Annotated in this window: 71 protein-coding genes and 1 tRNA gene (2 of these 72 cut by a window edge); 23 read left to right on the top strand and 49 right to left on the bottom strand. The window is 47.7% G+C overall.

Going from position 1 to position 115,343, the window contains the following annotated elements:
• The 4 genes from ACYVI9_RS08895 to ACYVI9_RS08880 all read right to left on the bottom strand — a co-directional run.
• Positions 1–163, bottom strand: the beginning of a protein-coding gene (locus tag ACYVI9_RS08895; protein WP_460763518.1) for a hypothetical protein. The gene continues 518 nt to the left of window position 1, outside the view; only the first 163 of its 681 coding nucleotides appear in the window; the start codon lies at positions 161–163; the stop codon falls past the left edge of the window.
• A 61-nt stretch (positions 164–224) separates the two neighbouring features.
• On the bottom strand, positions 225–2,003 hold the full coding sequence (locus ACYVI9_RS08890) for a family 43 glycosylhydrolase (RefSeq protein WP_460763515.1): 1,779 nt from the start codon (positions 2,001–2,003) through the stop codon (positions 225–227).
• A 68-nt stretch (positions 2,004–2,071) separates the two neighbouring features.
• Positions 2,072–3,793 (bottom strand): GMC oxidoreductase, encoded by a 1,722-nt coding sequence (locus ACYVI9_RS08885; protein WP_460763512.1) that lies wholly within the window; start codon positions 3,791–3,793, stop codon positions 2,072–2,074.
• A 21-nt stretch (positions 3,794–3,814) separates the two neighbouring features.
• Positions 3,815–5,164 carry a glucoamylase family protein gene (locus tag ACYVI9_RS08880; protein WP_460763510.1) on the bottom strand — a complete coding sequence of 450 codons (1,350 nt, stop codon included), beginning with the start codon at positions 5,162–5,164 and terminating at the stop codon, positions 3,815–3,817.
• A 565-nt stretch (positions 5,165–5,729) separates the two neighbouring features.
• Here ACYVI9_RS08880 and ACYVI9_RS08875 point away from each other — a divergent pair.
• The gene (locus tag ACYVI9_RS08875; RefSeq protein ID WP_460763508.1) at positions 5,730–6,773 is read left to right on the top strand and encodes a helix-turn-helix domain-containing protein; all 1,044 of its coding nucleotides are present in this window, start codon (positions 5,730–5,732) and stop codon (positions 6,771–6,773) included.
• Positions 6,774–7,327: 554 nt separating this feature from the next.
• Positions 7,328–7,717 (top strand): hypothetical protein, encoded by a 390-nt coding sequence (locus ACYVI9_RS08870; protein ID WP_460763505.1) that lies wholly within the window; start codon positions 7,328–7,330, stop codon positions 7,715–7,717.
• 54 nt (positions 7,718–7,771) lie between these two features.
• Here the strand turns inward: ACYVI9_RS08870 and ACYVI9_RS08865 are convergent, their stop codons facing one another.
• The 9 genes from ACYVI9_RS08865 to ACYVI9_RS08825 all read right to left on the bottom strand — a co-directional run bounded on the left by ACYVI9_RS08865 (position 7,772) and on the right by ACYVI9_RS08825 (position 25,148).
• On the bottom strand, positions 7,772–9,151 hold the full coding sequence (locus tag ACYVI9_RS08865; protein WP_460763502.1) for a RagB/SusD family nutrient uptake outer membrane protein: 1,380 nt from the start codon (positions 9,149–9,151) through the stop codon (positions 7,772–7,774).
• A gap of 27 nt (positions 9,152–9,178) precedes the next feature.
• A complete protein-coding gene (locus ACYVI9_RS08860; RefSeq protein ID WP_460763500.1) occupies positions 9,179–12,361 on the bottom strand; it encodes a SusC/RagA family TonB-linked outer membrane protein in 3,183 nt (1,060 codons plus the stop codon).
• A 97-nt stretch (positions 12,362–12,458) separates the two neighbouring features.
• Entirely contained in the window at positions 12,459–13,844 is a 1,386-nt protein-coding gene (locus ACYVI9_RS08855; protein ID WP_460763497.1) for a TlpA family protein disulfide reductase, read from the bottom strand.
• A 1,088-nt stretch (positions 13,845–14,932) separates the two neighbouring features.
• Positions 14,933–16,603, bottom strand: coding sequence for a glucoamylase family protein (locus tag ACYVI9_RS08850; RefSeq protein WP_460763494.1), 1,671 nt, complete (start codon positions 16,601–16,603; stop codon positions 14,933–14,935).
• Between the two features lie 96 nt (positions 16,604–16,699).
• The gene (locus ACYVI9_RS08845) at positions 16,700–18,145 is read right to left on the bottom strand and encodes a glycoside hydrolase family 30 protein (RefSeq protein ID WP_460763492.1); all 1,446 of its coding nucleotides are present in this window, start codon (positions 18,143–18,145) and stop codon (positions 16,700–16,702) included.
• 31 nt (positions 18,146–18,176) lie between these two features.
• A complete protein-coding gene (locus ACYVI9_RS08840; RefSeq protein ID WP_460763489.1) occupies positions 18,177–19,196 on the bottom strand; it encodes a multiheme c-type cytochrome in 1,020 nt (339 codons plus the stop codon).
• A gap of 290 nt (positions 19,197–19,486) precedes the next feature.
• Complete coding sequence (locus ACYVI9_RS08835; RefSeq protein ID WP_460763486.1) at positions 19,487–20,356, bottom strand: LamG domain-containing protein; 870 nt, start codon at positions 20,354–20,356, stop codon at positions 19,487–19,489.
• Positions 20,357–20,396: 40 nt separating this feature from the next.
• Entirely contained in the window at positions 20,397–21,965 is a 1,569-nt protein-coding gene (locus ACYVI9_RS08830; RefSeq protein ID WP_460763482.1) for a RagB/SusD family nutrient uptake outer membrane protein, read from the bottom strand.
• Between the two features lie 18 nt (positions 21,966–21,983).
• A complete protein-coding gene (locus ACYVI9_RS08825; RefSeq protein WP_460763479.1) occupies positions 21,984–25,148 on the bottom strand; it encodes a SusC/RagA family TonB-linked outer membrane protein in 3,165 nt (1,054 codons plus the stop codon).
• Positions 25,149–25,487: 339 nt separating this feature from the next.
• Between ACYVI9_RS08825 and rpoN the strand changes: the two genes are divergently transcribed.
• Complete coding sequence (rpoN, locus tag ACYVI9_RS08820; protein WP_460763477.1) at positions 25,488–26,981, top strand: RNA polymerase factor sigma-54; 1,494 nt, start codon at positions 25,488–25,490, stop codon at positions 26,979–26,981.
• A 92-nt stretch (positions 26,982–27,073) separates the two neighbouring features.
• Here the strand turns inward: rpoN and ACYVI9_RS08815 are convergent, their stop codons facing one another.
• Together ACYVI9_RS08815 and ACYVI9_RS08810 are read right to left on the bottom strand one after the other, a co-directional pair.
• Positions 27,074–27,760, bottom strand: a complete 687-nt coding sequence (locus ACYVI9_RS08815) for a hypothetical protein (protein WP_460763474.1) — start codon at positions 27,758–27,760, stop codon at positions 27,074–27,076.
• Between the two features lie 49 nt (positions 27,761–27,809).
• Positions 27,810–28,160 carry a DUF3127 domain-containing protein gene (locus tag ACYVI9_RS08810; protein WP_460763471.1) on the bottom strand — a complete coding sequence of 117 codons (351 nt, stop codon included), beginning with the start codon at positions 28,158–28,160 and terminating at the stop codon, positions 27,810–27,812.
• Between the two features lie 215 nt (positions 28,161–28,375).
• Between ACYVI9_RS08810 and ACYVI9_RS08805 the strand changes: the two genes are divergently transcribed.
• From ACYVI9_RS08805 to ACYVI9_RS08795, 3 genes are all read left to right on the top strand, one after another.
• Positions 28,376–29,065 (top strand): hypothetical protein, encoded by a 690-nt coding sequence (locus tag ACYVI9_RS08805; protein ID WP_460763469.1) that lies wholly within the window; start codon positions 28,376–28,378, stop codon positions 29,063–29,065.
• 160 nt (positions 29,066–29,225) lie between these two features.
• Positions 29,226–30,257, top strand: a complete 1,032-nt coding sequence (recA, locus tag ACYVI9_RS08800; RefSeq protein WP_460763467.1) for a recombinase RecA — start codon at positions 29,226–29,228, stop codon at positions 30,255–30,257.
• Between the two features lie 286 nt (positions 30,258–30,543).
• Entirely contained in the window at positions 30,544–39,222 is an 8,679-nt protein-coding gene (locus ACYVI9_RS08795) for a GH36-type glycosyl hydrolase domain-containing protein (RefSeq protein WP_460763465.1), read from the top strand.
• Positions 39,223–39,246: 24 nt separating this feature from the next.
• Here ACYVI9_RS08795 and ACYVI9_RS08790 read toward each other — a convergent pair whose 3' ends face one another.
• Positions 39,247–40,272, bottom strand: a complete 1,026-nt coding sequence (locus tag ACYVI9_RS08790; RefSeq protein ID WP_460763462.1) for an isoaspartyl peptidase/L-asparaginase family protein — start codon at positions 40,270–40,272, stop codon at positions 39,247–39,249.
• A 132-nt stretch (positions 40,273–40,404) separates the two neighbouring features.
• Between ACYVI9_RS08790 and lysS the strand changes: the two genes are divergently transcribed.
• The 3 genes from lysS to ACYVI9_RS08775 all read left to right on the top strand — a co-directional run bounded on the left by lysS (position 40,405) and on the right by ACYVI9_RS08775 (position 46,001).
• Positions 40,405–41,934 carry a lysine--tRNA ligase gene (gene lysS / locus ACYVI9_RS08785; protein ID WP_460763459.1) on the top strand — a complete coding sequence of 510 codons (1,530 nt, stop codon included), beginning with the start codon at positions 40,405–40,407 and terminating at the stop codon, positions 41,932–41,934.
• A 149-nt stretch (positions 41,935–42,083) separates the two neighbouring features.
• Positions 42,084–43,727 (top strand): FMN-binding glutamate synthase family protein, encoded by a 1,644-nt coding sequence (locus ACYVI9_RS08780; RefSeq protein WP_460763457.1) that lies wholly within the window; start codon positions 42,084–42,086, stop codon positions 43,725–43,727.
• A gap of 36 nt (positions 43,728–43,763) precedes the next feature.
• Positions 43,764–46,001, top strand: coding sequence for an alpha-L-fucosidase (locus ACYVI9_RS08775; protein WP_460763454.1), 2,238 nt, complete (start codon positions 43,764–43,766; stop codon positions 45,999–46,001).
• 415 nt (positions 46,002–46,416) lie between these two features.
• On the opposite strand, the gene ACYVI9_RS08770 is transcribed toward ACYVI9_RS08775, so the two are convergent.
• From ACYVI9_RS08770 to ACYVI9_RS08720, 11 genes are all read right to left on the bottom strand, one after another.
• Positions 46,417–47,523 (bottom strand): DUF4998 domain-containing protein, encoded by a 1,107-nt coding sequence (locus ACYVI9_RS08770; protein ID WP_460763452.1) that lies wholly within the window; start codon positions 47,521–47,523, stop codon positions 46,417–46,419.
• Positions 47,524–47,578: 55 nt separating this feature from the next.
• The gene (locus ACYVI9_RS08765; protein ID WP_460763449.1) at positions 47,579–48,754 is read right to left on the bottom strand and encodes a DUF5000 domain-containing lipoprotein; all 1,176 of its coding nucleotides are present in this window, start codon (positions 48,752–48,754) and stop codon (positions 47,579–47,581) included.
• A gap of 16 nt (positions 48,755–48,770) precedes the next feature.
• Positions 48,771–50,699 (bottom strand): RagB/SusD family nutrient uptake outer membrane protein, encoded by a 1,929-nt coding sequence (locus ACYVI9_RS08760; RefSeq protein ID WP_460763446.1) that lies wholly within the window; start codon positions 50,697–50,699, stop codon positions 48,771–48,773.
• A 10-nt stretch (positions 50,700–50,709) separates the two neighbouring features.
• A complete protein-coding gene (locus tag ACYVI9_RS08755; RefSeq protein ID WP_460763444.1) occupies positions 50,710–54,150 on the bottom strand; it encodes a SusC/RagA family TonB-linked outer membrane protein in 3,441 nt (1,146 codons plus the stop codon).
• 120 nt (positions 54,151–54,270) lie between these two features.
• Positions 54,271–55,314: a FecR family protein gene (locus ACYVI9_RS08750; RefSeq protein WP_460763441.1), complete on the bottom strand. Its 1,044-nt coding sequence runs from the start codon at positions 55,312–55,314 to the stop codon at positions 54,271–54,273.
• Positions 55,315–55,410: 96 nt separating this feature from the next.
• The gene (locus ACYVI9_RS08745; RefSeq protein ID WP_460763439.1) at positions 55,411–56,001 is read right to left on the bottom strand and encodes an RNA polymerase sigma-70 factor; all 591 of its coding nucleotides are present in this window, start codon (positions 55,999–56,001) and stop codon (positions 55,411–55,413) included.
• Between the two features lie 378 nt (positions 56,002–56,379).
• Positions 56,380–57,672 (bottom strand): DUF2264 domain-containing protein, encoded by a 1,293-nt coding sequence (locus ACYVI9_RS08740; RefSeq protein WP_460763437.1) that lies wholly within the window; start codon positions 57,670–57,672, stop codon positions 56,380–56,382.
• 30 nt (positions 57,673–57,702) lie between these two features.
• On the bottom strand, positions 57,703–59,928 hold the full coding sequence (locus tag ACYVI9_RS08735) for a glycosyl hydrolase family 95 catalytic domain-containing protein (RefSeq protein ID WP_460763434.1): 2,226 nt from the start codon (positions 59,926–59,928) through the stop codon (positions 57,703–57,705).
• Positions 59,929–59,943: 15 nt separating this feature from the next.
• Positions 59,944–61,230, bottom strand: a complete 1,287-nt coding sequence (locus tag ACYVI9_RS08730; RefSeq protein WP_460763432.1) for a glycoside hydrolase family 88 protein — start codon at positions 61,228–61,230, stop codon at positions 59,944–59,946.
• Positions 61,231–61,409: 179 nt separating this feature from the next.
• Positions 61,410–63,152, bottom strand: coding sequence for a RagB/SusD family nutrient uptake outer membrane protein (locus ACYVI9_RS08725; protein ID WP_460763430.1), 1,743 nt, complete (start codon positions 63,150–63,152; stop codon positions 61,410–61,412).
• Positions 63,153–63,194: 42 nt separating this feature from the next.
• Positions 63,195–66,338, bottom strand: coding sequence for a SusC/RagA family TonB-linked outer membrane protein (locus ACYVI9_RS08720; RefSeq protein WP_460763427.1), 3,144 nt, complete (start codon positions 66,336–66,338; stop codon positions 63,195–63,197).
• Between the two features lie 301 nt (positions 66,339–66,639).
• On the opposite strand from ACYVI9_RS08720, the gene ACYVI9_RS08715 reads away from it, so the two are divergent.
• The gene (locus ACYVI9_RS08715) at positions 66,640–70,665 is read left to right on the top strand and encodes a two-component regulator propeller domain-containing protein (protein WP_460763425.1); all 4,026 of its coding nucleotides are present in this window, start codon (positions 66,640–66,642) and stop codon (positions 70,663–70,665) included.
• Between the two features lie 174 nt (positions 70,666–70,839).
• Here ACYVI9_RS08715 and ACYVI9_RS08710 read toward each other — a convergent pair whose 3' ends face one another.
• The 9 genes from ACYVI9_RS08710 to ACYVI9_RS08670 form a co-directional block, all read right to left on the bottom strand.
• Positions 70,840–72,789: a heparinase II/III domain-containing protein gene (locus ACYVI9_RS08710; protein WP_460763422.1), complete on the bottom strand. Its 1,950-nt coding sequence runs from the start codon at positions 72,787–72,789 to the stop codon at positions 70,840–70,842.
• Between the two features lie 19 nt (positions 72,790–72,808).
• Positions 72,809–73,519, bottom strand: coding sequence for an MIP/aquaporin family protein (locus ACYVI9_RS08705; protein ID WP_460763419.1), 711 nt, complete (start codon positions 73,517–73,519; stop codon positions 72,809–72,811).
• A 60-nt stretch (positions 73,520–73,579) separates the two neighbouring features.
• A complete protein-coding gene (glpK, locus tag ACYVI9_RS08700) occupies positions 73,580–75,070 on the bottom strand; it encodes a glycerol kinase GlpK (protein WP_460763416.1) in 1,491 nt (496 codons plus the stop codon).
• A 99-nt stretch (positions 75,071–75,169) separates the two neighbouring features.
• Positions 75,170–76,894: a calcineurin-like phosphoesterase C-terminal domain-containing protein gene (locus ACYVI9_RS08695; RefSeq protein WP_460763413.1), complete on the bottom strand. Its 1,725-nt coding sequence runs from the start codon at positions 76,892–76,894 to the stop codon at positions 75,170–75,172.
• Between the two features lie 61 nt (positions 76,895–76,955).
• Positions 76,956–77,843 (bottom strand): glycerophosphodiester phosphodiesterase family protein, encoded by an 888-nt coding sequence (locus ACYVI9_RS08690; protein ID WP_460763411.1) that lies wholly within the window; start codon positions 77,841–77,843, stop codon positions 76,956–76,958.
• A 60-nt stretch (positions 77,844–77,903) separates the two neighbouring features.
• Entirely contained in the window at positions 77,904–79,514 is a 1,611-nt protein-coding gene (locus tag ACYVI9_RS08685; protein ID WP_460763409.1) for a DUF5689 domain-containing protein, read from the bottom strand.
• A 27-nt stretch (positions 79,515–79,541) separates the two neighbouring features.
• Positions 79,542–81,107 (bottom strand): SusD/RagB family nutrient-binding outer membrane lipoprotein, encoded by a 1,566-nt coding sequence (locus tag ACYVI9_RS08680; RefSeq protein ID WP_460763406.1) that lies wholly within the window; start codon positions 81,105–81,107, stop codon positions 79,542–79,544.
• 10 nt (positions 81,108–81,117) lie between these two features.
• Positions 81,118–84,360, bottom strand: a complete 3,243-nt coding sequence (locus tag ACYVI9_RS08675; RefSeq protein ID WP_460763403.1) for a SusC/RagA family TonB-linked outer membrane protein — start codon at positions 84,358–84,360, stop codon at positions 81,118–81,120.
• Between the two features lie 142 nt (positions 84,361–84,502).
• Positions 84,503–86,071: a glycerol-3-phosphate dehydrogenase/oxidase gene (locus ACYVI9_RS08670; protein WP_460763401.1), complete on the bottom strand. Its 1,569-nt coding sequence runs from the start codon at positions 86,069–86,071 to the stop codon at positions 84,503–84,505.
• A 197-nt stretch (positions 86,072–86,268) separates the two neighbouring features.
• On the opposite strand from ACYVI9_RS08670, the gene ACYVI9_RS08665 reads away from it, so the two are divergent.
• The 4 genes from ACYVI9_RS08665 to ACYVI9_RS08650 all read left to right on the top strand — a co-directional run bounded on the left by ACYVI9_RS08665 (position 86,269) and on the right by ACYVI9_RS08650 (position 90,638).
• Complete coding sequence (locus tag ACYVI9_RS08665; RefSeq protein ID WP_460763398.1) at positions 86,269–87,792, top strand: GH3 auxin-responsive promoter family protein; 1,524 nt, start codon at positions 86,269–86,271, stop codon at positions 87,790–87,792.
• Positions 87,793–87,962: 170 nt separating this feature from the next.
• On the top strand, positions 87,963–88,718 hold the full coding sequence (gene fabG, locus ACYVI9_RS08660) for a 3-oxoacyl-[acyl-carrier-protein] reductase (RefSeq protein WP_460763396.1): 756 nt from the start codon (positions 87,963–87,965) through the stop codon (positions 88,716–88,718).
• 47 nt (positions 88,719–88,765) lie between these two features.
• Positions 88,766–89,326: a DUF5715 family protein gene (locus ACYVI9_RS08655; RefSeq protein ID WP_460763393.1), complete on the top strand. Its 561-nt coding sequence runs from the start codon at positions 88,766–88,768 to the stop codon at positions 89,324–89,326.
• 103 nt (positions 89,327–89,429) lie between these two features.
• Complete coding sequence (locus ACYVI9_RS08650; RefSeq protein ID WP_460764921.1) at positions 89,430–90,638, top strand: chromate transporter; 1,209 nt, start codon at positions 89,430–89,432, stop codon at positions 90,636–90,638.
• Here the strand turns inward: ACYVI9_RS08650 and nadD are convergent.
• The gene (gene nadD / locus ACYVI9_RS08645; RefSeq protein WP_460763391.1) at positions 90,626–91,198 is read right to left on the bottom strand and encodes a nicotinate (nicotinamide) nucleotide adenylyltransferase; all 573 of its coding nucleotides are present in this window, start codon (positions 91,196–91,198) and stop codon (positions 90,626–90,628) included. The genes ACYVI9_RS08650 and nadD overlap by 13 nt on opposite strands.
• Positions 91,199–91,282: 84 nt before the next feature.
• Positions 91,283–91,525, bottom strand: a complete 243-nt coding sequence (locus ACYVI9_RS08640; RefSeq protein ID WP_460763388.1) for a FeoA family protein — start codon at positions 91,523–91,525, stop codon at positions 91,283–91,285.
• A 51-nt stretch (positions 91,526–91,576) separates the two neighbouring features.
• On the opposite strand from ACYVI9_RS08640, the gene ybeY reads away from it, so the two are divergent.
• Both ybeY and mnmG read left to right on the top strand, forming a co-directional pair.
• A complete protein-coding gene (gene ybeY, locus ACYVI9_RS08635; RefSeq protein WP_460763386.1) occupies positions 91,577–92,023 on the top strand; it encodes an rRNA maturation RNase YbeY in 447 nt (148 codons plus the stop codon).
• A gap of 436 nt (positions 92,024–92,459) precedes the next feature.
• Complete coding sequence (gene mnmG / locus ACYVI9_RS08630) at positions 92,460–94,328, top strand: tRNA uridine-5-carboxymethylaminomethyl(34) synthesis enzyme MnmG (protein WP_460763383.1); 1,869 nt, start codon at positions 92,460–92,462, stop codon at positions 94,326–94,328.
• Positions 94,329–94,606: 278 nt separating this feature from the next.
• On the opposite strand, the gene ACYVI9_RS08625 is transcribed toward mnmG, so the two are convergent.
• The 3 genes from ACYVI9_RS08625 to recQ all read right to left on the bottom strand — a co-directional run bounded on the left by ACYVI9_RS08625 (position 94,607) and on the right by recQ (position 98,646).
• Positions 94,607–94,679, bottom strand: a tRNA-Phe gene (locus ACYVI9_RS08625).
• A gap of 75 nt (positions 94,680–94,754) precedes the next feature.
• Complete coding sequence (locus ACYVI9_RS08620; protein WP_460763380.1) at positions 94,755–96,293, bottom strand: CotH kinase family protein; 1,539 nt, start codon at positions 96,291–96,293, stop codon at positions 94,755–94,757.
• A gap of 181 nt (positions 96,294–96,474) precedes the next feature.
• Positions 96,475–98,646 carry a DNA helicase RecQ gene (recQ, locus tag ACYVI9_RS08615; RefSeq protein ID WP_460763378.1) on the bottom strand — a complete coding sequence of 724 codons (2,172 nt, stop codon included), beginning with the start codon at positions 98,644–98,646 and terminating at the stop codon, positions 96,475–96,477.
• Positions 98,647–98,984: 338 nt separating this feature from the next.
• Here recQ and ACYVI9_RS08610 point away from each other — a divergent pair, with 338 nt between their 5' ends.
• Genes ACYVI9_RS08610 through ACYVI9_RS08600 form a run of 3 tightly spaced genes read left to right on the top strand, consistent with a single transcriptional unit; the run spans position 98,985 to position 101,776 of the window.
• Positions 98,985–99,947, top strand: coding sequence for a KpsF/GutQ family sugar-phosphate isomerase (locus ACYVI9_RS08610; protein ID WP_460763375.1), 963 nt, complete (start codon positions 98,985–98,987; stop codon positions 99,945–99,947).
• Positions 99,948–99,949: 2 nt separating this feature from the next.
• Positions 99,950–101,032 carry a mannose-1-phosphate guanylyltransferase gene (locus tag ACYVI9_RS08605; RefSeq protein WP_460763373.1) on the top strand — a complete coding sequence of 361 codons (1,083 nt, stop codon included), beginning with the start codon at positions 99,950–99,952 and terminating at the stop codon, positions 101,030–101,032.
• Positions 101,033–101,053: 21 nt separating this feature from the next.
• Positions 101,054–101,776, top strand: a complete 723-nt coding sequence (locus tag ACYVI9_RS08600; protein ID WP_460763370.1) for a 3'-5' exonuclease — start codon at positions 101,054–101,056, stop codon at positions 101,774–101,776.
• 18 nt (positions 101,777–101,794) lie between these two features.
• Here the strand turns inward: ACYVI9_RS08600 and nadA are convergent, their stop codons facing one another.
• Positions 101,795–102,805 carry a quinolinate synthase NadA gene (gene nadA / locus ACYVI9_RS08595; RefSeq protein WP_460763367.1) on the bottom strand — a complete coding sequence of 337 codons (1,011 nt, stop codon included), beginning with the start codon at positions 102,803–102,805 and terminating at the stop codon, positions 101,795–101,797.
• Positions 102,806–103,493: 688 nt separating this feature from the next.
• On the opposite strand from nadA, the gene ACYVI9_RS08590 reads away from it, so the two are divergent.
• A complete protein-coding gene (locus ACYVI9_RS08590) occupies positions 103,494–103,808 on the top strand; it encodes a hypothetical protein (protein WP_460763365.1) in 315 nt (104 codons plus the stop codon).
• Positions 103,809–103,821: 13 nt separating this feature from the next.
• Here the strand turns inward: ACYVI9_RS08590 and ACYVI9_RS08585 are convergent, their stop codons facing one another.
• The 3 genes from ACYVI9_RS08585 to rho form a co-directional block, all read right to left on the bottom strand.
• Complete coding sequence (locus tag ACYVI9_RS08585; protein ID WP_460763362.1) at positions 103,822–104,556, bottom strand: NUDIX hydrolase; 735 nt, start codon at positions 104,554–104,556, stop codon at positions 103,822–103,824.
• Positions 104,557–104,648: 92 nt separating this feature from the next.
• Positions 104,649–105,887 (bottom strand): MFS transporter, encoded by a 1,239-nt coding sequence (locus tag ACYVI9_RS08580; protein WP_460763359.1) that lies wholly within the window; start codon positions 105,885–105,887, stop codon positions 104,649–104,651.
• Positions 105,888–106,042: 155 nt separating this feature from the next.
• Positions 106,043–107,797, bottom strand: coding sequence for a transcription termination factor Rho (rho, locus tag ACYVI9_RS08575; RefSeq protein WP_460763356.1), 1,755 nt, complete (start codon positions 107,795–107,797; stop codon positions 106,043–106,045).
• A 248-nt stretch (positions 107,798–108,045) separates the two neighbouring features.
• Between rho and asnS the strand changes: the two genes are divergently transcribed.
• Positions 108,046–109,545: an asparagine--tRNA ligase gene (gene asnS / locus ACYVI9_RS08570; RefSeq protein ID WP_460763354.1), complete on the top strand. Its 1,500-nt coding sequence runs from the start codon at positions 108,046–108,048 to the stop codon at positions 109,543–109,545.
• Here the strand turns inward: asnS and idi are convergent.
• The gene (gene idi, locus ACYVI9_RS08565) at positions 109,542–110,051 is read right to left on the bottom strand and encodes an isopentenyl-diphosphate Delta-isomerase (protein WP_460763351.1); all 510 of its coding nucleotides are present in this window, start codon (positions 110,049–110,051) and stop codon (positions 109,542–109,544) included. The genes asnS and idi overlap by 4 nt on opposite strands.
• A 40-nt stretch (positions 110,052–110,091) precedes the next feature.
• Positions 110,092–110,979: a dienelactone hydrolase family protein gene (locus ACYVI9_RS08560; protein ID WP_460763349.1), complete on the bottom strand. Its 888-nt coding sequence runs from the start codon at positions 110,977–110,979 to the stop codon at positions 110,092–110,094.
• A 258-nt stretch (positions 110,980–111,237) separates the two neighbouring features.
• Between ACYVI9_RS08560 and pnuC the strand changes: the two genes are divergently transcribed.
• Both pnuC and ACYVI9_RS08550 read left to right on the top strand, forming a co-directional pair.
• Complete coding sequence (gene pnuC / locus ACYVI9_RS08555; protein WP_460763346.1) at positions 111,238–111,849, top strand: nicotinamide riboside transporter PnuC; 612 nt, start codon at positions 111,238–111,240, stop codon at positions 111,847–111,849.
• Positions 111,846–112,940, top strand: a complete 1,095-nt coding sequence (locus ACYVI9_RS08550) for an acyl-CoA dehydrogenase family protein (protein ID WP_460763344.1) — start codon at positions 111,846–111,848, stop codon at positions 112,938–112,940. The genes pnuC and ACYVI9_RS08550 overlap by 4 nt, the downstream gene beginning before the upstream one ends.
• Here ACYVI9_RS08550 and ACYVI9_RS08545 read toward each other — a convergent pair.
• Both ACYVI9_RS08545 and ACYVI9_RS08540 read right to left on the bottom strand, forming a co-directional pair.
• On the bottom strand, positions 112,937–115,144 hold the full coding sequence (locus ACYVI9_RS08545; RefSeq protein WP_460763342.1) for an FUSC family membrane protein: 2,208 nt from the start codon (positions 115,142–115,144) through the stop codon (positions 112,937–112,939). The genes ACYVI9_RS08550 and ACYVI9_RS08545 overlap by 4 nt on opposite strands.
• An 84-nt stretch (positions 115,145–115,228) precedes the next feature.
• Positions 115,229–115,343: the 3' portion of a mandelate racemase/muconate lactonizing enzyme family protein gene (locus ACYVI9_RS08540; RefSeq protein ID WP_460763340.1), read on the bottom strand. Its footprint extends 965 nt past the window's final position; the window shows 115 of its 1,080 coding nt (coding positions 966–1,080); the start codon falls outside the window, past its right edge — the gene reads right to left on this strand; the stop codon is at positions 115,229–115,231.

Below are 115,343 nucleotides of genomic sequence, written 5' to 3'. Positions count from 1 at the left end.
CCGGATTGGTACGGAAATCTGAAAAATCAAGTTTCTTTTCGAGGCGTATTTCCCGCCGGCCAATTTCAAACCTAGTCAGCACCTGATACGCGGCCGACCAGCAGGACTGCGCCGTAAGATCTGCCCCATTCAGGAATAACAGTATCGTGATCAGATATTTCATTGTCCGGGTTTTGCTTTTCAAATTTAAGCGCTTCGGCGCTTATGAAATTCAACAGAAGCATCTATTCTGCCATCAGTGGCCGGGTACGTGGACTGACGCCGTTCTCATTAACCGCCTGTATACTGTAATAATAGGTCTTCCGCGCATCCATGGATTTGATCCAGTATTCATTGTCGCTATGCACCATGATACTGGTATAGAGATGATCGGGATCGGTTCCATAAAAAATATTATAAGCGAAGGCATTCCCTGTGGGACGCCACTTCAGATAGGCGCTGCGTTTATCTTTCTCTGTACGCAGCACTACAAAACCCTGTACCGTATCGGGTCGCTCCCCGCCGCCGTTACCAAAGACCCGCAGGCCGCTTATGGCAAATTTTCCGGTGGGCATATGGATATTTTCCAGCCGGATAAAACGGGTCCGGACCGGTTTGTCCAGGGCCACATAATCATGCGGCACATCTGTCTTGTTTCGGGATTTGTCCACCAGCAAATGCCAGTCTGCGGCATCGTCGCTATAATAGATCCGGTATTGATGGTATTGACCGCTCACCTTGCCCAGGCGGTCATCGGCCGCGTCCTGGTCGGCATAATTGATCTGGATGGCACGAACGGTAGCCGGTTGACCCAGGTCGCTTTGGATCCATTCACCTTTGTCGCCCGTGCGGGCACTCCAGTAGGTCTTAATACGTTCGTCTACGGCCAGGTTGGGCAGGTACGACCCCAGCGTGGAAGAGACTTGTACCGGCTTGCAGTAATTGAGCAACATCCAGCCGGTAAAATAAGGCGAACACCCGTCGGGTCCGTACCCGGATGGCGTTTCAGGGTTGGGTATATAATGCGGGTAATCCCCAAAAGTCGTATTGCAATACATCCGGCCTTCCTGATCAAAACCTGCCGGCCAGATGCCCAGTCTTCTTTCAAAGGTGTTTTTTACGGAAATGACCGTGGTCGAAACATGCCAGTAGCGATTGAAATTGTCCTGAAAAGTAGCACCATGGCCGGCGCCCCGGACAAAGCCACCCAGCTTATAGCTCAGGGGATCGCTCTGGGCTTCAAAGGGACCGAGCGGGTCATTTCCCACCAGCAGTCCATCGGCATAGCCGCTGAACTCGGTGCCCGGCGCACCATACTGCAGGTAATACCGATCCTTATACCTGGTCATATGACTGCCTTCAATAAAGGGGTCCAGAAAGGTATTGTCCATATGTTCGCCGAACCGCTGCCAGCCGTAACGCCATGGCTCCAGCAAATACATTTCTTTGCGGGCACCGATGGGCTCCAGGTTATCACGGCGCAGTTCGATGCCGTACATCGGGAACTTGTTGCTGCTACCGTTGTACATATACAACCGTCCATCGTTATCGGTAAAAAAAGAAGGGTCCCAGCCACCCCGTTCAAAACTGTCTACCAGAGGTTGCCAATGGTTGGCCTTGGGGTCCGTGCTCATCCAAATAGAAAAATTACGGCTATAAGTGGATCCCATGACGATCATGGTATCACCGATAATACCTACAGCAGGCGCACAAAGTTCATCATATGTGCCCTTATTCCATGGCCTTAAAAACTTTCTGGCTATAAAATTCCAATGCAGCATGTCCGGACTCCACCAATAGCCCCACTGGTTGGTACTGAATAGGTAATAGTCCCCTTTGTAATTGACAATCACCGGATCTGCTGTTGCCCGGTGCCTGCCCCAGGTGGAAAAATTAGGAATAGGCGTATAGCCGTAGTCAATATTAATCGGATTACAGTAAGTGGCTGGTTGCCCCTGCAGGGATGGTATCCAAATCCCAAAGAGGAAAATCAGTAATAATATCCGATCGTAGTATTGTCGCATGATCTTTATATTTTAATGGCTCCGGCTTTCATCCATTTACAGGTTGTCATGGCGGGCGCGCCCCAGACTTACAGATTTCCCTTTTTCAATTCCCGCACGGCATGATCTGCGGCCCGGGCGGTAAATGCCATATACAGGATCGAAGGACTCTGATTACCGGTACTGGTCATACAGGCACCATCGGTAACAAAGACATTGGGACATTGATGAAGCTGGTTATAGGCATTCAGTAGTGAATTTTGCGGGTCCCGGCCCATTCGTACACCCCCCATTTCATGAATGTCGAGACCGGGTGCCTGACCGCTGTCCCGGGCCTGAATATCCCGCACGCCGGCAGTTTCCAGCATGATCCGACCCTGTTCGAGAAAATCGGCCACCATTTTATCATCATTATCATCATAGGCCACATCGGTGATCAATAAGGGGATGCCCCATTGATCCTTCTTATCGGTACTCAGTCTTACCTGATTGGTCTGTTTGGGAATGGTCTCGCCCTGCATATACATGTACACCGACCAGGGTCCGGGTTCGCTCATCGCCTGCTTATAGGCGGCGCCAATGACGGGCCCCTCTGAAGGTTCGTGAAACGACGCCCGGCCCGCACCTGAAAATATCACATAGCCTCCGTAAAAACCGGCGTCCCTTTTTTTGACATTCCGGTAATTGGCCACGATGCATTCTACCGGTTTACGTACCTTATAATAGCGGTCTTCAAAGCCGTCAATATAACCGTTCATGCTGCCGCGGTAATTGTGGAAGCCTATATATTTTCCCAGCAACCCGTTGTCATTCCCCAGACCCCTGGGAAAACGGTCTGATACAGAATTGAGTAAAATCAGGTTGGTATTCAATGTAGCGGCATTCACAAAAATGACATCGGCAAAATACTCCGTAGCCGTATGATCTTTGGCATCGATTACCCGAACCCCGGTAGCCTTTTGCTTCCGGGCATCATAGATAATGGAGTGTACCACCTTATCTGTAAGTAAATGCAGATTGCCCGTTTTTTCTGCATGAGGCAGGGTACTGCTGTTCGAACTAAAATATCCCCCCAGGGGACAACCCCGCATACAAAGGTTGCGGTTCTGACAGACCGTCCTGCCCTGTTCCTTATAGATATCTTTCTGTTCGGAGATATGTGCCCAACGTCCGGAAACATAGTGGCGGTCAAACTTTTCCCGCAGGACCTGTTGGAGGTGCTTTTCCACGCAATTGAGTTCATAGGGAGGCAGAAAATCCCCGTCCGGCATGGATTCAATTCCGTCCTTATTACCGCAAACACCGATAAAGGATTCTACATGTGCATACCAATCCCGGATATCGTTATAACCCAGTGGGAAAGCGATGCCGTATCCATCGCGTTCGGGTGCGGAAAAATCCCAGGGGGCCCAGCGGGCACAAGCCCGGCCCCAGGTAAGTGATTTGCCTCCAACCTGATAACCACGAATCCAGTCGAAAGGCTTTTCCTGGATATAAGGGTGATCGCGGTCCGCCACAAAAAACTGTTTGGTAGCTTCATCGTATCCTGCGGCCCGGCTGATCAGGGGATTCTGTTGACGGACTTCTTCCGTAATCCAGCCCCGGTGGGACAGTTGCCAGGAAGGCAGGTTGGCTGTAGTATAATCAGTGATATGACGGACGGGACGTCCGCGTTCCAGCACCAGTGTGCGCAGACCTTTTTCACAAAGTTCCTTTGCCGCCCAACCCCCACTGATGCCGCTGCCGATCACAATCGCATCATAACTATGTGCGGCTTTGCCTTTGGCGTTTATATGGAAACCTGCGGCCATATTTTAGATTTTAAGTACTCGTTATTCGTAATAACTACTCACAAAACCCAGCTTTTTCAACCCTTGCCGGACTTCCGGCGCACTCATAAAAAGACGCCATAACAGGCCCGTTCGGTAATTTTCAATCATCACGACAATCGGACCCTGATCAATGGCCAGATGCGAATCAGCATACCAATTCCGGCTTTCATTAAAAGCATCGGTAAATCCGTATTGTCGCCAGATCCTGTCGCCCAGCACCGTATAAAAATAACGTAACGCCTGCATCGATTTTTCAGGCGTATAAGGAAATGCGGACAGGGCGGCGGTCGGCGTAATTGTGCCATTGTCATTGGTCGGTGAATGGGCATCATACCCATTCGGATCATCACTGGCGGTCAGCCCCCAGCACTGGGCACTATAGCCCTTAAACGCTTTGGGGTTATCCACGCAATAGGCGTAGTTGATCAGGCTATGGTGTTGATTCTGCTGCCAGTAATCGGCATAACGGTCTTTTAATCCTTTGGGACTCAGTCCCAGAAAGGAGTAATGGGAGAAAAACAGCGGACCGCCGTAATCGAATCCCAGCGGCAAAACATAATTGTAAAAGGTCTTTCCGTTATTGAAAAAACTACTTTGCGCCCAACCTCGGTGGTACACTTCCGGTCCCACCGGATAACGTTCCGCAGAAGCAGCCAGTACATAGGTAATCAGACATTCATTAAATCCCCGTAGGGGAAAGTTCATGGCCCAGCCATTATCTGGACTCCAGTGCCAGTAAAGTACTTCCCGACCGCCCCGGGTAAACCAATCCCATTCAATATCATTCCAGAGTCCGTTGATACGGCCCCGCAACTGTCGTTCGGTATCATTGTCCCGATCAAAATACTGACGGGCGGTCAACAGGCCCTGAAACAAAAAAGCATTCTCCACCAGGTCAGCACCGTCGTCTTTGCGACTAAAGGGAATTGTCCGGCCGGTTTCCCCGTTGAGCCAGTGTGGAAAGACACCGTGATAGGCATCGGCCTTATAAAGGAACCGAACCATTTTCAACAGCAAACGCGCTGCCGTATCCCGCTCGATCCAACCCCTGCTTACGCCGGTCACAATGGCCATAATGCCAAATCCTGTTCCGCCGGTGGTCACAACTTCGTGCCCATAATTAAAGGTTTCATTGCTGCGTTCCCGCGCCATTCCGCTGACCGGATGGGCAAAATCCCAGAAATACCGAAGGGTCTGTCGCTGTACCAGATCTACCAGTGCAGAATCTGAAATATGCTTATCTATTTCTAAGCTATAGGGTATTGCTGCCGTCGAACGGCTACGCGTTTTTTGTGTAAGACCAGGAACCGAAAGGGTCATTAGTAGCAGGCAATACAGTAATCGCATCATATACTAAATATACAAATATTTGACCAAAAGCCCGCCACACACCTATCGAAAATCGTATTTGCCACCTTACAAAATCAAAAGAAAATCCGTTTTTTTAATATCGAATATTTATTCGATTATCCTGGCGGTTTGAGACCGAAAGAAGATAATAATAAGGAGAGGATGATACGGGAAAAGGCGATCGCCTTGATTGTCCGCGACGCTTTTGATTGATTCAGCATGAAAAAGCTGGTCAACAAAGTTAATACTTCCCCTTCCTAAAGTCCCAATTTGATAATTCACTTGACTTTAGCTTGCTTCCGGCTTCACTCGAGGGTTATAAATTTTGAAATTTTCTGATTAAAAAATATCGTTTATTATCAATTGAATTGATAATATTCGGAAATTTTACTTTAAAATACTTGTAGCGTTATGATCAGTTTTTTACGTAATGCCGCCTTCAGCACTTCCCAAAATAAGCCGAATTAAACAAACAAGCGAAATACGAATTTATCTTATACCTGTAAATTTGTAATCATTGCCTTAAAAGCCATTGAGTAAAGTCCAAGTATCTAATCCTTACACCATGGGTCAAAAAATTGAAAAGCCTATACGTATTGATAAACTACTACGTTTCTCCAGCCCGGATGCAGGAGATCTTAAATGGAGCCACAAACGACTACTTAAAAGCCATCCATTTTATTTCCCGGATGCAGCCTGCTACACGATGTATGGAGACTGGGGCTGTATGATCTTTCAGCATGTGGCAGCAAAACATTTTGATATCTGGCTTAGTTACTACGATATATGCAAGCCCTGTACTTTTTACGTGGTGGGAAATGTTGCAGTAACTGAATGTTGTTTTGAAGTAGCAAACGAAAAGATACATACTGTAAAGCCACTGCATCCTATATATTGCGGTGATCACACTTACAACTTTTATTACTTTTCAGGAGTGGATGCTCATGTTCGTTTCAAAGGAGATAAACCCATTACTACATTGGATATACATTGCCATCCTTCAATGCTAAGGAAACTGGAGCTAACTGCTCCAAAACGGATGGCACCTATACTGGAAGCTATGGAAGCAGCAAAAGTGGCTAGCAACAATCAAAACAGAGTTGAAAGTATCCTGTCGGCCCGTGTCTTCCGGGAGCCGCAAGCCTGCACTCCTGTAATTAAGGAAACGTTGGATCGGTTGCTCGCGTTATTGCATTTAGAAGGAGCCAACGCGGACCTGCGTGATCTCGTTTATCCTTTGCTGCATATTTGTCTTACCAAACCTGAATCGGAAAATGAAATACAAGCAAATGAAGGAATTCCCGGCATTGCTGAACTTTGTCGTATAATGCAAGCCGACTTGCCCAAAATTTATAGCATAACGGAATTATGCAAAATAACATGTATGAGTCGTAGTAAATTTCTCAGAGCTTTTCAGACTGAAATTGGAATTTCACCTCATGCATATTATAAGAAGAGAATGATGGACGAGGCAATGCAGCTTGTAGAGCATTCTACATTAAGCCTTATTCAAATCGCTGAAAAGACCGGCTTTGGTTCAAAGGCTGCATTCAGCAGGGCTTTCAAGAGGTATTATAAACGGCCGCCTTCTCACTTTCGTAGAAAATAAAACTTTCGATCAACTATTTAAAACTTTCAATCAACACAATGGGTATTTGACGAGCCTACCTTTGAACTGGCAATCGGAGATAGCTACCTCAACCAACTATACAACAGCACTACTACGTTACAAGAAAGCAGGTTGAAAACAAAGAGCATTTTCATTTTAATAGAAAAACATACTTCGATTAGGCTAAGATGGATTGAATAAGCGCGTGTGTGAATCTTATATACTGCGGTACAGGAAAGCCGAGATTTGAAAACCGTATAACGGCCTTTAATGCCTAGACTTAAGAAAGTATACCGCTGTCCGGACTGCGGGGATTATCATCTGACAACTTGTAGTGACTGGCAAAGTAAATCAGACATACTTAATATCTGTACTGAAAAAATAAGGATCATGAAGTCGTTTCTAATCCCTAACAATTGTCACCTGTTACGTCGATATAAAAGAGGCGGAGCAGGCCGATTACGAAGAAGGGGTATACTGTGCAGTAACACAGCATACCCTCCAGCCAAAAAAAGTAACTCGTATTTATATTTTCTAATGTCAAATTTAAAAAAATGCAAACAAATAAAATGTGGTTAGTTGCGGCTGCTATAGCTACAACTTCCCTGGTAATACTAGGTAGTAGCTTTACTACAAGTTCTTCTGAAACTACAAAAAACAATAAAGCAATAGATCCTGCGTATTTTGAATATACTGGTACAGATGAGCTGGGTTCTTCTTTAAAAAATCCTAGTAATTGGCAAATGCTTAGCGCTCCGAGTGAGTCAGAATGCCCAACCGAAGGCGGTATTATTTGTGTAACCCAAATTGATGAACTTCCGGATTACGGAGGAACGTTTGATACACCTGAGAAAAACTTTGCTCATTACCTGGATCTACAATCCGATGATGGAGTAACATACATTTCAACACCAGCCAATAGGGTGAGAGAAAAAGAAGAGTAATGAAATTACCAAGCCGTCACGCGATACGAGCATGACGGCTTTTATTTATATGGCTCACCTGGGATTTTGCTCCAATCCTGCTATAGAAATAACATCTTCCGGCAATGCTATTGCATACCGCAAATCATTTGGAGCAAGCGTGTAGATCTGGTCATTTATCTTTCGCTGTAAAGTAATATTATATCCCTCCTTATTTAACCTCTTAATTTCCATCCATCTTAGACACCGCAACACCAGTTCCTTTCTTCTTTCCTTCAATATAATACTTAGCAGATCATTTTCCGAAGTTGGGCTTATGACTTCGAACTTTCCGGTTGCAAATCGCTTTTCCAATAAAGTGTTTAACTTTTCCACAGCCTTTGAGAATTCTCCGCTTCTTGCAAGACATTCCGCTAACATTAAATATAACTCGTCGGTGGCTATGCCGGAAAAGCAGGTGTTAGAACCCGAGTAAGTGCCTTTAAAGGCTTTGTACCCTGCTGAAGCTCCAGTAGTATTAGTAAAGTATGCATTTAATCTTAGATCATCGGTATGATAACTACTGAACAAGGTGGAGTCAACTATACCTCTTGAAGTTGAGGTAATCATTGTTCCTCCCAATGCATATTCATCATAAATGACTTCTTTATTAAAACGTGCAAATGGATACCGGGAGCTGATGGTTATATCCGTATTAAAATCCAGAAGGTCACTTTTTAGATTAAAGGCAAGGCTTGCATATTTGTAGCAACTGTCATATTGCCGCATGGATAAGTAAACTCTTGCGAGCATACCATAAGCAGCAGCTTTCGAGGGCTTCATTGGATGCGAGGGCAGGTTGGGCAGTAGCAGGGCGGATTCTTTAAGATCAAAAAGAATACTTTGGTAGGTCTCTTCATTGCTGGCCCGCACAGAAGGCGTATTAAAGTTCGCATCAAGCCTGAGCGGTAGTCCCAGGTCAGTATCGGCGGTTTGCTTATCGTATGCCAACGTCCATATAAAAGCTAGATTGGAATAGGTGAACCCCCGTAGGAATAGGGCACCACCTTTGGCAGCATTAAACAATTCTGTATCTCCACTTGTGCGGCTAACGGACTTAAGTCCTTCAAGCACCGTATTGGCAATATTTATCAGTGAATAATACGACAGCCAGGGACTGCCAGCGCCTGGTGTTACCACGCGCTCATGTTCCCAGGTATAAAGACGTTTGTCATATTCATTGTGATAGGCGTCAAAAACAGACGGCAGGAGGTAATAGTTATCGGCGGCCAATTCTGAAACAGATGACCCAATCCGATTGTTTGCTTCGTTATCTAATAAGGCCTGTAAGTCGCCTATATTTTCAGGGATAGTTAATTTGTAATCTGGCTTGGCCTCTAAAAATTTTTTGCAGGAAGTCAAACTAATCAAAATGCAAAAGCAGGTAAGTATAGAAAGTGACATAGACTTATTCATAAGAAGATCATTATTTAATTAAAAAAATTATAGTCCCAGGTTAATACCTAATGAAAACTTAGGTCTGGGTGAAAGTCCATTTGAATAATCAGGATCAATCCCGTCTTTGTTTTTTTGCCATAACAACCCTACTTCACTAGCCATTAAAGTGAATCGCAGACTCTCAAAAGGCAAAGTTTTAATGGAAGCATTTTTAAGTGTGTAGGACAGGTTTATATATTGCATACGAATGTTATCCGCTCGTTTTACTAAGACTTCTGAATATGTATAGAACTGGTCACGTGCGGATATGCTGGGGAATATCATGGAAGGCACACTGGTATGAGATTCATCCCCCGGCTGTTGCCACCTAAGCGCATAGTCGGCATGTCCTGCTAAGTTTTCGAACAAGGCAGAATAGTTTATAGACGATTTGCGGAAATAATAGCCGAGGTTGTAAGTAATGCGAAAAGTGAGGGCAAGTCCTTTATAAGAAAAAGTGTTGCCCCATGACCCAAATTTTGTGGGGATCGCGGAACCATGAAAAGTCATTTGATTGATCTTGGTACTATCACCCATGATGGCGCTATAGTTTTTACTTTCATGTCCATCAATCTGCCCCACCGGATCCCCGGTTTCAGGATCTAACCCTTTCCATTTGTAGCTGAACATCCCATATATGGGAAATCCTTCGGCGGCAGTTTGTCCCGAAAGAAACCCACTCCCATTGCTGATCAGGTTATATACCTTAACCACTTTGTCATTATTGGTATTGAATATAAATTGTGACGACCACCCGATACTACCTGTCAGTAACCTGGCATCCAACTGCATGTCCCAGCCGTGGCTTTTTATATCAGCGACATTCTTGGTGACATAGGTACCAACTCCGGCTGTAGGATCCATAAGAGAAGGGCCGTAAAGACCACTGCTGCTTTTACTGTAATATTCAATACTGCCGGATAACCGATCTTCCCTAGAGCTGAAGTCAATACCGTAGTTGATCATTCGTGTTGTTTCCCAACTCAGTTCAGGGTTGTAATAATTGTTTATAGTAGCAGAAGCGGAGTTACTAAATCGGTTATTACCGCGGTAGATGATAGTTGTTGCTGCAACCTTCGAGGGATCGATATTGCCACTGAAACCATATGTAACCCGTGCTTTTAAGTTTTGCAGCCATTCGATCCGGTAAAAGTTTTCTCTAGCGATGTCCCAGGCCGCACCAGCCGACCATAGCGGGTTCCATTTATCATTAGTTGATAGTCCAAATATATTAGAGGCATCTTTCCTGGCACTGGCTGAGACTATATAACGTTTCTTGTAAGTATAAGAGCCGTTTGCAAAAATAGATAAGAACCGGGTAGCTCCACCGTTAAAACCATCCACATACGGTATCTTGGTGTAATACTGGTTGATTCTATTGTAATAAGTATTTACATAATCCACGCTCCCGGTAGTTAGCAGGCTTTCGTCGTATCCATAAGTCCGGTTTTTGCTACCGCTTGTGGTAATATCATTTACTTCTGCACCGGCGATAGCATTTAAACTATGATTGGACCAGTCTTTTGAAAAGGATAGCTGCCCCCGGAAATGTTGAACTACTGTTCTAGAGGACGACCGATCCAGAATACCGCCCTTTGGCACAGGATAGGTGATGTTGCCTGTATTATAATTGATATTGGCATATTGGTTCACCAGGTCCCTGGCATAAAAACTCTTTGCGTCATATAAGTAGTCGTCTGTGATGTTCTGTGCCCCTCTGCGGTATTTTAAATTGAGTGATAGGAACGAAGCGATTTTATAATTAAGGCCCCAATCAACGCTCCAGCTTTGATTCTTTACAGTACTTCTGGCATATTGATAATCTTCCAAAGGGATATAATTCCAGTCTTGTAATAACCCCCCACCTGCGGAATCCAGGTATGATTGCCGGTACTTAAGGTTAAGAGCAAGGGGCTGCCCGAGATCATCGGCTAATTGTACATACCCTGGCAAGGATTTTCCGTTCCTGTATTCCAGTTGTGTGTAATCCGGCTTGCCAGATTTCTTTTCAGTTTGAATATAGTATACGTTTGCGTTTAGTTCCAGCTTTTTACCCAGTTTGTAGGTATTATTAAACCTAAAGGTGTACCTGCCGTACTTACCTGCATTTGCATCAAGATTACGGTCATATCCACCACTTACCAACCATTTATAGGAAAGGCTGCCTCCACTTAAGTTAATGCCATATTGTTGGTTGATAGTACTGCTTAAAAGGTAATCCTGATATTGTTTTCGAATGTCCCTTCCCCTGAGAACGTTGATAGTCGAGTCAACTACTGTTTTACTTATCATCCCGTTTTTATAATCATTTAATAGTTGTACTACTACGGTTAAAGGGCTATGGGGGGTGTTGCTGATATCTGCGTCGTAATATCCTTTATCAAAAAGAAAAGTTTCCACGTCGATCAAATCTGACGTTGAAATAACCTGTAGCCTCAGAAGATCGGGTTTATCGATAACGCTTATGTTGGATAGCAGGCCTATTTTGATTTTTTGATCATACTTTGCTTGCTTCGTATTGATTACGATCACACCGTTGGCAGCACGAGCGCCCCATATACTAGCTGCAGCGGCATCTTTTAAAATAGTAATGCTTGCAACATCGTTGGGGTTAATATTGCTGATATCGCCATGGTATGGGAAATTATCAACCACAACCAAGGGTTGGGTAAGACCGTAAAGTGTGCTTAGGCCACGTATCATAATATCTTTACCCGAAGAAACACTTTGTGGTAACGCGGTAAGTCCATTGGTGATATATGGAAGCCTTTCTAAAATAGTAGTGCCGATCTGCTGGTTGAGTATTTCTTCTGACAAACTGGTAAAAGAACCCGTGGCCCGCTCCTTAGGTATCTGTTGATAGCCTGTGTTAACAATGACTTCAGACATTGTGTTTTCTGTTTTTTCAAGTATTATTAATAAAGGAGAACGATTGCTATTGATAAATAGTCTTTCTGGCTTATAGTTAATCCTGCTGATTAAAATCGTGTCCGGTAATTGAAGTATTAATTCAACTTTGCCATTACTGCCGGTAGTAAAGTGTAACCCTGTTTTAACAGAAACTAGGTCAACTTGCTGTAAATCACTACTGTCAGCTTTGTCCTTTACAATAGCAGCTATTTTTTGCCCTTTTTGTGCTAAAAGAATACCAGGCACAATAAGGACGATAATGAGGATTAGATTTTTCATCTGTTTGTTTTTCTATCATTTAATGGTTGGTGAACTCCTATAAAATCTTCCTTAGAGAAGCCACATTTCTTTTGCTCCATCTTATTGGAATTAATTTCTAGATATCCTTTATTACCAGCATCTCCATCTCTCGCTGTACAGGTATCAGGTCGAACCCGTACTTCTGAAGCTGCAGGCGCATGTCAGGAATGTTATGGAGACCCTGGACTTTTAGTTTAAAATCTACGTGCTGGTTGAATGCTGTTTCATCTAGTACGATGGGAATCGCTGAGGCTCCAAAATCCTGGGTGTTCAAAGTGGCTACAAAGCCAGCGACTGAAACATTAGTAAATGTTTTATATCCTTTATAGTTATCCTGTGTATCAACTTCGGCTTCTGCACCATTAGTGACAAGAATTTTTGTTTTGTCCCGGACTACCAATGCCCAGCAATCTACCAGGCGCTTTTCTACAGAGGTAGTTACCTGTAGAAAATTGTTGATATCCTTGAGTGCCTTATTATCAACCTGTCTTTTGGTTAAAGCTTGAGCATATGTAAGTTCATAAGTGATTCTATAGTTATCTGGCAAACCCTTAGGACTGACAAAAAGAGATTTTCTTCTTGTTTCTAAAACAAACCGGTTGCGATAGCGCAGTCCATATAATTGGTAATATATTTTTATGACGGGTGCATTTATGCATATCAGCCTGCTATGCCCGTCATCCTTTACAATGCGTATCATCCCCTTGGGCAGTCCTTTTAGATAACCCGCTATTGATGATCTAAAAATGATAGCTCTACTGCTTGCTCCGTTATTATAATTAAACAATGGCTGAGCAGGGTTGTAATCCAATATATCTTCTTTAAGTGGTAGGTCAAGAGGCTGGCCTGATAAATAGCGATCAATATTGGCTTCCGTAAATGCTTCCGCATCTGTTATTGCTACAACCTTTCTTTTGCTGTTTAGCCATACATAGTGAGGAATCATGGTGTGAGGGAACAATTGATCGACTAAGGTATCTCCAACCACAATCGGTAGTGAAAAGTCAGGGAGTTTATGCTGTTTGTATTTTTTTAGAAACGCTTCAACTGTCTGCTGGTCATCGTTACTACGAAATGCGTGCATGAGAACTATATCCAATTTGCCTGCATATTTTTTCTTGAGGCTGTCAAGATGGGGAAACTTTTTAATACAGGAGCTGCACCAGGTAGACCAAAAATCGATGATTAATAAATCACTTTTGAAATCTGATAATTTTGCTGACGAATGATCACTGTTTAAAACTGTTTTAAATACAAGATTCGGCACCTCATCATCAATAGTGAGGGGCCTTATAGAAACTGGTTGCGCATTTGCATTAAAGCTCAGACATAGAGATATCTGGTAACAGATATGTAGTAACCATTTTGTAACTGTTCGTTTATTTGCGAGGTTTGGGGTTTTTGTTTTCAGTTTTAAAAGACATGCCAATGGCATTACGCTAATCAGCATACGTTTTTTCATATTGCAGAATATTAAGAATTAACAAATAACTCTCATGAGTGTAAGCCCGAATGCAGTTTTGGGAACTGTACTATGTTATAATAGTATTGACGTATTTAAATACCCGACAGCCGGGACGTCAGCAGCCATGAGAAAAACCGTTGCCATTTTAAACGACGGCTGCTGTTGCTATTCTGGTAAACGTGGTTTGCAAGCATACAATTGCCTGTACGCAATTGCATATGAATAAAAATGGCTATATGATGCTTTAATACTCATCCAATTTATTAGGATGAGCCTTTTAGTAAGTAAAGAAAACGTGGGTCTCCACTTACTGCTCTGAGGCCGTCGAAAGCCCTGCCACAAATAAGGGAGCCCACGCAAAACGTGAGCTCTTGCTTATTGTCTTGTGGCAATTGAAATTTCGACGTTTCAGAACAAGACTCAAAGCGAAAGCTTCAAATTACTTTTATGAAGAATCGCAAACTTAGTATTCTATTTCCAAAGATAAAAAACTAGTTTAAGACCACAAAAATAGTTTTAAACACTAATTAATTAGTCAAACTACAAAATTTTTGAGTCTAGCGAGAAAAAGATTGGGTTGTATAATTCGATCCATGGCAGCCTCTCATTCCAAAGCAAGTTAACTCCTGTTTAATATCAAGCAATGTCGCTATCATTATCAAATTTAATAACCCCACTCAGAATATTTCGACCCTTTGAGGCAAAGCCATCTCGTAATACTTGCTTTTTGCGACAAGTCCTTGTCGCGAAACCATATCTCATAACCACTTCAGCCGTAACGATCTTCGCTGAATAAGCGATAACTCACCATCGTTGCTGTTGGTTGAGATCATATTGAATGAAAACCGTTGACCGATACTTTTAGTGAACGGAGTCTCTCCGATGAAGGTGCAGCTATATCCTGGAATTTTTCCATGTTGTACATCAGCTTTTAGAACTTAACTGTGTAACCTGTCCTGTTTTTGATTTTAGTGATCATATTACTTCCCATATTATACGGTTTTGAGAGTATTATTCTATTTGAAACTCCCGGAAATTTTATCGCCGCCCGTTATATAAAAAGTGACTTACGGTGGAAGCCGGTATTATCCCGGCATTTGAAACCCCAGTTGCTCCAGACCCTGCTGGATTTCAGGACAGCCCATCAAAAGGTCCCAGAGCAGGCCGCTGCGGTAATTTTCTATCATAACAATAATGGGTCCCTGATCTATGGCCAGGTAGGAGTCGGCAAACCAGGCGCCCTCGGTTCTGACCAGATCCAGAGAAAAAGCATCCACAAAACCATATTCTCCGAAGAGTCTGTCGCCCAGTACGTAGTAGTAAAAGTTTAAGGCGGCCAATGACTGTTCCGGCGTAAAAGGTAGTGATCCGATAGCGGCCGCGGTCGTGATATAACCCAGGTCATTGGTAGGAGCGCTGGCGGCATAGCCCCCCTTGATATCACCGGCACTCAGGCCCCACACCGAATCACTATAGCCATAATAGCCCTTGGGATTATCCACACAATAACTGTAATTGATCAGGCTGTGATTCCGGGTCTGCAATTCATATTCGGCGTAACCGTCTTTCAGGCCATGGGGATCCAATCCCAGAAAAGAGTAATGTTCAAAAAACAGGGGTCCTCCCAGGGCCTCACCCAACGGCAGGATGTAATTGTAATAGCGATTGCCGTTTTTTATCGCACCTGAGCGCGCCCAACCCTGATCGTAGACGGTCTTGGGTATGCTGTGATTTTTGGAAGCGGCCGCCAGTACATAAGTAATCAGGGATTCATTCCAACCCTGTATCCGCAGATTGATGTTCCAGGCCTTGTCCGGGCTCCAATGCCAGTAAAGCACCTGCTGGTCTCCCTGACGGAACCAATCCCATTCCACCCGGTCAACAATGGCATTAATATCATTACGCAATTGAGCTTCCTGCTCGTCAGATCCGTTAAAATATTGCCGCGCGCATAACAGGCCCTGGACCAGGAACCCCGTTTCAACCAGATCGGCTCCATTATCATTCGCACTAAATGGAATGACTTCGCCGGTACTGCCATGAAGCCAGTGCGGGTAGGCACCGTGATAATGGCGGGCTTTAGTTTTCAAAAACTCCACCATAGTCGTCAGCCGTTGCAGCACTTCCGCGCGGGTTTTAAAGGCCCTTGCTGCTGCGACAAGCAGCGCCATGATGCCGAAGCCACTGCCACCGGTGGTCACGATTTCCGGATCTCCATTACTACGCTCGCGGGCGAGACCGGAAACCGGATGACCATAATCCCAGAAATACCTCAGGGTCTGTTGCTGCACTTTGTCGAGTAAAGCGGAGGGCGTCAGGGTTTCGAACTTACGGGAGGAGTCCAGCCGGGTAGCAAAACTTTCCATCACTGGCCCCTGCAGGTGAGCGCCTGCCGCTGATTGAAGTTCGGTACGCACCCGGAGCGTGTATTTTTCCAGATAATCCAGCGCCTGAAGCGGTCGGATCTGCACGCCCGAATCCCCGTTTGTCAATTGCAGGTCCAGTGCCAGTTCCCGACCCGAACGGTCTTCCAATCTGATTGCGTTTAAGGAAGCAGCGGACAGCCGTGTATTAAACCATGCCTGAATCAGGGGTTTTGTAGAGGTGTTGACCGGCAGGCCGGTCAAGGCCATACCATCCAGTTGCAGGCGCTGTAATTTCGGTGCTGCCGGAACCAGATCGGTCAGGCGCTCCTTTTTGGAGCCGCAGGAAAAAAACAAGATGACTCCGATTGCTATCAGGCGAATATGTTTCATTGACCAGGGGACCTTTTCGCAACCTTGGGACAGCGGCCCTAAACTGCCCGTTGGTATTTGCATTCACAAAGCGGTGCCGGATTGAACAGCAGCCCATTACCAGCAATAAGTTCCCACTGCACCGGCAGGCAGGCTTAGTTCAGCCCAGGCGCCCTTGTAGCGAATATTAAAGCCGGCGGTTTGGCTGCCATCATTCAGCACAATCAGCACCCGCTTACCATCTGGTCTGCGGAATGCCACATTGGGCAGGGAAGTAATTTCAGTACTACCCAGCCGAACAGAACCCGGAACCACCAGTTTGGATGCATGGGCAATAATATAATAGGCAACATTCTGAGAATATAAATCGCTACTGTTATTAATGGTGATGGCGCCTTTACACTGGGTGCAGCCGCCTTCGGTATGTGGTCCATAGGAGGGGTCATTGGCGAGATTCCATTCCAGGGCGATCCGGCTCCAGTTTCGCATGGTTCCAATTATTACGTTTTTAATATGCCATCTTAAATCGCCTCCGAAATCACCGGTGGAACTGGTCCATTGTTCCGTAAAATAAATATTCTTTTCGGGATAAGCCGCCCGGACGGTAGACAGGGCGCTGACATCTCCGGCATATAGGTGGAAGGCGGAGCCGTCGATATATTGCCGGGCATCAGCATCATCCAGTACCGTTATGGGATACTGGGGATGATCACAATTATGATCCCAGATAATAATTTTAGTATCCAGACCGGCGGTGTTGAATGCGGGACCGAGACTGCCTTTGATAAAGGCCGCCTGCTCCAGGGCCGTCATTAACATGCTGGGATTATTACCACCATGTTCCGGTTCGTTCTGAATCGTTACCGCATCAATGGTAATTCCATGGGTCTTCATCGCTTCGATGTATTTAACGAAGTATTGCGCATAGCTGTCGTAAAATTCCGGCTTCAGACTGCCACCTATGGATTTTCCATTGGTCTTCATCCAGACCGGAGGACTCCAGGGTGAGGCTAAAAATTTCATCGAGGGTCGGATAGCGATAATTTTCTTCAGCAGGGGTACCAGATCCGTCAGGTCATCCCCCAGGCTGAAATTCTTAAGTTCAGGATCGGTGGATCCGGCCGGCAGATCATTATATGAAAATACCGAAGCACTTAAATCAGAAGCACCCATGCTCAATCGAAGATAACTGATACCAATGCCCTCGTTACCAAAAAGCTCGTTCAGCAATTGTGTTCTTTTTGATTCCGACATATGCTGAATCAGGGAAGCCGTTCCCCCGGTAAGCGTAAACCCGAACCCATCAATGGTCTGAAAGGTCTGTGCAGAATCAACTTCAATCACGGGCCTTGTATTCTGCGGGGAAGAAAACGCAATATCTGTCGGCTGTTTTGCAAACAAAACAGACCGGTCAGCCAGGGTAATCCAGGCCTGGGCAGCATAGGGAATGACCGGGGGTGTTTTGCCATCCTCTGGATCGCTGCTCCCTGAACCTTTGTTACACTGGGCTGCTATGCAGCATACATACATTAGCACCCATAAATGCTTAAACCGATTTTTCATATAATTTTCATTTTTTCAGGTCCCCTAAAAATCATTGTGGGTCATTGCTCTTTTCCCGGATAAAGGAAACAACATCTTTCAGGGTTTCCGGATAAATTTTAATATAGTGCGTTCTCATCTTAGCGGCGATCTTTTGTCGGCTGCCCGCGGCATAAAAGACAATTGATTCCGAATTTTTCTCCGGCATATGACAATCAATGCAGTTCTGCATCAGTACCTCCCGGCTTTTTCCTTTATAGGTACAGAAATCATGATCGGGTTGATGACAGCTCATACAACGGCTGGAAAAAAGCGCTTTTTTATCGAATTCATCCTGATGAGGATCATGACAGGAGCCGCAGGTCATCTCACTTTTCTCAAAACATTTACTCATGCTCAACAAGCCGAACTGATTGCCATGTACATCCAGGTCTTCAACGCTGGATGCCACCAGATTATAGGCATAAAACGCTGCCAGACGGTCGCCCGGTTTGAATGAAAATGCCGGTTGCAGGCTGGTCATTACACCGGAGTGACAAAGGGCACACAAATCAATCTGTTGCTGTCTGGTAAAATTCTTCGGATTCGAAATCTTCGATGGCTGCCCCGGGTTCGCACCCTGCCTGGCCCAGTCAATATGGGCGCCTCCGGGCCCGTGACAGGTTTCACAATCAATGCCATAAATCACCGTTTGGCGGTCAAACTGTTCGACCATTTCCCTGCGGTCCGTAACACCGGCAAAAGAGCTGTGACATTCAAAGCACCGGGCAGTGATGACCCGGTTTAAAAAGAGCTTGTCGGGATAACCCGGGCTGTTGTACCATGCTGCTGTCGCTGTCGCATAGGTCAGGGGAAGTTGTACCGGCGTCTGTCCGTTCCAGGAGGCATACGACCGGGCGTGGCGGCCGTGACCAAAAAAAATATCGGCTTTTTGACGGACACTATCGGTACCACGATGCGCTATTTGATAGACCGCCCCATCCTGATAATCCGTCTCCACCCAGTCTCCGCCCGGGAACTGATAGCGACCCTGGTATATGTCACGATGCTGTTTAATTCTTGCAGAATCCATGATACCGGAAGTATTATAATGTGCCGAATGCCATTGATTTTCATAAATATCGGAATGGCAGTCGCGGCAGGCGGCGGCGCCGCGGTAATCCCCCTGCGCCTGTCTGCCGGTCAGGTGACGGGATCCGGGTTCATCCGTACACCTGATCCATATCCATGCTATAACAAAAATCGCTCCTGTGAAAACTACCGGCCGGGTTGCTATCGTAAATTTTTTATCTATTGCACAAGCTTTAAAAAAGATAGGCTAACCGGGTGTTAGCCTATGCGAACTGTATTGAATGAGTGGCGTTACATTCGGCCGGCATACAGGGCCTTGATCTGTGCGGCGGAAAGGACCTGATTGTATACCCGAAACTGGTCCAGCGCCCCTGTATAGGATTTTACCCAGTCATCCGTGGGACCGGTCAGTCCGACCTGGGCATTCCAACCGCCAATCACAAAGAAACTGCTTTTCGAAAAGTCCAGTTTGCCCCGGGGCGATCCGTCCTTTTTGACATCAGTGGCACTGGCTGGTGGATTGCTTACCAGATCCCCGTCAAAATAATAAGACATTTTCGATGTTGTCTCATCGTAACAAAGTGCGAGGTGATGCCAGTTGCCGTCCAGTATCGGTTTTTTGAACTGGTTCCCGTCCGGAAATTCCATCCATTGGTCCATGACCCCGACTTTCAGCGTAGCAGCGGAAGCGGTGGCATGTTCAATCATCATGAACAGGGCACTATGGGACCAGCCATAACTGTCATCTACCAGTGAAAAATAAAACTCCGTTCTTCCGGTGGCGGCTGCGGCAGATTGTTTGATCCACAACGCTACGGTAAAACTGGTGGCCTGGTTCAGGTCATTGGCATTGACATATTTAATCGCCGTGCCCGTAGCGCCCTTATAGGCCGTGGTCTGGATGCCCCCGGTATATCCAATATCACTATTGGCAGGAAAGGAAGGATAACCCGAAATGCTGTCCGCAAAACGATAACTTAGTTTCTCGCCGGCCTCGGCACTCATCGAATCGAAAGGCACGAAAAAACGAAGTTCAGAACCGGGCGTTGTCGGTGTATCAGAAGGATAATCTCCCAGAACCGGCCGCTCCATTTTTTGACAGGCGCCGAAGATCAACGACAGGATGATGGCAGCGCCCCCGTATAAAAACACCTTTTTCATAACAAAAATTTTTCAGTTTCAGGTCTCAAAATATTCAAGTCTATTGCCATTCCGGATTCTGCTTCAAAACATCGCCGGAAAGGTCAATGGCCGCCTGTGGAATCGGGTGATAGCGACATTTATTGGAATAGCCAAAAGGCCCGAGCGTCGCAACTGCATCGCCCCATCTCACCAGGTCAAAGAACCGGTAGCCCTCCATCGCAAACTCCCAGCGTCGTTCATCTTTAATCGCTTTACGCATCGCCGCCTGGCCCGTAAAGGGTATAAACGGTACAATGGCCCTGGCCTTGCCCTGAAATCCGCTGGCACGATCCCGGATCAGTTCCAGCATGGCTTCGGCTGTCGAACCGTCACCTTTTTCATTGGCGGCTTCCGCTTTCATCAGAATCACATCGGCATACCGGATAATTCTTCGGTTGATCCAGCGACCCACATTTCCGGTCGCCCATCCGGCAAACTCCCGCATGGCCGGATCGCCGTATACTTTCTTGTTCCAGAATTTCTGCGCGAGGCCGCCCGTACCGTTGTAATTGGTATAGTCGGGCAGGGTAAGTCCATATCCCCCCGCCGCTTCGCCACCATCATACTGGCCTGAATATAGAATGGTGGCCATTTTTCGGGGATCGTCATCCGGCCAGTCGTTCTCCAGTTTATCGGTGGGTGTGTTCCAGCCCCAGCCGAAATCCCAATACTGTGTGGCCCCGTTCTGACGAATATTCTGACAGACGCCCCAATTCGAGCCCTGATCCTTGGCACCGACAGAGGCGGCATTCTCGCCTACCGTCGCCTGCATTTCAAAAATAGATTCAGGTCCGTTCTTGCCTTCTCCATTGACACCATCTTTCCAGATTTCGGTGAAAGCGGGCAATGAATATTTGTTCAACGCAATGACTTTATCACAGCGATCCATTACAGAATCCCACATTTCCCGGAACAGGAAGGTCTGGGCCGCCATTGCATAGGCCGCCCCCACCGTCAGCCGGCCTTCAAAGCCTTCGCCGTATTCTTCCGAACTCAGCGGCAGCAGTTGTTCAGCCGCACGCAGGTTGGAATCGATAAAAGCATAGACGTCTGCCACTGAGGACTTGGGCCGGATGGCATCGGCAGGCTTTTCTACCCGGAAATTAATAATCGGCACCTCCCCATAGCTTTTCACCAGTTCAAAATAACTATAGGCCATAAAGAAACAGGCTTCGCCTACATTCCGCAGGGAGGCCGGATCGCTGAGTTCATTCTGCCGGGCCAGAAACAGGGAAGTATTGGCGGCGTTGATCAGTGCGAAGTGGTCATTCCAATAGGTATCCGGCGCCCAGCCGCTTTTGGCATATTGATACTGGTCATACATGCCGGTCACTTCCGTGCCATCGCCGGCATCACTGCCTTTCTGGGCATCATCTCCCCGGATACTGTGAAAATCCAGCCAGACCAGCTCGGTAAGCCCTGAATAGGTCCGCATCAGGCGATACATATTATAAGACTGTGATTCCAGCGCACCCTGTTTTAAGTCCGGAAGCGTAGAAGTTAGCGGTTCCCTGTCTAAAAACTTTTTACAACCCACCATGGTTAGCAGGCCGGCTATAACTGCAAAAAATCTGATATAAGTTCTCATTATTACAGGTTTTATAAATTAAAAAGTCACGTTCAGGCCAAATGTGGTAATCCGGGGAATCGCATTGCCCCCCATGTCGAATCCGAAGGCGGTAGCGTCACCACCGTACTCTGGCGCATAACCGTTATTGCGTTTCCAGGTTTTCAGATTCTGCACATTGACAAATATCCTGGCGCTTCTAAATCCGGCATGTGAAATCCAGTCCTGCGGTAAGGCATAGCCCAGCTGCAGGTTCCGGATGCGGATATAGCTGCCGTCTTCAATATTATAAGTGGAACCATTATAGTTAAAACGATGGGCCTGGCCTAATATCGGTGTCCAGTTGGAAGTACCTTCTCCGTGCCAGCGGTTCACCTGCATTTCCGCATAGTTCACCCGCTGGAAGGGTGATTCCAGCGAGGCCCAGGTACGGAATACTTCATTGCCGTAAACCCCGTTCACATCCACTCCGATACTGACACCTTTGTATTCCAGTGACACGGAGCCTCCATACATAAAATCAGGCGTCGGATTACCGATGATGGTTCTGTCATCCGGCGAAATAACCCCGTCGCCATTGACATCCTGGAATTTAAAATCACCCGGGCCATAGGAGCCGCCTACGCCACTGGCATCCGGAGAAGTAATGACATCTGTCCAGCTCTGATAAATCCCGTCTACCACATAGCCGTAAAAATATCCGATCGGATAGCCTACCTGGGTGATGGCCTGGGCTGCATTATTATTGGTAAACCCTCTGATCACCTTACCTGCCGGCAATTCACTGCTCAAAGACAGCACCTTATTTTTCAGGAAAGTAATATTGCCCGAGACGCCCAGTACGAGATCCTTGGCAATATCTTTATGATAACCTGCAGAAATTTCCGTACCCCAGTTCTTCAGGCTGCCGGCATTTAATAAGGCACTTTTCAGTCCCAGCGCCCCATTATCAATAAAGGTCATCAGGTCTTTGGTGGTCTTACTGAAATAATTGATTTCAAAATTCAGACTATTGCCAAAAGCTGCGCCCTCTATGCCAATTTCATGAGAATGCACCTGCTCCCATTTCAGATTGGGGTTGGGGAAATACAATTCATCGGCCGCGGTATAGACATTGGTCCCAAAAACGGCGGTCTGGCCGCTGGACAGCAAAGGAAACAGGGGATAGTCCAGGGAACTACCGGTATTTTGATTGTAAGCACTCTGGTTACCCAGTACGCCAATAGAAGCTTTCAGCTTCAGGAAATTGATCTTTTCCTTTATCGGATCGAAAAAATCCTCTCTGGAGATTTCCCAGGCGGCACCCACGGCCCAGAAACTTTGGGCCGGCACCGAACGGTACAGACGGGAAGAAGCATCCCGCCGGAAGGAAGCGTTGAAGAAATACTTATTGCGGTAATTATACAGGGCCCGCGCCAGACCGGAAACAGTGGCATATTCTGCCTGGCTGGAGGAGGACGCCGTGGTCAGGGGATCCTGGAATCCGTTGGTAATATACCAGAAGCGCTCGTTATCCGGAATCGGTTTGGCGCCCACGGTCGTGGCCTGGCTGGAAGATCCGCCCCGTCCGAAATGGCCGAAATAATAAGTCGTAAAACCCAGGGTACCGGTCAAACCGTGATCGCCAAAACGCTTCTTGTACGTAAGTATATGGTCCTGCTGAAATTTCCGGTAAGTATCATCGTTTTCCTGGACCTTGGTCAGGGGACTGTAAACGATGGCGGAATCCAGCGCCGGACTGTATGCATAATAAGTGGGGGTGTACTGGCGCCTGTTCACATTACTGATATCCGCATAGACGGTAGAACGCCAGTTCAGCTCTTTGGTAATATTGAAATCAAAGAAAAAGCTACCTACGGTCCGGTATTCAAAATGTTTGACCTTATTCCATTCATTCTCGAGACGAAGCAGGGGATTGACCACACCGGCAGTCTGCAGGCTGGGATCCAGTGAGTAATACAGATCCAGATCGACCAGATCGGTGGGATTTCCATAGAGGTCCCTGACCTGCATTCTTTTGGTGCCCGATGGAATTTGCGGAACGACTTTCCTTGCGTCATCCAGTATATTGCCCACGTCATAGGGATTATTCTGACGGGAGGCAATTAAATTGACGCCTATCTTAATATTATCGGTCACCTTGAATTCGTCGGACAGGCTTAAGTTGAGGCGGCTTAGTTGCTGGTGTCTGATAATCCCTTCATCATAAATATATCCCACACCGAAATTCAGTTTATTTCTATCGGTGCTGGCTGACAGGCTAAGATTACTGATCGACTGTTTTCCAACGCGGGTAACCGCATCGATCCAGTCGGTATTGGCACCGCCAATAATTTCGGGAGTTTCCGTAGTCCCTGCATACATCAGCTCCTCCGCATAGAGCTCGGCGAACTGTTCCGCATTCGCCATCCTGATTTTATCTACCAGCTGTTTAAAGCCGTAGGATGTATTAAAATTCAGTGTCACCTGGCCGGCTTTGGCATTTTTTGTCGTTATGGCAATCACACCGGTTGCCCCTTTAACGCCAAAAATAGCCAGGGAAGAAGGGTCTTTTAATATTTCAATCGATTCAATATCGTTGGGATTCAGGTAATCTATATTGTCCTGGAAGATCCCATCGACAACATACAATGGTTTTACCTGCCCGATACTGGAAGTACCCCGGATCCGGATATCAGGCGATCCGCCGGGTGTTCCGTTGTTAACGACACTCAGACCCGCAACTTTTCCCTGCAGGGAAGCGACCGGGTTCGCATTGGGTTTATCGGCAATTTCTTCCCCCCTGATTTTTACGATCGATCCCGTCAGGTCTCTTTTCTGGGCCGTACCGTATCCAATGACGACGACCTGCTCGAGGCTTCCGGCACTGGCTGTCAGCACGACGGCAATCTCCGCACGGCCGCCCAGCGGCTCTTCTTTCTCCGTATAACCCACGGAGCTAAAAACCAGAGTGGCATTCAGGTCGGGTACTGAAATCGTAAAATTTCCTGAAGAGTCCGTCGCGGTACCCGTCGTTGTTCCTTTTACCTGGACCGAAACTGCCGGCAGTGAACTGCCTTCCTCACTCATCACCGTTCCCGTTACCTGTGTCTGGGCGCTGCTCGCCATGGTCCAGAAAATGGCGCTCCATAATAGCAACGACCGGCAGAAATTTTTTGGTTGAATTGTAAGGGGCGTACCCTTTTTCCATTGCTTCCCTTTCATATGGTGATGATTTAATGTCCTTGAATTGCAATGCTACTTCCTGTGTACAAAACTATCGTTTGTTAATACGAAGTTAATATGTTTTTGGTACATGATTGGAAGATTATACTATTTTTTTCGAATATCTGAAAGGGCCGATCCTCTAAGCCGGCGATCCCGGCGGCATTGATCCGTCCGCGGCCGGTAAGCCGGCCTACTGGATAAAATTTATTCATCCGGTAACCCCTTCGGATTCACGTTCCTCGCTCACAGGGAATGGGAAATTTTATGTAGGTTTGTGAAACAGGCTCGATTTTTGATAACCGCCGATTCCTGTGATCGGCTTTATAAATAGATAAGGTGGCTTTAGGACAATCATTACAGCAAAAACTTTTACAGAAACTGTCTCCGCAGCAGATTCAGCTGATGAAGCTGTTGCAGGTACCTACAGCCAATCTCGAAGAAAGAATTAAAGAAGAAATGGAGGCCAATCCGGCACTGGAAGTTGATGAAGAGGGCCTGAAGGATGAAGACGAATTTAAAGATGAATTTGCCAGCGAGGAAACCGACAATTATGAGGAGCAGGACGGGAGTGCCGAAGACTATGATAATATTGATGTCACCGAATACCTGCACGATGATGAAGGAGAAATCGCTGAATACAAGACCCGGGAAGACAATTACGGAGATGATGATGAAAACAGCCGCCAGATACCGGTAAAAAATGAAGCCAGTTTTTACGATTTACTGGTCAGTCAGCTGGGCCTGCTCTCCTTATCCGAAAAAGAAAAGAAAATCGCCGAACATGTTATCGGCAGTATTGATGAAGACGGATACCTGCGTCGTGACACGCCTTCCGTTGTAGATGATCTGGCCTTCCGTCAGAATATTGAAACCACAGTGGAGGAAGTCGATGCCATTATACAACTGATTCAACAGTTTGATCCGCCCGGTGTCGGTGCCAGGGACCTGCCCGAATGTCTGTTACTGCAGCTGAGGAGACAGAAACAGGACGGTAAAGAGGTCGATACGGCTATCATGGCCATCGAAAAGTTCTTCGATGAGTTCACCAAGAAACATTACGAAAAAATACAAAGGGGGCTGGATCTCTCGGATGAGGCCTTGCGGGACGTGATGCAGCAGATTATCAGACTCAATCCCAAACCAGGCGGTAATATCGGCGCTTTTAACAAAGCGGAAAGTTATGTGGTTCCTGATTTTTTTATCATGAATAACAACGGGAAGCTGGAACTGACCCTCAACAGCCGTAACGCCCCCGAGCTTCGGATCAGTGAAGGCTATAAGGACATGATGAAGGAATACAGCCGGGGGCCTAAAAAAGACAAACAGCAAAAAGAAGCGGTGCTGTTTATCAAACAGAAGATCGATGCCGCCAAATGGTTTATCGACGCCATTAAACAGCGGCAGCATACCCTACTGGATACCATGTCCGCCATAATGAACCACCAGGAAGATTTTTTTCTAACGGGTGACGAAACCCTGCTCCGACCGATGATCCTGAAGGATATTGCTGAAAAAACCAATCTGGATATTTCCACGGTAAGCCGGGTGGCCAACAGCAAATTTGTACAGACGGAATTCGGGACTTATCGTCTGAAATTTTTCTTCAGTGAATCACTGAGTACCGACAGCGGCGAAGAAGTCTCTACAAGGGAAGTGAAGAAAATCCTAAATGACATGATCGAACAGGAAAGTAAGCGGCATCCGCTGAGTGATGAGAAGCTCACGGAACTGCTCCAGGAAAAGGGCTATAATATCGCCCGCCGCACGGTTGCTAAATACCGGGAACAACTCAATATTCCGGTCGCCCGTTTGAGAAGAGAACTTGTCTGAAAGACGGCAGGCAGGGCGGATCAATCAGCACCCCAAAACAAAAGCGGCATCCGAAACAGACACCGCTTTCTGATTTAATATGCTGAGCAAGGTTAAATCGTCCACTGATCATGGACCACCCCCACCAGATAATACCTTCCCTGTACCGGTTTGAATACCAGCCGCACAGATTTCCAATCCATTCCGCCGTATTTTTTAGAACCTGAAAAATAACTTTCGGTAAAATCGCCATCACCGTATGCCGCTTTTAGGTTGTTTCGGGAGTTCCCCTCACCGATAAAACTATTGATGGCGTATTTTTCCGGTCGGACAAAATTGGCATCATAAACAAATTTCTTAAAATATTCTTCCGGTGTCAGCAGGATTTCATCGCCGCTGCCATCAAAACTGCCCCAGTTGATCTTTTTGTTCCTGCCGGAAGAGGTCAGTTTTTTAAAAGCTTCCCGGGTGAATTTTCTGTCTTCTTCAGTATGCACCGTACCATAAGGTGAAAACCGGACGCCTTCGGCGGGGTGAATCAGACTGTCGAGCTTACTGTAATTTTTGGTCTTAAAGGCCGTCAGCACTTCCCGGGTCAATTGGGTCAGCAGGGTATCCTTGCTGACTTCGGTGAGTCGGAAAGAGTCAATACGCTGTTGCATCCGAAGGGAATCCGGAATCTCACCCAGGTTGACCCCCAGGCTGTCTTCATCGCTGCCCGACCCGCCTTTTCGATCCTTACAACTGTCCAGTACCAGAAAAACAAAGCCTGCCAATAAAACAACTAAAATCTTCTTCATGAGTATTTTTAATTTATCCTGTCTAATATTATCTGATTAACCGCCCGAACTAAAAAGGCAGGTCATCCTTACTATCATTATAATTGATATCCGGAGGCATTTCATCATTATAGGACGGACCGGCATCGGATCCACCGGCCGGTTCGAGCTTCCAGGCTTTCACATCGGTATACCAGCGACCGTTGTATTCCCGGCTTTCCACATCAAATGATATATTGAGGGTATTGCCCAACTGCAGTACCTGTTCGTTAATTTTATCCCCCCAGACACTGATGCATACTTTTTTGGGATACTGACCACTGGTTTCTACGATAATATCCTGCTTCCGCCATTCGTTGCCATTTCTTCCGGTTCCTTTTTGCAAAGGAAGTACCTGTACTAGTTTTGCCGTTAATTCCATAAATATATTTAATTAGCTGCAAAGATAAAGCCAATCGCGTAAGTCTCAAGGTGCTGTCTTCTTAGCGAACCGTTATTTTTCTCCCAAACAACCTCAAGTCGATCCGATGAACAATTACCCGGCTTGTCTGGCTGCTGCGGGGTTCCGGGACAATACCAGCGGGAACGGCAAGACCGCCGTTCACCGACGAAAAAGACGTATTTTGCAGCGGTTTTATGGAAGCTGCTAAATTTATCGTAACGCCCGAAGGGCTGGAGGAATCATCGGCTCCCCGCAAAGAAACGGGGGTGTTAAGGGTGCTGGCCGGTTTTTTTTCCTACCTGTTTCATCCGGTATTCGTACCGATCTACCTGATCGCTTTCTTGCTGTTTACCGAACCCTTTCTGTTTCCCGGGATTTCGGGCAGGGAGAAAGTGCTGACCCTGGGTCGGGCATTTGTCAACTATAGTTTTTTCCCTCTGATCAGCGTCCTGTTGCTAAAGGGACTGGGGCTCATCAAATCCATCCGGCTTGGCGACCGCAAGGACCGGATCATTCCTTTTATCATCTGTAATATCTGGTATTTCTGGATCTGGTATGTATGGCGCAACCTGCCGGGGGTGCCCTACGAACTGGTGGTATATGCGCTGGGCGTTTTTCTGGCATCCTCGATGGGCTTACTGGCGAATATTTATATCAAAGTCAGTATGCACGGCCTGGCATTGGGTACAACGACCCTGTTTCTCTGCCGGCTCTGCTTTATGCCCGAATCCTCCAATATTTCCATTTACCTGGCCCTGTCGATACTGATTACCGGTCTGGTTGGGAGCGCCCGTCTCATCCTGAAAGAACACAGTCTGGCAGAGTATTACTGGGGGGTAGGCCTGGGGGCCCTTGCCGTAGTCTGTGCCGGCTTTATTGCCTGATTTTCGAAGACTGTTGCCGGAAAATCTGAAAAGGGCTGGCACCGGCGGAAAAATGTGGAAAAATATATCCAAAATAATTAGTTTTCTTATGCTAAATATATTAGCTTTGTTTTTGTAATAATTTTTTGAGACCGGATTTGGCTAAATTGTATTTTTGGATATGGCAAAGACAGATAAATTACCCGAAGCAGACGTAAACAGTGAAAAATTCAAGGCCCTGAAGCTTACCATGGAAAAAATCGATAAAGATTATGGTAAGGGCAGTGTCATGTTAATGAATGAAAAAGCGGTGGTGAGTCAACCCGTGATTTCAACCGGCTCCATTGGCCTGGATACCGCCCTCGGTATCGGTGGATTGCCCCGGGGTCGGGTGATTGAAATCTACGGTCCTGAATCCTCCGGGAAAACCACCATTGCCACCCATGTGATTGCGGAAGCCCAGAAAAAGGGAGGCATGTGCGCCATTATTGATGCGGAACATGCTTTTGACAGTGTATATGCCAGAAAGCTGGGTGTGAATGTAGACAACCTGCTGATCAGTCAACCGGATTATGGAGAACAGGCCCTGGAAATCGCAGATCGACTGATTCTTTCCGGCGCGCTGGATGTCGTGGTCATTGACTCCGTAGCGGCCCTGGTACCCAAAAGTGAACTGGAAGGGGAGATGGGCGATAGTAAAATGGGCCTGCATGCCCGCTTAATGAGCCAGGCATTGCGCAAACTGACCGCTACCATTTCCAAAACCAATACGATCTGTATATTCATCAATCAGCTGCGGGAAAAAATTGGTGTTATGTTTGGCAATCCCGAAACCACAACCGGAGGGAATGCCCTTAAATTCTATGCCTCGGTGCGGCTGGATATCCGTCGGCAGACGCAGATCAAGGACGGCGACCAGGCCATTGGTAACCGGGTTAAAGTAAAAGTGGTCAAAAACAAGGTAGCGCCTCCGTTTCGGGCAGCTGAATTTGAAATTATTTTCGGGGAAGGCATTTCGAAAACAGGTGAAATTATCGATATTGGCGTAGACCTGAATATTATTCAGAAAAGTGGCTCCTGGTACAGTTACAACAGTGATAAACTGGGACAGGGCCGGGATGCAGTAAAAAGTCTGTTACTGGATAATCCGGAACTGGCCACTGAAATTGAGGGCAAAATCAGAGAAAAGATTGCCGAATTAAAAGAGCAGTAAACGAACGGACAGGTTCCAACTTATAAATAGACAGCTTGGGTTAGTAAGGCCGCCTTATTTTGATGGGGCGGCTTTTTTATGTCCGACCTTACCTGCAGCCGCTTTTACTCTCGCTGCAAGCCATTCGCGGAAGAATTATTATATTAGTACAACTGTTCGGCAGTAAATAATACGCCCTATGCTCGGAAATAGCGGACCGACCGACCTTTCGTCCGGTTGGCCCCAAAAAGCAGTACACTAAAGACAATCATTGCCGGAGCCTGAACACAAAACCTTTTAGAAGACTATGTTAATTTCGAAACCAGTTGATGATATTGTTGATAAGATGCGGGACTATTTTCTATCCGGGTCTTTTGAATTTAAAAACGAAGATCCCTTTCGCCTGGAATTATTGAGCAATGCCCAAATGGAATCCCTGGGTGTCCGGATAGGGGCCGCCCATAAAATCATAACCACCAAACAACCGGACCGGGTTTTAAAAAGACTCGCCGACAATGAGGAAGTGATCGGCAGGGTCCAGCAACTGCTCAGCCAGTCCGTACAGGATAAACAAGCTTTATCTCCGGCTAGCGAATGGTTCCTGGACAACCTCTACCTGATCAAAGAACAGATTGATATTGCCCGCAAACATTTACCCAAGGGCTATAGTAAAACCCTGCCGGGACTGGCCAGCGGCAAGTCTGCCCGGCTGCCGCGGGTATACGATATCGCATTGGAAATCATTGCCCACAATGATGGCCGCGTAGATCTGGAAAACCTTACCGCTTTTATCAGCGGCTACCAAACCAAACAGTTGCTGACCATCGGTGAGCTTTGGGCGATACCCATCATGCTGCGTTTCGCCATCATCGAAAATATCCGGCGTATTGCCTCGCGCATAGCGATTGACCGAATAGATAAAAACGAAGCCATTAACTGGGCCGATCATTTTATCAATATTGACCAGAAAAATCCCAGGGAAATAATTATCGCCACGGCGGATATGGCCAAAAGCGATCTAAACTTCAATGGGGCTTTTGTATCGGAATTCACCCGTAGAATGCAGGGCAAGGGTCAGGGATTGTCTATGCCGCTGACATGGATCGAACAACAGCTGGCTGAGTCAGGACATTCGATTGCGGAGCTGGTCAATATCCACAACCAGCACCAGGCGGCAGATCAGGTATCCATGCGCAACAGCATCGAAAGCATCCGGTTGCTGAAATCCACGGACTGGAAGTCTTTTGTGGAAAGCGTTTCCATTGTGGAAACCATCCTCAGCAGGGATCCTGCCGCCATCTATTCCAAGATGGATTTTGAAACCCGCGACAATTATCGCCATGTAGTCGAATGGGTGGCCAAAAAAAGCAGCCGTCCGGAATTTGAGATTGCGAATATGGCCATTGATCTGGCGGCAGAAAGCCGCCGCAGTAAAAAGCCGCTCCGCCAGCAGCATGTCGGCTATTTTTTGATCGACAAAGGCAAACCGCAACTGATCCGGGACAGTGGCGCCCAATTGTCTGCCAGTGACAAGTTCCGGCATTTCCTGCGCAAACACCGGCTGTTTTTATATGCCGGCTCGACTTTTATTTTCGCCTTACTGATCAGTTTCGGCCTCTTCTGGCACCTGTTAGCCAACAGCGATACAATCTGGATACCCCTGCTGACCGGCCTGCTTTGCTTTATCGTATTGGGGCATTTTGCCACGATCATCATGAACTGGCTGGCCACCCTGATGGTGCGGCCCAAATCCCTCGCCAAGCTGGATTTTTCCAAAGGCATTCCTGTCGGCTACAGCACCATGGTAGCCGTACCCTGTCTGATCAGTCAACCCGAGGGAATTGAATCCCTGATCAGCGACCTGGAAGTCCGTTTTCTTTCCAATCCTCAGCAACATCTCTTCTACTGTCTGCTCACGGATTTTGCAGATGCACCTCAGGAAGAAATGCCTATGGATCAGGAGCTCCTAAAACTGGCCAGCGAAGAAATCCGACAGCTCAACCTTAAATACAGAAAGCCTGGAGAAAGCGATCGCTTTTTTTTACTGCACCGGCCCCGGAAATGGAACCCGCAGGAGAAAGTCTGGATGAGTTATGAGCGCAAAAGAGGTAAACTGGGTGCCCTGAACAACCTGCTGCGCCATAAAGAGGATAAATATTTCAATCATATTGAAGGTAAAATCGGTCAGCTACCGGCCATTAAATACGTTATTACACTGGATGCAGATACCTTACTGCCCCGGGAAGCCGCCTGGAAAATGATTGCCACAATGGCCCACCTGCTGAACCAGCCGGTAATCCATCCCAGAAAAAATATAGTGGTGGAGGGCTATGGCCTGATACAGCCCCGCACCGCCGTCAATCTGCCGGAAAGAAGCAGTTCGATCTATGCGAAAATGCATAGCAATGATGCCGGCCTGGATCCGTATACCCAGCTGGTTTCTGACGTGTATCAGGATCTTTTTGATGAAGGCTCCTTTATCGGAAAGGGCATCTATGATATCGATGTCTTCGAAGATATCCTGGGCGATACCTTCCCGGAAAACCGGATCCTGAGTCATGATTTACTGGAAGGTTCCTATGTGCGCTCGGCGTTGCTGACCGATGTGCAGCTATTCGAGGACTATCCGGAAACCTATTGGGCAGATGTAAACCGCCGTCACCGCTGGATCCGGGGCGACTGGCAAATCGCTTCCTGGGGCTTGCCGCTGGCACCGGATGCTGACAACAAGCTGCGTAAGAATCCCATCACGGCCCTTTCCCGATGGAAGATCTGGGATAATATCAAACGCAGCCTGATGGCGCCAGCCCTGCTGCTCCTGCTGCTAATCATCTGGCTCTGGCTGCCGCAACCCGTGCTTTGGATGATCGGCCTCCTTGTCTTTTGGTTCTTCATGCCCCTAGTGACCACCCTGATGCAATTGCTGCACAAGCCGGAAGAAATCGATCGGGCCAGCCATTTGTCCGATAGCCTGGACGCATTTAAACAAAGCGTCGCAGATACCCTCTTCAATATCGTTTGCCTTCCATTTGAGGCTTATAGTCATGCCCACGCAATTTTTCTGGCCAATTGGCGAACCCTGATCACCAAAAAAAAGCTCCTCCAATGGACGCCTTCGGCCGCCCGACAATCTGCCAGACCGAAAACCCTGGCAGGTGCCTATCGTTTCATGTGCCCCGCCATCCTAATTACGGTGGCGATTACGATACTACTGGCAGTATTTAACCCCTCCGTACTGCCCATTGCCGCGCCTTTATTGCTCGCCTGGCTGGCAGGACCGGCCATCGCCTGGCGTGTGAGCGAACCCGGGCGTCGCACCGACTTCGTCATTGCTGCCGAAGACGCTGCTTTCCTGCGGCGGGTCAGCCGCAAAACCTGGGCCTTCTTTGAAGATTTTGTGGGCGCGACCGACAATTACCTGCCGCCAGATAATTACCAGGAAAAACCGGTGGAAGTCACGGCGCACCGGAGCTCCCCCACCAATATCGGCCTGTCCTGTCTGGCCAGTCTCAGCGCCCTGGATTTCGGGTATATTTCGCTGCCCAACCTCACGGAGCGCCTCCGGCTGACATTTGACGCACTCAACGCAATGGAAAGGCATAGAGGCCATTTTTATAACTGGTATGATACGACCAGTCTCCAACCGCTCTATCCGCGGTATATTTCTACGGTGGACAGCGGTAACCTGATAAGTCATATGCTGGTCCTGCGCCAGGGCCTGCTGGAACTTCCCCGTCAAAAAATCTTTTCGCCTGCTTTCTACCAGGGTTTGACCGACTCTCTGCAGTTGGCGGAACAGGCCACCGAAACCGCTTCCGGAAAAAGCGCTTTCAGGAATATGGAGACCCGACTGGAAGCCCTGCTGCATCAATCGCCGCAGCCCATACCGCTGAACGCAATCGGGGAACTTCTGGCGGAAATCGCCACCCTTCAGCATAACTTTTCTGAACCCGAGGCTTCAACCGCCCGGTATTGGATCGATAAGATGCAGGTGCAGCTCGCTGATATGCAACAGACCCTGGGTCGACTGTTGCCCTGGGCCGGCCTGCTTCCATTGCCGACCGAAGCAGCTTCCCTGAAAATACTGGAATCCATCCCCTCGCTGGAAGAAATCAAATTATTGCCGGACCACCTGCAGCAGGACCTGAAGGCCCTCCAGGAACAATACCCCACTGGTGAGGTAGCCGACTGGCTGACCCAATTGAACGCAAAGCTGCAACAGGCGGCCGTAGCGGCACTTCAGGAACTGAGTAAGATTGAAAAACTGGCCAATGAATCTGCCGGCTTTGCCAATGTTGACTACGATTTTCTTTATGACCGCGAAAAACATCTCTTCCATATCGGCTATAATGTCAGTGACGCCCGAACCGACAAAAGTTATTATGACCTGCTAGCCTCAGAAGCCCGGCTGGGTATTTATACCGCCATTGCACAGGGAAAGATTCCACAGGACAGCTGGTTTGCGCTGGGTCGCCTGATCACCGATGACGGCACGGTGCCGGTATTGCTTTCCTGGAGCGGATCGATGTTTGAATACCTGATGCCGGATCTGGTCATGCCTTCCTATGAAAATACCCTGCTGGACAAAACAGCCCGGGCTGTGGTCCAGAACCAGATAGATTACGGCAGGCGCCGACGCATTCCCTGGGGTATTTCAGAATCGGGTTATAATCTGGTGGATGCCCATTTGAACTATCAGTACCAGGCGTTCGGCGTACCGGGATTGGGGTTGAAAAGAGGGCTGGGAACCGATCTGGTGATCGCGCCCTACGCCACCATGCTGGCCCTGTTGCCGATGCCCGAGCAGGCACTGGATAACCTGCATCAGCTGGCTAAAAACGGATTTGAAGGCCGTTACGGATTCTACGAGGCCGTCGATTTTACATCTACCCGCATGCCCCGTGCTGCCACACAGGTGATTATCCGTTCCTATATGGCGCACCACCAGGGCATGTCCTTTCTGGCGATGGCCAGCCTGTTGCTGGGCCCCCGGATGCAGGAGCGTTTTGAAAAAGACCCGCAGTTTCAGTCTGCCCTGCTTCTGCTGAAAGAAAGAGTGCCAAAAGCCGGAAACTACTATACCCAGGATGAGGAGACAACCAGTAAATTGATCGCGGGTCATGAATCTCATCTGCGGGTCATCAATAATCCCAGAACGCCGGTGCCCGAAGTACAACTCCTCTCCAATGGCCGCTACCACCTGGCCATCTCTAATGCAGGAGGTGGCTACAGCCGTTGGAAAGACCTGGCCATTACCCGATGGCGGGAAGATGGTACCAAGGACAACTGGGGCTGTTTCTGTTATATCCGGGACCTGACAACAGATCGCCTCTGGTCCAATACCTACCAGCCAACCCGCGAACAGCAACAGGTTGATGAAGCCATTCTTTCCCAGGGACATGTGGAGTTTCGGCGGGTCAACGAAGATTTTGAAACCCGGACCGATATCGTGGTTTCTCCGGAAGACGATATGGAATTGCGACAAATCAAAATCACCAATAAAAGCAATATCGAAAAATCGCTGGAAGTTACCGGCTATTGCGAAGTAGTTATCGCGCCCCAGGCAGCAGATCAGGCACATCCGGCATTCAGCAACCTGTTTGTACAGACGGCTTTTGATCAGGAAGTTGCCGCCCTGCTCTGTACGCGAAGAGCCCGCTCAAGGGATGAACAGCCGCCCTGGATGTTCTTTATGATGCTCCATCATGGGGGAGAATCCAAGGGCATTTCCTACGAAAGTGACCGGATGCAGTTTATTGGCCGGACCCGTACTTTGATGCGTCCCCGGGGTGTAGATCAGCAGGGCGCCCTTTCCAATACGACGGGGTCTGTGCTGGATCCTGTGGCAGCCATCAAGTACCAGATTTCCTTGAAACCCAAACAAACCGCCCGATTTGAAATTATCATTGGACTGGCAGAAAATGAAGAAAAATGCCGACAATTGATTCATAAATACCAGGATGCGCATTTAAGAAGCCGGGCTTTCGAACTTTCCTGGACCCATAGCCAGGTACTGTTGCACCAGCTCAATGCCAGTGAAACAGAAGCCCAGCTGTTTAATGCCATGGCTTCCCATATTCTCTACCCCAACGGTACCCATCGTGCCGAGGCCAGTATTATTTCCAGCAATCAGAAAGGTCAGTCGGGGCTCTGGGGTTACTCCATATCCGGCGACCTGCCGATTGTTCTGATCCGCGTTCAGGACAGTGACAATATTGCACTGGTGAAGGAGTTGGTAAAAGCGCATGCTTACTGGCGGCTGAAGGGATTGGCGGTGGACCTGGTCATTTGGAACGATGATTTTGGCAGCTACCGGCAACTGATGCATGACCAGATCATGGACTATGTAGCCGCCATCAGCGGCACCATCACGGACCAGCCAGGCGCCGTATTTGTCAAACAGGGCGATCAGCTCAGCACAGAGGACCGGGTATTGCTGCAAACTGTTGCCCGGCTGATTTTCTATGATGATGCAGGCAGTCTGAAAGATCAAATGTTGCGGCAAATGAAAAAAAGACCGCTGGCCCCCCTGCTGCAGCCACAGAGCGATAAACGTTACCCCACGGCAACGCCATTACAGCTGCCGCAGGATCTGGTCTTTAATAATGGTACCGGCGGATTTACCCGGGACGGGAAGGAATATTTTATCCTCAATACCCCGGAACAGGCTTCGCCGGCGCCCTGGGTCAATCTGATCGCCAATCCCCATTTCGGGACCATGATCTCGGAAAGCGGCTCGGCTTATAGCTGGGCAGAGAACGCGCATGCCTACCGGCTCTCGCCCTGGAAAAACGATCCGGTATCAGATCGTAGTGGAGAAGCATTCTATATCCGTGATGAAGCCACCGGTCATTACTGGTCGCCGACACCGCTACCGGCCAAATCCGACCAGCATTATATCACACGTAACGGGTTTGGCTATACGGTATATCAGCATAATTATAACGGTATTTATTCCGAAGTCTGGGTCTATGTGGATGTACAGGATCCGATAAAATTTGCAGTAGTCAAACTGCGTAACCTCACCAAAGAAGCCCGCAGGCTCACCGTAACAGGTTATGTGGAATGGGTACTGGGTGACAATCCCTCCAATACCCGGATGTATGTAGTTACCGAAAAGGATCTGGAATCGGGATTGCTTTTCGCCCGCAACGCCTATAACAGCACTTTCGCCGAAAGGGTCTCTTTCTTCGATGCCGACGGAGAGGAGAAATCCTTTACCTGTGACCGGGAGGAATTCATCGGTCGCTGTGGGTCTATGACGACACCGGAAGCCCTGAAACGGGAAAAACTGTCCAATCGTTATGGTGCCGCACTTGATCCCTGTACCGCCATTCAGATCGGACTGCACCTGGAGCCTGAAGAAGAAAAAGAAGTCGTCTTCCGGATGGGAAGTGAAGCATCTGAGTCGGCCGCCAGAAACCTGGCGCTAAAATACAAATCTGCCGCATCGGCGCAACAGGCGCAGTCCCGGGTACACGATGAATGGAACCGCATCCTGGGCGCTGTATATGTGGAAACCCCGGATGCTGCCCTGAATTTCCTGACCAACGGCTGGCTGGTCTATCAGACCCTGGCCTGCCGCGTATGGGGACGCAGTGGCTTTTACCAGTCCGGTGGGGCTTTCGGATTCCGGGATCAGCTGCAGGATGTACTGGCCCTGATGCATACCCGACCGGATGTTACCAAGGCACAGATTCTGCTGGCGGCCTCAAGGCAGTTCAAGGAAGGTGATGTGCAGCATTGGTGGCATCCACCAACCGGAAGGGGCGTACGCACCAAATGTTCGGACGATTATCTCTGGCTGCCGTATGTAACCGCCCGTTATGTGGAAGCAACCGGCGATCAATCAATTCTGGAAGAATATGTGTCCTATATCGAAGGGCGCCCCCTTCGGCCTGAAGAGGAGAGTTATTACGATCTGCCCGTTTTTCTGAATGACTGGGAATCCATTTATAACCACTGTAAAAGAGCCATAAGGCACGGGCTGAAATTTGGCGAACACGGATTACCGCTGATTGGCTACGGAGACTGGAATGACGGCATGGATAAAGTAGGCGAACACGGTAAGGGAGAAAGCGTATGGCTGGGCTTTTTCCTGTATGATATACTTAATAAATTCGAACGGATCGCTGAAAAACAGGGCGATGAGGAGTTTCTCAACGAATGCCGCGCGCAGGCAGGGACCCTGAAAGAAAATATACATAAAAACGGATGGGACGGTGCCTGGTACCGGAGGGCTTATTTTGATGACGGCACGCCCCTGGGCTCGACACAGAACCAGGAATGCCGGATCGATTCCATTTCACAGAGCTGGTCCGTAATTTCTGGCGGCGGTGAAACCGGGCGCAGTCAACAGGCCATGGCTTCGCTTAACGAACACCTGGTCGATCGTGAGAATGGTATTATTAAACTGCTGACGCCGGCCTTTGACAAATCGGAACTCTATCCGGGTTATATCAAGGGATATGTTCCCGGCGTCAGGGAAAACGGTGGCCAGTATACCCATGCCGCCATCTGGACCATTATGGCTTTTGCGATGATGAAACAGAATGAGCGGGTCTGGGAATTATTCTCTATGATCAACCCCGTCCACCATACCCAGAATGCCGAAGAAGCCCGGAAATATAAGGTAGAGCCCTATGTTATGGCGGCCGATGTTTACGGGGTCGCTCCCCATGAAGGCCGGGGAGGATGGACCTGGTATACCGGATCCGCAGGATGGACCTATCAACTGGGGCTGGAACATATTCTGGGACTGCGGCGCAGTGGGGCGGCGCTCCGGCTGGAGCCCTGCGTTCCCGAATCCTGGCCCGGATTTAAGGTGAATTATCGTTTTGGGAACAGTTTTTATCAGATTCAGGTCGAACGGACCAACGGGGAGGGTCAGGTCCGCTACAGCCTGGACGGCCAACCGCTTCAGGAGGATCATATCCCCCTGACGGATGACGGTCAAACCCATCAGGTGCTGGTGGAGCTATCATAACCGTTGCGGCAGGCCGCGGCGCCATTATTCGTACATCGCGACTGAAATTTCACCCTTGTCAGTAATGGCGCCCCGGAACATGCCTTTGGTGTTAAAAGGCATCGCCATTTCTCCCTCCCGGTTGAGAAGTATCATGCCGCCGTTACCTCCCATGGTGGCGATCCGGTCCAGGACTTTACGGGCAGCCGCTTGAAGGGAACTACCTTTGTATTCGATAAGATCGGAAACGGTTTTGGCAGCGACGGTACGGATAAAAAACTCACCCCAACCCGTACAGGAAATCCCGGCCGTCCGGTTGTCACAATAAGTACCTGCGCCTATCAACGGCGAATCACCGATCCGGCCGTATTTTTTGTTCGTCATGCCTCCGGTAGAAGTGCCGGCAGCCAGGTTCCCCTGTTGGTCGAGCGCCACTGCACCCACAGTGCCGAATTTATGATCCGTAGGCTGGCCGTCGTACACCGATAATGATTTTCCCTTCCTGGAAGCAGCGGATACGGAGTCCGCCTGCAAAGCCCGCTGCAGGCCCTGCCAGCGATTATCGGTCCGGAAATAAACCGGGTCGACCAGTTCCAGCCCACAGTCCCGGGCAAAATCCTCCGCGCCCCGGCCCGCAAGCATGACATGGGCTGATTTTTCCATAACGGCTCTGGCGGCACTAATAGGGTTTTTAATGGTGGTGACGCCCGCAACGGCACCAGCCCGGAGCTGCCTGCCCTCCATTAACGAAGCATCCAGTTCATTCCTTCCTTCATGGGTAAAAACCGCTCCTTTGCCGGCATTGAACAGCGGGTTGTCTTCCAGTACCCGGATGGCGGCTTCGACTGCGTCCGTACTGCTGCCGCCTGATTGCAATTTCCGGTAACCGGTCTGCAATGCGCTTGTAATTGCTGCCACATAGGCTTTCTCCTTCACTGGACCCAAATTCTCTTTCAGGATGGTGCCGGCACCGCCATGAATAACCAGTACATATCTGGGTGGTTGTGCGGCAGTCATTCCTGACCAGCAACTGAACAGCAGCAGTATCAGAAAGATATAGTTCCTGGGCATCTTTGTTTATTTTGATTTACGCGAGCCATAAAGCTACGGAATTAACCGGCAGGCTGGCTGCCGGGACGGGTCTTCCTGCCGGTATTCCTTAAATACTAGTTATCTTTGCCCCCAAATTTTTTAAGCATTAATATGAGCGCATCGAATTTATCAGAGCAGGAGATTATCAGAAGAGAGAAACTGGAAAAACTCAGGGCGGGGGGCATTGATCCTTATCCGGCGGCCCTGTTTCCCGTCACCCATTATTCTGCTTCTATTAAAACGAATTACACCGAAGACAATAAGGAGGCGTTTGCCGGCGTGACCGTAGCCGGCAGAATCATGTCCATCAATGATAAGGGTAAAGTATTTTTTATAAAGATCCAGGACCGCGAAGGTATATTCCAGCTCTATGTAAAACGCGATGAACTCTATCCCGGTGAAGATAAATCCGGCTGGGACCTGCTGGTTAAGGGCCTGGACCTGGGTGATATAATCGGTGCCACCGGCTATGTTTTTGTTACCCGAACCGGTGAAACATCCCTGCATACCGAAAGTCTTACCCTGCTGTCCAAATCCTTAAAGCCACTACCGGTGGTTAAAAGGGATGAATCTGGCAACGTATTTGACGAGGTCACCGATCCTGAATTCAAATACCGGCAGCGTTATGCCGACCTGATCATTAATCCGGCAGTGAAAGAAACCTTTATTAAACGCACCCGGCTGGTCAATTCCATGCGGGAATTCCTGAACAGCCAGGGCGCGCTGGAAGTGGATACACCGGTGCTGCAGGCGATTCCGGGAGGCGCTGCCGCCCGGCCCTTTGTGACCCATCATAATGCACTCGACACACCCTTTTATCTTCGGATTGCCAATGAGCTTTACCTGAAACGACTGATTGTCGGCGGCTTTGACTGGGTATATGAGTTCGCACGCAATTTCCGCAATGAGGGTATGGACCGCACGCATAATCCAGAGTTTACCATCCTTGAATTTTATGTGGCTTATAAAGATTATTTCTGGATGATGGAAACCACGGAAAAATTGCTGGAAAAAGCAGCCCTGGACGTTAATGGCGACACAGAACTAACTGTGGGCGACAAGAAAATTTCCTTTAAGGCCCCATTTGCCCGGGTATCCATTTACGATGCCATCAGGGAACATACCGGCACAGACGTATCTGCCATGGATGAAGAAGGGCTGCGCGCCTTCTGCAGTGAACAGGGCATCCACGCCGATAAGACCATGGGCAAAGGCAAACTGATTGATGAAATTTTTGGTGAAAAATGTGAACATCATTATATCCAGCCGACTTTTATCATCGACTATCCGGTGGAAATGAGCCCCCTGACAAAAAAACACCGCAGCCAACCTGGACTTGTGGAACGTTTTGAACTGATGATCAACGGAAAAGAAATTGCGAATGCTTATTCGGAGCTCAATGATCCCATTGAACAGCGTGAACGTTTTGAACAGCAGGCAAAGCTGATGGAAAGAGGAGATGAAGAAGCCATGTATATTGACCATGACTTCCTGCGGGCCCTGGAATATGGTATGCCGCCTACTTCCGGTATCGGCTTTGGCATTGATCGCCTGGTCATGTTGCTCACCAATGCAGCTTCCATTCAGGATGTCCTGCTGTTTCCGCAGATGCGTCCGGAAAAACAGCCTGAAAATTCATAATAACCGGCGGTATTCCGCAGCGGAACATATATGAGGCACTCTGGTATGGAGTGCCTTTCTTATACCCTGACCTGCAGGGACCTGTCGGTTGCTCCCGGTTTTTTAGGTGCTGAATTAATGATACATTCGCTATATTAAATTGTTTTGTCATGAGACGCGTTTTTATCTTTGTTTCAATTACCGCACTGATTATCAGTTTTTTACTGGGATACTATTTCAGCAAAAACTGGTATGTGCTCTTTGCCGGGGTGCTGGTGGTTTCGGTGATGGGATATTACGACATGATACAAACCAAGCATAGCATTCGCAGGATCTATCCGGTCTTCGGGAGATTGCGCTATGTGATGGAGGAACTGCGGCCCAAGATTTATCAGTATTTTGTTGAGTCGGATATTGACGGCCGACCCCTGAACCGGATTGACCGTTCCACGGTTTACCAGCGTGCCAAGCAGGACAATGATATGATGCCCTTCGGCACCCAACTGGATGTCTATGCGCCGGGATATGAATGGATCTGCCATTCCATAGCGCCCAAAAACTTCAATACCCTGGACCATAATCCCCGGGTAAAATTTGGTAATAAGGATTGCGCACAGCCTTATATGGGCAGCATTCTGAATGTTTCAGCGATGAGCTACGGATCTTTAAGTGCCAATGCCGTTGAAGCGATGAACGGGGGGGCGGCCATCGGCGGCTTCGCCCAGAATACCGGCGAAGGTGGCTTGAGCGATTTTCATCTCAAACAGGGGGGTGATCTGATCTGGCAGATCGGCACCGGCTATTTCGGCTGCCGCGACGAAAAGGGCTTTTTCTCCCCGGAACTTTTTGCCAAAAAAGCCCATCTGCCCAGTGTTAAAATGATTGAAGTAAAAATCTCGCAGGGCGCTAAACCCGGTCACGGCGGTATCCTGCCTGCAGCCAAAAACACCGAAGAAATTGCCAGGATCCGCCACATAATACCGGGTACCACCGTCGAGTCTCCGCCCTATCATACTGCCTTTGATTCGCCCAGAGGGCTCATTGGTTTTATCAGGGAACTCCGGGCGCTTTCCGGCGGTAAACCGATCGGTTTTAAGCTCTGTATTGGCCATAAAAGTGAATTTATGGCGATTTGTAAGGCAATGATCAGCCAGGATACTTATCCTGACTTTATTACGGTGGATGGAGGGGAAGGAGGAACGGGGGCCGCACCTCAGGAGTTTTCGAATTATGTGGGCGCTCCTTTACTGGATGGCCTGGCCTTTGTGGACGATGTACTTAACGGGCTGAATATCCGCCACCATATCAAGATCATCGCTTCGGGAAAAATCACTACCGGATTTCATATCGCCCGGGCAGCTGCCCTGGGAGCTGATGCCTGTAATTGTGCACGTGCCATGATGCTGGCAGTAGGATGCATCCAGGCCCTGCTCTGCAACACCAATCGCTGCCCCACCGGCGTGGCGACCCAGGATCCCAAGCTGACCCGGGGACTGGTAGTCGATGATAAAAAACACCGGGTGGCCAATTACCACAAAAACACTTTAAAAACCTTTGTGGAATTGATTGGGGCCGCGGGCCTGACCGGGATGGATGATGTCACCCGGTCCCATGTCTACCGGCGCACTTCGCTGACGGCTATGTTTACCTTTGAAGAAATATTTCCATCCGTAAAACCCGGCAGTTTTCTCCAGGGAACAATCCCGGAAAAGTACAAGGCGGATTACACGTATGCCAACGAAGAAAGATGGGGCATCCACACGGTGGGAAGTTGGAGTGACAATACCAATAAAGAGCGTGTTGAAGTGGTTTAATGTGGTTTCAATCAATACTTAGACATAAATAATTTGATGAAGAAGAGCTTATTGACACTGATCGGGATGACGGGCACCTGTCTTTTACTTTGGGGACAGGGCATGAATCAACAACTGCGAAATACCTGGCCTGTTGCTCCAACAGATGTGCCTTCGGCGATACTGAATAAGGCCGTACATGTGGTACCCACAGCCAATCAGTATCAGGCTTTAAAAAACGAGTACATCGCCTTTATTCATTTTGGTCCTAATAGCTTTACCGGCAGGGAATGGGGGGATGGCATGGAAGATCCCCGGGTATTCGACCTGAAGATCCTGGACACGGATCAATGGTGCCGGGTGATGAAAGCGGCTGGTATGAAAATGGTCATTTTTACCGCCAAGCATCATGACGGTTTTGTACTTTGGCAGAGCCGGTATACACGCCATGGAATCATGTCGACAGGTTATAAAAAAGGTCAGGGAGACGTATTAAAGGAACTGGCCGCTTCCTGCAAAAAATATGGCCTGAAACTGGGCATCTATCTTTCACCGGCCGACCTTTTTCAGATCGAAAGTCCCGAAGGGCTTTATGGTAACGGAAGCTCCTATACCCAAAGAACGATTCCTGCTGCCGTGCCCGGCCGGCCATTTACCGATCAACACCGGTTCAAGTTCCTGGTGGATGATTACAATGAATATTTTCTAAACCAGCTCTTTGAACTTTTGACAGAATACGGCCCTATCAGTGAAGTCTGGTTTGATGGTGCTACCCCGAAATCCAAAGGTGGTCAGAAGTATAATTATCTGGCATGGAAAAAACTGATCCGGACCCTGGCTCCCAAAGCGGTCATCTTTGGTAAAGAAGACATACGCTGGTGTGGTAACGAAGCAGGCAGAACCCGTGATACAGAGTGGAACGTGGTGGGCTACGATTTTAATCCCGATACCGCCAACTATTTTCCCGATATGACGAATCAGGACCTCGGCAGCCGAACCCGGCTCCGAACTGCCCGTTTTCTGCATTACCAGCCTGCAGAAACCAATACTTCCATCCGGGAAGGCTGGTTCTACCGGGATGATCACCAACAGAAGGTGCGCAGTGCCGATGATGTGTTCGATATCTATGAACGTGCCGTAGGCGGTAACAGCATTTTCCTGTTAAATATTCCACCCAATCAGGAAGGGCGTTTTTCCGAGCGCGACGTGCAGTCGCTTACGGAGGCCGGTCAAAGGATCGAAGCAACTTATAGTAAAAGCCTTTTTTCCGGAGCCAGTGGCCCCCGTCGGGTATTGGACCATGACCCCCTGAGTTTTGAACTGGTGGATTCGGCCAATCCGGTAGTACTGATTACCACCCCGGCACCCGTGACCATCAATCGTCTGATGCTGCAGGAGTCCGTCACAACGCATAGCGAAAGGGTAGAATCGCATATACTGGAGGCCTGGATCGACGGCGTCTGGAAGCCATTGGCTACTGCTACCAATATCGGTTATAAACGAATTCTCCGGTTTCCGGAAATAACTGCCTCGAAGTTCAGAATCCGGATCCTTGAACAACGGGCGCCCGCAGCCATCAGCACGGTGGCGGCCTTCTACTATAAAACCCGGCCGCCGCAACTTCAGATCCGGACCGATAAAGAAGGCCGGGTAAGTATATCACCGAAAGAACAGGTTTTTCACTGGAATAATTATGGCGAAAATGCCGCTGCCAATATCAATAGCGGGATAGAGATTCGTTATACGATGGATGGTTCCACACCTACGCGCCAGTCTGCCCTTTATCAAAACCCCTTTCCGATGACGGGCGGCCAACTCAGGGCGGTGGCTTTTAACGCCAGGGACAGGGGAAGCGAAATATCGGAAGACATCGGCATTCCCAAATTACATTGGCAACTGGTCGCCACCAGTAGTCAGTTGCCGAAATATCCGGGCGACCTGGCTTTTGATGCCAACCCCCGTACATTTTGGGCATCTGACAGCAGCAAAGGAGCGCCTTCCATTACACTGGACCTGGGGCAAGGCTACGATCTGAAAGGATTTGCTTATACCCCACAGTCATATAATGCTGAAGGCATGATGGAAAAAGGCACCATTTTTACCAGCACTGACGGAATACAATGGACGCAGGTCACCGATTTTGCGTTTGGCAACCTAATCAACGACCCCTCCAAAAGAACCTATACATTCCCTCAATCCAGATCTGCTCGATATGTGCGCATCGAGGCTTCGGGAATCGCGGGGGATGGTAAAGACCTCCGGATAGCGGAATTGGATTTTTTCAGGACACCGTAAAGCAACGCGGTACCGCAGGGCCTTCAAAACGAACTTGAATTTGATGGTTTCCAGCTTATATCCCCTTATTTTTTATCCGGGCCGCAAATCCGCCGTTCCTGCCATTTTACTTCGATGCAATCCTGGCATTTCATCGTTCTCATAACGAAACGAAAACCCATCGTCCGGCGCGGCGGATTGGTCAACGCCGAGAACACCCCCTCCGGCTCCCGGTATAATCGGTCTTTTCGAACAATGGATCCGGATGGATGTTTTGAATTATACCTTACATCAATGTTTGAAAACGCATTGCCCGGACAATGGCAAATACATCTGACGCCGGCCGCAATTACCTCAACCGCTATCACGGATATCCGGAAAATTCTTTGCACAATGTCTGAAAAATTCGTCTCCCGCTAAATATCAAAAAAGCTTGTTAATTTCCGTAGACGTAGACCTCCGCAATACTTGTAAACGGATCGCGGTTACTGTTCGGCAGATAAATCTTCAAATACCTGCCGCTACTGCCAGGCGTTGCGGTCAACGATAACAAATCTCCGGACACAAAATCTCCTTCCGCAGCAAGTGTCCATGTCCCATTGGGATCAGCAGTTGTTCCTGCAAATATCTGTACGGTTTTGGAGTCGCCATTTCCTCTTCTTCGGTAAATATCAAAAGCACCAAGATTCTTAGTTGTTTTCATGTCTATGATCGCCCAGTGAGGCAGCGGCGCATTGTCGGGATCCCACTGCGAATGCCAGTAAGAACCTAGATCTCCATCGATAAGTGTTGTCTTACCACCCCCGTCGCTGGCAGTTTCATCTGAAACAGCAATCACTTCCCAATCGGACCGATCGTATAGATACAACTCCGGTATTGCCCCCTCAGCCCAGTCGGTATAAAAACTGTCGATGGCACCTTGCTGTGGGATATAATAAGAGCGGTATTGAAAAGCAGTTCCTGCTTTTGCCGGAATGACTGTGGTAAATAAACCAGAGGAATATTTTAGTTGTTGGGGCTGGCCTTCCTTATCGGTAAATTTTATTTCGTTTAAAACCATTCCTTCCTGGGCCGCAAACCATTCCAGACTGGCATTTTCTTCCGTTAATGTCACTTGTTTGAGTCTCCTGTTAATCAGCGAAGATGCATACACATCTCCATAGGCGGACCCAAACTGTGTATAGATCAAGGAGCGATTTCCAAATGCATCGATCGAACTAATATCGAAAGTGTAGGACTTTTCAACAAGATCATTCAGATACACTTCCATACTATCGCGTCCTGCTCCGAAACTAACCGGTATGGTCATCGAATCAGCCCCGCTATTCCAACGGACTACGACTTCTTTTACATTGACGCCGTTCTCGATCCAAAGTTTCATTTTCAATCGCTCCTTACCGGAATAGAACACGATCGAATCAGGTTTTACCGCATAAACGATCTCGCCATCTTCGATATATTTCTTATGCACATCTGTAAATTTATCACAGGAGACGATACCCATCAATACTGCGAAACAGGTGATATAAGTAATAAATTTCATACGAGTTTTTTTAAATCTCATTATCCGTTAATAATGCTAAATTTTATCTCCATCCTCACATGGGTTGGCCATATACATCAACTTCAGCCGGGTGGGTGAAAGTAGTATTGCCCCAGGTTGACAGCACAACGATTCTTATATACCGAATAGGTTCCTGTGACAGATCGAAAGAAAACTCATGTCCGTTTATCGCCGCACGCAAATCGTCATCGGTCACCGTTCCGGAGGTCCCTCCCGACGGCTTTATAATTTCTGTACTCATGATCTTTGTCCATTCGCTCCAGTCTCCGCTTTGCGAGGGCGCGTCACGCCGGACATACAGATCAAATTTTCTGGGGTTGCCCCAATTGTAATAACTACTGCTGAAGTTCCGCTGAAATAGCACAATCCGGCTGACTTTAGCAAGCGTTCCCAGATCAATCGTAAAAGGTGCCGGCAGTGAAGAAGAAGGTGAATGTCCGAAGGAGGTCACGTCATCATCGATAATTTTAGCGTCTGACCCTTCGAAGTTGGTAAAATTCTGATCGTTTGCCAACCGCATGATGCTCATTTTATTCTTCGGCAGCCGCGTTTCGAAGATCGGTGTTACGAATCGACCCTGAGGAAATACCGTATCGGAACGATTACCATAATTATCTTTGATAACAACACCGAAAACCCGGGGCTCCGGAGCATAACCCCTTAAAGACAAGGATGTCGTATCCAGTTGCGAATTGATGATCCGGACCAGCTCCATTCTGCCCAGTGAGTCGGGTGTGTAAAACTCAAACATCAGCGGCATTTTATACTGGTTAATCCAGCTATATCTGACCCCACCGAAATCCTCCTGAATAAACATGGTTTTGGTTGTCAGACTCAGCGCTGATTCAAGAGGATTTACGGTGCAGGTTACCGGATCTGAAGCTTCCTGCGCCCGGTTGAGCGTATAAAGTTGTACATCTCTGGGACCGGTACTGTTAAACCCCCTGACGGTGAGCTTATTATCATAAACGGAAGCGACCGCTTCCTGTTGGGTGCCGTTATCTGTTGTATATACCGCTTTGATACTGATAATATCCTCCTGCTGCGGAATTTTATAATAAATAACACCGCCACCCGGTATATTTTCGACAGTTACATCGGTTACAGGCATGGGTTTTCCTGAACTCTCGGATATGGGTTCATTCACTTTCTTGGTGCAGCGGCAAAAAAGGCAACCCACAACAATTAACAGTACATAAATTCTAGACATGGGAAACTTTTTAAAATTACCATCCAGGGTTCTGGATGAGTAATGGATTTTTAATCATTTCTGACTGGGGAATAGGCGCCAAATAATCCCTGTAAGTAAACTGTTGCAGGTAGACATTCGTTACGGTATAATACTCTTCTGCCTCCGCGCCGTTTACATTCCAGCCCTGAACCGGCCGATTCCTTTCTTCCAGGGCGGTCTTCCATCGGTTACTGTCCCAGAAAGACACACTTTCGCAGGCCAGTTCTATCTTTCGCTCCATTCGGATAATCTCCCGCATTCCCTCCTTGGTCAGGGGCTTGGTGGGCTGATTCGAATAAGCGCTCCAGCTATCCACTACGCCCGGCAGGCCTGCCCGGGCACGCACTGAATCAACATACTGATACACTTCCGGATCCGGAGCGCTCTTGGCCTCATTCAAAGCCTCGGCACACAAAAGCATTAGATCTGCAAATCGCATATCAGGGTAGGGGTAGACTTCCTCAGATACGGCATTGGCGTCCCGCCAGGTGGTATTCATGGCGACCAGTTTCTTTGGCCAGTAGCCGGTAGCATTATATTCTCCGGGGTTGAAAACGGAAGAATACTCTCCGAATCGGTTTCTGGGAAATGGCGTTTCATCCTCATTATAACTTCTATAAAAGTTACCATACCAGCGACCCCGGTCAAATCCAAGCGTCGCATAGAATCTGGGCTCCCGGTCGAAATTCAGGGCTGCGGTCTTCTCTCCTTCTGCAATCAGTAAATTATGTGCGGCGTCGCCTACACGAATATTATACCTTTCTGCATACGGGTAAGTTACATCTTCACTTATGGGAACCCCATGATTGGAATAGAATAGTTCAACAGTTGACAATGGCGCGCTCATCGTTCCGGTCATACCCGAAGGCGTTGACGTCGCCGCCTCAAGCCTGGGAATACAGGTAATCTGAAAGTTCCAGTTTGCCGGATAGGATGAGTTACCCCAGATAATTTCCGGATTCCAGCGCTGGGAAACAGCACTGCGGAGGGTATTGATCAGCAGGGTCGTGTCAGAGATCTGTTTGGCATTCACCGCCTGATAATCCGCCGGCTGGTACAGGCGGATCCCTGCAGTATGGCATACCTCGATAGCCCGCTTACAGGCGACGGCAGCGCTATCCCATCTGGTTTTGTCGAATTGCTGGTTGAAAAAGGGTTCTCCCTTTTCGTTGAGAAAATCGCTGTAGTCTGTATTTCCATTAAACAGCGGACTGGCCCAATACATCAGTACTTTTGCCTTCAGCGCATAGGCTGCCGGTTTTGTGAAACGTCCCAGTTCGGTGTTCCGATTTTCAATGATCAACGGCAGCGCATCAGACAGGATCACTTCATTGAGCAACTCCAGTACATAGGCAAAACAGTCGTCCACTTTTTCGCGGTATACCCGAATGTCTGAACTGGATTCATTTACAGGGGTATTTTCGCGCAGGGGCGTAATCGGTCCATAATATTGAATCAGGTAGAAATTCAGATAGGCTTTTATCAGCTTTACTTCCGCCTTCATCCGTTCTTTCTCATACCGGTTGACATCCTGCACGCCCTCAATGCGTTCCAGAAACACATTACAGTCGCGCATACCGGCATATAAGGACCGAACCAGGTCATTATTATTACTCCAGTAATTAATCAGCGACCTTGCGGCACTATTCTCGCTCAATGCAACCTGCATTCCGGCCTGAGTTCTATGGTCCCGGTTAAAGATTAACTCCATGGAACCCAGCAAAGCGGGATTCTCATTCCAGCCTGCCGATTTAGGTATGCCCCAGTAACAGGTAGCCAGAAACTTCATCGCATTATACCTATCAGAAAAAGCATCGTCAATGGTGGGAATATTATCCGGAACCACGTCCAGGTACTTTTTGCAGGAATATATCTGTGCCAATAACAACAAAAGCGTCAACGTTATTACAAATTTATTTCTCATCACAAATGATTTAAAGGCTAACGTTAATACCAACATTAAAAACTTTCTGTAGCGGATAGTCAAAGCCCGAACCTGCCATCTCCGGATCCCAGTGTTTGAAAGCACTCCAGTAGAAAAGGTTAGATCCACTGAAGTAAATCCTTAAATTGGATATATTATAACGATCCAGCAGCGAGGCCGGCAGGCTATAACCCACGTCCAGAGATTTTAGGCGCAGAAAACTACCATTCTGCATAAACCAGGTACTTAACTGCCGGTTGTTATCGATGTTATAATTTGCCAGTCTGGGCCAGAATGCATAGGGGTTGGGGTTGGTTTCCGACCAATAATCATCTGCGATCGCTTTCATTACCGCGTTTTGGCCAACGCGCCCGTCGCCGCCGTCGCCGTCAATAAACGGTGTCACGTTATTCAGGTTCATCCAGAATGATTCCCGGCCCAGGCCCTGGAAGAAGAAATTAAAATCAAATTGTTTGTATGTCACCGAAAGTCCGAAGCCATAGATTATTTCAGGCGTCGTTGGGTGGCCGATCGGAACAAAATCCAGGTTGTCAATTTTCCCATCCTTGTTGATGTCCCGGTATTTGATATCGCCACCGGTATACGCGCCGAATTCCTGCCTGGGTGAATTTTTTACTTCTGCCGAATCTATAAAGAGGCGTTCGGCAACCAATCCCCAGTTCTGACCCAGATTTGTTCCGATTCTGGAAAGCCAGTAGTTGCTGCCATAATCCGGCTCTTCCCATTTAATGACTTTGCTGGTGCTGTAGGTAAATGTTCCCCGGCCGGTAATAAACAACCCGTTGCCAAAACTCTTGTCGTAATTGAGCTCAATGTCGATACCCTTTCCTTCCGCTTCGCCTACATTGGCTTTGACGGAAGGCAGGATGCCCGCCGTAGCCGGCATGATGCGGTCCTGCAGGATATTCTTCCTCCGCTCCCTGTACACCTCAATAATCGAGGAAAGGCCGTTTTTCATGTTAACCTCCAGTCCGATATTGGTCTTATAAGAGCGTTCCCAACCCACCTGGTCATTGGCATAACGGCTGATATTGATACCCCCGGGATTTTCGTTCATGTTCACACCCCAGTTCACACTCCGGTTAGCATTTAAATTGACTTCGGACAGATAAAAAAACCGCTCGGCAGCACTGCCAATGGCTTCGTTTCCGGCGATCCCATAGGACCCCCTCAACTTAATCATCCGAAATGTATTTTTCAGGGATGCGAAGAACGGTTCATTCGACAATATCCAGCCGGCACCCACCGTGGGGAAAAAGCCCCAGCGATTATTCATCGCAAATCGTTCCGAAGCGTTATACCCGAAGGCAAATTCTGCCAGATAGCGATCGTCATAGTTATAGGAGCCACGACCGGAAAAACTTACGTTTCTTGTGGGAAGTGATAATTGAATTGACCCGGGTGCACCCTGCCGAAACTGCCGGGCGGTGAATACCAGCAGTCCATCCACGGTATTTTTGCCAAAATTATTATTGTATTGTGTTGCCCCTTCGAAGTAAAAGGAGTTTTCAATGTTGCGACTTGTATTATTGACGTCGTAGTCCAGCGTTTCTCTTCCCTGAGCCGGGTTGAGTCGCACCAGGCGATAGGAATCGTTCATCAAATTAAATGAGGAAATGCTGTAATAAAAAGGCACATAGGCCCTTGAAATACTGTATTCCGAACGGCGGTCGAAATTCAGAAGTGCCCGGGCGGTCAACCCTTTTACAAATTGTCCCAGGTTCTGCTTCAGTTCAATAGTCGTCAGCATATTGTTCCGGCTGTATTCCCGGTAACCCCGTAAGGCTTCTGCATAAGGATTCAGATAATTGCCGGTTTCAAAATTTCCAAACAGGATATGTTTGGCATAGGAAAAGGCAGAATCGGGCTCATAATAGGGCCTGAACCGGACCGGGTTGGCTTGCATTACTTTACGGTACATCGCAGATCCTCCATCGATAGGTCCGGTGTAATCATCAAAATTGGCCACAAACCGGGTTGACAGTTCTGTAGTTTTTGTAAGGTTTATATTTACATTGGACCTGATTGAATATTTATAGAGGTCGATATTTGAATTAAAATCATTCCTTCGATCGACTTTCAGATTGCCTTTGTCCCGTGTAATATTGGCGGCAACATAATAGCGGGCGACATTTCCGCCTCCGGTAAAACTGAGATTCAACCGGTTATTTACAGTCACATCCTTGAACATAGCCTCCTGCCAGTCGGTTGCCGGAAAAATATCTTTGTGTTCCCCCATTTCAGTAAACGTTATCTGTTCGTCGGTATACAATACCAGGCCATTCGGATCTCTGGTTTTGACCGCTTCATTATGCATTCGCATATAGGTAACCGGTCCCGCCAATGCTATTTTTTTGGTGGGGGAGGAATAAGAATTCTCAAATCGGAAATCAAACTTCATTTTCCCGTTCTTACCCTCTTTGGTAGTTACGAGAATCACTCCATTTGCCCCCCTCGCCCCATATAAGGCGGTCGCCATCGCATCTTTCATGATCGAGAAGCTGGCAATATCATCGGGGTTGAGACGGGCCAGATCGTTGGGTGTCAGTTCGATGCCGTCAATCAGTATTAAAGGATCTTTCTTGGCAGATGCGCCAAAGGAAGTAATGCCCCGGATGAAAAAGCTGGCATTATCCTGCCCGGGTTCCGCACTCCGCTGGTAAGCAATCATCCCCGCCAGCCTTCCTGCCATGGAATTGGTAAGATTACTACTCGGCATCCGAAGTTCCGAAGCTTTGATTGACGTAATGGAGGCAATCATACTGGACTTCTTTTGTTTGGAATAAGCCACCACTGCCACTTCATTCATACTGCCTTCCTCCGCGTCCATGATAATATTCAGTACACGGTTATCCGTTATAAAAACCACCTGCGTCTTATAGCCAACATAAGAAACTTCCAGACTGTCATAAAGGTTCGCCTGAATGGTAAACTCTCCTTTCTCATTTGAAAACGTTCCGTTATTGGTGCCTTTTACAAAAACGGATACATTACGCATCAAGCCTCCTGCGCGATCCGTTATCGTTCCCTTCACTTCTATCGGAGGACGTACCCGGTTGATAGACTCGCGGGGAAGGTCCGTGCGGAGGATAATAAAAAGGTTGTCATCCAGCTTTTCATAATACAAATGTGTATTCAGAAAAATCTGTTCCATCACATAATCTATCGTCGCGTTTTTGGCCAACAAATCTATTTTATACTCTTTTGGAAGTACACCGGACTGGTACACAAAAGAATAACGGCTGTCCTCCTGCAGCGTTTTTAATATCGTTTCTATCGATGCGCCTTTTATGTCCAGATTTATCCGCTGACCGGACAGGTCATTTGCCCATAATGAGGTGCATACAAGTAATAGCAGGATCAGGGTCAGCTTCATTAAAAGAAGAAATTTAAGTACCCGATGGTAGGCATGACGATGCAATTTTTTCATATTTTTAATATTCAAATGAAAAGCAATCAAAAAATCGTGGTTAATTTTCGTTTGTTCCCTCAGGGAAGCCCCGCAGCTTCCCTGATTTTAATAGCCATTAGGGTTCATATATTATTACTGTTATGGTTTAATAATGATCTCGCTGTTCTTAATCTGATAGTTGATGTTACCGGCCCTTTTAAGAGATTCCAGGACTTTCTCTACCGTCTGGTCATCATAAAAACCGGTAAACCTCCTATTTTTAAACTGGTCGTCTCCGCCGACCGCCACCCTCATGTCGTACCACCTGGATAAAATTTCTGCAATTTCCCCCAGCGGGGTATCAATAAACACCAACCTGTTTTGGGTCCATTGGGCCTCCGGCGGTATTGAGTCTGTTTTATTTTTTATCCTTTGCCAGACCACTTCCTCCTGTTGATCACCGGCAGGGCGCGCATCGGCAGGGGTCGTCCTTTTCTTTATTATAAGCTTCTCATCTGCATTCAGGTGATAGATACCGGAGTCCCTGCCTTTATGCACCTGAACTTCAAGATGCCCGCGTACAAGCGTCGTAACGATATCTTTCTCTTTAGGGTAGGAGCGTACATTGAATGCTGTACCCAACACCTTAATATCCACTTGGGAAGCATGAATGATAAATGGTCGTTCAGGATCTTTGACTACATCGAAATAGGCTTCACCGGTCAGTACCAATTCCCGGTGTTGCTTACCAAAACCTTTTTTATATGACAGCCGGCTGTCACTGTTGATCCATACACGAGAGCCGTCAGGTAAAAGAATAGAACTTTTGGATCCCTTTTTTGTCGCGATAACACCGCTCTCCTGAAGCAGCGGCTTTTCAGGCATTACTATCCGGTACATTATTACCGTCGAAGCTACTGCCAAGGCCACTGCCGCCGCCCACCAGAATTTGCGTGCACGACTGCGCTTACGGGTATGCAGGGGTAGATAACCGGGAGGTATCTGATCCATCAATCTTTGTACCTGTATCCAGTCCTGTTCCTTTTTCAATTCATCCTCAGGGGAGTTGCGTTGCCGCAATTGCATGTCCATTAGTTTCGAAACTTGCCGGCTGAGCAATTCAAGTGATTCGTCCGTATTCAGCATATCAGCCAGCTCACGCCTTTCCTGAAGGGTAAAATTTCCTGATAGCTTTTTGGCCAACAACTCGATTAACCGGTCCTTTCCCATATAATTGACAAGCTGTATTCTAATGACAATAAAAACGCCTTAACTACGTATCGGGTTTTCAATTATTTTTTACACTTTTCTTTTCAGTCGGGGAATTTCAGAAGAAAGGTCCTCTGCTTTCTGCAACAAAGCCGCAATTTTGCGCACGGCGTGATAGACCTGTGTTTCAACCGTTCGAACTGAAATATTCAGGATCTGAGCTATTTCCATGCAGCTTAGCCTCTTTTCCTTGATCATATAAAACACCAATTTGGTTTTGGGCGGCAATAATGCAATTGCGGACTCAATCTGCTGAACAGTTTCTTTGCTAATTAATTGGTTTTCAGGAGAGGTGTATGCGTATACAAAATGATCTTCCAGTTTGTCTATATCAATATTGTTTCTGGTTGATCTGGCTTTCAGGCAATTCAATGAAGCATACTTCGTAGCGGTATACAGATAGGCTGAGAGGTTTTTGATATTGCTCATGTTTTTCCGGTTTTCCCATAAACGCACAAATACATCTACAACAATGTCTTCAGCATCCTGTTGCAGCAATACCATTGATTTCGAAAAAGCAACCAGATCGAAATATAGGTCGTCATAGACCGCCTTAAAAGACGATTCGTCATCTCTCTCCGAAATCAGGCATGACAATTCATATAGCTCTTGGCGGTTCAATCCAGTATACAAACTTTTTTCACAATCGTTGTCCGGGCGGTAGCGCATCGTTCGGGCAGATGCATGGCATACTTTTGCCGGCACATCAACAAGCTCAGGGATATTACAATAAGCGTAACAATATTAATGATTTTTATTGAATGTCTATTTTTGAAAAAAAAGAATGAGAGGATTGTCTCCTGGCCGAATCAGGTCATCGGGCCTGGCATAAAAGCGGCATCTTGTCGTTTCATCTGCCCGGCGGCATGCCGACAAAATGAATACGCGCCCTGAAAACGTCAACGCCGGACGGTAATGTCCGGCGTCGGTATGAAATTTATTCTGATGGGGAACAGGTATCACCGGCGCATCCGCAGCGAATAGCTAATCCGGATACGCTTAATATTCAACTTTGTAGTCCTTCTTTACCGGCTTTCCGCTCCAGGCTTTCCTGCTGGTCCAGTCGGCAGGAGGATCAGTCCAGAAAGGATCCGATACCGGAAGACCCAGCGTTAAAAATCCCAATGTGGCCATATAGAGGCTACCTGTAGAGGTATACACATCCGCCATCATAGGCTGGTGACCGTTAAAACCCAACACCAGCCAGCCTTCGGCATCGAAGTTCTGATTGCCCTCGAACATGTTTTTGAAGACGCTGGTAAGCGCACAGCGCACCTGGGCGGGCTTTACCCATTCAGGTAGTTTATGCAGCAGCGCTGTTTGAGCCAGCGCCTGAAAGGCGGCAGTACGATAGGTCACTGATCGGCCAAAAGCGGGATAAGTTCCGTCAGGCGCAATAATTCTTTCCAGGAATTCCGAGTAGCGGACCATTCTTTGTAAAGCCTGATCGTATGCCTGCTTGACCTGATAGCTTTTCTGAGGATGTGTTCCCGCAGGTTTGACTTGAAGCGAAGCGAGCAAATCGACCAGCATGGGATGAATGACATAGGAATTGTAATAATCCATACTGAACAAATCTCCGTCTTTATACCAGCTGTCGCCGGCATACCATTCCTGCATTTTGTTCAGCGCATAATCGATTCTGACCGGGTCAAACACTTCCCCCTGCAGCCGGATAAAGCCTTCGCTGATGGCAGCAAAAAGCAGCCAGTTATTATACGCCCCACTGCGGTCCCTCAGGGATTTGAAATTATCAATATAACGTTGTTTGGTTACAGCATCCAGGGGTTCCCAAAGCGCCCTGGGCGCCCGCATAAATGCTTCTGCCAGATAAGCCGCGTCAACAATGGGCTGAGCAGGCCCTTTAAAATTAAGGCAATCGGGACTGGCCGGATCCGCTGCATTCGTGAGGCCTTGTTTGAGCAGCGCTTTGTATTTTTTACGCAGCAGCCCTTCGGAGGTATTATCATCCGGCAGCTCAAGCCAGGGAGCAATTCCTGCCAGGCAGCGCCCTACGGCTTCCAGATAAGTGACCTGTTTTAATCCCAGCCCATAGCCGGGGCCTTTCTCCAGCGGCATATTTTTTTTTAAACTGCCTTGAGCCAGGTTTTCCACAACGGGCCAGGCGATTTTATGCAGGAGCGTCACCCAGACTTGCCGGTCTGCGGCACCGGAGCCTACTGCTGGATGAATGGCTTTTTTGGATTTGGTAATATGGCCCTGGGCCTTTGCCGGGATGCCCGCCAGCAGGAAGAAAAAGAATACGGCTGTCAAAAACTTCAATAATCTCATAATGCTATATTTTTTAAATGATGTTGAATCTTATCTTTTAGATCCCCACTGCGGACCGCTCTTCGGTTGGTCTACGGGCTGGAGCTGAACCTTAAGGTCTGCCGGATCCGTATACAGCGTCACCCGATCACCCGGTTTCATGCGTATGCGATAGGTGCCTTTCTTCCATTGTTCTATTGCTACCTGGCTACCCTTCTGATGCAGGACCCCCTGTAAGGAGGCTTGGAGGAGCAGCGCTCCGCCTTTTGGGCTTTCGATCCGTAACCACCGGGTCCTTCCCTGCGCTCTTACAGCACTTATTAAAAAGGCACCCTGAGCCCGCAGCTGTGAAAAAGAAAGATTCTGCCAGCTTTCGGGGACCGCCCCGAACACCTTAACAATGCCGGCATCACTTTGCAACAACAGGGTCTGGATGGTGGCTGCCGCCGCCAGTGGTGTTTCGATTACCGGTCCCGATTCCATGTACATGGTATGGGGTTTAACGTAGCGATCAAAAAGCTGGTTCAGGTAATCCAGTGCCTGGTTCCCGCGCCCCATCAGCGCATAGATTGCGGCACCGCCCGTGAAGGAATAGCCCTGCAGCGCCCCGGTAAAGCTATGCCAGTGTTCCAGTGATTTTTGTATGAGCGGCCTGTTTTCAGGCTGATCCCAGGTCATCAAATGCAGCGGGTAAATCATCAGCAGATGGGAGTAGTGCCGGTGGGATTGACTCAATCCGATATCGCGACCGATGCGTAGCCCGTTTTCATCCTGCGGGTAGGGGGTCAGGTTTTCCAATACATCTTTCCACACCGGCGCCAGGCTGTCTGCGGGACTCAGCTCCAACAGTGTCCGGCATCCCCACCGCAACAGGGACAAATCATAATTGCAGTCGCGGGTGATGCCGTCAGGATACTCGGGGGAATAAGTCGGCGGCAAATGCCAGTGGCCATCAGCTTCCTTGTAGATGATGTCCAGGTAATAATTGATGCTGCCGCGTAACAGTGGAATCAGTGATTGCCGGATGCTGTCCTCCATGCTATAGCGGTACTGCAACCAGTAATAATACAAACACCAGGTCAGGTTCCCCAATTCCAGATCGGCAGCAGCTGCCATAGGGTCCCGGTCGCGGAAGACCCTGACGGGATGGTACAGATCCCGACCGGTGAATCTGCCCAGTGCCAGGGCATTGTGACGGTAAGCTTCCGGCACATTGCGTTTGAGGTTGGCTTTTCCGGCATTCAACATATTAACCAGACCCCGGGCCAGCTGCAACCGGTTGGCCGCATACAAAGGGGAGTAGCTGAGTTGCATATTCAGGTTCATCCAATAGGCAGGCCAAGGCGTCTTGTGGTACCAGGGGCCCATCAAATCCATCGGTGGGCGGCCTTCCCGGGTTGCTGATGCCATTTTATACTGCTGGATCCAATAAAAGCTTTCGGTCCGGCGATCCGGCAGGGACAGAAAACTCTGAGGGTAATAGTGATGCCACCAGCGGCGATGCCTGGCCAGCAGGCTATCGGTATGCGTTTGGGTCGCGTGCTGTAAATTTTCGCGTGCCTTATTCAGTGCAGCGCCGGTGGTTTCGTAGGCTACGGTGATATAATATTGCTTCCAGCCGTTGTCCTTTTTACTGGTCCAGGCAGTCACATACTCGCCACCCGCCAGCATCGCTTGCCGCCAGCATGTCAACCCGCCTTCCTGTTGCCGCCGCGGGAGTGGATTGGCCTGATAACCGGCCGGAACATCTGTGACATAGGAAAATAAGCTGCGCTCACTTCGGGATACCCCAGGTACAAAGTCAACTTGGCCCTGCTCCGAACCGCTGGCTTTTATACGCAATAATATAATATCTGTCTGGGAAAGGGTTTCTGATTCCCATTGAATCCGGCCTTTGTCGGTTAGAATTGTCCCTTTGGCGCACGCATTCCATAAATCAATCCTGGCGTGGTTGTTGCGCAGTTTCCCGTTAAATCGCAGGGTAAAATATCCGATAGGTAACCGGGCTTTATTATAGAGGGCCGAACCAATACCCACGCGGTGGTCGACGACATCGCTGCGTCCGATATCGATACGCAGGGTTTGGGCATCTTTCATATAGATCATGGTGCCCAGTAATCCGTTGCCGGTAAAAAGACCTGCTTCCCACTGCGAGGTCAGCGTGTCATAGACCGGATCATTTCTCTCAAGAAACCCGGTCCAGTCAATCAACTGCGTCTGAGAAAAAACCAGCCCCATCGGTAAGAAAGACAGTACTAAAAAAAAATATCTTTTCATTTCAGCCGCCACAGATTACAAAAACAGTTTTTTCCCTTTTTTCAGCCGGTCCAACCTGAGGAGCGCTTCAATAAAGTAGTAGTCGGCATACACCAAGGGAACGTCAATTTCACTGTGATGAGGAATACTGCCTACACAATGTTTGATGATAAAGTTACCATTCGAACCTCTTTGTGCTCGATATTGGTCAGATCCCAGCGACCGGAGCATACTTACCGCCGCAGCTTTGTAATGCTGAGATGGAGAACCCGAAGTGTAGGTGCTCAGTTCCAGCAAGGCGGACGCCGTAATGGCTGCTGCGGAAGCATCCCGATAGGGCTTTTCTACCTGGTTGGCATAGGAGCGCACACCCGGTGTAAAACCTGGCTGGTTGGCATTAAAGTCCCACAGGGGTATTTTATCTTCCGGCAGGGTCTTACTATTAATGAAATAATCGGCCAGCCCCTGGGCCATCTGCAGAAATCTTTTGTCACCGGTTTCCCGGTACACCATCGTGTAACCGTAAATAGCCCAGGCCTGACCGCGGGACCAGGTTGAATTATCCGCATAGCCCTGTGCGGTTTCCCGCGTCTGGACTTTGCCGGTGGTGCTGTCGTAACATACCACATGATAGGAACTGTAATCGGAACGGAAATGATGCTTCATGGTCGTTTCCGCATGACGGATGGCCACATGCCGGAAACTTGTATCTCCTGAAACTTTCGAGGCAAAAAACAGCATTTCCAGGTTCATCATATTATCGATAATCACCGGGAAATAGTACCGCCGCTCTCCATGCCAGCTTCTAAATACATTCCAGGATTTTATACATCCCGTAACCGGATTAAACCGGCTGCTCAGTGATTTTGCAGACCGGATCAGTATTTGTTTATACGCTTCATTGCCCGTAATCCGGTAAGCATTTCCGTAGCTGCAATACATCATAAAACCCAGGTCATGGTGTCCTGTAAAGGTTTTCAGACCTTCCATCTTTTCGGTCCATTTCACCGCTTCTTTTTTCAACTGCTCATCTCCGCTGTATTCATAGGCATACCAGAGACTGCCGGGAAAAAACCCGGGCGTCCAGTCATACATGGAAGTGGTAACCATCTTTCCATTCTTATCAGTGGTCCGCGGGTAAGCCCCCCGTTCCTTATTAAACTGGGGATCAGCCGCTTTCAGCATGTCTTTCAGCATCAGGCGGGCATGCGTCATATTCTCGGCAACGAAATCATCCGGGAGCCGCGCTGAACGATGGGACAAAGCACAAGAGCTGACAAGGGTAAGCAGCGCAAAAGCTGCAATGACTAATTTCTGGTACATGTGTTAATTTAAGATGAGTGAAGCCTGTTTTCGAAGCGTATCGGTCTCACAAATATGCATTTTTTTTATGGAACGATTTTTTTGACCGGCGTCGGCCTCCTTCAGGGACACACCCCGTCGGACAGCTGAAAACACTCCGGCCCTCAGACGAGCCTGTCTGAAGACCGGAGACTGTTCGCTTATTGCCAGTTGGGATTCTGGGTCAGGGTATTATTACTGAGTCCGATTTGCCCCGAAGGTAAAGGCCACAGATAATCTTTTTGCGGATCAAAACTTCTTTTATCGGCTGCCTGGATCAGTACATAGCCATTCAGCATCGTTGGTTGTGTACTTCCTCCGTAGTCCAGTCCTGCAAAATATTTACGCTCCAGCAAAGGTTTTACCAGTTCTGTTTCTGCCGTTTTCCAACGGATGAGGTCCCAATACCGGAATCCTTCATAAGCTAATTCTACGGATCGTTCCCGCCGAATCTCATCCCGCATGCTGAGACCATGGGCAGTCACAAATGCATTGGTCAGCAACGCCAGTTTGGAAACATCATTATGGGTTGCCCGTTGGCGGAGCAGATTGATGGACTTGTCCAGATCAGCATCTGTAATACCATTGTTCAGCTCAAAAGTTGCTTCGGCAAAATTCAATAACACTTCGCCATACCGGATGGCTATATAATCGAGATAAATATTCGGACTGGCAAGAAAATCTGCCTGACCGGTCCAGTATTTTTGCTGGTGATAATAATACGTGTTGCGATACTGTGGGTTGCCTCCGGCTATGGAAGCATAAGGGTCTCCCACTTTAAACAGTGTCTGAACCAGGCGGGGATCCCGGTTCTGGTAATCGGTCAGCAATCCGGTTTCTTTGCCATTGGAATCGAGGGGTGATTTTCCTGCGGGTAGTCCGTCCGAATACAGCGCGGTCAGCACAAAGGCGCGTGTGGCGGCATTGCGGCCGTCGGTCAGGTTGCCCCGCATATAACCTCCATTGTTGGCGACATTATTGGAAATATCTTTTCCATAGAGTCGAACCAGAATATTCTCCTTGTTCTTCTCATAAGTCTCGCCCGGATAACGGAACAGGTCCTGAAAACTCATAGCTCCGGTGCCGGTGAATAAACCGTGTTTGTCCTCATTCATAATCGTCTGTGCCGCATCTCTGGCAATGGTAAAATGTTTGACCGGATCCTTTGCTCCTGTGAGTTCCGGCTCGCCATGGTATTTTTCCCAGCTGCCTTCATAAAGCGCCACCCTGGATTTCAGCGCCAAGGCTGCACTTCTGGTAATCCGTCCGTACTCCCGGCCGGTAGTCCCGGCGACGCCCGGACTTGCCGGCAGCTCATCTGCCTGCGGACAAACCGAGGCGGCAAAATCCAGATCGGCATAAATATTGTCCACTACGATACGCCGGTCGGTACGGGGTGTATACAATAGGGGATCTTCCCGGCCGCTGATGGTTTTCTCGATATAGGGCACATCTCCATAAGCGCGCACCAGCCGGAAATAGGCCAGGGCCCGGAAGAACCGTGCCTGAGCGATACAATACTGCGTCATGGGCCCGTTGGGAATACTGGCTGCTTTTTCCAGAATATTGTTCGCTGCCCGGATATAAGTGTAGGCATTGTTCCAGGACGCGTCACTGGATGGCACCGTCCTGGAGCCGTCACTTATAGCGTTTAAAGAACCGCCAAAAACATCGGCAGAAAAATCACTGTTCAAATCTTCCAGCGGTGTCCCAAAGTCCGGGACGCTGGTGTAGAGATAATTGGTGCCCCTGATCAGGTCGCTGGAATCTTTCCAAAAGACCGGATCGGTAATGGTCGTCTGGTAATTCTGATCGAGCATTTTAGTGCAACCACTGATACCGGCCAGGATGAGGACTCCGGTCGAAACAATAGCTGTAAGTTGCTTAATAGTATATATATTCATTGCTGACAGTCTTTAATATGAAGGATTTATCTTTTATACTGCTTAAAAGTTAATGTTCAGGCCCGCTGCATAACTGCGCCACATGGGATATCCGAATGTGACACGGTCGGTGTTCTCGGGGTCAAAATAGTTAAACCACATGCCTGTTTTTTCCCAGAGGTCCTGCCCGGAAAAATATAGGCGGATATCACCAAGGCCCTTAATATGATGTGTATTCTTGGAGAGTGTATAGCCCAGCTGCAGGTTCTTCAGCCGGATATAACTGGCATCCTGTACCCAGTGAGAGCTCACGACATTATTTACCCGGTCGCTCATCCGGATTGCCGGAAATCTGGCATCCGGATTATCCGGGGTCCAGTAGTCCTGATGGATGGCCCAGGGCATCCGCCAACCGTCATAAAAGGCCATTGTTGCGTAAGGCTCCAGCAAAATACTCCGTTTACCGACACCATTAAACAAGACCGACAAATCGAATCCCTTCCAGTTAATGCCCGCGTTGAACCCAAAGACATACCTGGAGTTCGTGTTGCCCAGATAAACCAGGTCTCCGTGGTCCGCCGCGGTATTGATCCCTTGATTGATAAAACCATCCTCGTTGATGTCCAATAATTTAATATCGCCCACACCGGTTGCCGGTGTTCTTACTGGCACCCCGGCTAATTCATCGTCATTGTCAAAATATCCGTCTGCCTTATAACCAAATATCGCGTTGGTGGACATTCCCGGTATGGCGCTGTTGATGCCCGTATTATAGGTGACCGATCCGTCATAACGAATCACTTTGTTCCTGTCGTCACTGATATTGGCGGAAATAAAATAGCTGCCGTTTCTGAACCGGTCGTTCCAACTGACAGCAACACCCCACCCTTTTACCTGAACTGCCGCAAGATTGGCTTCATTTGGTGTTACACCCAGCAGGGAGGGAAGTTGCTGACTGACAAAAACATTATCATTTTTCTTGATGAAATAATCAAAATGCAGGTTCAGTCTTCTTTCCAGCATCTCCAGATCAAATCCCAGGTTCGCCGTGGAAATGACTTCCCAGGCCTTACTCTCTGCAGGCAGGCCACCCTGATAAAAATAGGCCGTTCTGGCATCGTTAAAAGGATAATAGCCTCTGTTCAACGGACTCTGGAAGTCGTAGTTATTGGCATTGGGGTCCGCCGTTTGTGCGCCACCCGCCGTACCATAGGACAGGGCCACTTTAAACTCATTGATCCAGGGCAGGGCATTTTTGAACCAATCCTCCTGTGCTACCCGCCAGAATACGTTACCGGCATAAAAGGTCTGAAACTTATGGCCCGGTGCCAACCGGGAGCTGCCGTCCTGGCGCAGCGTCGCTTCCGCATAATACTTATTGGCATAGTTATAAGAAAGCCGGCCGAAATAAGAGAGCCAGGTATTGACCTGTATATTATCCCCTACATTGCCTACATCCGCCGTTGCCAGGGTTGTGTAATTCAGGGTGGGAAATTCGTTCAGCAATAAAGCCCGCTGAATTGCCTGCACCCAGTCATATTTATAGGATTTGAACTCATAACCGCCCAGTAAATGGAAATTATGGTCATTTATCTTATAATCATAATCCGCCGTCGCATAAAAATTCTGTGTAACCGTATAGGGACGGGTTTTATTCAGGCTATTAATCTGGTTAATCGGCGTCCCGGCTACCGGATTCCTGTTCTCATCAATCGTGTAACGGGCTACGGTCTTGTTGAAAACCACGCGGTCGGACAATACCAGACCGGGACTGTATACCGCCTTTAAATCCAGGCCTTTGGCAATCTGCCGGGCAGAAAGGCTGAATACGCCGTTCATATTATATTTATCTTCCTGATCGTAACCGCCGTCTTTCAGAATGGGATAAGCGGTAGATATCGTTCCGATAAATGCATATTTGGAGTCATCCGTTCCCGGAGTGAATATGGGGTTGCGTGCCGCACGGATCGAATACACATTGTACATCAGCCCCTCTCCGGTCACCCCAACTGGTGGCGCATCGATATTTTCTCTGGCAAAGGAAAGTTTAGCATCCAGGCTGAATATTTTGGAGAGCTGGGTATTATAGTTGATCCTGGCGTTGAATTTACTGTACTGGTCGGGGCCGAACTTAAATACGCCCTGCTGATCCATATAACCCAGCGAAAAAAGAAAAGTGGATTTGTCGCCGCCGCCACTGGCGGAAAGATTGATATTCCGCTGGGGACTCTGCTGTCGCATTAAAATGGCTTCCATGTCATTATTGTAATAATAATCCCAGGCTTTGGAATTGGTATTCCACACTTCATTGATATTGGGATCATCCAGCCATGTCAGCTGTTCTTCAGAAAAATCCGCATTTTGATTGGCAAATGCTCTGGCGGCGTTCTGCAAAACACCCTGTTCTCTGGAACTGAGCAGCTCCGGACGGGCATAGGGCGTTCTCCAGGTATACATGCCGGTAACATCAACCTGAACCTTTTGGTTTCTGCGGCCGCCCTTGGTGGTTACCAGGATCACCCCGCCTCCGGCTTTGGCACCGTAGATAGACGCGGAAGCCGCATCTTCCAGTACAGAAATAGACTGTATATCATTGGGATTGAGGGCATTGATATCTCCTTCTATACCGTCAATAATCACCAGGGGTGCATTGCTCGCACCCAGCGAAGTTATGCCCCTGATCCGCGCGCTGATCCCTTCCCGACCCGGTTGACCATTGGTACGGGTAATTACCAATCCGGGTGCTGTTCCCTGCAATGCCGATAAAGTATTGGTGACCGGCCGGTCCTTCAGCAGTTTTTGATCGACCGAAAGCACGGCACCACCAATGTCTCTTTTGCTTTTCGTGCCGTATCCGACAACCACTACATCTTCCAGAGCCGCCGTCAGCGGCAGCAATGTTATTTGCAGGACCAGCTGATCTGTGACGGTTACCTGCTGGGCTTCAAAACCGATCATTGTTATTTCCAGAATATTTCCGTTAGCGACGTTGATGCGGAATTGTCCCTGCTGATCCGTTACTGTTCCGGTGGTACTATTTTGAATAATAACAGAGGCACCTGCCACAGGATTTCCCTGTACATCGACAACTTTACCTGATACCGGCCGGGTCTGGGCAAAAAGGATAAAAGGCAGGAGGAGCAGAAAGTTTAATAAGCAATACAACCGAAAGGTGCCTGCAAAGTGCACCGATTTCTTTACTAGCATAGTCTATGATTTTGTGTAAAATGAATGGGCCATTGCAATCGCTGGCTCATATAGCAATGGCAATATGCGCGAAGCTGACTCGGCCCAGGGCAGAAAATCTTAAATAATTGGGTAGAATATTTTTAAGCGATTATAATGCGCTCATTTACAATACAAAACTTTTGAAAACTACAGGTGGTTTTGTCAAACAGCGACCGGTCTCAGCAACTAGAAATCCGATTTATTATAAAAACAAACTCCCCAAAGGAACCGACTGCTATAAGTATATTTACATTCGAAAATGAATATAGCGAGATCTGTTATGGCTGCATATTTCCGAAGACCGCTTGCGGTTGTCTGCGGAATGTTCGGTGCCTTTTGTCTGGCAGCACAGGATTTCCCCTTTGAACATTATTTTTTGGAAGATGGTCTTCCCAGCTATAGTGTTTTATCCATTACCCAGGACAACACCGGCTTTATGTGGATCGGAACTTCTGCAGGTCTTTGCCGATTTGACGGAAAGCGCTTTAAAACCTACCGCGCCGATGCTTTTGTGGCCGGCGGATTATCCGCCAATAACATCACCTCGCTGTATACCGACTCCCATGGCCGGTTATGGGTGGGAACTATTTATACCCCCAATCTTTATGATAGCTACAACGATCGGTTTATTCCGATAAAAATCAATGGTACCGGTTTAGGAAATGTATTCTGTTTCTATGAAGACAGCCGTGGCGCTGTGTGGATCGGTACCAATACCGGACTGTATAAGATGAACCCCCGCCATCCCGGGACAACCGTTGTTTTTCCGGTTAAAGGCAATCATGAGGGGATATCGGGTCATCTCGTAAGAGCCATCAGCGAAGACAAAAGCGGGCAGATCTGGGTGGGCACCGAAAATGGGCTCACCCGCATCCGGCAACGCCATGACAGTCTTTTTCAATTTATCAGCTTCCGGCTTGATTCCACGCGCACAACGGCCATTACGGCGCTGGCCTGGGGGAGTGATGGTCAGCTATGGATCGGTACGCAGAACCGGGGTCTCTATGCCTTTCACCCGCCTTCTCAAAGGTTTACCTCCTTTTACAGCCGGCCCGCAGACCCGGCGGGGTTGATTAACAATAATATCCGCTGTATAAGTGCAGACCGGCAGCAACGTCTTTGGATTGGCACCCAGGAAGGTATCAGCCTGCTATATCCCTTAACCCGGCGTTTTGTGAACCTCTCCCATAAAGCATCTGAGGACAAAAGCCTGAGTCAGAATTCCATCTATAGCATTTATCAGGATAGAAACGGATCTGTCTGGGTCGGCACCTATTTTGGGGGGCTGAATTTTATGCCGGGATATCAAACTCCCTTCAAAAAACTACACAGTACTGACCAGGCCAACAGCGTCAGCAACAATGTGATCAGCCGCATTTTGGAGGATCGGCAACAGAATCTCTGGATCGGCACCGAGGGTGGCGGGGTAAATTTCCTGAACCGCAAGACCGGGCAATATCGCCACTACGAACATCGCACGACCGACCCCCACAGCCTGGGCTCCAACCTGGTCAAGGAGATTTTTCTGGACAGCGAAAACTTTCTCTGGGTAGGTACGCATGGGGGCGGATTAAACGTATTAGATAAAAACCGACAGATTTTTACAAAATATGTCATTGACAGCACAGATCCCCCTGCCAGCGAGATAAGTTCGATCCTGGAAGACGAAAAGGGGCAACTCTGGGTCGCCTCCCATACTGGTCTGCGGCGTTTTATAAAGGAACATGGCAAAATACGGGGTACTGGTCCTCCGCTGCCCCCGCTGCCGGTAATCCCCAGTTATTTGTACAAGGACCGCAGGGGTGGCATCTGGCTTGCGGGCGTAAACGGCCTGTACAAATATCAGGGTCACCTGTTTCTCGAAATCGACCCGAATCTGGTGGTCTATTGTTTTGCGGAGGATGCCGGGGGCGCCCTCTGGGTGGGCGGTAACGGCCTTACCCGGATTACCGGCCCCGATCTGAGCCCCCTGTCCCAACGGGCCACTATTCTGCAGGACTATAAATTCATGGGGTTGCTCGCGGAAGACTCCGGGGCATTCTGGTTGAGTTCTGACAAGGGGCTGATCCACTACCGTCCCCGAAATAACAGCCTGCATCACTATACCCAACGGGACGGTCTCACGGGCAACGGGTTTAATTATAATGCTTATTTAAAAGACAGTCAAGGACTGTTTTATTTCGGCGGTTTTAACGGCATCAGTTTTTTCGATCCTGCGGAAATTAAGGTGAACCAACGCATTCCATCATTGGTGTTTACGGGACTGAAATTACAGCACCAGGAGCTGGGTATAGGAGACAAAACAGGGATCCTGCATCAAAACCCGATATCGGTGTCAGCCATCTCGCTGCGGCACGACCAGAATATTTTTACCATTGAATTTGCGTTGCTCAATTATATCAAAAGCAGCAAACATGTATATGCTTACCGGTTAATGGGCTTCGATAAAAACTGGAACGAGACACCGCTGCCGTCCGCCACGTATACCAATTTACCACCCGGCAATTATCGTTTTCTAGTCAAGGGAGCCAACAATGACGGATTCTGGAGTATGCCGCATGAGCTCCTGATCACGGTGAGCCCACCATTTTGGCTTACCTGGTGGGCCTATGGAATTTACATGCTATTCGCGGCAGCATTGATTTTTATGATTACCCGATTTTTCTTTATGCGGGCATTGTTGAAAAAAGAAGAACAATTACATACTGCCAAACTGAACTTCTTCACGAACGTTTCCCATGAAATACGGACCCACCTGACCCTGGTAATGGCGCCGGTGGAGCGGATCCTGACAGAAGCCGGCGAAAACCGCTTTATTCAGCAACAGCTCATTCAGGTAAAACGCAATACCCACCGCCTGCTTAAACTGGTCGGCGAGTTGATGGATTTCAGAAAAGCCGAAAGTCATCATCTGGCCATTCATCCCAGGACGCAGGACCTGGTTGCGTTTCTACAGTTGATTTATGATAGTTTTCGGGAGTCGGCCCAGGCCCGGTCGATCCGGTGCACTTACCGGCATGAAAAAGAGCAGATAGCAGTGGATTTCGACGCGCAGCAGCTGGAAAAAGTTTTTTTCAACCTGCTGGCTAATGCCCTGAAATTCACACCCGAAGGGGGCCATATCGAACTTTATGCCTGCCTGCGGAACGACAAAGCGGTAGTTACGGTTACCGATAACGGTCGGGGAATCGCCCCGCCGTATATTGAAAAATTATTTACCAATTTTTTTCAGGTAGCAGATCATGGCCTCCAGAATACGGGCTATGGTATCGGTCTGGCGCTGGCAAAAAATATCGTTACCCTGCACCAGGGCCGGATCGATGTCGAAAGTACGGCAGCGACACCACAACAGGAAGGAACAACTGTTTTTACCGTAACGCTACCCCTCTCAAAACTTCCCCTGCAGGCCATTGCGGACAACTTTGGGAAAACCGTATCCGGGGACAAAAAGGCGCCGGAACTTCCGCAAATGCCGCCCGCACCGGCTATGCCGCAGGAGCAGGGAAGGGCGCAACTTCTTATTGTTGAAGACAATCCCGAAGTAGCGCAACTGCTACAGGAAGGTCTCGGGGAAACTTTTGCGGTTACCGTTACTGGTAATGGTCTGCAGGGCTGGGAGTATGCGATCAATGAACTGCCTGATTTAATCATCAGCGATGTAATGATGCCGGAAATGGATGGGTATGATTTTTGTAATAAAATCAAAACCGACCGGCGCAGCAGTCATATTCCGGTCATCCTGCTCACTGCAAAAAGTTCACAAAAAGAACAGATCAGCGGGCTGCAGCAGGGAGCAGACCTGTACCTCACCAAACCCTTCAGTATGGCGGTACTGCGCTTATCGGTGCAAAATCTGCTGGCGGCCCGAGAACGGATGCGGCAGCAATTTTCCAGAGAACTTTCCCATCTCAATATTCAATCTACCCTTGATGAACACACCCTGGAACCTCGATCGGGTGCCGGGATAGAGAAAGCTTTTCTTAGTGAGCTTTCCGCCCAGATTGACAACTGCCTGGATGATCCGGAATTCGGGGTGGATATGTTATCTAAAAAGATGGCGATGAGCACCCCTGTACTATATAAAAAAGTACGTGCCCTGACCCATATGTCGGTCAATGAATTTATCAAACGGCAACGGTTTAAAAAAGCGGCCGCCCTGATTCTCCAGAAAGATCATACCATCAATGAAGTTGCTTATATGGTCGGCTATGAGGATCGAAAATATTTTAGCCGGGAATTTAAAAAATATTACGGCATGCTTCCCCGTGAATTTGCCGAAAATCCGACGCTGCGGGACAGCCCCTGACCGCCATGATGGCCTCTTCGTCAGGGCCGGAGACCCCGTCTGGTCATTTACGAAAAAGGAATAACCGGCTATAGAACGGCTACTGATCCCGTCCAATGAACGGAATAAGTTGCCTGAGGCCGCGTTAAACAAAAGAAACCCCTCTGGAACGGCTCAATAAAGCCCGGGGCAGATTCACGGGGAAGACAGGGTAGCGATTTCAAAACGAAAACTTCCCTTCAACCGCGATTCTTTCAGGGTTAATGAAAGCCGGTAGAGCTGCGGACCCCAGACATGGGAAAGCCGGGGATCGTCCAGCGGAACAGTTTCAACCGCCGGCGTAAACAGTGCTTGATCATATTTCAAACAGACAAGGGTCGGTTCCTTTTTCCATATTATCGTTCCGGGGTCACTGATATCAGGACGGGCCCAGGTCAGAAAATTAACGACGGTCGGTGCCTCCCATTTGCTGAGCTCATAACGGTCCTCAATCCGGAGGCCTCCTTTGGTCAGCTGATAACTTCGTTGCCATTGCTTTACTGCCGCCTCCGGTTTATAGGCGCCGGCAATATCCATCGAGAAAAGCTGCCGCCCGGCATCGAAATGAACCTTGTCTGCCTTATAACGGGCCCCGTTGGACTGTGCCACCCCATTGATCAGCGGCAGGTTATGATAATTGCTTTGCATGGTCCAGATCTGATATCTTTCATTGCTGAAGGTCTGGCGGGTGTAAGTGCCCACCCCGGCATCCACAAAGAAAGGCAGGGTGTCCACATATAAGGAGAAACTGCCTACATCGTTGTGATTGTGGCTTTCGTTATTAAATCCGCCTTTGGCGGCAAAAAAATACCGGCCCGAACGCATATAACAAAATTCTGTCTGGGGATACCAGGTATAAGCCGCCGCGGGCAGGCCGGGGGTAATGGCGGCAATTTCCTTATTGAATGCGATACCCTGCAGGAGGCGATAGAGATCCCGGCCGGCTTCGGGTTGGAGTGTTTTCGGCTGACGGAGGGCCAGATAAGCGGCGAAAGCCTGCATTTCGTTACTGTGTACTGCTTTCCCATAGCGATAAATCAGTCCGGCATCGCCGCCACCGCGTGCAGACGCATCTGCGAAATTGACTACCCAGCCATTACCGACATAACTTCTCGCAATGTACTCTCCCATCTTTCGGATCATTGGCTGATCGAATATGGAAATTTTACCCCCGCTGATATCATACAATAGCTGCAGATAGTCGTAAAGCTTTCCGGCAGCATGTCCCCAATAGGAGGGGCCTTCTTCGCAGGCACCGTCGGCTTTGACATAATTGATAAAATGATCGACGGACACCATACTACGGTACACTGCTTTGGCCAGTAGTTTCGGATCCTTTTCCATCAGGGCAAAAGCCTGCAACACATTGCTGTTACACCAGGGGTTCCAGTTATTGATGAGTTGATCGGGCTTGCCGTTAAAGCCGGACCACCAGAAGTCATTTCGCTCCAGGTAGGGCTGCAAAATTCTCCGTTCAAGTTCATAACGCAGCCTTTGGGCGATCAGGGAATCTCGCTTGTCAAACTCCACATGCAAAAAATAATAAATCCAGGAAAACAAGGCGCCCACATCTCCAGAAACCAGGTCGATGATATTTTGTTGATGGTCCGGAAATTTCTTCGGTCCCTGCTGCAGTGATAAATGTGCTGAAAGCGACCATGTTGTCATTTCACAAGCCGCGAACACGCCATTGATCAGTTGATCCGTGAACCGGCCTTTTCCTTCCGCCATTTCTGCCATGAAAAGCGCTGTAATTGCTTTCAGGTTCCTGCTGTAAGGAACCTGCATAATGTTTCGTGAGCCACTGCGGGAATATTCCAGATAATCTGTGGCTTTAATAACTTCCCATCGATAATCCAGGAGCTTTTCACCTCCCCGGATCATCGCCGGCTTCTCAGATCCCAGAAATTTATCCCATCCCGAACGATCCGTATACACCGGATAGGGTACCCACTGCCGGGGACTGCGGATGACCTGCTGCACCCACTGCGCGGTTCCCAGTTGCTGTAAGAGATTACGTGGCTCCCTGCCAAAACTGACGCAGGAAAACATGAGTAAAAATAAGAGCAGTAGCAACCGCTGCCGGTTAGCCGATCCGGAAACCATGTCGTAATCTTTTTAACGGTTACATGAAAAAATGTTTGTAAATCATTGCCGCCAGTATGCCTCCGATGATGGGACCAACAACGGGTATCCAGCTATAAGACCAGTCGCTGCTTCCTTTCTTACCAATGGGTAGCAATGCGTGCATGATCCTCGGACCGAGATCCCTGGCCGGGTTGATCGCATATCCTGTAGGCCCGCCCAGACTCAGGCCGATGGCCAGTACGACAAAAGCCACGGGCAAGGCATCCAGGGCGCCGAGGCTGCTTGCAGGAGCGATCATAAAAAAAACGGCAAAGACCAGCACAAAAGTTCCAATTATTTCCGTGAGCAAATTGTAAAAGGGATTGCGAATCGCCGGTGCGGTGCAAAAAGTGGCCAGTTTGGCGGCGGTATCGTCGGTCGCCGTATAATGCTGCCGGTAAGAAAGGACTACCAGCAAAGAACCCAGCATAGCGCCCAGCAGTTGGCCCGCAATATACTCAGGAATCAGGTTGGCGGCAACTTTGCCGGCATAGACAAGTCCCAGCGTAACAGCCGGATTTAAATGAGCTCCGCTGAATTTTGATACCATAAATACACCGGCAAATACTGCCATGGCCCAACCGAAGGCAATCACGATCCAGCCACTGTTGTTGCCTTTGGTTTTATTCAGCACGACATTGGCTACAACGCCATTTCCCAGCAGGATTAAAGTGGCGGTTCCGATTAGTTCGCTAGTAAATATATTCATGTACAGGAATTTTCGATTAAATATTTAGAGTTGAAATGTAGTTGCTGGCGCCGGATCAATTTATTCTGCCCAGGCCTCCGCAGCCCGAACGGCCCGCTTCCAGTTGGCCTGAAGCGAAGTCCGCACAGCCGGTTCCATATAGGGATCAAAGGTTTTTTCTTTTTTCCAATAGGCTTTTATCTCTTCCATGTCTTTCCAAAAACCCACTGCCAGGCCCGCCAGATAGGCCGCGCCCAGCGCCGTTGTTTCAGTAATTGTGGGCCGGATGACCCGGGTATCCAGGATATTAGCCTGGAACTGCATCAGATAATCATTAATCGTAGCACCGCCATCCACCCGCACTTCGGCGATCTTGATCCCCGCATCGGCCTCCATGGCTTTCAGTACATCCATGGTCTGATAGGCTATACTTTCAACCGCAGCCCTGGCAATATGACCATCTGTAGAGCCCCGGGTTAATCCGACAATAATACCGCGGGCGTGCTGGTTCCAGTAAGGGGCGCCAAGTCCCGTGAATGCCGGCACCATATAAACACCCCCGTTATCTTTCTCGGTAGCTGTAAGCGCTTCCACATCAGCTGATTTCTGGATCAGTTTCAGGCCGTCTCTCAGCCATTGCACCACCGCGCCCGCTATAAATACACTTCCCTCCAAAGCGTAATGTACCTGTTCATTTATTTTCCAGGCAATTGTCGTCAGCAGGTTGTTCTTGGAAGTCACTGGTTTAGCGCCGGTATTCATCAGCATGAAACATCCGGTGCCGTAAGTATTTTTCACCATTCCTTCTCCGGTACACATCTGACCGAACAAGGCCGCCTGCTGGTCCCCGGCAATTCCACAAACAGGTATCTCAATAGAAGTGAGGAGTTGCTGGGTATGGCCATATACTTCGCTGCTGGACCGAACTTCCGGCAGTATCGAAGCAGGTATCTGCATCATTTGCAACAATTCCTGATCCCATTCCAGTTGATGAATATTGTATATCATGGTCCGGCTGGCATTACTGACATCCGTCGCGTGAACTTTTCCATTGGTGAGCTTCCAGAGTAGCCAGGTGTCGACGGTACCAAAACAAAGTTCCCCTTTTTCAGCTTTCTCACGCGCACCGGGAACATTTTCCAGGATCCAGCGGATCTTGGTTCCGGAAAAATAAGCATCGGTTACGAGTCCCGTCTTTTCTTTTATAATCTGAGCGGAGCCGTCCTTTTTCAGTTGATCACAGTAGTCGCTGGTCCGGCGGTCCTGCCAGACGATCGCATTATAAACGGGCTGGGAGGTCGCACGATCCCAGACCACCACCGTTTCGCGTTGATTGGTGATTCCGATACCCGCAATATCAGCCGCGGTAATGCCCGCTTTAACAATGGCTTCTGCGGCCACGCCGATCTGGGTGCTCCAGATTTCATTGGCATCGTGTTCTACCCATCCGGGCTGGGGAAATATCTGCTGAAACTCTTTTTGAGCCACTGCAATAATATTTCCGTTCTTGTCAAAAACTATGGCACGGGAGCTGGTCGTACCAGCATCAAAAGAAAGAATATACTTAGACATAGCGAAGCGTAATTATGATCGTTAAAAAAAAGTTGTCGTAATTTAGGTTTAAGTCCTCAGGAATGCAAAATTTTATGCCATTTATCCAAAGAACCGTTTTTATTTCATGGCGACGGTCAATGCTTTGGGTCTGGACATCGTTTCTGTATACACATTACCAAAGCGATCGGTCACCTTTATCAAAATCGGGGTTTTCGGACCCGAAGCCAATGCACGGAACAAATGTGCAGAACTGGTCGTACAAAAATCTTCCGTTGGTGTCGCACCTGCATGCAGCCTGAGGGCTTCGTACGAAATAATATGCAGCGGATCTTTAACCTTGATTCGGTCCACCGTGAGGGGCGTCGTTTCATTTTCAAACATTTCTACTTTCCATTTCTTATCATAACCCCATACATTGACCAGAATCTCATTATTGTTTGCCACACTCGCATATTCTCCGGCATAAGGAGCCAGCAGTGCATCCGTGGTACCGGGCGCATAATTGGCGGCAGTAATATGAATTTCGTTCCTGTCATAAGCCCGAAACTGATAATTTTCACTATAGCCAATCGCCTTATACCGCCAGTCATAATCTGCACCATCAAATTTCCAGATCCCATAACCACCGGGGGCCCCGTCCTTACAAACCTGATTACCGGCATATCCGTTTTTACCCGTCCACCACCAGGTCGCACAAACGGCGCCCGAGTTATGTTCCATAAGAGCGTTATTGTTTTCAAACGCATAACAGATATGGGTATGGCCGGTCAACACATGTACATCTTTAAAGCCTGAGAAACAATTGATCAACTCGGTGGCATTTTTCAGATTCAGTGTAGATGTTTCCGAGGCAGAAGGGTTTTTATTCAGATGTGCGTGCATAGCGACCATCACGGTCGCAGATTTATCTGCAATTGTCGACAGGTCTTTTTTAAGCCATGCCAACTGGTCGTCGGAAATTCGACTATTATAATTCCTGCTACCAACGGTACCTTCGGATGCCCCCGTGTTGATGTATTCAATATTGTCCAGCACGATATAATGAACCCTGCCCAGATTGAAAGAATAATAGGTGGGGCCCAATAGTGCACGGAAGTCCGTTTCGGCGCCCCAGTCATCGGCCACATAGGGATCATTGTCATGATTGCCCATCGTATGATAGACCGGCAGGTTGATTTCCTTCATCAGCGCCAGGTATTCCGCAAAACCAAATTTATTGGCATACCAATAAGCATCCCAGGTCATATCCCCCAGGGTTAATCCATATACTTTATACCCCTGTTGCTGATAGGTATCAATAGTTGTTGCTGCATCTTTTAAGAAACCGTTTTGAAACTGCGTCACATCATTATTACGGGCCGCCAGGTGCATATCTCCCAGTGCCAGTAGTATATGCTTATTATTGTCAATCCGGGTTAAATTAAAATTCATGGTTTCCACAACGGAAACTGCTTTTGTAAAAGCCTGATAAAAAACCGGCAGTATGTTGTTGGAGCGGCTGACTTCATACCCACCGGGCACTGAAATAAAAACGAATTTTTTCGTTTTGGCAGAAGGCAGGTAATATATACCGTTTGCATCTGTGGTTGTCAAGACCAGACCGTCAGACACGACCACACCTTTGACACCCTCTCCTTCACAAAGCACACGGCCTTTTACTGTCATGCCCGACCGGTCAGGGAGAATATTGCCGTCGTCTGGTTCCTTTGGCTGATTGCCTGGGGAATTGCTTTTGGTGCAACCCGCACCCAACAACCCTGCACCGGCCAGCGTGGTGGAGATCAGAAAGGCCCGCCTGGACAAAATCCGGACATGCTTAAAGTTTTTCTTATTGGTACTCAAATCGTTTTATTTCAGCGAATCAATTTAATCAACCCGCAATGAGAAATGTGGCTACAGTATTTTACAGCGCCGATACCGCATCACTATAGTCCGTGATCAGACCATCCACCCCCATGTCTTTAAGACGTTTGATCTCATGAAGTTCATTGGCGACGCCGGGAACTATTCTCATGCCCTTTTCATGACAATAACGGACGATTTCTGACGTTACGCTGACGACGTTCGGACTGTAAATGGCCGGTTGAAATCCCAACTTCCGGATCTGTTCCTGCGGCGAAAGGGATTCTTTTTTACTGATCAGATAGGACAGGGCATAGTTCGGATACTGCCGATGTAGCAACTGCAGGGCCCGTCGGTCAAATGACTGAATGATTACCCGATCGGCCATCTTTTTCGATTCAATGACCGACATGGCCAGATTTACATAAGTGTCGAGATCCGGATAATACCTGCCATCTGCTTTCTCACTGGATTTAATCTCGATATTGTAACGGATGTTCCGGCCTTTTTTCCTGGCATAAGACTCTGTGCTATCCAGTAAAGCTGAAAGCAGGGGGATGGTCGCCCGCATTTTTTGTTGCCGGGGAAACTCGGGATTGAATTTTACTCCCACATCGTAGCCAAGAAGGGTCTTATAATCCAGCTGGTAAAGTAAAATGCTTTTTGCCACCTGCCTGCTCAGGCTGTCTCCGGATGGGGTGGTCGTATAGTTACTGTTTAGTGTCGGATCATGTGCCACGATAATCTGATGATCCCGGGTCATCTGCAGGTCCATTTCCAGTACCGGCACGCCCCGGTCAATGGCATCCCGCATGGCTGCAATTGTATTCTCCGGCATCAAACCCCTGCCACCCCGGTGCGCATGAATCGCAAAAGAGGGTTGTGCCGCGCAAAAAATGCCGGCACAACAACCTATGAAAAACACACCTAAAAAAACTGCACGGTTCATGATCGCATACTATCGTTGATAACCACCTCGGAACAGTTCGCTCCCTTGGTTCCTTGCCTATTATTCCACCAGCATGGTAACACCCTCCCGTAGTTCGAGACTATCCCGGGTTGCTGTTTCCTGAAATAACTCCACGACCTGCTGCTGACGGGCGGTGGTCCATTTACCCAGCGTCGTATTATACACGCCGCCCATCATATTGAAAAGTCCGGCATCTGTGGCCGCCGAAGGATGTGCATCATTTACCGGATAAGGCATCATGGTGGTATTGCCTTGTGACCGGTAATACAGGAAGGGCACCACCTCGGGCTTATAGGTATCCGGATTGATGGCCACAGAATACATCGAATACCAGTCGTTATTACAGATCCTGTAACCCAGTACCGGAGACTTGGAGGGGTCATAGATCGCCGCCCCGCCACCGCTGGCTATAAACAAGACATCGGCCGGTACCGACTCCTCTGTAATGGAAGTGCCTTTGAAAAGCGCCACACCACAGGTATTGCCGCTATTGGCCCAGGGCCCTGAATTACTGAAGGAGCTGGTATGTTTCAGACCACCGTCGCCAGGATTTGTGGCACCGGAAGCCGTGTTATAGTTGGCCACAAACATCCGGGTATCATCCGGAAAACTGTAAGTGCCGGCATTCCCGTTAATTTTTTTCTTCTGGAACAGGAAATAGAAGAATTCGCCCTTTGGCGCAATACCTGAATCAATGGTCCACCGGATGGTTCGCTTTCCACCCGTAGCCCAGCCGGCATCCAGCGGCGTGGCCGAACTGGAGGTTCCCGCATTATTACAAAATACAATACTATACGGAGTGACCGAAAAGTCAATATCTGTAGTCGCCATCAGCTGCACATACTCATTGCCGCCATCGCCCCCTTTGGGATCACTCAGTATACCGGTAATCAGCAGATCCTGGGCCGAAGAACCCATATTGACAATATCATCTCCTTCACGGGTCCTGAATTGAATAGAACTATCTTCTTTCACGAAGGGGATACCCACATAAGCCGCCAGACCGTAAGGTTCATTGTTGGCATAACTGACGCCGGGATCGGTATACAATTCCAGATCCCCGAAACCGTCATTGATCAATTTGGAACCACTGATCACATCTCCTGGTTTCGGTACCGGATTAAAACTGGATTTATTGACCAGGCAAAGCGTACTTTCATAATTTTCAGGATGTTCCTGAAGACTGGTCACGTTCACGGCATTGATGCCTACCGTTCCTTTTCCAAAGCGTTTGACCGCTGAGGTTGAAACACCGGCGATGGTCAGGATGCCGTTTTTACGGGTCAGTGTGCCCCCCAGGATATTAATCATTACAGAATCTCCGGGAATATAGTCTGCCGCATCGGCGCCGAGGTCGATTGAAATGCCCCGCAGCTGTCCCAGCCTTCTTCTGTCCTGTACGATCAGCAGACCTTCCGGAAGATTTCCTTCCCGGTGGTCGGATACGACCACTGCCGCAATACTATTACCGCCAAAAAGCACGGATTCAGTCAGGGGTACGTCCTGCCCGTGATAGATTGGACGTATGTCCAGAATCGATACCACATCATAGGGCTGGCCCCCCGGGTAGTTCTGATCATCCCATTTGGAACAACTGTTCAGCAACAGGGCGACAGTTACCGCTAAAAAAAGATGTAATGTAGCTTTCATATTAATAGTTCTTTTATATTATAAGAATTAGGGCTTTTGCCACCAGACATTGGTGGAAATCTGGTCGGCACCCTGGTGGGCCACTGCGGTTTTATAATTGTTGGGGTTGGCTGATTGAACGTATACCGGATAGACCAAACGGGCGGGCATCACGCCCTTATTCTGCAGGCCGGGCCCCTTGGGTAATACAGGATAGCCTGTCCGGCGGTACTCAAACCACTGTTGCAGGTCGGTCATAAACAGGGCGTAATATTTCTGTAACATGATCAGTTCCAGTTTATTTTCTTCCGGGAGTGCATCGTCCCAGATCACACTGGCGGCTCCCAGGTTTTCCAGGTGCGTAATAAAATCTTCTTCTGTGGTAGATTCAGGGAAGTCGGGAACCCAGTAATTGATCGCCGAGGCAATGCCCTGGTTAAAATAGGTCTGGGCGTCCCCCGTTATCCAGCCTTTGACTACCGCTTCAGCCAGAATAAATTGCAATTCTGCGTACTGCATGATAATGCCGGTCCTTTCGTTTTGCTGTAGTGACCAGGTCTTTCCGGTACTGGCATTATCGTAACTCTGGAAATAACAACCTTTAGGATCACCCTGACCCACCAGGTAGCCACTTGCTACGCCGTACCAACCGCCTCCTGAGGCCTGGGCAATTCCGAAACGACCAATAGAACCCGATCCGTAAGGTTTGGAAGAGACATAGCGGGGGTCAGACCAGGCGATCAGATAATCCAGGAAGAAACTACAGATGGCCGGGGAACGGAAATCCTGTACCCGGATACCCGCCACGTAGGGAGAAGTATAGGGATCTGTTGTGCTGGTTTCGCCGGTCCAATAGATCCGCGCACAATCCTCATTGCTTTGCATGATGGGGTATTGATCCGGATTTTCGGCAATTTCTTTAATTTTCTGAATACAGAGATCCTGCACTTCAGATTTGCCTGAGATCCGCAGCAGCAGGCGCAGGTACAGCGAATTTCCAAATTTCCGCCATTTGGCAATATCGCCATGGTATACCGGATCGCTGGATTCTACGATGGCCTGATTGCTGGTCAGGAGCTGATTGGCCTGCTCCAATTGGTCGAAAAGGTCCAGATAAATATCCTTTTGGGTGTCAAAAGCCGGCTGTACATTGCCATGCTGCCCTTCCAGGGATTCAAAATAGGGTACATCGCCGTAAGTATCCGTCAGCATGGAATACATCCAGGCCTTACAAATCCGGGCAATGCCCTGATAGGAAGTATTGATCTGACCCTCAATACTGGACAGGCTGTCGACCTGATCAAAATTGGTTAACTGTACGTACCAGGCATTCCATAAATAGTCGGAAATAGTAGACCGAAAAGCATAACGGAAAACGGTATTATCGCCATCGCTGATACTCACCGTCACCTGCATGAGTTCATTGTTTAACGATCGATTCCGCGTCATCCCCGGCCAGATCCCGTTTCGCAATGCGGGTGCCAGTAATTTATCTGAAGTGGTATGCAAAATATTGATGGGATCAACATTCATTTCTTCAAACCCTTTTTTACAGGAGAAAAATGATGCCGCCAGCAACAGTGAGATACCTGCGAAAAAAACTTGCTTTCTCATTATAATAATATTAAAATCCAATAGATAAATTAAAACCAAGACTTCGGGTGGAAGGGAACTGACCCGTCTCAAAACCACGGACAATATCCGTTCCGCTCAGGGTACCGAACTCCGGATCGAACATTGGCCAGGGAGACCAGATAAACAGGTCTCTTCCGTAAACACTGATCATGGCCGATTTCAGATGCAGTTTTTTGAGCATCCGGGGTTGGAAAGAGTACCCCAGGGAAGCTTCTCTGAATTTAATAAAGTCGGTACTAAAGGTACTTCCTTCCGCATTGTAGGAGCCCATATTGTATCGATAATAATCGTCGATATCGTAGGCCACTACATCATTCTTCCGGAAGCTACCATCGGGATTCTGGGTCACACCGTTTCCGATAATACCATTATAGCGGCCGGGAAGCGTCGATTTTAATTTGCCCTGTTCTACCATTTTGTAGTTCATCAGGGAATAGGCCACGGCACCCACCTGCGCATCAAAGAGTACTTTCAGGCTGATTCTTTTATAACTAAAATTGTTACCCCAGCTGAACTTCAGCTTCGGAACCGTATTGCCCAGATATATAATGTTTTCTGTGACTTTGGGTAAGCCGGATGCAGAGTCAAATATGATCTGGCCGTCGGGTGCTCTTTGGTAACCCAGCCCATACAGATCACCCATACTACCACCGACCGCAGCCACGATCTGGCCGCTGGCGATTTGACCCGAACGCAAGAGAACGGAAGAGTCCGGCATGGAAACGATGATATTTTTGTTATAGGCAAAAGTAGCGTAGGTACTCCAGTTAAAGCCGTTTTTACGCACCAGCGGCTTGCCATTCAGCGCCAGTTCAATTCCGGTGTTTTTCACTTTACCCGCATTGATCACTGCGGCATCATAACCCGAAGAGCGGTCCAGGGTACGGGTCAGTATCTGGTTTTTGGTATTGCCCCAGTACACCGCCAGATCCAGGCCCATACGACTTTTAAAGAACTGCAGTTCGGCACCCAGTTCAAAAGTCGTCGTCAACAAAGGTTTTAAATTTTCATTGGGCAGGGTTCTGGGAGCTGCCAGCGCGCTGTCCGGAAAAATGCCGCTATTGGCCAGCGAATAGGCGTAGGCGGTGCGATACGGGGTCGTACTGCCGCTACCCACCATCGCCACAGAAGCCCGCAATTTGGCATAACTGATCGCCCGAGGCAGCTCAGCTACTTCAGAAAGTATAAAACTGGTATTCAATGAGGGATAGAAAAAACCCACATTGTCGGTCCGCTCTTTGGTTGCCAGTACGCTATTCCAGTCCTGTCGTCCGGTGAGTTCTGCAAAAAGATAATCTTTGTAGGAAAGGTTGACGATACCATATAAACTGTTGATCTGATATTGACTGGTATCCGGTAGGTAGACCAGCCCGTATAAGTTATTGCTGAAATCATAAATTTCCGGATAAATATCTCTATTGGGGTCGTATTCACCGGGATAGATTAATCCGTCAGCACGAATATCCGATTTATTGTAATTATTTTTCAGCTGACTGCCGCCCAGCGAAACCCCCAGTTTGAAATCTTCAGAAAGGTCTTTTTTGTACATCGCAAGGAAATCATAGCTTATTTCACGCGCCCGGACATCCTGCTTACGTACGGAACCGAAGGGCAGTCTGGAGCCGGCATCGAATGGTCGGTCCTGTTCGCGATTGTCTTTGGACCAGTCCATATTACCCCGTAACATCAGGCTTAATTCTTTCGTGACCTGATAATTAAAGCGTACCGACCCGGTTACATTATGCCGTTTGGTTTTGTTTAAAAATTCATTGACGATGGCAAAGGGGTTCTCCGGATAGGTGCTATAGGGATATTCGATCTTTTTATAGTTACTATCCACCTGCCAGTAATTTCTCAACCAGTTATAATCTGCGTTGGGCTGCCAGAATATATACCAATACATTAACGATTGGTTGCCGTATCCGGCAGCCGGCAGGTTATCACTGCTTCTGTACCCGTAGTTGACCTTTGTAGATAACTTGAGCTTCTTGGTGATATCAGTAGACGTGGTCAAAGAAGCCGATTTTCTGTCAAAGCCTGTGTTGGGAATAATCCACTTGTTATCCTGGGTGGCCAGGGAAATCCGCAAATTGGTACGGCCGATCTTTCCGCCGATACTCAGGTTATGGGTCAGGTTCTTACCCTTGTCCCAGAAATCGTTGATATTATCATAGGGCACCCAGGGGGTTCTTTCGATTCCCTGTTTCTGGGTAATCGGATCATACTGATAAAACATCTGACCATTAAACCGGGGGCCGTATGCGGAGGAGGTCCCACTGGTGCTGGATCCGTCTGGTCCGGTGCCATAAGAATAATACTCTGCGCCGCCCAGTCCCTGTCCGTATTCGTATTGCAGATCTGGATACCGGTTGATGGTCTCCATATAACCATTCAGCGAATACTTGATATCAAAATGACCGCTTTTTTTGGCGTTTCCTGATTTTGTCGTAATAATAATTGCACCATTGGCCCCCCGTTGACCATAGAGCGCCGCTGCTGCAGGACCTTTCAATACAGAAACGCTTTCGATATCCTGAGGGTTAATATCATTCATTGAGCTGCCATAATCCGCCGGCAGGTTATCACTACCTGTTGCATATACATTATCGGAAGAATTGGCGGAGCGCCGGCCGCTGCTGTTGCTGATGACCACACCATCTACCACAATCAGGGCTTCGTTTTCGCCGGTGAGATTGTTTTCACCCCTTAGAATAATCTTATTGGATCCGGCGGGGCCTGATCCGGAACGGATCATATTTAGACCGGCCACCTTGCCCGACAGGGCATCGGTCCAGTTGGTGGCTACCGCATCAGTCAGCTGGGAACTGTCAATTTTGGTAACGGCATATCCGAGCGACTTTTCATCTCTTTTAATGCCCAGGGCTGTCACAACGACGTTCTCCAGTTCCACTTCATTGGAAACCATTTCCACAGTCAGGGTGTTGGATTTCTGAACTTTTACTCTTTTAATATCGTAACCCACGCCCGAAAAAACGAGGGTTTCTCCCGAAGCGGCCATTATCGAAAATGCGCCTTTTTCATCAGTGATACCACCGCGGGAGCTACCATCCACCAGGACGCTGATATTGGCCAATGGTTTGTCGTCCGCCTGATTGACGACTACACCCCTGATATTTCTCTGTTGCGCCTGAAGGCCCGTGACTATTGAAGTCAGGAGTAGTAGAAACAATACGCAGCGTTTGAGTACTGTGACATGTAATGATCTGCTCATTATTGGTTTATTTATTAAATGTGCAAAAAAAGTATTTATAATAGTTCCTATTTACCGTCCGGCAATTAGTAATAATTATTTCAACTTTTAATAATAAAAACTTAATCCCTGCTTTACCGACTCGAGCGCAATCGTTTCTACATCAGCTCAAAATATACTGTTGTGCGAGCTCGGTATAATCCTTAAGCTGTGCTTTTATCCAATCGTTATCTTTTCCCAGGCATTCAGCCATAATTGCAGCAATTCCAGGCGCAATTTTTATACTTTCCCGTGCATCCAGCAACAGCGCCCTGGTTCTTCTGGCCAGAAAATCTTCTACCGTCCTGGCCATTTCATTTTCCACCGCCCAGCGTACCTGCTGTTCATGAATCTTGAGATGCTTGCTGATCCACTGGTCTGCAGAACCATTCATCCGGTTTTTTATGGCTGCCAGATCACTTCCATAATAATACAGGGGATCGTCCCAGTTGATCTCTGTGGTAAAACCATGTATATGTTCCGAAGCCGTCTGAGGTACTTGTGGCTTCCAGCTGAGTTGCCGTTCCACTTCTGTGACCATATCTTCGCCCATTTTCCGGAACGTGGTCCATTTACCTCCGATGATCGTAAACAGATTGGAGGGCGATTTCATGATTTTGTGACTCCTGGAAATTTCCTTGGTTTTCTGGGAGTCTTTGTCTGGCGCTGCCAACGGTCGCAGACCGGCAAATACACTGAGTACATCCTCGCGTGCAGGAGGTCGGGTCATATAAGCACCGGCAGTACTCAATACAAATTCTATTTCCTTTTCCAGGGGACGCGGCTCCATGCTGGGATTACCTACAGGCGTATCCGTTGTTCCGATGACCACTTCATTGTGCCAGGGTACGGCAAACAATACCCGACCATCGCTGGTCTGGGGGATCATCAGCGCATGTTTGGAAGGGTAGAACTTCCGGTCTACTACAATATGAATTCCCTGGCTGGCGATTACCGAAGGTTCTGCCTGGGGATCATCCATTTTCAGTATCCCGTCCACAAAAACGCCGGTGGCATTGACTACAGCCCGGGCATTGATTTCATAGGTGTTGCCTGATTCCGTATCCAGTATCCGGGCGCCACATATTTTCTGATGCACATCCTTTAGCAAGTCTGTTACGCGTGCATAGTTCAGCGTGCAGCCACCCTGCTTGGCAATGCTTTGTGCCAGGTTGATGGCCAGCCTGGAATCATCAAACTGTCCGTCATGATACAGGACCCCACCGATCAAGCCCCGGGTCTTAATTCCCGGCAAGGCTTGCAATGTCTGGTCTTTCTTAATGAAAACAGATTTACCGAGAGACAGCTTACCGGCAATCCAATCGTAGAACTTCAGGCCGATGGTATATTTTACCTGGTCCCAGAATTTATAAACAGGAATAATAAAAGTCTGGTTTTTTACGAGATGAGGCGCATTTTTCTGCAACAGACCCCGTTCAATACAGGCCTCGCGAACCAGTTTCAAATCACCCTGTGCCAGATACCGGACGCCGCCATGTACCAGTTTGGTGCTTCTGCTCGAAGTACCCTTAGCAAAGTCAGATTGCTCTACCAGCAAAGTCTTATATCCTCTGGAAACCGCGTCCAAAGCCACGCCAAGCCCTGTAGCACCGCCGCCAATCACCAACAGGTCCCATTGGTTTTGCTGACGAAGACTTTCTATGGCAGAATCCCGGTTCAACAGTACTTGCATGCGCTTTCTGTTTGGTTCGTTTTAGGTGGTATTTGAAACCAAATATAACAAATAAGTTTAAAAACCTTGTTTTTTTATTAAAAACAAGGAAATTTTTTTCAAATCGAAAGTAATCAAAAGTTTCATAGGCTTCGAAGGCCGGCAGCGGCAGTTTTCAACCATTATTTTTGAAGGTTTTGTGTTAATATTGCGATGCCATGGCCTTATTAAGTCCCGCTATATCCTCACTCGCAAGAATGCGTTACTGGCGCATAGAGGCCTGGCGCAGCCATCCGATAGATTCCCAGCGGGAAGTCATTCAAAATCTGGTCACTTCCGCACAATACACGGAATTCGGAAGGAAATACGGGTTCAGCAAAATTTTCAATATCCGCGATTTTAAAAAAGCGGTGCCTATCAGCCAGTATGAAGATCTCAAGCCCTATATCGACAGAACGATGGCGGGAGAACAGCATCTTTTGTGGAACAGTCCGGTATCCTGGTTTGCCAAAAGCAGCGGTACAACCAGCGATAAAAGCAAATTTATTCCGGTCAGCGAAGAGAGCATGGAAGATGGTCACTATAAAGCGGCCAAGGATGTATTAACCATGTACTATACCCACCATCCCAACAGTACCATGCTTACCGGAAAGGGACTGGTGCTCGGCGGTAGCCATACGATAAATCCCCTGAATGAAGCGGCGCAGTACGGTGATCTGAGCGCGGTGCTTTTGCAGAACAGTCCTTTCTGGGGTCATTGGCTGCGGACACCAACCCTGGAAATCGCCCTTATGGATGAATGGGAAACCAAACTGGAAAAAATGGCCCGGCAAACCCTGAATGAAAACGTGACTTCCATCAGCGGCGTGCCGACCTGGACCCTGGTACTGTTCAAACGTCTCCTGGAAATAACCGGCAAAGATTCAATTTCAGAAATATGGCCTTCGCTGGAATTATACATGCATGGCGGTGTTGCTTTTGGTCCCTATAGGGAGCAGTTCGCCCGGATAATTGGCAAACCCATCTACTATCTGGAAACCTATAACGCCAGCGAGGGTTTTTTTGCAGCCAATGAGAAACCCGGCGAGGATGGCATGCTCTTGTTTACCGATCATGGAATTTTCATGGAATTTATGCCCATGAGTGAATACGGTAAGGATATGCCCCAGACCATCGGACTGAAAGATGTCGAGCTGGATACCAATTACGCCTTGGTGATCAGTACCAATGGCGGCCTCTGGCGCTATTTGTTGGGTGATACCATAAAATTTGTCAGTCTGGATCCCTTTAAGATTATCGTCAGTGGCCGGGTAAAACATTTTATCAATGCTTTTGGAGAAGAATTGATTGTCGATAACAGCGATAAGGCGATCAGTGAAGCGGCCAACAATACCGGAGCCATCGTGAATGATTATACGGCAGCACCTGTGTATTTCTCACAAAACGACAACGGAGCGCATGAATGGCTGATCGAATTTGAAAAACTTCCTGAGGATCTGGAACTTTTTGTGCGGGAGCTTGATACCTCACTGCAACACCAGAACAGCGACTATGAAGCCAAAAGATACCGGGATATTGCGCTGCGCCTGCCAATGGTTCGTCCGTTGCCAAAAGGCAGCTTTAATAAATGGCTGCAATTAAAGGGCAAACTGGGCGGTCAGCATAAAGTGCCCCGGCTGAATAATGACCGAAAATTTGTGGAGGAAATCCTCGACCTCAGTTCCCCGGAGACGAGGGGCTGATTTTCCCGGCATCCTTTCACAGGCAACCAACGATCGGGGAAAACGCGTCTGTTTTTCGATATCCGGTGAAGAAAGTTTTCTAATTTTATGAATATCATGAATATTCACAGGTTATTATGGCTGCAAAAGGAATAAACCTTATTTTGTGGCCACCTAAACCTTCTTTAGACATGAAATTGCTTGAAAATAAAGTTGCAATTGTAACCGGCGCCGCCAGAGGTATCGGTGAGGCTATTGCCGTCAAATTTGCCGAACAGGGAGCAGACCTGGCATTTACCTATGTCAGTGACGGCAGCGCGCCAAAGGCTGCGGCCCTGGAGCAGCGGTTGACGGATATGGGGGTGCGCGCCAAAGCATACCAGAGCAATGCCGGTGACTACGCGCAATGTGAAAGCTTTGTCAATGATGTACTCAAGACTTTTGGCAGCATTGATATTTGTGTCAATAATGCAGGCATTTCAAAAGATAATTTGTTGCTGCGCATGACGGTGGAACAGTGGAACGAGGTGCTGAATACCAACCTGAATAGTGTCTTTTATATGACCAAGCAGGTGATCCGGCCCATGATGAAAGCCCGCAGCGGCAGCATCATTAACATGAGTTCTGTAATCGGCGTTATGGGTAATGCAGGTCAGGCCAGCTATGCAGCGAGCAAGGCCGGCATTATCGGATTTACAAAAACGATGGCCAAAGAATTAGGTAGCCGCAATATCCGATGCAATGCTATTGCTCCCGGTTTTGTGGAAACGGATATGACCCATTATTTAAATGAAGGCGAGGGTGCCGCCAATTATCTGGCAGATATTCCGCTGGGGCGTTTTGCAAAGGCAGAGGATATCGCCAATGTCGCCCTGTTTTTGGCTTCCGATCTCGGAAATTATATTACCGGTCAGACCATCAGCGCCTGTGGGGGGCTTAATATTTAGAAAAGCCGGATGACCCCGCTCCGGTGGCAGCATCCGTATACATTGTAATGAACAGATTCAGACTTGTATTTTTTACTGTTTTATTGTTATTTTCCGGTTCCGTCTTTGCACAATCAAAGTATGACCTGCACCTGAGGGCCGCGCGCGCTTCAGGTATTCCCCCGATCAAAAACTACACCCATTTAAAATCGCTCCATAGCAAAAAAAAGCTGGTGCGGATTGCTGCTGCGCGGGGGTATACCATTGCCAAACTCACCTACAGTAAACCCTATCTGTCTCCCAGGGCCAGTCGGGTACTCCGCGATATTGGGATTCAGTTCTACAACAGAAGCAAAAAGAAAACATTTACCGTGACTTCGGTTACCCGCAGCCTCTATGATCAGAAAAGGCTGGCCCGGGTAAACAGCAACGCGGTTACCACCAAGCTGAGTTCTCATAATTATGGCGTCTCATTTGACCTTTCTTATATCCGCTTCAACCGGTACAAGGCGCCGAATCCCCGAATGGAGCAATTGCTGCAGAAAATTCTCAATGAATTTCAGCGCGCCGGAAAAATCCATTATATTAAGGAATACCGTGAAAAATGTTTTCATGTGACGGTGCGGTAGCGGGTTCATCTGGAATCTTTTCATTTGTTTAAGCTGAATCGATTATCTTTAATCATATGCTTTAGCTTTCATGCTGCTCCGCCATTTACATTTTTTGAAGCTCGTGTTTCTGCACAGCATTACCGCATTCGGGGGACCACAGGCGCACCTGGCCATGGTGATGAAAACCTTTGTCAAAAAGACGCCGTATATTACAGAACAGGAACTGATGGAATACAATGCCTTTTGTCAATTGCTGCCCGGTGCATCTTCCACCCAGACCCTGACACTGATCGGATTCAAAAGGGGAGGACCCTTACTCGGTATTCTAACCCTGTTGGTCTGGATCCTGCCGGCTTGTACGATTATGTGTGCACTTTCGTTTTTTGTGGAATACCTGGATTCCTCTAACAGCCGACATGTCGATATATTGAAATATATCGTGCCAATGGCCACCGGCTTTTTAATTTTCGCCTGTTTCGCGGCACTCCCGTATTCAGTAAAAAACCTGGTTACCGGTATGATTGCACTGGTCTGCGCCCTGGCTACTTTTGCTTTTTTCGGTAAACCTTATATCGCACCGCTTTTGATTTTGCTGGGCGGATTGACGACCAACCTGAGTCGAAAACGCATCCCCCAGCTTCCCGCCCGGCCCGGCAAAATCAGATGGTGGAATATCTGGCTTTTTGCCATTATTTTTATTGTCGCCGGGGTCCTGAGTGAAACAGCCCGTAAGAACGACTGGCCGGATCGCAAACCCATCAGCTTGTTTGAAAATACCTACCGGATGGGTTCCCTGGTTTTCGGAGGAGGCAATATTCTGATGCCCATTATGTATGAACAGTTCAGTGTCCGGCCCGAGGCAGTCCGCAATAAAAATCCCAATGTCATACAGATCAATAAAAAAGACATGCTTACCGGCATTGGCATTGTACGGGCAGTGCCCGGACCGGTTTTTTCCATCGCCTCCTATTCCGGCGGACTGGCGCTCAAAGACCGCGGACCGGGTGCCCAGGTCCTGGGCGGCCTGATAGGCATGGTCGCCATTTTCCTGCCCAGCGCACTTCTGGTACTTTTCTTTTTCCCTATATGGAATATGCTGAAAAAATATGCCGTAATCTATCGTTCCCTGGAAGGCATCAACGCCGCCGTGCTCGGCATCATGTTCGGATCCACATTGTACATTCTAAAAGATATCAGCCTTTTTGATGGCAGCAGGGTGGGCTTCTTGAATATGATCGTGGTCCTGTTGACTTCATTATTACTCATTCTCACCCGGCTTCCGGCGCCGGTGATCGTTGCGCTCTGTGTGCTGATGGGTTATTTCCTGTAATAACCGCCTTTTTCAATCTCCTCAATGACATTTTCGGGCATCAGGTACCTTATTGATTTCTTTTCCCGGATCAACTGGCGGATGGTGCTGGCTGAAAGTTCCAGAAGAGGCGCGTTTAAAATCTTTATTTTCGCTCCAAAATCGTCCAGAATATCAAATCCTGGTCGTTTATATATATTAATATTATAATTATTTATTATATATTCTGTATTATGCCATTTATGTAAATTCTGAAAACTATCACTGCCCATAATCAGTGAAAAATCATGTTCGGGATATTTTTCCGACAGACTGGCCAGGGTCACCGCCGTATAGGAAGGGCGGGGCAGATTGAATTCAATATCCAGCGCCCGCATTCGGGGATCGGCTTCAATAGCCAGCCGAACCAAAAATAGTCTTTGGTTTTCGTTTAGCAGGGAACGCGTCTCCTTAAACGGGTTCTGCGGAGACACAATAAACCAAAGTTTCTCACAGCAGCCTTCATTCAACACATGGCTGGCGATAATAAGATGTGCATGGTGAATGGGATTAAAAGAACCAAAATACAATCCGATTTTCATGGAAATTTCAATTAAGATCAAAAAAGCTTTCCAGGTTCACCGACCCCTGCAGTGAACAGCATCCGACAAATTTCAGGGAGGAGATTATCCCTCCCGCATTTCCTTTACAACAATATGCTGGGCTTCTTCGGTGCGCAGGCTAAGCAGGTAGCCGGCGACGGATACTGACATGGGATCATTAAATAATGCCTTTTGAACCACTTCGATTTTTTCACCCGGGAGACAGCCCATTTCCATCAATTTCAGGAAAATCTCCTCCGTCGTAAACTTAACGATGGTCGCAATCCTACCCGGTTCCAGATCTGATAACAACAGTTCTTTAATCATTATACAAAGCTAAGTATTGTTCTTTGTGTTTTGTTTACGAAATTTGAAATTATGAACGCTCCCGATAGTACCATCCATTTTAATTTTCAACATCCCATTAGCTTAGGCCATCGCAAGCGCCTGAAAAGATTTATAGCGAATGAACTAAAAACAGGAGGAAAATCAGGCGCTTTATTGAATTTCATATTTTGTACAGATGATCAGCTTTTAACCATCAATCAACAGTACCTGAATCACGATTACTATACAGATATCATCACTTTTGATCTGTCCGAAAAAGGATCCGATTTACTCATTTCTGATATCTATATTAGTGTAGACCGGGTTAAAGAAAATGCAAGGCTCCATAATGCACGACGCTCTATTGAACTGCATCGCGTTATTTTTCATGGCGTCTTACACCTGCTGGGATTTAAAGACAAGACGGTAAAGGATCAACGAAAAATGAGGGCAGCGGAAGAGGAGTGGCTAGCATCCTACTTCATAGATTTATCCTAAATAACGCATGGACCACACTGTTCCACGTGAAATAATGCATTCCGCCCAGTCCCAGCAATCAAACCGCGTCCGCCTTAACCCGTTTTCGGGCACACAGATAAATGTTTCACGTGGAACGCACCCTTCCTGATATCCTGCACAATAATACCTGTGTTAAGCCCATCCCATTACACCTGCGGTCTTTACGACAGCACTATTTCGCAGAAGCGCATAAAATCGAATGTTTCACGTGGAACAGCGCCCCCCAGCTTGGCCTTCCTTAAACAAAAGCGGCAGAAAGGCCGGAAAAGCTCCGATAGACCCGAAATACAGCGTTCCGCAAGTAAATGCCAACACCAACCATGAGGGGAGCTCGCCTCTTGGGGTCCATCAAGAAAAATTCAATCCGCATGCCGGACAGAATCTCAGTTCCAGACATTAAGTATCTTTGCGGCCTATGTTTGAAGAATATGATGTAATTGTTGTAGGAGCCGGACATGCGGGCTGTGAGGCCGCGGCTGCAGCAGCCAATATGGGATCTAAGACCCTGTTGGTGACCATGAATATGCAAACCATCGCACAAATGAGCTGTAATCCCGCCATGGGGGGTATTGCAAAAGGGCAAATTGTACGGGAAATAGATGCCATGGGGGGCTATTCCGGAATAGTCACAGACCTCTCGATGATACAGTTCCGGATGTTAAACCGCTCCAAGGGTCCCGCAATGTGGAGCCCCAGGGCGCAGAGCGACCGGATGCTTTTTGCGGCTAAATGGCGCGAAATGCTGGAACAAACCCCCCGTCTGGACTTTTACCAGGACATGGTCAGCGGTTTACTGATTAAAAACAAGCGTATCACAGGCGTGATCACGGGTTTGGGGCACGAAATCAAAGCCCGCGCCGTGGTCCTGACCAATGGAACTTTCTTAAATGGTATTATACATATAGGAGAGAAACAGTTTGGTGGCGGACGGGTCGCAGAGAAAGCAGCCACCGGTATTACTGAACAATTGGTAGCACTGGGCTTCGAAAGTGACCGACTGAAAACCGGCACCCCACCACGTGTGGATGGTCGAAGTCTGGACTATTCAAAGATGGAAATACAGGAAGGCGACACTGAAATCACCGGATTTTCCTATAAAAAACTGGACCTTATACAGCCCAACCAACAACGTTGCTGCTGGATTACCTATACCAGTCCGGAAGTACATCAAATTCTGAAGACCGGATTTGACCGAAGCCCTATGTATGCGGGCAGGATAGACGGCGTAGGGCCCCGGTACTGTCCCAGTATAGAAGATAAGATCAATCGCTTTGCTGATAGAGATCGTCACCAATTATTTATTGAACCTGAAGGGTGGAATACAGTGGAAATTTACGTGAACGGCTTTTCTACTTCCTTGCCGGAAGAAGTCCAGTATAAAGCGCTACGTATGGTCCCGGGATTTGAAAATGCGCGACTGTTCCGCCCCGGTTATGCAATCGAATATGATTATTTTCCACCCACACAACTTTCGAATACACTGGAGACAAAATTAATATCCGGCCTTTTTTTCGCTGGTCAGATTAACGGAACCACCGGGTATGAAGAAGCCGCCTGCCAGGGATTGATGGCAGGTATCAATGCGCACCAGTTTGTAACAGAAAAACAGCCCTTGGTTCTGAAAAGAAATGAAGCCTATATTGGTGTGCTTATTGATGACCTTATTAATAAAGGAACGGAAGAACCTTATCGGATGTTTACTTCCAGAGCGGAATACCGCACCCTGCTCCGTCAGGATAATGCCGATGCCCGGCTCACGCCAATAAGTTATCAATTGGGTCTGGCAAAAGAGGACAGAATGCAGCAAATTCGACGGAAAAATGAAAACATTGCCAATATTAGATCAGTAATCAAGGAAATAGCGCTTCAACCTGACGAAATTAATCCTTACCTGGCAACGCAGGGTTCCGCACCCATCCCGGAAAAACAACGCGTGGAGAAAATTTTATTACGTCCCGGCATTGAACTGGACCAATTGGCGGCCGCAGTTCCCAGAATCGCCCAGGCCCTAAGCCCCTTTAATGCAGAAGAAATCCAGGAAGCCACCATACTGGTTAAATACGCCACTTATATAGAAAAAGAAAAAGAAATAGTCTCCCGGATGAGCGAAATGGAAAATCTGGCGATCCCGGAAAATTTTGATTACTCCAGACTGGCTTCCCTCGGGAACGAGGCCCGCGAAAAGTTATTTAAAATACAACCCAGGACCCTGGGCCAGGCGAGCCGTATCTCGGGAATCAATCCCAGTGATATACAGATATTGATGGTTTATATGGGTCGCTAGAAACTGGTCGCTCAATGATTCTATCAGTTTCAGGTTCTGAAAAATGATGCCTTGGTTTGGCCGTCAATAACCGTATAAATCGACCAATTTGTAAATAATTGGGCATTTTTATGTTTTTGGTTGATTCAGGGCGAAAGCTTCCCGACTCAATCTACTGGCTACGGCTCCAGGTCGTTGACCAGACCTGGTTCCGCAGCTGCTCGGTAACAAATAAATGATTGATGGCCGGAACAAAAAAAGAAAAGCAGCTACGATGATCGTAACTGCTTATTTTTCTGTGGTGTGGGCCGGGATCGAACCGGCGACACAAGGATTTTCAGTCCTTTGCTCTACCGACTGAGCTACCGCACCATTTGAAAGCGGGCTGCAAAAATAGCGGTTTTTGCTAAAACCCGTACTGTTTTAGTAAGAATTTTAATTCTACCCTTACTCCGGAATATAACCACTGCTGTTTATTACCTGATCCAACCAAACCAGTCGCTTACTATAATATTCCCTTAAAAAGGCGACATATTCTTCAAAACTGTTTCCGGTGAACCAGCTTAGATGAATATTGGGCTCCGAAAGAATATCCCAGCGTATGAAATTGGGTTTTTGACTAAACTGCAGTGAAAGGGCCAGGCTATCCACATAATCCGGAATAGTGGCCAGTGTGGGCTTGACCTGGTTCCACCTTTCCCGTATCTGCAACATCAGTTCCGGATCCTCGCGCAGTCTATCGATCCAGGCCCTGACGAAGTGGGCCTTATCCAGCATTAATAGTTCCTGGGCATCACCCAGTCTTTTATCATTATTAACAGCAAGATCAAAATCCCAAACGGGTCCGGTATAGAGCAGGGGATCAGTACCGGAATTTTTATACATTTTCATACTCCACAACATGTCCGGATTACCGGAGACTTCGTTCGCCAGATAGTAATTGATAAAAGATGGCAGATCCAGAATTTTCCGGTACCCCTCGTTAGGATCTTTGAAATTATTGCTAAACAGCCGGTCTTCGAAATCCTGAAAATATCCTGAAATATAATTCAGTTGATCCGTACTGATTTCCTCCTCATCAGGAAATTTGACGGTCACCGGCACATTATGATTGGTAAAAAAATGTACCGGCTCAGAACCCGCATACCCATCCACTTCCAGGTAATACCCCCCGTTATCTTCATCAATATCGATTTTATCAGACCCCGTTTCCTGGTGCTCTGCAAGATTATAATTTCCCTGATAACTATTGTTCAGAAAGAAATCAGCATAGCGTTGCCGGGGCGTATAAGCCAGCCCTACCCGCCGGCTAACTTCAAACCCGACTTCATTGCGCATCAGCGACCGGTCCGCATAGTTGGCCATCAATGCCCAGTCTTTGTTCTCCGGCATACCCAGGAGCGCCGCCGATTCATCGAGTTTCATCTTATAGGGTTTCTTGGGCATATTCCAGGTAGAATTTCCCCGGCCCCGGATACGCATGGTACCCTCATGAAGCAATTGTCCGGGAACCCCACTATAAATTTTAACGGTCCCCGTTACATAATCCTCTTTGTTTAATATGGGTGTCCCGCCCGTAGAAACATAAATAGCCGGCACACCCAGATCCTGGAACTTAATAAAAAAGGTATGACTGGAATTTTTAAATTTTAAGACATAGGGCGTGACTGCGGCAAAATCAACAGCCGTATTACCGCTTTCCTGAACGACACCGTTTACTTCTACTGTCTCAGTTTCTACCGTAGTAAATTCCGGCACCAGCCCTTTTGGATCAAACCCGGCAAAATATCTGACAAAGACGGTGTCGCCTTCTATCGTACCGTTGATATCGTAAAAAAGTGTATCGTTCTTAAAATTGCTAAATTTAAAAGAAGTGAGCTGCGGATGATATAAATCCTGGTCTTCGGGAGACTGTTTTTTACACCCGAAAATAAAAAAAGCAATCAGCAGGCTTAGTTTTAAGGAAGTCAGCAAATTATAATTCATAACACTCGATTAAATGAACAATGACGCAGGCAATCCACCAATGAGATTTCCCTGAAAATACATTAGTAGTTAAAGTTAAGACTCAAGGACAAACAAGAAAAAAGAATATCTAAAACAGAAAAGACGATCACCGTTACCGGAAACCGTCTCTTTTAAAAATTATCCGTCTTTCGTTAGGATCTTACATTCCATATTCACTTAAAAAACGGATACGCATTATTTTGAGCTGCTCCCAGTTGAAATCAAATTCTGCCAGTTCCTTTTGGGCCACATCCAGCGCCGAAGTTTCACAGGTTTTAAAATACTCGATTATTTCATCCTGGTCTTCATCATCTAACATCTCATCTATAGCATAACCCAGGTTCAGCTTTGTACCGCTGGCGGCAATTGTTTCCATTTCCTCGAGCAATTCATTCAATTTCCAGCCTTTATTCTTCGCTATGGTCTCCAGTGGAATTTTCTTATCCGTTTGCTGAATGATATACACCTTATTACCGCTTTTGTTAACCACACTCTTCATCACAAAATCATCGGGCTTCTCAATCTGATGTTCCGCCACGTAATTTGCAATTAGCTCGATAAATGGCTTTCCGTATCTTCTTGCTTTTGCACTACTGACCCCCTGACATTTTTCTAATTCTTGCAGGGTAGTTGGATACATTGTTGCCATATCCTGGAGTGAGGTCTCCAAAAAGATTACCCAGGGTACCAGATTTACTTTCTTAGCCTGCTTCTGACGCAATTCCTTCAGCATCTCAAAAAGCCGGTCGTCGGTAGCAGTGCCGGATGCAGCAGCCTCGATTCCTTCTTCGTCATCTCCGACTGCTTCTTCAAATCGGTTATTGAGGACAATGGGAAAAGATCCGGGCTTTTTAATAAATCCCGCGCCCTTATCTGCAATTTTTAATACGCCATATTCTTCAATATCCTTGCGCACCAACCCTTCCAGAATCATCTGTCGGACAAGCGAGTTCCAGAAATGAGGTTCACGCTGTTTTCCTGCTCCAAAGGATTTCAGTTTTTCATGACGAAACATTTTAACCTGTGGCGTCGGCCTGCCAATCAGAATATTCACCAGATAATCCGTAGCAAACTTCTCATCCATTTCCTTTACGGCTTTCAAAACCGTCAGTACTTCCGTCTTGGCTTCGATCTTTTCCTTAGGATGGTTACAATTATCGCAATTGCCACAGTTCTCTTCCAGATAATGCTCTCCAAAATAACTAAGGATCACTTTTCTCCGACAGACCCCTGTTTCAGCATAAGCAACGGTTTCATTGATCAACTGCGCTCCTACTTCCCGTTCACTTAAAGGCTTGTCCCGCATCAGATGCTCCAGTTTGCTAACATCTTTATGGGAATAATACAAAATACATTTTCCTTCGAGGCCATCTCTTCCGGCACGACCCGTTTCCTGATAATAATTTTCAATGGATTTGGGAATATTATAATGTATGACAAAACGTATATCAGGTTTGTCGATACCCATTCCAAAAGCAATCGTAGCTACAATTACCTGAACGTCTTCGCTTAAAAAGTCATCCTGCCGACGGGCCCTCAATTTACTGTCCAGTCCCGCATGGTAAGCTACCGCCTTAATACCGTTAGCCCCCAGGATTTCTGCCAGTTCCTCGGTAGTTTTCCTGTTCAGGGTATAAATGATCCCGCTTTTATTCTTCATTCCTTTGATAAACCGGACGATGCTTTCATCGGTCTGGTTTTTCTTGATTTTAGGAATGATCTCATAATAAAGATTGTCCCTGTTAAAAGAAGATATAAAAATATTCGGATTACGAAGATCCAGGTTCTTTACAATATCACTTTGCACTTTGGGTGTCGCAGTAGCCGTCAGGGCAATCACCGGTATTTTGGGGTTGATCTGATCCATCATCTCACGAAGTCGCCGGTATTCCGGCCGGAAATCATGACCCCATTCGCTGATACAATGGGCTTCATCTACGGCAAAAAAAGAAATATCAAGTTCACTGAAAAAAGAAAGATTCTCCTGTTTGGTCAGGGTCTCCGGCGCCACGTACAACAACTTCGTTTTTCCGGACACTAAGTCTTCCTGCACTTCCTTGATTTCCTTCTTACTGAGCGTGGAATTTAAAAAATGCGCAATTTCATCATTGGAATTATACCCTCTGACCAAATCCACCTGATTCTTCATCAGGGCAATCAGCGGCGATACGATGATCGCCACCCCCTTGGATATCACCGCGGGCAATTGATAACAGAGACTTTTTCCACCACCGGTAGGCATAATCACAAACGTATCATTCCCGTCCAGTAAAGATTCTATAATCGCTTCCTGCTTACCCTTAAACTGTTTGAAACCAAAATTGGCTTTCAATTCTTTTTGTAAGTCTAATTTATTTTTCGGCTTCTGCGTAGCAGATTTTGTTGATTTTTTTGGAGCCGTTTTCGTCGATTTCACTCCCATTGTTAAAATATATATATATGCATGTGTTCTAAAAAACTAGCGTAAAAAGATACACTACTTATTGATAATAAAAAAATAAAGTTTTGATAACATCGTGGTTTATCAGGTGTTGCAGGCACCTGATGAAAATCCTGAAAGAAATAATATCCCAAAAGGATTTTCGTTCTATAGACCTGTATTACTTGCAAAGATCGGTGGTAAATGATTTTTAAAATGATACTTTTGCATTTTAAGCATTTCTTTTACTTATGCCGCCAGATCCAATAGATATTGCACGCCGGGTGATTGCTGCGGAAGCAGCGTCAATAGCTGATCTACAGAAGCTTATCAATCAAAATTTTGAAAAAGCAATTGAACTGCTGCTTCACTGCCGAGGCCGGGTAGTTATCAGCGGTATCGGTAAAAGCGCAATCATTGCCCAAAAAATCGTCGCTACCTTAAACTCCACCGGTACCCCTTCCATCTTTATGCATGCAGCAGACGCCCTGCATGGCGATCTGGGTATTGTCCAGGAGAAAGATGTTGTCGTTATCTTAAGTAAGAGCGGCAGCAGTCCCGAGATTAAGGCATTGATTCCACTGGTAAAAAATTTCGGTAATAAGCTGATTGGTATTACCGGGAATAACCAATCCGAACTGGCCCTGCAATCTGATGTATTTCTGGATACCACTGTAGACCAGGAAGCCTGTCCCAATAACCTGGCGCCCACTACCAGCACGACGGCGCAGCTGGTGATGGGCGATGCCCTGGCGGTTTGTCTGATGGAATACCGGGGATTCAAAGACGGAGATTTTGCTAAATTTCACCCCGGTGGAACCCTGGGCAAAAAATTATACCTCCGGGTCGCAGATGTATATACCCGTAATGAAAAACCAATGGTAGGACCTGACCAGACCTTAAAAGAAGTCATTGTGGAAATAACCAGGAAAAGACTGGGTGTCACAGCTGTAGTGGCTGCTGATGGCGGGCTGATGGGTATCATTACCGACGGGGATCTCAGGCGCATGCTGGAAAAAACAACGGATATTGAAAATATTGCGGCCAAAGATATCATGACCCGTCAGCCAAAGGCCATCCTACCGGAAGAACTGGCCATCTCTGCACTGGATCTGATGCGTAAAAATGCGATTACACAACTGGCGGTAACCCGCAACAATCATTATATGGGGATCATTCATATTCATGATCTCTTAAAAGAAGGATTAATTTAGCTATGAATAAAAATCACTATGTAGCGATCATGGCCGGAGGTATTGGCAGTCGCTTCTGGCCTAAAAGCCGCAGTTCTTATCCCAAACAATTCCTGGATATTCTTGGAACGGGACAAACCCTGATTCAGGCCACATTCGATAGGTATAAAACCATTGTACCGGTGGAAAATATCTATGTGGTTACCTCGGAAGGTTATGAATCCATGGTAAAAGAGCAACTCAATGAATTGCCCGCGGCAAATATCGTGGTAGAACCTTACCGGAAGAATACCGCACCCTGCATTGCTTATATTTCATTCAAATTACAGCAGATGAATCCCGATGCGGTGATGATCGCCGCACCGGCAGATAACCATATTCCGGATAATGAGAATTTTGTAGAAGTGATGCAAAAAGCTTTGGATTTTGTATCCCATATCAATGCACTGGTTACCGTGGGTATCCGTCCCACACATCCCAATACAGGTTATGGGTATATCCAACACGAACCTACGGAAGCCGCTCCGGGCGTCTATAAGGTGAAAACCTTTACTGAAAAGCCCAATATTGAAATCGCAAAGGCTTTTATCGACAGCGGTGATTTCTTATGGAACAGCGGCATTTTTACCTGGAAATGTAAAACCATCTTGTCCGCATTTGAGCAACACTTACCGGAAATGTATGAACTTTTTTATACCGACCGCGAAGTTTTCAATACAGACAAAGAGAAAAAATCGATTGAAAAAATATACGCACAGTGCACTAATATATCTATTGATTTTGGGATCATGGAAAAAGCTTCCAATGTATACATTATTCCGGCCACCTTTTTCTGGAGCGATCTGGGCACCTGGAACAGTGTGCATACCAATATGGAAAAAGACTATTTCGATAATGCCGTTGTCGGCTCGGAAGTAATGGTTTTTGATACCCATCATTGCGTCATTCATGCACCTGATAAAAAACTCGTTCTGGTACAGGGACTGGAAGAATACATTATTGTGGATACCGACGATGTATTAATGATCTGTAAAAAAGATAAGGAACAGGAAATAAAGGATTTTGTGGGTGAAGTAAAACGTCATAAAGGCGATAAATATCTCTAGTTAAAACGGGCAAACTTCCATATGATCTCCGGATATTCACTGCAACAATTGCTGTTTCTGGATATAGAAACGGTGCCGCAACAGGAAAACTATGCGGCGCTCCCGGATAACTGGAAACAGCTATGGGACTATAAGGCAGGTCTTATTTCCAGGAACAGGGAAATTGAAACCCCGGCTTCGATTTATGACCGGGCGGGTATTTATGCGGAATTCGGAAAGATCATTTGTATCAGTTGTGGCGTCATTCAGGAATCCGCTTCAGGCCGCAGCCTGATCATTAAATCTTTTGCGGGTCATGATGAGAAATTGTTACTCAGGCAGTTTTCTGAGATGCTGCAAAAATGGAGCAATAATGACCAGAAATATCTATGTGCCCACAATGGGAAGGATTTTGATTTTCCCTATATCTGCCGCCGGCTTGTTATCAATGACATGCCATTGCCCGCACTGTTGAATATTGCAGGGAAAAAACCTTGGGAAATCCGGCATCTGGATACTATGGAACTGTGGAAATTCGGAGACCTGAGGTATTTTATATCTTTAAACCTTCTGGCCCAGACCCTGGGCATACCCACTCCAAAGGATGATATCGACGGCAGTATGGTTGCTAAAGTATATTACGAAGAAAAAAATATGGATCGCATCATCATCTATTGTCAAAAAGACGTGATTACTTTAGCGCAGGTCTTTCTCAAATTTTCATCCGAACCCCTGATTGCTGAATCTGACATAGAAATCAAGTAAACCTGAGAACCTCTCCCGTCAAAGCCCTGCTGCTTTACTTATTTCCAGCATTTTATCGATAGGCCTTTTAGCAGCCAGTCGCAAACTTTCTTCCATCTCAATATCGGGTTGCTCATATTTCATGCAGAGATAGATTTTCTCGAGGGTATTTCGTTTCATATGGGGACAATCATTACAGGCGCAACCATTATCGGGGGGCGCCGGTATAAACTTTTTATCCGGACTGGCTTTTTCCATCTGGTGCAGGATACCTGTTTCCGTAGCTACAATGAACTCCTGTGCAGGATTTTCGATGGTATATTTTAACAATCCTGTCGTGGAACCCACAAAATCTGCCATTTTTAAAATGGGCGCTTCACATTCCGGATGTGCAATAAATTTAGCCTCCGGATGCTGCATTTTCAATTTGGTGATATGCTCCATACTGAAAATCTCGTGTACCATACAGGCACCGTCCCATAACAGCATATTCCTTCCTGTCACCTTGTTGATATAAGCACCCAGATTGCGGTCGGGTGCAAAAATAATTGGTTGGTCTTCCGGAAAACTTTCGACAATTATCCGTGCATTGCTGCTGGTTACGATCACATCGCTCAATGCCTTGATACCGGCACTGCAGTTGATATAACTGACGACGACATGATCCGGATGAGCAGCCTTGAATTGTTGAAACAGCGGTGGCGGACAGCTGTCACTCAGTGAACAACCGGCTTTGAAATCAGGGATCACGACTTTCTTTGTGGGATTCAGAATTTTAGCCGTTTCCGCCATGAAATGTACGCCGGCAAAAACAATCATATCCGCATTGGTTTTCTCAGCTTCCTGGGCCAGACCCAGTGAGTCCCCGATATAATCCGCAATATCCTGGATATCAGCCTCCTGATAATAATGCGCCAGAATTACAGCATTCTTCTCCCGCTTCAGTTTATTGATTTCTTCAAACAAATCCAGTCGGGGATCGATCTCCAAATCCAGAAATCCCTTTTCATCGAGTTGCTGTTTTGCTACCTGTAATTCCACTCCGTTCATGACATAAACTTTTAAAATCTTTGCAATGATACAATGCAAGTTTCGGTTTTTCCAAACTTAATTTTTCATGGTCTTATAGTAATAAGTATAATATAATATTTAAATAAAACCTATTATTATTAGGACTGTGCATTAGTGGAGAACTTAACTTTCACTACTAATGCAAAATTAACCTTTATATGTTTTCCACAGAATTTTATGACAAATTAACATTAGGGAATCGCAGTACCGGGGCGTTTGCCGCGATTATTCACATAATTGTGAATCTCGGTCCGGGCATAAAATATTGAGCCATCCTGGTCTGGTTGCTGTGCATAAACCGCGTATAATTTTAGAACTACCCACATCGCGGGGACCAGCGTTTAATTCTGTGGATTTTATTTTCAAATAACACTGTTTCATACGAACGTTCCACAGGGGTATATCCACAGTTTTATTGCTTCATTCACATTCCAATGGGGATAAGTTCCCTAATTATACGAGAATTAACTGCCTAAAACCGACCGGAAATGCTGTATTTGGTTCTTGACCGGTTGGCGCTAGTTCATATTCCGGTAACAAAGCACTGAAAGCGATCGAAGACCTTGAAAATTTCAACCACTTAATTTCGAAAATCGGGAAGAATTTAACACCCACAGAATAACAAAATTCTTCGGAATCATTAATTTTAAGTAAAATCAGCGATATTATGGTAAACAACAAACACATTGCCACTTTTATTCTGGGCGCACTGGCGGGACTGGCTGCGGGTAAATATGCCAGTATGAGTGAAGAAGAAAAGGAGAAAATGATCAGCAGTCTGAAAGAAAAGGCCAACAATCTGAAAGAAGACGCGGTAAAAACGGCAGAACAGGCGAAGGATTATTTTTCAGAACTGACTACCAAAGGCACCGATGCCATTAAAGAGCATTTTCCAGATGCTGAAAAATGGATGCAGGATATTTTTGGTAAAAAAGATAATACGGCAGCTACCGGAGAAAATTCCTCGCAACCTGCCAGTTAGCAAGCAATACCGTTTAAATCAAATCGTTGGGATTAGGTACTAATTTCAGGATTTTATGCAAATTCTGCTGGTAGTGCTTTTTATCAATTTTATAGTAATAAGCTCCTTTCTTAGAATTGCTTTTGTCTTTTTCTTTTTGCTTTATCAACAATTTGGTTGAAAGCATTTTTCTGCTGAAGTTTCCCTTATCGAAAGTTGTATTGAAAACATCTTCGAACAGATTCTGTAACAAGGGAAGTGTAAATTTCTCCGGGAGCAGTTCAAAAAGTATGGTATGCGAAGCTGCCTTGTATTGTAATCTTTGTTTGGCCAGTACCACCATTTCATTGTGATCAAAAATCAGCGGGGGAAAATCATTGATCGGGAACCATTCAGATTCGAATTCATCAGTAATGGATTCCCGGTATTTATTGATATCCAATAAAGCAAAATAGGCGATAGAAATAGTGCGTTGGGCCGGATCTCTCCTGGGGTGTGAAAATGTTTTGAATTGTTCCAGATAGATACCGCTCAGTCCCGTTAATTTCTTTAATACCCTGTCAGCAGCCTCTTCGGCTGTTTCGGCTTCCTGGATAAAGCCACCCATTAAGCTCCATTTACCCTGCTCCGGCTCAAAGCCTCTTTTGATCAGTAAAATTTTGAGGTGGGTTCCATCAAAACCAAATACGATGCAATCAACGGCAGCGGCAACTTTTTTAATTTTAGAATTTCTTTTCTCTTTAATCACAGGCAAAGAATGTATTAACAAATCTAATTTTTTTAATGGTATTTAAGCTATAAAAATCTGATCTCACCAAAAAATAAAAAGATTCTCCATCATTTCAGGCAGATTTAATCTGTTCAGCCCTGGGTGTCACCTTGAACAGGCAGGCGTAAGGGCATCTTTCTTTTCAGTAGCTGCAATCCGGCCAGGGCTGCCAGGATCAGAAGAATATCGGCCATCCATAAGACCTTGTAACCCCAATGTTCAATAATAGTGGTAGATAAAAACGGGGTGATTATAAAAGCAGCGGAGAATCCCAGGGAATTCAGCGCCATATAAGAACCCTTATTATGGCCGGAAGCACGCAGGGCGCCTACCGTAGACATAAAAGGCAGTACCAGAATTTCGGACAAACTGATAAGTGATATGGCGAGATACAATACCCAAAGTGCCGGGTTCAGGCTGAAAAGTATAAAGGCTGGGATACAGAAAAAACTGCCCCACATGAGGGTCGTATAGATAGGAAAGCGTTTTTCTGCAAAGCTGACCAGCACCATTTCGGTCAGAACAATAATAAAGCCGCTATAACCCATCAGGAGACCGATTGCAGTTTTGGTGAGATGCACCTTATTGTCCAGGTACAGCGGAATCGCATTGAGTAACTGACAAAAAGGTATAAAATATAATAAAGAAATGAAGGCAAACAGCAGATAAGGCTTATCCTGATACGCCGTAGGCCCCAATTTTTTTCTGTCGGCGATCTTAGCCGTGACTTTGGCGTTTTCCCGGGGACGTACATCCTTAAAATAGCTGTAAAAAAGCAGTCCGGCAATCAGCGAACCGAAGGCATTGCCCCAAAACAAAAGATCATAGGATCTTGCAGCCAGCAGTCCGCCCAGCGAAGGTCCAAACGAAAAACCCAGATTGATCGCCATCCGGTTCAACGAAAAAGCCCTTGTAATATTTTCAGGCCGCGCATAGTGGGTGATGGCTGCTGCATTGGCAGGTCGGAACAAATCGGTGATGAAAGACAGACAGCAGACACCAATGGTTAAAGCAGTCAGTGTCTCCAGCCGGCTCAACAGGATATAGAAGGGTACTGCCGCAAACAAACTGAAACATTGGACCCTGAAGTTGCCGAAACGATCGGTCAGCCAGCCACCGGTTATATTTCCCAACAGGGAGCCCAGTCCGAAAAAACTCAATACAATTCCGGTTTCATAGATACTGAAATGCAGGGACTCGTGCATATAGATGGCCAGAAAAGGCAGCACCATCGCGCCTGTCCGGTTAATCAGCATTACCGCTGCCAGCATCCAGGCCGGAGCAGATAGCCCACGGTAGGAAAGGAAGTATAAATTAAAAATCTTTTTCATCAGCGAGGGTCTGGAGTGTTTTCAATAAAATTTTGTGCGGATCCTAACGGAAAGGATTTCGATCGCTTTTAAAGGCCTGAGCGCTACCTGGAAATGCTGTCAAAAAAACCCGGTACGTTGAAGGTACCGGGCTTGCATGCTGTTTAAATGGAATGTTAACCATTCATACTTGCCAAAAACTCTTCATTGCTCTTTGTGCCTTTCATGCGGCGGAGTAATTCCTGCATTGCTTCTTCGGTTTTCATATCTGCCAGGTAAACGCGCAACAGGTTCATGCGTTGGAGTACTTCTTTTTCCAGCAACAGGTCATCACGGCGGGTGGAGGAAGCCGTCAGGTCAATCGCAGGGTAAACCCGCTTATTGGCCAGTCTTCTGTCCAGCTGCAGTTCCATATTACCGGTACCTTTAAATTCTTCAAAAATAACCTCATCCATTTTACTGCCGGTATCAATCAGGGCAGTAGCCAGAATGGTAAGAGAGCCGCCGTTTTCTATCTTTCTTGCTGCACCGAAAAACTGTTTAGGTTTCTGCATGGCGTTGGCTTCCACACCACCACTCAGGACCTTCCCGGATGCGGGTGATACGGTATTATGCGCACGGGCCAGACGGGTAATGGAATCCAGCAGAATTACTACATCATGACCACATTCCACCAGACGTTTTGCTTTTTGTAAAGCTACCGTAGACACTTTTACGTGTTTTTCAGCGGGTTCGTCAAAAGTAGAGGCAATGACTTCTGCCTTAACACTGCGTTCCATATCTGTTACTTCTTCCGGCCGCTCATCGATCAGTACCACAATCAGATAACATTCAGGGTGATTTTCAGCAATGGCATTTGCCACAGCTTTCAACAACATGGTTTTACCTGTTTTGGGCTGGGCCACAATCAGACCACGCTGACCTTTACCAATGGGGGTAAACAGGTCAATGATTCTGGTAGACAAATCCGAAGGACGGGTAAACAGATTCAGTTTTTCGTAAGGGAATAAAGGCGTCAGGTAATCGAAAGGTACCCGGTCTCTTACTTCTTCAGGACTTTTACCGTTGATCGTATCTACTTTCAGTAAAGCGAAATATTTTTCACCTTCCCGCGGCGGGCGTACGGCGCCATGGACGGTATCTCCTGTTTTTAAACCAAATAACTTTATCTGGGAAGGAGAAACGTAAACATCATCAGGGCTGGAAAGATAATTGTAATCTGATGACCTCAGGAATCCATATCCGTCGGGCATCATTTCCAGCACACCTTCACTTAATATAACCCCATCAAACTCCACATTAAAATTAGAGGTCTGTTCTTTACGGCCCAGGTAAGGTTTGGACTGGGGCTCATCAATAATTGCAACCGGCGTGGGGTTGGTAAATTTCTCGGTGGCTTTGAAAGCCTGTTCAATAAATGCTGCAGTCAGTGGATCCAGGCTGCCTTCTTCAGCAGGCGCCTGCTGTTCACCGGATGCTGGTTCCTCGGTAGTCGCAGCTTTCTTTTTGGCCGGGGCCGACTTTTCAGCCGCCGCTTTATCTTTTTTATCTTCAGTTTCTTCTTTTGTGTCAGCTTCTTCTTTTTGCTCTGAAGTTTTCTTTTTCGCCGCCGTTTTCTTCTTGGCAGCAGCCCTTCCTTTCTTAGCCGGTGCCTTGGCTTTCTTGTCTTCCTGATCAGCTTCTTCTTCGAGCCCGTCATCTTCAACAAAAGCTTCTTCGGTCATATTGGCGGTGGTCGCTTTTACAATACGCTTTCTTTTGGGTTTATCATCTTTTGTGGAACTCTTGGAACCGGCAATGGCCTGGTTGTCCAGGATTTGGTAAATCAGATCCTGCTTGTTCAGTTTCTTGGCGTTAGGTATTTTCAGTTGATCGGCAATGTCTAACAGCTCAGGAACGAGCATGTCGTTCAATTGTAGAATATCGTACATAAGGGTAAACTTAATTAATCCATACCGGCTTTAGTATGCTGATTAATGAGATTGATCGAAAATTTGTTTTTTGGGTAATCCTATTATTGAAATGAAAATCAATAACTCTTAGAGATGATCACAAGCCTTAGGTCATTTCTTCTGCGAAAATAAAGGATTTCTGAGAAATACAAAAAAATGGTTTTTTGGGGAAAAGCACCTCCGAGAGCTGTTCAAAGGCATTTTCAGGGAGCCAAAATGGTACGCCAATGGCAAAATCCGTGAATCATGGCTATCTTTGCCGCCGAAAAAACAGCGTGATGTTTCAGAAAAGAATAAAAATTAAGACAATTTTATCAAAAGATCCGGGAGCCTGGTCCGATCAGCAACAGACCGTAATGGGCTGGGTACGTACTTTTCGCAATAATCAGTTCATTGCCCTGAATGATGGAAGTACCAATACCAATTTACAGGTCGTTGCTGAACTGGGTAAGTTTGATGAAGCGTTGTTGAAAAGAATAACCACGTCAGCCTCGCTGAAAGTGACGGGCCAACTGGTCGCATCACCGGGGAAGGGCCAGCAAATGGAGCTCAAAGCCGATACGATAGAAATACTGGGTGACAGTGATCCGGAAAACTATCCGCTCCAGCCCAAAAAGCATTCCCTGGAATTTTTAAGGGAAAAAGCCCACCTGCGGTTCCGGACCAATACTTTTGCCTCCGTTTTCCGGATCCGGCACGCCCTGGCTTTTGCGGTGCATCAGTTTTTTAATGAGCGAGGTTTTGTGTATCTGCATACGCCTATTATTACCGCCAGTGATGCCGAAGGGGCCGGTGAAATGTTCCGGGTTACCACCCTGCCTTTTGACCAAACCCCAAGAACAGAAGACGGTTCCGTTGATTTTAGCCAGGACTTTTTTGGAAAATCGACCAATTTAACTGTTAGTGGTCAGTTAGAGGGCGAATTAGGCGCTACCGCCCTGGGAGAAATATATACTTTCGGACCTACGTTCCGGGCGGAAAACAGCAATACGGCGCGGCACCTCGCTGAGTTTTGGATGATTGAACCGGAAATGGCTTTTTACGACCTGCAGGACAATGCGGATCTGGCAGAAGCTTTTATTAAATATATTATCGGTTACGTATTGGAAAATAACCGCGAAGACCTGGATTTCCTGGCAGCCCGTCTGGCGGCGGAAGAAAAACAACTGCCCCAGGAAAAGCGTGCTGAAATGGGATTGATTGAGAAACTGGAATTTGTACTGAACAATGATTTTCAGCGTCTGGACTATACAGAAGCGATAGAAATTCTGTCCAATAGTAATTATCATAAAAAGAAAAAGTTTCAATATCCGATCACCGGATGGGGTATGGACCTGCAAAGTGAACACGAAAGATTCCTGGTGGAAAAACACTTTAAGAAACCGGTCATACTGATGAATTACCCCGCCTCCATAAAAGCTTTTTATATGCGGATGAACGAGGATGGCAAAACGGTTGCTGCCATGGACATTCTGGCCCCGGGCATTGGTGAAATCGTGGGTGGTTCCCAGCGGGAAGAGCGCCAGCAACTGCTGGAAGAGAAAATGAAAGCCATGGATATCGATCCCCGGGAAATGTCCTGGTACCTGGATACCCGCCGTTTCGGTACCGTTCCGCATTCGGGTTTTGGACTGGGTTTTGAGCGAATGATTCAGTTTGTTACCGGTATGGGCAATATCCGGGATGTAATTCCTTTTCCCCGTACCCCGAAATCCGCAGAATTTTAGAAAATTTTTGCAACAATTAACCGAAACCAGGGCGTATAGGTTTCGGGATGCGCAGCGATGCTCGTTTTCAGGGCTTCCGGGCTCATGTATTTCCATTCCGCCACTTCTGCCGGATCTACCGCCGGCGTCCCGGTAAAGCGGCCCTCAAGCACATGATCGAATTCATGCTCGGTCAAGCCGTTGTCGAAGCGGGCCCGATAGATAAAATCAAAAGACGGCGCCAGGGCGCATTCGATGCCCATTTCCTCGCGGAGCCGGCGATCGGCGGCGTCAGCTACTGATTCGCCCGGTCGTGGATGACTGCAGCAGGTATTGGTCCACAGACCCCCGCAATGATATTTGGAAAAAGCACGTCTTTGCAGTAGCAATTCACCCGCGTCATTAAAGAGCAGTATCGAAAATGCCCGGTGTAGCCGACCCTGTCTGTGGGCCTCCATTTTTTCCATGCTGCCCAGAGGCCGGTCATTTTCATCTACCAGGATTACAAAATCGGTTGCTGCTGTCATTCGGCGAAGATAGCTTGCCTGTTCGGGATGCGGTGCTGCCCTATTTCAAATACTGGTTAAAAAAATCAATGGTTCGCTGCCAGGCCAGGGTTGCCGCCGTTTTATCATAACGGGGGGTGGTATTATTGTGAAAGCCGTGATTGGCCTTGGGATATATATAAGCCCTGTATTGCTTGTGGTGGGTTTTCAGCGCCGCTTCATAATCCGGCCAGCCCGCATTTACCCGGGTATCCAGTTCCCCGAAATGCAGGAGCAGGGCTGCCTGAATATCCGCCACTTTGTCCAGCGGAGGTGCCCCACCGTAAAAAGGCACTGCGGCGGCCAGTTGCGGCACCCGCACCGCCATCATATTGGAAATCCAGCCGCCGAAACAGAAACCTACCACCCCCGCTTTACCGTTGCAATGGGGATCCTGAGCCAGATACCGGTAACCGGCGATAAAATCTTCCAGCATTTCATCCCGGTCCCTTTTGGCCTGGAGCGCCCGGCCCGCATCATCCGTGCCGGGATAACCGCCCAGGGGACTCAACGCGTCCGGAGCCAGGGCTACGAATCCGGCCAGGGCCAGCCTTCGGGCCACATCTTCGATATAGGGATTCAGGCCCCGGTTTTCATGTACGACCAGCACCCCACCCTTTTTGCTGCCGGCGCCGGCCGGTAGGCACCGCAGGGCCCGGATTTTACCCCCGCCTTCCGGAGAATCATACTGAATGTATTCTTGCTGCAGCCGGGGATCATCGGCTTTTGTTTCCAGGGTATGCTGGTAATCCGGCATTAAAAAACTCATCAAAGCGCTGACCGTGAGTCCGCCTACAGCATACAGCGATAGTTTTTGCACAAAATCCCGCCGGTTGATCCGGCTATGGGCATAATCATCATAAAGATCGAAGACCTCCTGACGGATATCTTCTTTTTTGAGTTGCGGCATAGGAGCAATTTTCGTAATTAAATATACGAAAAATCCGGGCGGCTGGAATCTTTGTATATTTGCAGCACTCATGGGGTGCCTTTATTCCTGTTGATCCGGGAATTGAAATACGGGCTGAGATCATACCCAGGGAAGCTGCGGTTTCCGAAACCTGATCCGGGTAATGCCGGCGTAGGGAGTAAATATGCTACTGGTAGGGTACTTCATGGGTAACAATTAACAGCATACCATTATTGGTATTATCAACCCATATCAGGCATGAATTGGCATCAGGACATAGAAGTATTTGTAAGGCAATTAAAAGCCACACCCCTGCTGGAATGGCTGGGCGTGGGTTTCGGAGTCGCAGAGGTATTGCTGGCCCGGGCAGGCAAAATCCTGCTTTATCCCGCCGGCATCCTGTCGGTGCTCATTTCTACCTATATATTTTACCAGGCGGGACTCTATGCGGAAAGTGGCCTGAATGTCTATTATTTAATTATGAGTGTCTATGGCTGGTGGTGGTGGGTCAAAAGGAAGAACCATCCGGCCCCACCCATCAGCCGCGCCACTGTGCAGCAATGGCTGGTAGTAGCCGGCATCGTCATCGGCGCCTTTCTGCTGCTTTACCTGGTGTTGCGCCATTTCACCGACTCTACGGTACCCGTAGCAGATGCATGGGTAAGTGCTACCGCCTGGGCCGGCATGTGGTTGCTTGCCCGAAGAAAAATTGAGAACTGGCTGCTGCTCAACCTGAGCAATGCCTTTGCCATCCCCTTGTTGTTTTATAAGGGACTGCCTTTATATGCCCTGCTTACCGTGTTCCTGTTTCTGGTCGCCGTATCGGGCTATTTTACCTGGAATCGAAAAATTCAAAACCATCAGATATGACCCCCTATTTTGAACCTGCCGCAGTCCAGGAGCTCCGGCAATCCTGCAGTCAATCCGAATCCCGCGGACAACTGATCCCGGAACTGCTGCAAGTTCTCTATGAAAAAAAATGGCTGAAACTTTTCCTGCCGCAGGCCTGGGGTGGTCTGGCCCTGGGCCTGCCCGAAGCACTTCGACTGGAAGAAGCGCTGGCCATGGTAGACGGTAGTCTGGGCTGGACGGTAACCCTTTGTGGGGGTGCCAATTTTTTTGCCGGCTATATCGAACCCAACCTGGCGAAACCCATCTTCACTGCGACAAAGGTCTGCTGGGGTGGCAGCGGCGCTGCTACGGGCATCGCCCGGCGCACGAGTGGCGGCTACCGGATCAGTGGCCATTGGAAATACGCTACCGGGGCGCCCCACCTGACCCATTTTACAATTAATTGTCAGTTGGAGGAAAATGGAAACCTCCTGCTGGACGACCGGGGTCGACCCAGGATCCGGTCATTTTATATCGATCAAGATCTGGTGGAAATTCATCCCGACTGGTCGGCGATGGGACTGGTGGCTACGGCCGGTCATAGTTTCAGTATCCGGGACCTGGAACTCAGCGCCGACCATAGTTTTCAAATAGATCCTGCACAGGCCCGACTGGCAGATCCGGTCTACCACTATCCTTTCCTGCCGCTGGCGGAGACCACACTGGCCGTCAATACACTCGGAATGACCCGCCATTTTTTTGAGCAGCTGCAGGACTACCTGACGCACCAACCGACAGAAGCGACTGATCGGCGCAGCCGCCGATTGGAAAACCGGCTGGAACAGGCAAGGCAGAAAACGGAAACCCATCGCAGCCAGTTTTATGAAGCCGCCGAAAAATCATGGGATTTTGTGGCAAAGGGAAGACCCATACCCGATTCGCTGTTGCGGGACATCAGTCTGATCAGCAGGAACCTGGTGCGGATTTGCCGCCGGCAGGTGACGACGCTTTACCCCTTCGTAGGTGTGGCGGCCAGCCGTACCGATACCCTGATGAACCGGATATTCCGGGACCTGTTTACCGCCAGCCAGCACCGCCTGCTCCAGGAACCCCAGCGCCAGGAACCTTAAAGGCTGCCGGCCAGTTTTTTGATATCGCCGGCTATTCGGCTGATGAACAGGAACTGGTCCACAACAGGCTTGAAATCAGCAATCACTTTTCGGGTTTCCGTATCAGTCAGCCCCTGCTGTAATTCCCGGCGACGGGTAGCTACCAGTCCGTCGAGTTCTTCCTTCAATTCGGCCGGCGCTTCATGGGAGCTGTCTGCTATTTGCTGGCGTTCCAACAACAGCCGGGCTTCTTCCAGTACATCGAGAATGTCCTGCCTGATGTCTTTAAAATCCTCATCACGGTAAGTGTGTTTATAATCCCGGAGCAGGCCGCCCAGCGATACAATCAGGGAATTCAGGGTATAGAGCAGCACGACGACCTGATGGATTTTTTTGATATCTCCCTGTTTGTTTTTGGGTTCATTCAACATACGGGTAAATCCGCCCGAAAGGTTGGCCTGCTCGATAAAAGCATCCTTGCGGTTCAGCTTGTAATCCAATACTGCCATATTACCCGTAGCAAAAGCCGCTGAAACGGTTGAAAAATAATTGCGGGATTTTTCCAGCGCATTGATGATATAGGTTTTGATCTGCGTCTTCTCCCAGGAAGGCACCAGCACATAGGCAGTAATAAAGGCAATGACGGATCCGATCGTGGTATCTATGAGCCGGCTTTTGAATAATTCATAAAAGGTAGAACTATTGAGCAGATAAAAATAAATCATAATATAAGCCGTCATGAAGCTTACACTTACAAGGTATTTGGTGCGCATAAAACTATAGGTAAAAATCATCAACAGAACCATGGCGGCAAACTTGCCGTTCAGACTGGGTAACAGGAAGAGCAGACCGAGGCCGCCCAATGCGCCGATAAAAGTCCCCAGGAGTCGCTGATAATTACGTTGCCGGGTCACACTGTAGGTGGGTTTCAAAATGACGATAATGGTCAACAGCACCCAGTAACTATAATGCAGCTGTAGTGCCTGTGCCAGGATATAACCCAGAATCGAAGCAATCGTAAGGCGCAGTGAATGACGGAAATTATTTGACTTTAAGGAAAGGTTTTCCCTGAGAATCTGAATGTCCAGATTCGTGGGACTCACGAAATGACTGTAATTACCGGATAGTTTGTATTCATTTACACGTTTGCTGTCATAACGGGTATAATGGTGCAGGGTATAAATCCGCAGCGTGATTTCTTCAACAGAATGCAGGAGCTTACGCATATTGGATACGGCATCAAAGGTTTCAGGTTTGCGGTAGTTATTGGCAAAATCCTCGAAGCGTTCTTTGAGTTGTTGCAGTCGGTTGTTCAGTTTTTTGGATACAGGCGAAGGCCGGCCGCTCTGTACGGCCAACCCGATATTATGCAGTTCATCCACAATGAGATAAATGGTCTTTTGAAATTCTTCCAGGATGCCGCTGTTATCAAAACGACGGTGCATACTTTCGTAATTGTAGAAAGTGGCAGAAGCGTTTTCAAAAAGGTCAATGGATTCCACAAAAACGATGATCAGGGCGCGTCCGGTAACAGTGGATTCCTTGACGATATTCCGGCTTTTAAAGAGCATTTCCCGCAGCAGGGTTTGTTTATCCTGGATTTGCTGTTGCTGCTCCAGCAGGGCTTTGTAGACGGAATCATAGTCTACCCGGGTATTGTAAAACAGGGCCCGGGTTTTAAAATAGTCTCCGATAGAAACCAGGCTCTCACCCAGCGCCTGTTGGATAATCCGGTAGGGGCGCACCCCGAATAAAGCCAGGCTGAGCACCATATACCAGAGGCCTCCGGCCACCAGCAGGAGGCTGTAAATAACCGTCGTGCGCGCATCCAGATACTGGTCGAGGTGCAGGACCATGATCAGTATGCCGGCGAATCCGATCGCATTTACGCGGGCTCCGTAGGTACCTATAAAGCTCAGCAGGAAGGTTAGCACTACAATCCCCAGCCCCATCAGCAGCGGGGAATGATTGATAAATCCGGTAATCAGGGAAACCAGAAAGACCAGCAACAGGGTAGCAAACATCCCATTGCGTCGCTGATGGATGGGACCCGGAATATCTGAAATGCTGGCCGCCAGGGCGCCCAGCGAAAGTACCAGACCGGCTTCAAGCTGCCCGAAATAGTTGGCCAGCAGGGCCGGAACAGTTATACCAAAAGTAATACGCAGCGCTTCATTAAAGTAGTAGCTGTTAATAAAATGGCGGTATTCCTTGATATAATCCACCTGATAAAATTAGTCCATATATTCCTGACTATAAAATGCGATAGCTGCTTAGCCGGATGGCGGACAAGGCGGCAGCCGGTTGGCTTAGTCTTCTTTGATCGTCGCGCCGATACCCGCAGCCGAAGGTAATTCCACCAGCCCCTGGTCTTTGTACAGAACGCCACCAGAAACAGGATCTTCGCTGAACATCAGCGCCGTG

Source organism: Niabella terrae (assembly GCF_054783135.1).
Note: the sequence above shows the minus strand (reverse complement) of the source record. Positions and strands in the feature narration are given on the sequence as shown.

Excerpts from the sequence above, each read along its gene's own strand:
- ACYVI9_RS08890 (WP_460763515.1), bottom strand. The coding sequence starts at position 2,003 with ATGCGACAATACTACGATCGGATATTATTACTGATTTTCCTCTTTGGG.
- ACYVI9_RS08885 (WP_460763512.1), bottom strand. The coding sequence starts at position 3,793 with ATGGCCGCAGGTTTCCATATAAACGCCAAAGGCAAAGCCGCACATAGT.
- ACYVI9_RS08880 (WP_460763510.1), bottom strand. The coding sequence starts at position 5,164 with ATGATGCGATTACTGTATTGCCTGCTACTAATGACCCTTTCGGTTCCT.
- ACYVI9_RS08875 (WP_460763508.1), top strand. The coding sequence starts at position 5,730 with ATGGGTCAAAAAATTGAAAAGCCTATACGTATTGATAAACTACTACGT.
- ACYVI9_RS08870 (WP_460763505.1), top strand. The coding sequence starts at position 7,328 with ATGCAAACAAATAAAATGTGGTTAGTTGCGGCTGCTATAGCTACAACT.
- ACYVI9_RS08865 (WP_460763502.1), bottom strand. The coding sequence starts at position 9,151 with ATGAATAAGTCTATGTCACTTTCTATACTTACCTGCTTTTGCATTTTG.
- ACYVI9_RS08860 (WP_460763500.1), bottom strand. The coding sequence starts at position 12,361 with ATGAAAAATCTAATCCTCATTATCGTCCTTATTGTGCCTGGTATTCTT.
- ACYVI9_RS08855 (WP_460763497.1), bottom strand. The coding sequence starts at position 13,844 with ATGAAAAAACGTATGCTGATTAGCGTAATGCCATTGGCATGTCTTTTA.
- ACYVI9_RS08850 (WP_460763494.1), bottom strand. The coding sequence starts at position 16,603 with ATGAAACATATTCGCCTGATAGCAATCGGAGTCATCTTGTTTTTTTCC.
- ACYVI9_RS08845 (WP_460763492.1), bottom strand. The coding sequence starts at position 18,145 with ATGAAAAATCGGTTTAAGCATTTATGGGTGCTAATGTATGTATGCTGC.
- ACYVI9_RS08840 (WP_460763489.1), bottom strand. The coding sequence starts at position 19,196 with ATGGATTCTGCAAGAATTAAACAGCATCGTGACATATACCAGGGTCGC.
- ACYVI9_RS08835 (WP_460763486.1), bottom strand. The coding sequence starts at position 20,356 with ATGAAAAAGGTGTTTTTATACGGGGGCGCTGCCATCATCCTGTCGTTG.
- ACYVI9_RS08830 (WP_460763482.1), bottom strand. The coding sequence starts at position 21,965 with ATGAGAACTTATATCAGATTTTTTGCAGTTATAGCCGGCCTGCTAACC.
- ACYVI9_RS08825 (WP_460763479.1), bottom strand. The coding sequence starts at position 25,148 with ATGAAAGGGAAGCAATGGAAAAAGGGTACGCCCCTTACAATTCAACCA.
- ACYVI9_RS08815 (WP_460763474.1), bottom strand. The coding sequence starts at position 27,760 with ATGAAGAAGATTTTAGTTGTTTTATTGGCAGGCTTTGTTTTTCTGGTA.
- ACYVI9_RS08810 (WP_460763471.1), bottom strand. The coding sequence starts at position 28,160 with ATGGAATTAACGGCAAAACTAGTACAGGTACTTCCTTTGCAAAAAGGA.
- ACYVI9_RS08805 (WP_460763469.1), top strand. The coding sequence starts at position 28,376 with ATGGAAGCTGCTAAATTTATCGTAACGCCCGAAGGGCTGGAGGAATCA.
- recA (WP_460763467.1), top strand. The coding sequence starts at position 29,226 with ATGGCAAAGACAGATAAATTACCCGAAGCAGACGTAAACAGTGAAAAA.
- ACYVI9_RS08795 (WP_460763465.1), top strand. The coding sequence starts at position 30,544 with ATGTTAATTTCGAAACCAGTTGATGATATTGTTGATAAGATGCGGGAC.
- ACYVI9_RS08790 (WP_460763462.1), bottom strand. The coding sequence starts at position 40,272 with ATGCCCAGGAACTATATCTTTCTGATACTGCTGCTGTTCAGTTGCTGG.
- lysS (WP_460763459.1), top strand. The coding sequence starts at position 40,405 with ATGAGCGCATCGAATTTATCAGAGCAGGAGATTATCAGAAGAGAGAAA.
- ACYVI9_RS08780 (WP_460763457.1), top strand. The coding sequence starts at position 42,084 with ATGAGACGCGTTTTTATCTTTGTTTCAATTACCGCACTGATTATCAGT.
- ACYVI9_RS08775 (WP_460763454.1), top strand. The coding sequence starts at position 43,764 with ATGAAGAAGAGCTTATTGACACTGATCGGGATGACGGGCACCTGTCTT.
- ACYVI9_RS08770 (WP_460763452.1), bottom strand. The coding sequence starts at position 47,523 with ATGAAATTTATTACTTATATCACCTGTTTCGCAGTATTGATGGGTATC.
- ACYVI9_RS08765 (WP_460763449.1), bottom strand. The coding sequence starts at position 48,754 with ATGTCTAGAATTTATGTACTGTTAATTGTTGTGGGTTGCCTTTTTTGC.
- ACYVI9_RS08760 (WP_460763446.1), bottom strand. The coding sequence starts at position 50,699 with ATGAGAAATAAATTTGTAATAACGTTGACGCTTTTGTTGTTATTGGCA.
- ACYVI9_RS08755 (WP_460763444.1), bottom strand. The coding sequence starts at position 54,150 with ATGAAAAAATTGCATCGTCATGCCTACCATCGGGTACTTAAATTTCTT.
- ACYVI9_RS08740 (WP_460763437.1), bottom strand. The coding sequence starts at position 57,672 with ATGAGATTATTGAAGTTTTTGACAGCCGTATTCTTTTTCTTCCTGCTG.
- ACYVI9_RS08735 (WP_460763434.1), bottom strand. The coding sequence starts at position 59,928 with ATGAAAAGATATTTTTTTTTAGTACTGTCTTTCTTACCGATGGGGCTG.
- ACYVI9_RS08730 (WP_460763432.1), bottom strand. The coding sequence starts at position 61,230 with ATGTACCAGAAATTAGTCATTGCAGCTTTTGCGCTGCTTACCCTTGTC.
- ACYVI9_RS08725 (WP_460763430.1), bottom strand. The coding sequence starts at position 63,152 with ATGAATATATATACTATTAAGCAACTTACAGCTATTGTTTCGACCGGA.
- ACYVI9_RS08720 (WP_460763427.1), bottom strand. The coding sequence starts at position 66,338 with ATGCTAGTAAAGAAATCGGTGCACTTTGCAGGCACCTTTCGGTTGTAT.
- ACYVI9_RS08715 (WP_460763425.1), top strand. The coding sequence starts at position 66,640 with ATGGCTGCATATTTCCGAAGACCGCTTGCGGTTGTCTGCGGAATGTTC.
- ACYVI9_RS08710 (WP_460763422.1), bottom strand. The coding sequence starts at position 72,789 with ATGGTTTCCGGATCGGCTAACCGGCAGCGGTTGCTACTGCTCTTATTT.
- ACYVI9_RS08705 (WP_460763419.1), bottom strand. The coding sequence starts at position 73,519 with ATGAATATATTTACTAGCGAACTAATCGGAACCGCCACTTTAATCCTG.
- glpK (WP_460763416.1), bottom strand. The coding sequence starts at position 75,070 with ATGTCTAAGTATATTCTTTCTTTTGATGCTGGTACGACCAGCTCCCGT.
- ACYVI9_RS08690 (WP_460763411.1), bottom strand. The coding sequence starts at position 77,843 with ATGAACCGTGCAGTTTTTTTAGGTGTGTTTTTCATAGGTTGTTGTGCC.
- ACYVI9_RS08685 (WP_460763409.1), bottom strand. The coding sequence starts at position 79,514 with ATGAAAGCTACATTACATCTTTTTTTAGCGGTAACTGTCGCCCTGTTG.
- ACYVI9_RS08680 (WP_460763406.1), bottom strand. The coding sequence starts at position 81,107 with ATGAGAAAGCAAGTTTTTTTCGCAGGTATCTCACTGTTGCTGGCGGCA.
- ACYVI9_RS08675 (WP_460763403.1), bottom strand. The coding sequence starts at position 84,360 with ATGAGCAGATCATTACATGTCACAGTACTCAAACGCTGCGTATTGTTT.
- ACYVI9_RS08670 (WP_460763401.1), bottom strand. The coding sequence starts at position 86,071 with ATGCAAGTACTGTTGAACCGGGATTCTGCCATAGAAAGTCTTCGTCAG.
- ACYVI9_RS08665 (WP_460763398.1), top strand. The coding sequence starts at position 86,269 with ATGGCCTTATTAAGTCCCGCTATATCCTCACTCGCAAGAATGCGTTAC.
- fabG (WP_460763396.1), top strand. The coding sequence starts at position 87,963 with ATGAAATTGCTTGAAAATAAAGTTGCAATTGTAACCGGCGCCGCCAGA.
- ACYVI9_RS08655 (WP_460763393.1), top strand. The coding sequence starts at position 88,766 with ATGAACAGATTCAGACTTGTATTTTTTACTGTTTTATTGTTATTTTCC.
- nadD (WP_460763391.1), bottom strand. The coding sequence starts at position 91,198 with ATGAAAATCGGATTGTATTTTGGTTCTTTTAATCCCATTCACCATGCA.
- ACYVI9_RS08640 (WP_460763388.1), bottom strand. The coding sequence starts at position 91,525 with ATGATTAAAGAACTGTTGTTATCAGATCTGGAACCGGGTAGGATTGCG.
- ybeY (WP_460763386.1), top strand. The coding sequence starts at position 91,577 with ATGAACGCTCCCGATAGTACCATCCATTTTAATTTTCAACATCCCATT.
- mnmG (WP_460763383.1), top strand. The coding sequence starts at position 92,460 with ATGTTTGAAGAATATGATGTAATTGTTGTAGGAGCCGGACATGCGGGC.
- ACYVI9_RS08620 (WP_460763380.1), bottom strand. The coding sequence starts at position 96,293 with ATGAATTATAATTTGCTGACTTCCTTAAAACTAAGCCTGCTGATTGCT.
- ACYVI9_RS08610 (WP_460763375.1), top strand. The coding sequence starts at position 98,985 with ATGCCGCCAGATCCAATAGATATTGCACGCCGGGTGATTGCTGCGGAA.
- ACYVI9_RS08605 (WP_460763373.1), top strand. The coding sequence starts at position 99,950 with ATGAATAAAAATCACTATGTAGCGATCATGGCCGGAGGTATTGGCAGT.
- ACYVI9_RS08600 (WP_460763370.1), top strand. The coding sequence starts at position 101,054 with ATGATCTCCGGATATTCACTGCAACAATTGCTGTTTCTGGATATAGAA.
- nadA (WP_460763367.1), bottom strand. The coding sequence starts at position 102,805 with ATGAACGGAGTGGAATTACAGGTAGCAAAACAGCAACTCGATGAAAAG.
- ACYVI9_RS08590 (WP_460763365.1), top strand. The coding sequence starts at position 103,494 with ATGGTAAACAACAAACACATTGCCACTTTTATTCTGGGCGCACTGGCG.
- ACYVI9_RS08580 (WP_460763359.1), bottom strand. The coding sequence starts at position 105,887 with ATGAAAAAGATTTTTAATTTATACTTCCTTTCCTACCGTGGGCTATCT.
- rho (WP_460763356.1), bottom strand. The coding sequence starts at position 107,797 with ATGTACGATATTCTACAATTGAACGACATGCTCGTTCCTGAGCTGTTA.
- asnS (WP_460763354.1), top strand. The coding sequence starts at position 108,046 with ATGGCAAAATCCGTGAATCATGGCTATCTTTGCCGCCGAAAAAACAGC.
- idi (WP_460763351.1), bottom strand. The coding sequence starts at position 110,051 with ATGACAGCAGCAACCGATTTTGTAATCCTGGTAGATGAAAATGACCGG.
- ACYVI9_RS08560 (WP_460763349.1), bottom strand. The coding sequence starts at position 110,979 with ATGCCGCAACTCAAAAAAGAAGATATCCGTCAGGAGGTCTTCGATCTT.
- pnuC (WP_460763346.1), top strand. The coding sequence starts at position 111,238 with ATGAATTGGCATCAGGACATAGAAGTATTTGTAAGGCAATTAAAAGCC.
- ACYVI9_RS08550 (WP_460763344.1), top strand. The coding sequence starts at position 111,846 with ATGACCCCCTATTTTGAACCTGCCGCAGTCCAGGAGCTCCGGCAATCC.